The organism is Citrobacter sp. Marseille-Q6884, from assembly GCF_945906775.1.
Taxonomy (GTDB): Bacteria; Pseudomonadota; Gammaproteobacteria; order Enterobacterales; family Enterobacteriaceae; genus Citrobacter.
On sequence record NZ_CAMDRE010000001.1, the window covers coordinates 1 to 115343 of the forward strand.

Genomic DNA, 115343 nt, shown 5'->3' on the forward strand with positions numbered 1-115343 from the left:
GTACTAAGGGTCTTAATGAAATGAAGAATATATTATTTATATAGGCATTATCCTGAAGCAACTTCTCAGTAATGACGACACGTTGGAATTTTACTTTAACCTGTGTAATTTCTCCTTCAATAGATGATGATATAGTACGATACATAAGTTCTGGCACGGTCACATCAAACACAATGGTTATCGTTCCGCATCCCCCCTTATTATTCAATTTATTCTCAAGTCTTGATTGGGCCTCATATATTGGTGTTAATTCTTTATATAAGGAAACTGCATATTCTGTTGGGACTAATTCATTATATTTCCTAATGAATAAAGTTTCCCCTAATGCATTTTCAAGATCTGCCAATTTTTTACATAAGGGCGTTCTTGTTAAATACAGCTCATCTGCGGCCTTAGATATACACTTTTTTTCCATTGCAACCATAAAGTACTTCAGTTGTTTTGATATGAAAATAGACATCATAGACCTCCCTCACTCAAGAGCCTAAATACTAAACGAACAATGGAATTTTGGGGTATTCGAAACGATCATTATTTGTTCGGTTAAAAGCTAAAAAATAGGCATTCAATATGCAAACTTTTGATAATTTTTTGTGAGATAGGACAGAACAAAATTTGTAACTTTTTTAAAGTATCAGAATAACAATTACCCTCTAACTTTTTAAACAAAAAGGTAAAAAATGAAAGAAAACACATTTAGCAACAGGAGTATATTATTTTTAAATGATGTTCATCCTGACTTATCAAAGTTAGCTTATAAAGCTCTTGAACTGTCCGTTGTGGACTTTGGTATATCTGAAGGACTTCGGTCAATTGAGAGGCAAAAAAAATTATATGCAGAAGGGAAATCAAAAACACTTAATAGCAGACATTTATCTGGCCATGCCATTGATGTTATGGCTTACCCGACAACATCAGTCTCATGGGATTTTAAATATTACCAGGAAATTGCCGTTGCTTTTAAAAATGCCTCTTCAATATTAAAGATTCCTGTTGAATGGGGTGGGGACTGGAAACCATTCTGTGATGGTCCACATTTTCAATTACCCTGGCAGCAATACCCCTTAATTTAACGTTCAATCGCTTCATCAGATAACATCGGGTTCCGCCCTTCACGGGGCGGAAATGCATATCTATTAGCTACAGTACAAATATCACTTTATATTGTCGCTACCGTGAAATACCACGTCGCTACAGCTATCGGCATATTTCTTATTGTCAGCCCCCGTTCTTCGATATCTGGAGATAATTATCACCTTCAGCGTAAACTCTGTGTCCCCTTCAGCACATGCTCGACAAAGCGTGTCAGCTTCGGCAGCGGGCGTAAATCCTGACGCCACAGCAGGTGTATCGGGCGCGGCTGCGGCGTAAACCCCTCCAGCACCCTTACCAGTCGGCCGCTGGCGAGTTCTTCGGCCAGCAACACTTCGGGTTGCAACAGTAACCCCGCCCCCGCGACCGCCGCCATCCGCAGTCCGTGTCCATCGTTGCAACGCAGGATCGCATCGCGTTTCCATCTGACCTCGCCTTCCACACCGGGTAGCGTCCATTCGTTACGTGCTGTCCACACCGTATGGGATAAACACAAATGATCCACCAGATCTGCGGGCGTATGGGGGGTACCATGGCGGGAAAGGTAGTCCGGTGACGCACAGATCGTCATACGGTACGGGCACAAAAACTTAGCCACCACGTCAGTCTGGCGAATATCACCAATCCTTATCGCCAGATCGACCCCTTCGTCCACCAGATCCACCATCCGGTTCGTCAGATCCAGTTCAAGACGCACCTCCGGCCAGGTCTGTAAAAAGGTCGCGGCCAGGGGGGAAATGACGCACGCGCCGAACGATGTGGGCGCACTGATGCGCAACGTCCCCGCTGGCGCCAGCCGCAACCGCTCTACCGAGCTTTCGGCTATCGCGACCTGCTCTAGCACTCGACGGGCTTCTTCCACGTAGACACGCCCGGCGTCGGTCAGGCTCTGACGACGGGTGTTGCGCTCCAGCAAACGCGTGCCAAGCTGCGCTTCCAGCAGGGCAATATATTTCCCGACCATCACCGCCGACATCTCCAGCCGCGTGGCCGCAACGGTAAAACTGCCGCTTTCCACCACGGCGATAAACGTTTCCATGCCGCGCAACTTATCCATATTACAAACCTCTGGTTAGCAATCATCTAACTTTTAGCCAGTTTATCCGATTTCATTTTCATTAAAGAATAGCGGCTCACACTATTGTGGAGGTGGTTATGAAAATCGTCGTTATTGGTGCCAGTGGTACAGTAGGTCGCGCAGTGACAGAGGTGTTGAGCCGTACACATGATGTCATCCGTGTGGGTCGCACAAAGGGTGATTACCAGGTCGATATCACCTCGCAGGAGAGCGTGCAGGCGTTGTTTGAAAAAATCGGTCGGGTGGATGCGATCGTTTCTACCACCGGTAATCTGTTTTTTGGCCCGTTATCAACCATGACCGACAGCGAGTTTAATCAGGGTTTGCAGGACAAACTGTTAGGTCAGGTACGACTGGCGTTAACCGGGCAGCATTACCTGAATGATGGCGGTTCCATTACGCTGATTAGCGGCATTATCGCTCATGAGCCGATCGCGCAAGGGGCCAATGCGGCAACGATTAATGCCGGGCTCGAGGGCTTTGTACGCGCTGCTGCCTGTGAGTTAGGGCGCGGTATCCGTATCAACCTGATTAGCCCTACCGTGCTGAGCGAATCCGCAGAAGCCTACGAGAGTTTCTTCCCGGGGTTTGAAAGCGTACCCGGCGCAACGGTCGCGAATGCTTTTCGCCGCAGCGTCGAAGGGATACAAACCGGTCGCATTTATAAAGTCGGCTACTGATGGGGTTGCTGCCGCTGAATCCTCTTCAGCGGCAGTCCTGGTAACGCTCTGTTTTAACATTCATTTCCCTCTTTCTCCTTTTTTTCCCCGCTTCGCTTTTGCGTTTATCCACACCCTTTATAATGTTAAATAATTGTTGTTTTTGATCACATAAAATAAACAAAGTCAGTCATTCTGTGCGCGTTTTTCAAAAATGTAGATATTTTTAATTTATGGCTACGAAATAAGCATCGCCATGTCTCCCTGACAATCTACTGAGAGGATCGATTCTGATGAATGCACTGACTGCCGTTAAACCGAATGCTGAAGCTTCAGGCCAGCAATACAGCGGCTTCTCGCTGAAACCGTCAGCCCAGTCCCCGCGTCTGCTGGAACTGACTTTTTCCGCCCAGACCACTGAGCAATTTTTGCAAGCGGTGGCGCAGTGGCCGGTGCAGGCACTGGAATACAAATCCTTTTTACGCTTCAAAGTGGGCAAGATCCTCGACGATTTGTGCAGCAATGAGCTACAGCCGTTGTTGCTGAAAACGCTGTTGGATCGTGCCGAAGGTGCATTGTTGATCAATGCCGTTGGGGTTGATGACGTGGCGCAGGCAGAGGAGATGGTCAAGCTGGCGACGGCGGTAGCGCATCTTATCGGACGCTCTAACTTTGATGCGATGAGCGGTCAGTACTACGCACGCTTTGTCGTGAAAAACGTTGATAATTCAGACAGCTACTTGCGTCAGCCGCACCGTGTGATGGAGCTGCATAACGACGGTACCTACCTCGAAGAAATCACCGACTACGTGTTGATGATGAAGATCGATGAACAAAACATGACCGGCGGTAACTCGCTGCTGCTGCACCTCGACGACTGGGAACACCTGAATCACTACTTCACTCATCCGCTGGCACGCCGTGCGATGCGTTTTGCCGCGCCGCCGAGCAAAAACGTGAGCCAGGATGTGTTTCATCCGGTGTTTGACGTTGACCAGCAAGGTCGTCCGGTCATGCGCTACATCGACCAGTTCGTCCAGCCAAAAGATTATGAAGAAGGCGTCTGGCTGAGCGATCTCTCCGACGCGCTGGAAACCAGCAAAAACATTCTTTCCGTGCCGGTTTCAGTGGGCAAATTCCTGCTGATCAACAACCTGTTCTGGCTGCATGGACGCGATCGCTTCACTTCGCATCCTGACCTGCGTCGTGAGCTGATGCGCCAGCGTGGTTACTTCGCGTACGCCAAGAACCATTACCAGACCAATCAGTAAGCGCGAAGGAATTTAACGGATGTATGATTTTGTGATTATTGGCGGCGGCATTATCGGCATGTCGACCGCCATGCAGCTGATTGATGTCTATCCCGACGCCAGAATCGCGCTGCTGGAGAAAGAGTCCGGCCCGGCCTGTCATCAGACGGGCCATAACAGCGGCGTGATTCATGCCGGGGTTTATTACACCCCCGGCAGCCTCAAGGCGCAGTTTTGTCTGGCGGGAAATCGCGCCACTAAAGCCTTTTGCGACCAAAACGGCATCCGTTACGACGTCTGCGGAAAAATGCTGGTCGCCACTTCTGAACTGGAAATGGAGCGGATGCGTGCATTGTGGGATCGCACCGCCGCCAACGGTCTGGAACGCGAGTGGCTGAATGCGCAAGCGCTACGCGAGCGCGAACCTAATATTACCGGCCTCGGCGGCATTTTTGTGCCTTCCAGCGGAATTGTCAGCTATCGCGACGTCACCGCCGCGATGGCAAAAATATTTCAGGCCAAGGGTGGCGAGATTGTTTATAACGCCGAAGTCAGCGCCCTGAAAGAACATGCTACCGGCGTCGTGGTACACACCCGTCAGGGACAGGAGTATGAAGCCGCCACGTTGATCGGCTGCTCCGGGTTAATGGCTGACCGGCTGGTGAAAATGCTGGGCGTCGATCCCGGCTTTATTATTTGTCCGTTCCGCGGTGAATACTTCCGGCTGGCACCGGAACATAACCAGATAGTGAATCATCTGATCTATCCGATCCCCGATCCCGCCATGCCGTTTCTTGGCGTCCATCTCACCCGGATGATTGACGGCAGTGTCACGGTCGGTCCCAACGCCGTGCTGGCCTTTAAACGCGAAGGTTACCGTAAGCGCGATATCTCCCTGCGCGACACGCTGGAGATCTTAGGCTCTTCCGGCATCCGTCGCGTGCTGCAAAACAACCTGCGCTCAGGCCTGAGTGAGATGAAAAACTCGCTGTGCAAAAGCGGCTATCTGCGGTTGGTACAGAAGTACTGCCCGAGCCTGACGCAGAACGATCTGCAGCCGTGGCCTGCGGGTGTACGGGCGCAGGCGGTATCACCAGACGGGAAACTGATCGACGATTTTCTGTTTGTTACCACACCGCGTTCTATTCATACCTGTAACGCCCCTTCTCCGGCAGCGACGTCTGCTATTCCTATCGGTGCGCATATCGTTAGCAAAGTGCACGCATTGCTGGAGAACCAGAGTAATCCCGGACGCACGCTGCGTGCGGCACGTAGCGTGGAGACATTACACGCCGCATTTACCCGTTAAACATCTTATGACAGGAAGCAACCATGCAACTTAACGATCCTACCTTGTTTCGTCAGCAGGCGCTGATTGACGGTCAATGGCGTCACGCCAACAGCGGTGAAACGATCGCGGTGACCAATCCAGCCAACAATCAGCCGTTGGGCAGTGTGCCGAAAATGGGCGCCGATGAAACGCGCGAAGCCATTGAAGCCGCTAACCGCGCCCTGCCCGCCTGGCGTGCGCTGACCGCCAAAGAGCGAGCGAATATTCTGCGTCGCTGGTTCAACCTGATGATTGAGCATCAGGATGACCTCGCCCGCCTGATGACGCTCGAGCAAGGGAAGCCGCTGGCAGAAGCCAAAGGCGAAATCACTTATGCCGCTTCCTTTATTGAATGGTTTGCTGAAGAAGGTAAGCGCATCTATGGCGATACCATTCCAGGTCATCAGGCCGATAAGCGTCTTATCGTCATTAAGCAACCGATCGGCGTGACCGCGGCAATTACACCGTGGAATTTCCCTTCGGCGATGATCACCCGCAAAGCCGGTCCGGCACTGGCCGCTGGCTGCACCATGGTGCTCAAACCCGCCAGCCAGACACCGTTCTCCGCGCTGGCACTGGCAGAACTGGCGAACCGTGCCGGGATCCCGGCGGGTGTTTTCAGCGTCGTCACCGGTTCCGCAGGCGCGGTCGGCAACGAACTGACCAGCAACCCGCTGGTGCGCAAGCTGTCGTTTACCGGCTCGACGGAAATTGGTCGTCAGCTCATGGAACAGTGCGCGAAAGACATCAAGAAGGTGTCTCTGGAGCTGGGCGGCAATGCGCCGTTTATCGTGTTTGACGATGCCGATCTTGATAAAGCCGTAGAAGGCGCGCTGGCATCGAAGTTCCGTAACGCCGGGCAAACCTGCGTCTGCGCCAACCGTCTGTACGTTCAGGACGGCGTGTATGACCGCTTCGCCGAGAAACTTCAGCAGGCCGTGAGCAAGCTGCATCTTGGTGATGGTCTGCAACCTGATGTGACCACCGGTCCGCTGATCGATGAAAAAGCGGTTGCCAAAGTGCAGGAGCACATCGCCGACGCGCTGGAAAAAGGGGCTCGCATCATAACGGGGGGCAAAGCCCACGCGCTGGGCGGCAACTTCTTCCAGCCGACAATCCTGGTGGACGTTCCTGACAACGCGAAGGTCGCGAAAGAAGAGACGTTTGGTCCGCTGGCTCCCCTGTTCCGCTTTACCGATGAAGCCGACGTGATTCATCAGGCCAACGATACCGAGTTCGGCCTGGCCGCCTATTTCTACGCGCGTGATTTAAGCCGTGTCTTCCGCGTTGGCGAAGCGCTGGAGTACGGCATCGTCGGTATCAACACCGGCATTATCTCCAACGAAGTCGCGCCGTTCGGCGGGATTAAAGCCTCCGGTCTTGGTCGTGAAGGCTCTAAATACGGCATCGAAGATTACTTAGAAATCAAATATATGTGCATCGGCCTTTAATAAAACAATACTGGAGAACACCTGATGAGCACCAATAAAGAACTCATGCAACGTCGCAGCAACGCTGTCCCCCGCGGCGTAGGCCAGATCCACCCTATTTTTGCCGAGCGTGCAGAGAATTGCCGGGTCTGGGACGTTGAAGGCCGTGAATTCCTCGATTTTGCTGGCGGTATTGCAGTACTGAATACCGGCCACCTGCATCCGCAGATTGTCTCAGCCGTAGAAGCGCAGTTGAAAAAGCTGTCGCACACCTGCTTCCAGGTGCTGGCCTATGAACCCTATCTGGAACTGTGCGAAATCATGAACAAGAAAGTGCCGGGCGATTTCGACAAGAAAACGCTGCTGGTCACGACGGGCTCTGAAGCGGTGGAAAACGCCGTGAAAATCGCCCGTGCGGCAACCAAACGTACGGGCACCATCGCCTTTAGCGGCGCGTACCACGGTCGCACTCATTACACCCTGTCGCTGACCGGTAAAGTGAATCCGTACTCGGCGGGAATGGGACTGATGCCGGGCCACGTTTATCGTGCGATCTATCCTTGCGCACTGCACGGCGTCAGTGAAGACGAGGCTATCGCCAGCATTCATCGCATCTTCAAAAACGATGCCGCGCCAGAAGATATTGCCGCCATCGTGATTGAACCGGTCCAGGGCGAAGGCGGTTTCTATGCCGCCTCACCAGCCTTTATGCAGCGCCTGCGCGCCATCTGTGACGAGCATGGGATCATGCTGATTGCCGATGAAGTGCAGAGTGGCGCGGGACGTACCGGCACACTGTTCGCCATGGAGCAGATGGGCGTTGCGCCTGATATCACCACCTTCGCTAAATCCATTGCCGGTGGCTTCCCGCTGGCGGGCGTGACCGGACGTGCTGACGTGATGGACGCAATTCCGCCAGGCGGTCTGGGTGGAACGTATGCCGGTAACCCGATTTCCTGCGTCGCCGCGCTGGAAGTGCTGAAGATTTTTGAGCAAGAAAACCTGCTGCAAAAAGCCAACGATCTGGGCAAAAACCTGCGCAACGGTCTGCTGGCGATTGCCGAAACACATCGCGAGATCGGCGACGTTCGCGGCCTGGGCGCGATGATTGCCATCGAGTTGTTCGAAGACGGCGACCACAATAAGCCCGATGCCAAACTGACCGCCGAGATCGTTTCCCGCGCGCGTGATAAAGGCCTGATCCTGCTCTCCTGCGGACCGTACTACAACGTGCTGCGCATCCTGGTGCCGCTCACCATTGAAGAGGCGCAAATCCGTCAGGGGCTGGACATCATCGCCCAGTGTTTTGCCGAAGCGAAACAAGGGTAACGCTCCTCTCTCCGTGCCGGGTAACCACGCAAACGCGTCTTATCCGGCCGATGGAAATAAGCCTGTGTTGGCCGGGTAAGGCGGAGCCGCTCCCTGACAAAAAGAACCAATAACAATAATACGCGTGCCCCGACGCGGGAATGTCGGGGTGCTCTCCCAAGTGAAATACTTTCGAGAGGTTTAAAAATGGGGCAAGTGTCGCAATCACATGATTTAGGGGGCGGGCTGAAATCACGCCACGTCACCATGCTGTCTATTGCCGGGGTTATCGGCGCAAGTCTGTTTGTGGGTTCAAGCGTGGCGATTGCAGAAGCAGGACCCGCGGTGCTGCTGGCGTATCTGTTCGCCGGGTTACTGGTGGTGATGATTATGCGCATGCTGGCCGAAATGGCCGTTGCCACACCGGATACCGGTTCCTTTTCCACATACGCCGATAAGGCTATCGGCCCCTGGGCAGGTTATACCATCGGCTGGCTGTACTGGTGGTTCTGGGTGTTGGTTATCCCGCTGGAGGCCAATATTGCCGCCATCATTCTGCACTCCTGGGTTCCGGGCATTCCTATCTGGCTGTTTTCCCTGGTTATCACGCTGGCATTAACCGGCAGTAATTTACTGAGCGTCAAAAATTACGGTGAGTTTGAATTCTGGCTGGCGCTGTGCAAGGTGATTGCCATTCTGGCGTTTATTGCGCTGGGTGCTATCGCCATTAGCGGTTTCTATCCCTACGCAGAAGTCAGCGGCGTTTCACGGCTGTGGGATCAGGGCGGTTTTATGCCCAATGGTTTTGGTGCTGTGATCAGCGCAATGCTAATCACCATGTTCTCGTTTATGGGCGCAGAGATTGTGACCATCGCTGCCGCCGAGTCCGACACTCCGGATAAACACATCGTCCGCGCCACCAACTCGGTTATCTGGCGTATCTCCATTTTCTATCTGTGTTCCATTTTCGTGGTGGTTGCACTGATCCCGTGGAACATGCCGGGGCTTAAAGAGGTCGGTTCGTACCGTTCGGTACTGGAACTGCTGCATATCCCGTACGCCAAATTTATCATGGACTGCGTCATTCTGCTGTCGGTCACCAGTTGCCTGAACTCGGCGCTGTATACGTCCTCGCGTATGCTCTACTCCCTGAGCCGTCGTGGAGACGCCCCTGCGTTCATGGGCAAAACCAACCGCAGTAAAACCCCTTATGTCGCGGTGCTGCTTTCCACCGGCGCGGCGTTTCTGACCGTTGTCGTCAACTATTACGCGCCGGCAAAAGTATTTAAATTCCTCATCGACAGCTCCGGCGCCATTGCCCTGCTGGTCTATCTGGTGATTGCGATTTCCCAACTGCGGATGCGCAAAATCCTGCTGGCGCGAGGTGGCGAAATTAAGCTGAAAATGTGGCTCTATCCGTGGCTGACCTGGCTGGTTATCGCCTTTATTATCTTTGTGCTGGTGGTCATGCTGTTTCGCCCGGCACAACAGCTGGAAGTGATCTCTACCGGGTTGTTAGCCATAGGAATTATTTGCACCGTGCCGATTATGTCGCGCTGGAAAAAACTGCTATCGTGGCAAAAAGCACCGTTGCAAAATACGCATTAAACCTGTTCCCGGCGCAGGCCGGGATACCTTTCAGGAGTACGACCATGACCGCCATTTCCCAACCGACGGCCATTGATGGATACCGCTGGCTCAAGAACGACATCATTCGTGGTGTCTATCAACCTGACGAGAAATTGCGGATGAGCTTGCTAACCTCTCGCTATGAACTGGGCGTGGGGCCGTTACGCGAAGCGCTTTCACAGCTGGTGGCTGAACAGCTGGTCACGGTGGTTAATCAGAAAGGATACCGGGTGGCATCAATGTCTGAGCAGGAATTGCTCGATATTTTCGATGCCCGCGCCAACACGGAAGCCATGCTGGTGAGCCTCGCCATTGCGCGCGGCGACGACGCCTGGGAAGCGGAGATTCTGGCGCGCGCGCATATGCTCAGCAAGCTTGAAGCCGTTGACGCCAGCGAACAGATGTTGGATGAGTGGGACCAGCGTCATCAGGCGTTTCACACGGCGATAGTTGCCGGTTGTGGTTCCCAATATCTCCTGCAAATGCGTGAGCGGTTATTCGATCTGGCGGCACGTTATCGGTTTATCTGGCTGCGCAAAACGGTACTGTCGGTTGAAATGCTGGAAGATAAACACGATCAGCATCAGACGCTGACCGAGGCGATTATGGCGCGCGATGCTGCACGCGCCAGTGAATTAATGCGCCAGCATTTGCTGACGCCGATTCCGATTATTCAGCAGGCGATGGCAGGTAAGCTGCTGGCGGAAAAAAGTTAATCGCGCGTCTGCACCCAAAACGCATGAATCAGGCCGGGGATGTAACCCAACAGCGTCAGCACGATGTTAAGGATAAATGCCCAGCCGAATCCTTTCCCCAGCAGGACGCCAAGCGGGGGCAGAATAATCGTTAAAACAATTCTCCAGAAACCCATACACACTCCATACAAGCAAAATTAATTATTGTTTAAAAAAGAGATTTAATCTCAAAGCGTAGTCAGTGTATCCAACTCTGTCAGCCTACCCCTGCGGTTTTACCCTCCTTTACGCTCTTTACGCTGGCGTACGATGGCTCTTTATTTTAGAATATGCTTAATTTAGAAAAAACTAAAATACATATGACTGAACTTGAACAACTGCAGGCCAGCGCTGAAGACGCCGCCGCCCTGCTCAAAGCGATGAGTAACCCGAAGCGGTTGATGATTTTGTGCATGCTCTGCGGCTCGCCGGGCACCAGCGCAGGCGATCTGGCTCGCAATACGGGCCTGAGTCCTTCCGCAACTTCCCAGCACCTGGCGCGAATGCGCGAGGAAGGCCTGATCGACAGCCAGCGTGATGCGCAACGCGTCCTCTATTCCATTAAAAATGCGGCCGTCAATTCCCTGATTGCCACATTAAAAACACTGTATTGCCCATAAGGAGCCGTCATGACCATTGAGGTGATTTCCCCACGCGAAGCGCAGGCGCTGTTAGCCCAGGGGGCAACACTGATCGATATCCGTGATGCAGACGAATACCTGCACGAACACATCCCTGAAGCGCATCTGGCGCCATTGGCAGCGCTTGAGCAGGGATCACTGCCCGCGAATCTACGCGCCGAACGCGTGATCTTTCACTGCCAGTCTGGCAAGCGTACGCAAAACGCAGCGGCAAAACTTCATGCCATTGCCGCCCCGGCGCAAGTCTGGCTGCTGGAAGGTGGCATAGACGGCTGGAAAGCAGCGGGATTACCGGTTGCCAAAGATCAATCACAACCCTTGCCACTGATGCGCCAGGTGCAGATTGCCGCAGGCAGCCTCGCCTTACTCGGCGTGGTGCTGGGTTATGCTGTCAATAGCGCTTTCTTCCTGCTCAGCGGTTTTGTCGGCGCGGGACTGATATTAGCCGGAGTGACGGGGTTTTGTGGCATGGCGCGGATTCTGGACAAAATGCCCTGGAACCGTCGCTCGCATTAAGCAAGCAACTGACTTCATAAAACAGCGGGAAGAACGTGGGTTCGATATTGACCACGAGAGTCCAATATACGCTTTACCGGGCGAGAAAGAGGGGCTGAGCAACATTCGCCGCCCGGTAAAATAATGTCGTTATACGATCAGGAAATCATTCAGTGATTTACCTGCGGCCAGCGCCAGGGCAATGGGTTTTGGCGTCCGTCCTTGACCAGTCCATGTTTTTGTTTCACCGTTGATATCAGTAAAACGATATTTCGCCGGACGCGGTTGACGTTTTTTAGCCGTTGATTGTGTCGCAGATTCCCCGTTCAGCAGTTCTTCGGGACGAATCCCGTCAGATTCCAACAGCGCCAGCCAGGTGTTAATTTTTTCTTGTTGTTCTGCACGTTGGCGCTGTATCTGTTCTTCTTCATCGCGTCGTTCTTTCGTGACAACGCTGAATTTTTCAAGAATATCCTCAAGAACATCCATCGATAATTCGCGGGACAGTGAACGCAGTTTACGGATATTATTTAAGTTTTTTAACATTGAACTCATATTAATAAAACCTCTTTAACGCAGAAAACAAAAACAATGTTACCCGAGAAGTGTATTCGATTTATTATTCTTTTTCCAGCCCCCTCATTGGCAAGAAAATATAAAAGCAGCTCTCCTTTATTATTCGCTTAATCAGAAAAACAAACCCGTTTGCCAATATTTTATATTGCCCAAACAATAACCCTAAATATGCCAAACACGATTCCTCTACACAGAGAAAACCACGCATAACAGCCGCGTTGGCGAGCCTGTTTGGCATCCGTCAGCATTCAGAAAAGAATCGCAAAAAATCCAGAAAAACAAGTCCATTTAATGCACTGATTTTTAAGTGATTTCAATTTATATGACAACGAAAATGCCAAAACGAACAAAAAACAAACCAATGCAGAGCATTTTATCGACAAAAAGGCAATAAATAAAAATTTTAAGCTAGTTGATAGTTATTATATAGCCAGATATCCTATGAAAACGCGAAAGCGCCAAGATAAATCACTAACAAAAGGTATACAAATCCTTTTTCCCTTTTACAAGGAGCATTAACATGTTCTCTCCGCAGTCACGCTTGCGTCATGCTGTAGCAGACACGTTCGCGATGGTTGTTTATTGTTCTGTCGTGAACATGTTGATCGAAGTATTCCTCTCTGGAATGAGCTTTGAACAGTCACTTTATTCCAGACTGGTGGCTATCCCTGTCAACATACTGATCGCCTGGCCATACGGGATGTACCGCGATTTCTTTATGCGTATGGCGCGTAAAACCACGTCGGCGGGATGGGTAAAAAATCTGGCGGATGTGCTGGCATATGTCACATTTCAGTCGCCGGTGTATGTGATTATTCTGTTGACGGTTGGCGCTGACTGGCACCAGATTACCGCTGCGGTGAGTTCAAACATCGTTGTATCAATGCTGATGGGCGCGGTTTATGGCTACTTCCTCGATTATTGCCGCCGCCTGTTTAAGGTCAGCAGCTATCACCAGGCGAAAGCCTAAACGTCTCTTCGCGACTGGCCCTGCCAGTCGCGTCTTTAGTTTGAATTAACGTCGCCAAACAATCCATTCAGATAACGCTCAAGCGCAATACGCGAGCTAAAGCCGTGCGGAATTCCATAATGCTCATGGTTATCTCCGGCTAAATAAAGCGGGAATTGCTGATAGTGATCGCAGGTTTTAATATCCGTGGCAGGTTCTGCCAGCGAAGAGCTGCGCTCTTTTAGCGTGGGGTGAATCACTAACGCGGTACGTCCCATGCGTGCTTCACGGTTAACGTACACATAATTTTCGCCACGTCGATAACCGTACGTTTTCTGCGTGACAACATCAACGGTAAAGCCCACTTTCTCAAGTACGCGCGCCACCTCATCCGGTCGTAAATACATATTATTTTCCTCGTTATCTTTTACTGCGGGCTTACCTTACCTGATTCAGCATTAGCAACGCTTTCAGAAAAGTCCATAAACGAGTGAACAGGATGGGATGAGTATCTTAAGAATCAGTTATTGCCTGCCGAAGTTGCCGGGCGGCCTGTTGGGCCATTTCCGCAGAATGAATATTGGTAAATGACAGCAATATTCCCCCCTTTCCCGCCGACACCATTCTCCAGTGACTTAAAGCCTGAACCGCCAGTCCGGCCTGATTCGCTTTGCGCACTAATGCAACATCATCGCCTGCAATGGTCATCACCATCTGGATACCACCGTCCTGAGGTACCACAGTAAAGCCTTGATCTGCGAGTGCGTTTTCCATCCACTGGCGTCGTTGCGCATAGTGTTGACGCATTTTTTTTAAGTGCCGCCAGAAATGCCCCTCGCGGATAAAGTCCGCCAGCGTTTGCTGCCATAAAACGGGAACGCTACAGGCCGTGAGCGCCGCCTGCTGGCGAAACTGCGCGACCTGCGTGACAGGCACCACCAGCCAGGCGGTGCGCAATGCCGGAAAGAGCGATTTACTGAACGTGCCGGTATAAATAACCCGCTGCGGCGCATCCAGACTTTTCAGCGGTGGCAACGGTTTACCGTGGTAGCGAAACTCACTGTCATAGTCATCTTCAATAATCCATGCCTGCGCACGGGTAGCCCATTCCAGCAACCGATGGCGGCGCGCTAATGAAAGCGCCACACCCAGCGGACTCTGGTGAGCCGGGGTGAGAAGTGCAAAACGCGCCTGCGGGTAATCGCGGACCCCGACATCGACATCCAGGCCATCGTCATCAACCGGAACGGGCATCAATTCAACCCGTTCCTGCATCACCACTGGCCGAATAAGCGGAAACCCCGGATCTTCAACCCACATCCCCTCACCGGGCTTTGCCAGCGTGCGCAGGATTAGCGTTATGGACGCCGCATAGCCTGAGGTAATAAATACCTGCTCCGGCAGGCATTCAATGCTACGAGAAACGCGCAGATAATCGACAATCGCCTGACGCAACAGCAGTTCACCGCACACATCCCCCAACGCCAGGTCGAAACGCGTCTGGGTGCGTAAGCGCCGCCCCATCACCCGTGCCCAGATCTCGCGGGGGAAAAGATCGAGTGCGGGTAATCCCATCTGAAAAATCTGCGGCGTTGGATTTTCTCCGGCGAATACGGCAGGCGCTGCAGGCGTGGTATCCAGCCGCAGTTGCTTGCTCACAAACGTTCCGGCCTGACCGTGTCGCTCAAGCCAGCCCTGCGCGACCAGATCCGCGTAAGCATTTTCCACTGTCGAACGTGAAACCCCCAGTTCCTGTGACCAGGTCCGGCTGGAAGGTAATCGAGTGCCGGGCTTAAGCTCACCGTGCTCAATAGCGGTTTTTAACTGACGGGCGATTAACTGATAGCGTGGCATTTATGGTCTGCTTTTTTAGTCAAAATATGGCTCTCTATTGCAGACCATTATAGTGCTACATTGCAGGTCATCAACACGAGGAGAAACACAATGACTACGTTACGTCAGCCCTACTATGAACTCAGCCCTGAAGTCTACAGCGCCCTTGGGCAGGCTAAAAAAGCGCTGGAGAATGGCGCCCTGGATACCACGCTGATGGAACTGATTTATCTGCGTATCTCGCAAATTAACGGCTGTGCTTTTTGTCTGGAAATGCACAGTAAAGCCCTGCGTAAGTCTGGTGTAGAGCAAGCGAAGCTGGATGCCCTGGCCGGCTGGCGGGTCAGCCATCACTTTAGCGCCCAGGAACAGGTTGCGCTGGCGTGGGCAGAATCCGTCACTGATATCGCCAGAACACATGCTGAAGATGATGTTTACCAGCCGTTGCTCGACCATTTCAGCGCCCGTGAAATCAGCGATCTGACCTTTGCAATCGGTCTGATGAACTGCTTTAACCGCCTGGCGGTGGGAATGCGCATGTAGTGGAAAGACGCCTGATGACGCTTTCGCGTTTCAGGCCGACACCACAGTACAGCCCAGGCCGGATAAGGCGCTTGCGTCCCCATCCGGCAATTTCCCCCTGGTAACCGCTCTCCCCGCCGCGCTCATTACCCCGCGCATCATCAATCTAAAATTCCCATATCTTGTATGGTTGAATCTTTATTAATCTACATCTAGTATCTTCTCTATCAGGACACACACAACCCGACGCCTCATTTGCGTCACTCTTTTACTTTTAAATGGAAATACGAATCATGCGTATTATTATTTATACTCGTAATAACTGCGTTCAGTGCCACGCGACGAAACGGGCGATGGAAAGCCGTGGGTTTGACTTTGAGATGATCAATGTCGATCTGTCCCCCGAGATGGCTGAAACCCTGCGTGAGCAAGGTTTTCGCCAGTTACCGGTCGTGGTGGCGGGTGAAACCCGTTGGTCAGGATTTCGCCCGGACATGATCAACCGTCTGCGCCCGCAAGCCCATATGGCCAGCGCATGAGCAGCCTCGTCTACTTTTCCAGCAGCTCAGAAAATACGCATCGCTTTATGCTGCGTCTGGGACTGCCTGCCCTGCGCATTCCGCTGAATGAACGTGAGCGGCTCCAGGTAGACGAACCCTATATTTTGGTTGTGCCGTCTTATGGCGGTGGCGGCACGGCAGGTGCGGTCCCGAGACAGGTGATCCGCTTTTTAAACGATACGCACAACCGGGCGATGATCCGCGGCGTGATCGCCTCAGGCAATCGCAATTTCGGCGAAGCCTACGGTCGCGCCGGTGACGTCATTTCACAAAAATGTGGCGTGCCGTGGCTCTATCGCTTTGAGCTGATGGGGACGCAAAGCGATATCGACAATGTCCGAAAAGGAGTGAGCGAATTTTGGCAACGACAACCGCAGAACGTGTGAACCCGGCAACCCTGGATTTTCACGCCCTGAATGCCATGCTGAATCTGTACGATAATGCCGGCCGCATTCAGTTCGATAAAGACCATCAGGCAGTGGACGCGTTTTTTGCAAACCACGTCCGCCCCCGTTCCGTGCGCTTTGCCAGCCAGCAGGAGCGCCTGGAAACGTTGATACGTGACGGTTATTACGATGAAAGTGTGTTAACCCGCTACGATCGCGACTTTGTCGTGAAGCTCTTCGCCCACGCGCACGCCAGCGGATTCCGTTTCCAGACCTTCCTTGGCGCATGGAAGTTCTACACCAGCTATACATTGAAAACTTTTGACGGCAAACGCTACCTCGAAGACTTTGAGGATCGCGTGACGATGGTGGCGCTTACACTTGCACAAGGTGATGAAACGCTCGCCATGCAACTCGCCGATGAAATGCTCTCCGGGCGCTTTCAACCTGCCACGCCAACTTTTTTAAACTGCGGCAAGCAGCAGCGCGGGGAGCTGGTCTCGTGCTTCCTGTTGCGTATTGAAGACAATATGGAGTCCATTGGCCGGGCGGTAAACTCGGCGCTACAGCTTTCCAAACGCGGCGGCGGCGTGGCGTTTCTGCTTTCGAATCTGCGGGAAGCCGGTGCCCCCATCAAGCGTATTGAAAACCAGTCTTCCGGTGTCATCCCGGTAATGAAAATGCTGGAAGACGCCTTCTCTTATGCAAACCAGTTGGGCGCGCGTCAGGGCGCGGGGGCGGTGTATCTGCATGCACATCACCCGGATATTTTGCGTTTTCTTGATACCAAACGTGAAAATGCCGATGAAAAAATTCGCATCAAAACGCTCTCACTCGGCGTGGTGATCCCCGATGTGACCTTCCGTCTGGCAAAAGAGAATGCGCAAATGGCGCTGTTCTCACCTTATGACGTGGAGCGTATTTACGGCAAACCGTTTGGTGATATCGCCATCAGCGAGCAGTACGACGAACTGGTCGCCGATGCACGTGTGCGTAAAAAATACATCAACGCCCGCGATTTCTTCCAGCGGCTGGCGGAAATTCAGTTCGAATCCGGTTATCCCTACATCATGTTTGAAGACACGGTGAATCGCGCCAATCCGATTGCCGGTCGCATCAATATGAGCAACCTGTGCTCTGAAATTTTGCAGGTCAATAGCGCATCGACTTATGACGAGGCGCTGGGCTACACCCGGACCGGACACGACATCTCCTGCAACCTTGGCTCACTGAACATCGCGCACACCATGGATTCACCGGACTTTGGCCGCACGGTTGAAACCGCGGTTCGCGGCTTAACCGCCGTCTCGGACATGAGCCATATTCGCAGCGTGCCCTCGATTGAAGCCGGTAACAGCGCCTCCCACGCCATTGGCCTGGGACAGATGAATCTGCATGGCTATCTGGCGCGTGAAGGTATTGCCTACGGTTCGCCTGAGGGACTGGATTTCACTAATCTCTATTTCTACACCATCACCTGGCATGCACTGCATACATCGATGAAGCTTGCCCGTGAACGCGGTACAACCTTTGCCGGATTCAAACACTCTCGCTATGCCAGCGGCGAGTATTTTACGCAATACCTGCAGGATGACTGGCAGCCCAAAACGGAGAAAATCCGGGGGCTGTTTGCCCGCAGCGGTATTACGCTGCCGACCCGCGCGATGTGGCTACAGCTGAGCGACGATGTCATGCGCTACGGCATCTATAACCAGAATTTGCAGGCGGTTCCGCCAACCGGGTCGATTTCCTATATCAACCATGCCACCTCCTCTATTCACCCGATTGTGTCGAAAGTGGAGATTCGCAAAGAGGGCAAAACCGGACGCGTTTACTACCCGGCCCCATTTATGACCAATGAAAATCTGTCGCTGTATCAGGACGCTTATGAAATTGGCCCGGAAAAAATCATTGATACCTACGCCGAAGCGACCCGCCATGTCGATCAGGGGCTGTCGCTAACGCTCTTTTTCCCGGATACCGCCACCACCCGCGATATCAATAAAGCGCAGATCTACGCCTGGCGTAAGGGCATCAAAACCCTCTACTACATCCGCCTACGCCAACTGGCGCTGGAAGGCACTGAAATCGAAGGCTGCGTGTCATGCGCACTGTAAGGAGAACAGTATGAAATTATCCCGCGTGAGCGCCATCAACTGGAATAAGATCGAGGATGATAAAGATCTTGAGGTATGGAACCGCCTGACCAGCAATTTCTGGTTACCGGAAAAAGTGCCGCTTTCTAATGATATTCCTGCCTGGCAGACGCTAAACGCCGCCGAACAGCAACTCACCATCCGCGTTTTCACCGGACTGACGTTGCTCGACACGATCCAGAATATTGCCGGTGCGCCAGCGCTGATGAAGGATGCAATCACTCCGCATGAAGAGGCGGTGTTGTCGAATATCAGCTTTATGGAGGCCGTACACGCGCGTTCATACAGCTCTATTTTTTCCACCCTGTGCCAGACCAAAGATGTGGATGCGGCTTACGCCTGGAGTGAGGAGAACGTGCCGCTCCAGCATAAGGCAAACATCATTCTTAACCATTACGCCAGCGACGATCCGTTGAAGAAGAAAATTGCCAGCGTATTTCTGGAGTCTTTTCTGTTTTATTCCGGCTTCTGGCTGCCGATGTATTTCTCCAGCCGGGGTAAGTTGACCAATACCGCCGATTTAATTCGCCTGATTATCCGTGATGAAGCGGTGCACGGTTATTACATCGGTTATAAGTTTCAAAAAGGGCTGGAGTCTATTACGGAATCTGCACGTGAAGAACTCAAGAATTTTGCACTCGACCTGCTGATGGACCTGTATGACAACGAAGTCCTCTACACACAAGCGTTGTATGCGGAAACGGACTGGGTTGATGACGTCAACGCATTCCTTTGTTACAACGCCAATAAAGCGTTAATGAATCTGGGTTATGAGCCCTTATTTCCGGCCGAAATGGCAGAGGTCAATCCGGCGATCCTTGCGGCTCTCTCTCCTAATGCAGACGAAAATCACGATTTCTTTTCCGGCTCAGGTTCGTCATATGTCATGGGAAAAGCGGTCGAAACGGAGGACGACGACTGGAACTTTTAGCTCTCATTATTGTGGTAAATACGCTATGTTTTCCGCAATAATATTTTAAGGAGATCACATTTTTATCACACAAATATTATTGTGTGATCTACACTCAATATTAGCTGTCTTATTCGCCTGAATTTCAACAATTCAGGCGGCATTTTGCTGTCATTTACAAAAAATATCGACAAGGTCCTATCCACGCTCAGCCCTTATATCATGGGAAATCTCGCCATCTGGCCTCCAGCAATATTCATGCCACTAACAAATTCAGGGTTGTCTCAGATTCTCAGTATGTTAGGGTAGAAAAAGGTCACTATTTCCATCAGGTAATATATCGATATAAACAAATAACAGGAATCATTCTATTGCATGGCAATTAAATTAGAAGTTAAAAATCTCTATAAGATATTTGGCGAGCATCCACAGAGAGCGTTCAAATATATTGAAAAAGGACTTTCAAAAGAGCAGATTCTGGATAAAACAGGGCTATCGCTTGGCGTTAAAGACGCCAGTCTGGCCATTGAAGAAGGCGAGATATTTGTCATCATGGGATTATCCGGTTCGGGTAAATCCACAATGGTACGCCTTCTCAATCGCCTGATTGAACCCACCCGCGGACAGGTACTCATTGACGGCGTGGATATTGCAAAAATATCCGATGCCGAGCTTCGCGAGGTGCGCAGAAAAAAGATTGCGATGGTGTTCCAGTCCTTTGCGCTGATGCCGCATATGACGGTGCTCGATAATACGGCATTCGGTATGGAATTAGCCGGTACTGGCGCGGATGAGCGCCGTGAAAAAGCGCTGGATGCGCTACGCCAGGTCGGGCTTGAAAATTATGCCCATAGCTATCCCGATGAGCTTTCCGGTGGTATGCGCCAGCGTGTCGGTCTTGCCCGCGCATTAGCCATTAACCCTGATATCTTATTAATGGATGAGGCCTTCTCGGCGCTCGACCCATTAATTCGAACAGAGATGCAGGATGAACTGGTAAAACTGCAGGCGAAGCATCAACGTACCGTGGTCTTTATTTCTCACGATCTTGATGAAGCGATGCGTATTGGCGACAGAATTGCCATTATGCAAAATGGCGAAGTGGTGCAGGTGGGTACACCGGATGAGATCCTGAATAATCCGGCCAATGATTATGTGCGCACCTTCTTCCGCGGTGTTGATATTAGCCAGGTGTTCAGCGCTAAAGATATATCTCGCCGTAGTCCTGAAGGCTTAATTCGTAAAACGCCAGGCGTGGGTCCGCGCTCGGCGCTGCAATTATTGCAGGACAAAGATCGTGAATATGGCTACGTGATTGAACGTGGTAATAAATTCATCGGCGTGGTCTCCATCGACTCATTAAAAGCAGCCCTGAGCCAGGCACAAGGTATTGAGGCTGCGTTAATCGATGAACCCTTAGCCGTGGATGCACAAACGCCTCTGAGCGAGTTGCTTTCTCATGTTGGACAGGCGCCGTGCGCGGTACCGGTTGTCGATGAGGAACAGCAGTATGTGGGCATTATTTCAAAACGCATGCTGTTACAGGCTTTAGATCGTGAGGGGGCAAACAATGGCTGATCAAACAAACCCGTGGGATACCACACCTGCGGCCGATAGCGCCGCACAATCCGCAGATGCCTGGGGCACGTCATCCGCTGCGCCTGCCGACGGTGGTAGCGCAGACTGGCTGACCAGCGCACCGGCACCAGCACCTGAGCATTTCAACATTATGGATCCGTTCCATAAGACGCTGATCCCGCTGGACAGCTGGGTCACTGAAGGGATCGACTGGGTTGTGACCCATTTTCGTCCCGTCTTCCAGGGCATTCGTGTTCCGGTTGATTACATTCTGAATGGCTTCCAGCAGTTGCTGCTGGGCATGCCCGCGCCGGTGGCGATTGTCATTTTCGCGCTGATCGCCTGGCAGATTTCCGGCGTTGGAATGGGCATCGCCACGCTGATCTCTTTGATCGCTATCGGCGCAATTGGCGCCTGGTCGCAGGCCATGATAACTCTGGCGCTGGTGCTGACCGCGCTGTTGTTCTGCGTGGTGATCGGTCTGCCAATGGGGATATGGCTGGCGCGCAGCCCACGGGCAGCAAAGATTGTTCGCCCGCTACTCGATGCGATGCAGACCACGCCAGCGTTTGTCTACCTGGTGCCGATTGTCATGTTGTTCGGTATCGGTAACGTCCCGGGTGTAGTGGTGACGATTATCTTCGCCCTGCCCCCGATTGTGCGTCTGACCATTCTGGGGATTAACCAGGTTCCTGCGGATCTGATTGAAGCCTCACGCTCGTTTGGCGCCAGTCCACGTCAGATGTTGTTCAAAGTGCAGCTCCCTCTGGCGATGCCCACCATTATGGCGGGGGTTAACCAGACGCTGATGCTGGCCCTCTCCATGGTCGTCATCGCCTCAATGATCGCGGTTGGCGGTCTGGGTCAGATGGTGTTGCGCGGTATCGGTCGCCTGGATATGGGGCTGGCTACCGTCGGTGGTGTCGGGATTGTCATCCTCGCCATTATTCTGGATCGTCTGACGCAGGCCGTCGGCCGCGATTCGCGCAGCCGTGGTAACCGTCGCTGGTACACCACCGGACCTGTTGGGCTTATCACCCGCCCGTTCATTCAGTAATTCACCCATTGCCCGGTGGCGCATTGCTTACCGGGCCCACACGTCCCTCCAATAATTAAGGAACAACGATGCGACAGAAAGCTATTATTGCCACAGCGTTTGCCACCCTTGTCTCCACCAGCGCTTTCGCTGCCGATCTGCCGGGTAAAGGCATCACTGTACAACCTATCCAGAGCACCATCTCTGAAGAGTCCTTCCAGACGCTGCTGGTAGGCCGTGCGCTGGAAAAACTGGGGTACACCGTCAACAAAACAAGCGAAGTAGATTACAACGTAGGCTACACCTCCATTGCCTCTGGCGATGCGACTTTTACCGCCGTGAACTGGCAGCCGCTGCATGATGATATGTATGCTGCCGCAGGTGGAGATAAAAAGTTTTATCGCGAGGGGGTATTCGTCACGGGTGCCGCGCAGGGTTATCTGATCGACAAGAAAACGGCTGAGCAGTACAACATCACCAACATCGCCCAGTTAAAAGATCCGAAGATTGCCAAAATCTTTGACACCAACGGCGACGGTAAAGCCGACATGATGGGTTGCTCTCCGGGCTGGGGCTGTGAAGCGGTCATCAACCACCAGAACAAAGCGTTCGATCTGGAAAAAACGGTCGATGTCAGTCACGGCAACTACGCGGCGATGATGGCGGACACCATTACCCGTTTTAAAGAAGGCAAACCCGTCCTTTACTACACCTGGACGCCGTACTGGGTGAGCGACGTGATGAAGCCAGGCAAAGATGTGGTCTGGTTGCAGGTTCCGTTCTCTTCCCTGCCGGGCGAGCAGAAAGACATTGATACCAAACTGCCGAACGGTGCCAACTATGGCTTCCCGGTCAACACCATGCATATCGTGGCGAATAAGGCCTGGGCAGAGAAGAACCCGGCAGCGGCAAAACTGTTTGCGATCATGAAGCTGCCGCTGGCGGATATCAACGCGCAGAACGCGATGATGCACGATGGCAAATCTTCTGAAGCAGACGTACAGGGTCACGTTGATGGTTGGATCAAAGCCCACCAGCAGCAGTTCGACGGCTGGGTGAAAGAGGCGCTGGCCGCGCAGAAGTAACCTGACCTTTACGCCGGATGGCGGCGCGATGCGCCCTGTCCGGCCTCCTTCCACGCTCGCCAGCCGGGAAGCCCCTTCGCCTAAAGCGCACAATCCACCACGTAACAAACCAACAACATTCATCAACTTCCGCTATTATTCATTTCCCTGGCAATTATCATCTGACTTACGACTCACACTAATGACCAAACCCACTCATGGGCTTAGCCCGGCGCTGATCGTTCTCATGTCTGTGGCAACCGGCCTCGCCGTCGCCAGCAACTATTACGCGCAACCCCTACTCGACACCATCGCACGCAACTTCGCGTTGTCCGCCAGTACGGCCGGCTTTATCGTCACCGCCGCCCAACTGGGTTACGCTGCGGGTCTGCTGTTTCTGGTGCCGCTCGGCGATATGTTTGAACGCCGGACGCTTATTGTCTCCATGACGTTACTGGCGGCGGGCGGGATGTTAATTACCGCCAGTAGCCAGTCACTGGCTATGCTGATCCTCGGAACGGCGCTGACCGGCTTATTTTCGGTCGTGGCGCAAATTCTGGTTCCGCTGGCCGCCACGCTTGCTACGCCGGATAAGCGTGGCAAAGTCGTCGGCACGATTATGAGTGGCCTGCTGCTGGGCATTCTGTTGGCACGTACCGTCGCCGGGCTGCTGGCCAATCTCGGCGGCTGGCGTACCGTATTTTGGGTGGCATCGGGATTAATGGCGCTGATGGCGATTGCGCTGTGGCGCGGCCTGCCGAAGATGAAATCTGAAACTCATCTCAACTACCCTCAACTGTTAGGCTCCGTATTCAGCCTGTTTATTCACGATAAATTGCTGCGTACCCGCGCGATGCTGGGCTGCCTGACCTTTGCCAACTTCAGTATTCTCTGGACATCAATGGCGTTTTTGCTCGCGGCGCCGCCCTTTAACTATTCGGAGGGGATGATTGGTCTGTTTGGACTGGCAGGCGCTGCCGGTGCGTTAGGCGCGCGTCCGGCGGGGGGGGTTGCCGATAAAGGCAAATCCCATCTTACGACGACGGCAGGACTGCTGTTACTGCTGCTCTCCTGGCTGGCTATCTGGCTCGGCCATGTTTCAGTACCCATGCTGATTATCGGTATCCTGGTGCTGGATCTCACCGTCCAGGGCGTGCATATCACCAACCAGACGGTCATCTATCGCCTTTACCCTGATGCACGTAACCGGCTGACCGCCGGATACATGACCAGCTATTTTATTGGCGGTGCCGCAGGTTCACTGATTTCGGCCTCCGCCTGGCAGCATGCCGGTTGGGTGGGCGTTTGTCTGGCGGGTATGACCGTTGCCGTACTCAATCTGCTGGTCTGGTGGCGAGGATTTCACCGCCAGGAAGCCGTAAATTAAGCGTATCGCTCACGTTTACCTCTGTTTGGGCTCCTCAGGGTGTTAAGGAGCTCATCAGTCTGCTAAGGTTATAACTCATTGAGCCAGGTTATTTTAATTTCGGTAATGAAGCACACAATCTTATGGAAAGCCCTGTTCCCCAGTCTGAACCCAGCCCGGCAACGTTAACGGAAGGATTCAAAGACAGCCTGCCGATAGTGATCAGCTATATTCCGGTCGCTTTTGCATTTGGTCTCAATGCCACTCGCCTGGGCTTTACTCCGATTGAGAGTGTCTTCTTCTCCTGCATTATCTACGCGGGAGCCAGCCAGTTTGTTATCACCACCATGCTTGCCGCAGGCAGCTCACTGTGGGTCGCAGCACTCACCGTGATGGCGATGGATGTTCGCCATGTTTTGTATGGCCCTTCCCTACGAAGCCGTATCGCCAGGCGACTGAGCAAACCGAAAAGCGCACTCTGGGCCTTTGGTCTCACCGATGAAGTGTTCGCCGCCGCAACGGCAAAACTGGTGCGGGATAATCGGCGCTGGAGTGAAAACTGGATGATTGGCATTGCGCTATGCTCATGGATTTCCTGGGTATTTGGCACGGTCATTGGCGCATTTTCCGGCAGCGGCTTACTGAAAGATTTTCCCGCCGTTGAAGCGGCGCTGGGTTTTATGCTCCCGGCGCTGTTTATGAGTTTTCTGCTCGCCTCTTTCCAGCGTAAACAGGCGCTTTGCGTTAGCGCGGCATTAGCCGGAGCGCTGGCAGGTGTGATGTTGTTTTCGATCCCTGCCGCCATCCTCGCAGGCATCGTCTGCGGATGCCTGACGGCGCTCATACAGTCGTTCTGGCAGGGAGTGCCTGATGAGCTATGACGTATTGCTGCTCGGCCTGCTGGTCGGCTGCGTAAATTACTGTTTTCGTTATCTGCCGCTCCGCCTGGGCGTGGGCAATGTTCGCCCGACGAAACGCGGTGCGACAGGCATATTACTCGACACCATCGGTATTGCATCAATTTGCGCCCTGCTGGTGGTGTCTACCGCACCAGAAGTGATGCACGACATCCGTCGGTTCGTGCCTACGCTGGTGGGGTTTGTCGTACTGGGTGCAAGTTTCTATAAGACCCGCAGCATTATCATTCCGACATTACTGAGTGCTCTGGGCTATGGATTAGCCTGGAAAATGCTGGTCGTCATATAGATAAAAATAATCATTTTAAATAAATAATACATTTACTTTATTTGTCACCGTCGTTACTATATCGGCTGAAATTAATGAGGTTATACCCAAATGGATAGTTCGTTTACGCCCATTGAACAAATGCTAAAATTTCGCGCCAGCCGCTACGAAGAGTTCCCTTATCAGGAAGTTCTTCTGACTCGTCTTTGCATGCACATGCAAGGCAAGCTGCTGGAAAACCGCAATAAGATGCTGAAAGCTCAAGGGATTAACGAGACATTGTTTATGGCGTTGATTACGCTGGAGTCTCAGGAAAACCACAGTATTCAGCCTTCTGAACTCAGTTGTGCGCTTGGCTCGTCACGGACGAACGCCACTCGCATCGCGGATGAGTTAGAAAAGCGTGGCTGGATCGAACGTCGCGAGAGCGATAACGATCGCCGTTGTCTGCATCTGCAATTGACCGAGAAAGGCCATGCGTTTTTGCAAGAGGTATTACCGCCTCAGCATAACTGCCTGCATCAGCTCTGGTCATCTCTCAGTAACACCGAAAAAGATCAGCTTGAGCATATCACCCGTAAACTTCTGACTCGTCTTGACCAGATGGAGCAGGATGGCGCGGTACTCGAAGCGCTGCGCTAACGCGTCGACTCGCTCAGACATCCAGATTTATAAAAGAAAAACCGACAGGCCAGCACGTCATACTGCTGGCCTTTCTGATAAACAGGTCGGCTCAGCCGATGTGAAAAAAAATAAGATCGTGGAGAACAACATGAGCGCAAATGCGGAGACTCAAACCCCGCAGCAACCGGTCAATAAGAATGGCAAACGTAAAAGTGCGCTGCTCCTTTTGACCTTGCTCTTTATTATCATTGCCGTGGCATATGGGATTTATTGGTTTATGGTACTGCGTCATGTCGAAGAGACTGACGATGCGTACGTGGCAGGGAACCAGGTTCAAATCATGGCACAGGTATCAGGCAGCGTGACGAAAGTCTGGGCTGATAACACTGACTATGTCAAACAAGGCGATGTGCTGGTCACGCTGGACCAGACCGACGCTAAACAGGCGTTTGAAAAAGCGAAAACGGCATTGGCCTCCAGCGTGCGTCAGACGCACCAGCTGATGATCAACAGCAAACAGCTACAGGCCAGCATTGAAGTGCAGAAAACCGCACTGGCGCAGGCACAAAGCGACTTTAACCGTCGCGTTCCGCTGGGTAATGCCAACCTGATTGGCCGTGAAGAGCTGCAACATGCGCGTGATGCCGTTGCCAGCGCACAAGCTCAGCTTGATGTCGCCATTCAGCAATATAATGCCAACCAGGCCATGATCCTCGGCAGCCGCCTGGAAGAACAACCCGCCGTACAACAGGCAGCGACCGAAGTGCGCAATGCCTGGCTGGCGCTGGAACGTACTAAAATTGTCAGTCCAATGACCGGCTATGTTTCCCGCCGCGCCGTACAGCCTGGCGCGCAAATTAGCCCCACCACACCGCTGATGGCTGTTGTACCGGCCACGAATCTGTGGGTGGATGCAAACTTCAAAGAAACGCAGTTAGCGCACATGCGCATCGGCCAACCGGCGACAGTCATCAGTGATATTTACGGTGATGACGTGAAATACACCGGTAAAGTGGTGGGTCTGGATATGGGGACAGGTAGCGCCTTCTCCCTGCTGCCCGCACAAAACGCAACCGGTAACTGGATCAAAGTGGTACAGCGTCTGCCGGTTCGCATCGAGCTGGATGCGCAACAACTGGCACAGCATCCGCTGCGAATTGGTTTATCTACGCTGGTCACCGTCGATACGTCCAATCGTGACGGACAGATCCTGGCAAGCCAGGTCCGTACAACGCCGGTCGCTGAAAGTAATGCGCGAGAAATCAATCTTGATCCGGTCAATAAGATGATCGAAGAGATCGTGCGGGCCAACGCGGGCTAATTCAAAGGTGCGTGTGATGCAACAGCAAAAACCGCTGGAAGGCGCGCAGCTCGTCATCATGACGATCGCGCTGTCGATGGCGACATTCATGCAGGTGCTGGACTCCACCATTGCTAACGTGGCAATCCCCACTATTGCCGGGAACCTGGGCTCTTCTCTGAGCCAGGGGACCTGGGTGATCACTTCGTTCGGGGTGGCGAATGCCATCTCGATCCCGATCACCGGCTGGCTGGCAAAACGCGTTGGCGAAGTGAAACTGTTCATGTGGTCAACCATCGCCTTTGCCATTGCGTCGTGGGCGTGTGGTATGTCCAACAGCCTGAACATGCTAATTTTTTTCCGCGTGGTTCAGGGGATTGTCGCCGGTCCGTTAATTCCGCTCTCACAGAGCCTGTTACTGAATAACTATCCCCCTGCCAAACGATCCATCGCGCTGGCGCTATGGTCAATGACGGTGATTGTCGCCCCTATTTGTGGCCCTATCCTCGGGGGCTACATCAGCGACAACTATCACTGGGGCTGGATATTTTTCATCAACGTGCCTATCGGTATCGCGGTGGTCTTGATGACGTTGCAAACCCTGCGCGGTCGGGAAACCCGCACCGAGCAGCGACGTATTGACGCCATTGGTCTGGCTTTGCTGGTCATTGGTATCGGTAGTTTGCAGATTATGCTCGACCGCGGTAAAGAGCTGGACTGGTTCGCCTCGCAGGAAATTATCATCCTGACTGTGGTTGCCGTGGTGGCCATCAGCTTCCTGATAGTCTGGGAGCTTACCGACGATCACCCTATTGTCGATCTCTCGCTGTTTAAATCGCGGAACTTTACCATCGGCTGTTTGTGTATCAGTCTGGCCTATATGCTCTACTTTGGCGCAATCGTCCTGCTGCCGCAGTTGTTGCAGGAGGTCTACGGATACACTGCGACATGGGCGGGTCTGGCGTCAGCGCCGGTTGGGGTGATTCCGGTGATCCTGTCGCCGATTATTGGCCGCTTTGCACACAAACTGGATATGCGTCGGCTGGTGACGTTCAGCTTTATTATGTATGCCGTCTGTTTCTACTGGCGTGCATGGACGTTCGAACCGGGTATGGATTTTGGTGCATCGGCCTGGCCGCAGTTTATCCAGGGCTTCGCCGTGGCCTGCTTCTTTATGCCGCTGACCACAATCACGCTGTCGGGTTTACCACCTGAGCGTCTGGCGGCAGCATCGAGCTTGTCTAACTTTACACGTACGCTGGCGGGGTCAATTGGCACGTCGATTACCACCACCATGTGGACCAATCGCGAGTCACTCCACCACGCGCAGTTAACGGAGTCCGTCAATCCGTACAACCCTAATTCGCAGGCCATGTATGAGCAACTGCAGGGTTTAGGAATGACGAAAGAACAGGCATCCGGCTGGCTGGCTCAGCAAATCACCAACCAGGGGCTGATTATTTCCGCCAACGAGATCTTCTGGATGTCAGCAGGTATCTTCCTGCTACTTCTGGGTCTGGTCTGGTTCGCCAAACCGCCATTCGGCGCGGGTGGCGGCGGAGGCGGCGCGCACTAATAAAAAAGCCAGTTCATCTGAACTGGCTTTTTTTGTGCCGGAGGAAGACTAGATGTGCAGTTCCTGCAGCTTCTCTTTCGGCAGCGCCAGCTCTTCATTGCTGTTAACACGCACGTCGTGTTCCAGGATGTGGCGCGCAATATCCTGCGCTTCGCTCAGGGAGTGCATCTGATACGTTCCGCACTGGTAAACGTTCAGTTCCGGGATCTGATTCTGATCCTGCACTTTCAGCACGTCAGCCATCGCCGCTTTCCAGGCGTCAGCTACGCGCTGTTCATCTGGCGTGCCAATCAGGCTCATATAAAAACCGGTGCGGCAACCCATCGGCGAAATATCGATAATCTCGACGCCGTTACCGTTAAGGTGGTTACGCATAAAGCCCGCAAACAGGTGTTCCAGAGTATGGATGCCTTTCTCTGGCATCACTTCTTTGTTTGGAACGCAGAAACGCAGATCAAACACGGTGATTGCGTCGCCATGCGGGGTGTTCATCGTTTTTGCAACCCGGACCGCGGGCGCTTCCATCCGGGTGTGATCGACAGTAAAACTATCTAACAACGGCATTTAGCCACCTCCGATAAATTTTTTAAAAATAATCTGAACTCTTTGTTCCGGGGCGAGTCTGAGTATATGAAAGACGCGCATTTGTTATCATCATCCCTGTTTTCAGAGATGAAATTTTGGCCACTCCCGAGTGGCCTTTTTCTTTTGTATCAGGCGTGCTTGTCCAGCCACACGTCAAACGGCTCAGTATCAGCCGCTTCAATTTCCTGCTGACGACGCTTTGAAGCCTCGCGTTCAGCAATAAATGCATCTTCCTGCACGATTTCAAACGGTTCTTCACGCAGCAGATTACGGTAAGCCTCGCCCAGCGCTTTACCCGTGCCGCCGATACCCGTATCAATCATAGACCGCAGAATACGCGCTGAGAATGTCAGCTCAGGATTATCAAAGCAGGCGACCAGCTCGTCACATACTTTTTGATATTCCTCTCCTCCGTGGATGCTGTCCAGCGTTTGTGCCACGCGTTTCAGGTCACTGAACAGATCTTTCCCGACTTTTGTCAGCGGGAACTGCGCCGTTGCACAGCCAATACCTAACGTCAGGCCCGGTTTACGACCTTCCAGAATCACCCGATTCCAGTTGGTGCGCGTACAGAGCAGTTCATCGCTGCTCATTTCCGGCGCATCGGCCAGCGCACACCAGACCATAAACAGATCGAGGAAACGCACCTGCTGCTCATCCACACCAATCGGCGAGAAGGGGTTAATATCCAGCGAACGTACTTCAATGTACTCGATGCCGCCGCGCAGCAGCGCATCAGACGGCGACTCTCCGCTACGTGTGACGCGTTTCGGACGAATAGGCGCGTACAGCTCGTTTTCAATCTGCAGAACGTTGCTATTGATTTGCAGACGCTTACCGTCTTTCTCCAGGCCAATCGCCGCATATTCTTCAGAAGGCGTTTTAATCGCGCGCTTCAATCCTGCCACATACTCATGCAAATCGTTAAACGTAATTCCGAGATTGCTTTGCGACTTATTGGTATAACCCAAATCGCTCAGGCGCAACGACGTGGCATAAGGCAGGTAATACATACCACAATCGGTTTTTTCAAACGGCAGCGTTGTGGGTTTACCTTGCAGGAAGGAGGAACAAATGGCCGGAGATGCGCCAAACAGATACGGGATCACCCAACCAAAACGGTAATAGTTGCGGATCAGACGGAAGTAGCCTGCGGAGATTTTCTCTTTCGCGTCGATACCGTCCGTGACGCCGCATTTCGCTTCCCAGAAAGCCATCGGCAGAGAAAAATTGTAGTGCACGCCGGAGATGGTTTGCATCAACGCGCCGTAACGGTTTTTGAGACCTTCACGGTACAGTGTTTTCAGACGCCCAACGTTCGAGGTACCGTACTGAGCCAGCTCGATATCCTGACCTTCGGCAATATAACAAGGCATGCTCAACGGCCACATACGCTCATCACCCAGGTTTCTGGCGGTATAGCGATGCAGATCGCGCATGAACGTGAGCATTTTCTGAATATCATCGCCCGGAGGAGTAATAAACTCGAGCAGAGCTTCAGCAAAATCAGTGGTGATCCACTTATGCGTTAGCGCTGAGCCTAACACATCAGGATGCCCCGTCGTTGCTAATGAGCCATCCGCATTAACACGCAGCGTTTCGCGCTCCAGCCCACGTTGAATCCCCTTTAACGCCTGAGGATGTTTTTCCAGCCAGGCCAGTGCCTGTGATACGTCCGGGATCAAATTGACCTCCCGCCTGTCAAAATCGTTTTAATTAGCATAATGGTAATGGTTACCCTACAGGCTATCCCACAACACAATTAGTGCCACCACATAATGCCTTGCGTCGTAACCGCTGCGACCACAACATAGCGCAGCGCCTTGCCAAGACATAAAAAAAATATTACCGGGCCCCACGAGATGCGCATCCATCCAGCTAACAGGCACAGCAAATCACCCACAACCGGCATCCAGCTTAATAAGAGAGTGACAGCGCCATAGCGCTTTAGCCAGCCAGTGGCTTTCTCTTGCCAGCGCGATGTTTTACGCAAAGGAAAGAAACGCCCAAGGATAACGTTAGTTAACCCTCCAAGGCTATTACCCATTGTTGCTGTTAAGACTAAGACCCAGGGATGACTTACCCCAGAAACCAGCAAGGCAACTAAAACAACTTCAGAATTACCAGGCAATAGCGTGGCGCTGAGAAAACTACTGGCAAACAGTGACAGGAGTGACAGAGCATCACTCACAATAACCGAACATCCACGGCATCCATTCCTGCTGCACGCGCCGCCTGCAGCCCAAAATCAGCATCTTCAAACACGACACAGCGAGCCGGGGCTACACCCATACGCTCAGCACACAATAAGAAAGTATCAGGAGCAGGCTTGTGCCGTTGTACATGGTCAGCAGCGACCACGGCATCAAAATAGTGACGCAACCCAAGATGAGCGAGCAGCGCTTCCGCAATCGCACTTTCACTCCCGGTACCGACCGACATAGGGCGGCGACCATGCCAGGCTTTCACAACCTCGACCAACGGTAAAGGCTGGACATTGTCCAACAGCATGCTTTTAACCTTATCGGTTTTTTCACGAGCCAGTGCATGAGGGTCCAGATCGGCATGATTCAGTTCAATAACCGACTGGGCAATACGCCACGTTGGGGAGCCGTTGAGAGCGACCATAGCTTGTTCATCAAAACACAGGCCATAGTGTCCTAATACCTCGTGCCACGCTTTGCGGTGCGTGGGTTCAGTATCCAGGATGGTCCCATCCATATCAAAAATCAAACCCGCATAACGTTCGTACATCGTCTTCTCACAAGCCGAATGACCAGACGTTATTTTATCGTAATTGATTGATTTTGTCGCTGACAGCGAATTGAGGATTGTTCAGGGAGCAAAGAGATTATTCAGAAAGGGAGGAGATGGTGCATCCGGGAGGATTCGAACCTCCGACCGCTCGGTTCGTAGCCGAGTACTCTATCCAGCTGAGCTACGGATGCATCGGGAATTGCTGATTACTACTAATACTACGAAGAAGATGGTGCATCCGGGAGGATTACTCGGCTGCGCCTCGCCCTACGGGCCGTTGCTGAAGCAACGTTATCCTCCCTGGCACTCGCGATTATCTCGCAGACCATGAAACAACAGTTTGGCTGTTATCTCGGAGAAGATGGTGCATCCGGGAGGATTCGAACCTCCGACCGCTCGGTTCGTAGCCGAGTACTCTATCCAGCTGAGCTACGGATGCATCGGGAATTGCTGATTACTACTAATACTGCGAAGAATATGGTGCATCCGGGAGGATTCGAACCTCCGACCGCTCGGTTCGTAGCCGAGTACTCTATCCAGCTGAGCTACGGATGCATCAGGGAAACTACTTCACTGCAGATTTTTGATATCGCCGCTAAAGCCATATCAAGTAAGAGATGGTGCATCCGGGAGGATTCGAACCTCCGACCGCTCGGTTCGTAGCCGAGTACTCTATCCAGCTGAGCTACGGATGCATCAGGGAAACTACTTTACTGCAGATTTTTGATATCGCCGCTAAAGCCATATCAAGTAAGAGATGGTGCATCCGGGAGGATTCGAACCTCCGACCGCTCGGTTCGTAGCCGAGTACTCTATCCAGCTGAGCTACGGATGCAAATGGCGGTGAGGCGGGGATTCGAACCCCGGATGCAGCTTTTGACCGCATACTCCCTTAGCAGGGGAGCGCCTTCAGCCTCTCGGCCACCTCACCAACACGCCTCTTACGAGTGCTTCGAAGAACTTGTTTCTGCTCATCGTCGCTGCGTGGCGCACATATTACTTTCTGGGACTTATAAGTCAAACAATTTTTCCAGCGCTTTTATCGTTTGCACACTTCACGCGCAATTAGTCTGCAAAAACGGCAAAAAGAGTGTTTTATCAACAGATAAATTGGCATTTTCACGAGGCGATGAACAAACAGAAAAATCACAGAGAAAGACAATAAGGGAACTGGCGTAGAGGAATTGGGTAAGATGAAGAACAAAAGAGAGGAGAGAAGAGTAAAACACAATCAGGTTGCGCCTCACCAGAAAGGTGAGACGCGAAAACCTTAGTAACTGGACTGCTGGGATTTTTCAGCCTGGATACGCTGGTAGATCTCTTCACGATGGACAGAAACTTCTTTCGGGGCGTTGACGCCAATGCGCACCTGGTTGCCCTTCACCCCTAAAACTGTCACGGTGACCTCATCGCCAATCATGAGGGTCTCACCAACTCGACGAGTCAGAATCAGCATTCTTTGCTCCTTGAAAGATTAAAAGAGTCGGGTCTCTCTGTATCCCGGCATTATCCATCATATAACGCCAAAAAGTAAGCGATGACAAACACCTAAGTGTAAGCAGTCACGGCATCACATTCTGTTAAACCTAAGTTTAGCCGATATACACAACTTCAACCTGACTTTATCGTTGTCGATAGCATTGATTCGCATGCTGTAACCAAGGGCTACAGCATGCGCTAACGCTTATAGTTATTACAGTTTTGCGCTGACCCAGCCTTTCACACTGGCTAACGCTGCTGGCAGAGCCGCAGCATCCGTACCACCGGCTTGCGCCATGTCCGGACGACCACCACCCTTACCACCGACCTGCTGAGCGACCATTCCAATCAGTTCCCCTGCTTTCACGCGATCTGTCACATCCTTAGACACACCCGCAATCAGAGAAACCTTACCTTCGACTACCGTTGCCAGTACAACAACAGTGGACCCCAGTTGATTTTTCAGATCATCAACCATCGTACGTAGCATTTTAGGCTCAACGTCCGCCAGCTCGCTCACAAGCAGCTTCACGCCGTTGATATCAACCGCTTTGCTGGAAAGATTTGCGCTTTCCTGCGCTGCGGCCTGTTCCTTCAATTGCTGCAATTCTTTCTCGAGCTGACGAGTACGCTCCAGTACGGAACGCACTTTATCACCCAGATTCTGGCTATCGCCTTTCAGCAGCTGTGCAATATCGCTTAAGCGATCGCTCTCAGCATGCACGGTATGGATAGCGCCTTCGCCCGTTACGGCTTCGATACGGCGAACGCCTGCCGCAGTGCCGGATTCGGACACAATACGGAACAAGCCAATATCACCCGTACGGCTGGCGTGAGTCCCGCCGCACAGTTCGGTGGAGAAATCACCCATGCTCAGAACGCGCACATGGTCATCATATTTCTCACCAAACAGCGCCATCGCGCCTTTGGCTTTTGCAGCCTCGAGATCCATGACATTGGTTTCAATAGGCAGGTTGCGACGGATTTGCGCATTCACCAAATCTTCAACGGCACGAATTTCAGATGGCTTCATCGCTTCAGTATGAGAGAAATCGAAACGCAGCACTTTATCGTTGACCAGAGAGCCTTTCTGCGCCACATGCGTGCCCAGAATCTGGCGTAACGCCGCATGCATCAGGTGCGTTGCGGAGTGATTTAAACGAATACGCGCACGACGAGCTTCATCCACATCAGCCTGTACCGCATCGCCCACTTTCAGTGAACCTGCGGACAGCTTGCCAATGTGACCAATCGCCTGGCCATATTTTTGCGTGTCGCTGACAGCAAAAGCGAAACCAGCGCCTTTCAGTTCGCCTTTATCGCCAACCTGACCACCGGATTCAGCATAGAACGGCGTCTGATCCAGAACGACAACCGCGTCCTGACCGGCGTTAATTGTGTCTACGGCTTTACCATCGACAAACAGCGCGGTCACTTTGCCGTTCAGTTCCAGGCTCTCGTAGCCTTTAAATTCAGATGAACCATCAACGCGAATCATCGCATTGTAGTCAGCACCAAAACCGCTGGCTTCACGCGCACGGCGGCGCTGTTCTTCCATTGCGGCCTCAAAGCCCGCTTCATCCACCTTGATGTTGCGCTCGCGGCAAACGTCCGCAGTCAGGTCAACCGGGAAGCCATAGGTGTCATACAGACGGAATGCGGTTTCACCATCCAGCGTATCGCCGGACAGTTTTGCCAGTTCTTCATCCAGCAGTGCCAGACCACGTTCCAGCGTACGCGCAAACTGCTCTTCTTCGGTTTTCAGAACCTGCTCAACCATGGCCTGCTGACGCTTCAGTTCTTCACCAGCAGAGCCCATGACGTCTACCAGCGGCCCCACCAGCTTGTAGAAGAAGGTGTCTTTCGCGCCCAGCATGTTGCCATGACGCACAGCACGACGAATGATACGACGCAGCACATAGCCACGGTTTTCATTCGACGGCACCACACCATCGGCAATCAGGAATGCGCAAGAACGAATATGGTCAGCAATAACGCGCAGTGATTTGTTGCTCAGATCGGTCGCACCGGTCACTTTCGCCACGGATTCAATCAGCGAGCGGAACAGGTCAATCTCGTAGTTGGAGTTAACGTGTTGCAGCACAGCAGCAATACGCTCCAGACCCATACCGGTATCTACGGACGGTTTTGGCAGCGGTTCCATGGTGCCGTCAGCCTGACGGTTAAACTGCATGAAGACGATGTTCCAGATCTCAATGTAGCGATCGCCATCTTCTTCCGCGCTTCCCGGAGGGCCGCCCCAAATGTGGTCACCGTGATCGTAGAAAATTTCGGTGCACGGACCGCAAGGACCGGTGTCGCCCATCTGCCAGAAGTTGTCGGAAGCATATGCCGCACCTTTGTTATCACCAATACGGATGATACGTTCGCGCGGGATACCGACTTCTTTTTCCCAGATTTCATAGGCTTCATCGTCTGTTTCGTAGACGGTTACCCATAAACGCTCTTTCGGTAGGGCAAACCAGTTTTCACCCGTCAGCAGTTCCCATGCATATTGAATAGCGTCGTGTTTGAAGTAATCGCCGAAGCTGAAGTTACCCAGCATTTCGAAGAAGGTATGGTGACGTGCAGTGTAACCGACGTTTTCCAGATCGTTGTGTTTACCGCCCGCGCGTACGCAACGCTGCGAGGTGGTTGCGCGGGAATAATTACGCTTGTCGAGGCCAAGGAAAACATCCTTGAACTGGTTCATCCCGGCGTTGGTAAACAACAAAGTAGGGTCATTGTTTGGGACCAGGGAGCTGCTGGCAACTACCTGATGTCCTTTACTGTGGAAAAAATCGAGAAACGCCTGACGGATCTCAGCGGTGCTCTTGCTCATAATTATCCTGAAGAAATCAAGCTAACGAAATGTCATTACCAGCATCGGCACGCGATCTGCGCCTCTGGCAATCGAAAAGTGGGAATAAGATAAGTTTTCTTTACTGGGAAGTAAAATCCCGTATGCGCTCAATCGTCAAAATTTCGCCATATTGCCTGAATATCTTCCATCAGATAGCCGCGATAGAGCAAAAAACGCTGGACCTTTACCTTTTCTGAGAACGCCTCTGGCAAGGGTTCTCCGTATTTTCGGATTGCCTGTTCTCGCGCCAGCCGCGCCCAGTCAATTTCGCAATCACGCATCGCGCGCTCAATCCCCTCACGGGAGATCCCTTTCTGCCCCAATTCCTGGCGCACCCGCGCAGGTCCGTAGCCTTTGCGGCTCCGGCTGGCAATAAACTGCTGAACGAAACGCTCATCATCAAGGTAGCGGCTTTCAATACACCAGGCGATGACCTTGTCGTAATCCTCCGGTGTCGCGTCAATTTCTTCCGGTCCGTTTTTCCCCATCACCGGTGCGGCCAGTTTTCGTCGCAGTTCCTGTTCGCTGTGATCCCGCATGGCGAGAATGCGGACTGCACGGTCAAGCAGTCGGGAATAAGCGGATCGGCGGGGAGTTGCATCTGTCATAGTGAACCTTCGAAAATGGAAAAGGGCTGCATGATATGCAGCCCTTTTATATGCGATGGAATCAGATTATCAGAAATCTTCGTTCGTTTCTTTTACGTCTTCACCGCTGTCATCAATAGAGAAATCTGGCGTTGCGTCCTGATTATTGAGCAGTAATTCACGCACTTTTTTCTCAATTTCTTTCGCGGTAACCGGGTTTTCTTTCAGCCAGTTAGTCGCGTTCGCTTTACCCTGACCAATTTTCTCGCCGTTGTAGCTGTACCATGCACCGGCTTTTTCAATCAGCTTCTCTTTCACGCCCAGGTCAACCAGCTCGCCGTAGAAGTTGATGCCTTCGCCGTAAAGGATCTGGAATTCAGCCTGTTTAAACGGTGCAGCGATTTTGTTTTTCACGACCTTAACGCGCGTTTCGCTGCCAATCACGTTATCGCCCTCTTTCACCGCGCCAATACGACGGATGTCCAGACGAACGGAGGCATAGAATTTCAGTGCGTTACCACCGGTCGTGGTTTCAGGGTTACCGAACATAACGCCAATTTTCATACGGATCTGGTTGATGAAAATCAGCAGCGTGTTGGACTGCTTCAGGTTACCCGCCAGTTTACGCATCGCCTGGCTCATCATACGCGCCGCCAGGCCCATGTGAGAGTCGCCGATTTCGCCTTCGATTTCCGCTTTCGGCGTCAACGCCGCCACGGAGTCAACGACGATAACGTCAACAGCGCCGGAGCGTGCTAACGCGTCACAAATTTCCAGTGCCTGCTCACCGGTGTCCGGCTGGGAGCACAGGAGATTGTCAATATCGACGCCCAGTTTACGCGCATAGATAGGATCCAGCGCGTGCTCCGCATCGATAAACGCACAGGTTTTACCTTCACGCTGTGCGGCAGCAATGACCTGCAGCGTCAGGGTTGTTTTACCGGAGGACTCTGGCCCGTAGATTTCGACGATACGCCCCATTGGCAAACCGCCCGCGCCTAATGCGATATCCAGAGAAAGCGAACCGGTGGAGATGGTTTCCACATCCATGGAACGGTCTTCACCGAGGCGCATGATGGAGCCTTTACCGAATTGCTTTTCGATCTGGCCCAGCGCTGCCGCCAACGCTTTCTGTTTGTTTTCGTCGATAGCCATTAATTACTCCTGTCATGCCGCTTTCGGATTAAACCGCGAAACGTGAAAGATGATGTTCTGTTGACGCAATTATACTGTATGCTCATACAGTATCAAGTATTTTGTAGAAATTGTTGCCACAGGGTCTGCAACGCATAGGCGGTCGCCTGCCGACGCACCGCGTCGCGGTCACCGCTGAAGCATTCCCGACGCGTAATACCCTCACCGCTTGCGCTGGCAAAGGCAAACCATACCGTACCTACGGGCTTCTCTTCACTGCCACCCTCTGGCCCGGCAATACCGCTGATAGAAACCGCGAAATGCGCACGGGCGGCTTTTAGCGCGCCAATCGCCATTTCGACCACCACCGGCTCACTCACCGCGCCATGCTGTGCCAGCGTCTCTTCACGCACGCCGATCATCTGCGCTTTGGCTTCATTACTGTAGGTCACAAACCCGCGCTCAAACCAGGCGGAGCTTCCGGCGATATCAGTAATCACTTTCGCCACCCAGCCACCGGTACAGGATTCCGCGGTCGTCACCGTAGCGCCACGCGCTTTCAACGCCAGCCCAACCTGCTCACTTAACTGCATCAGTTCACTGTCGGTCATTTCAGCCTCTGTCAGTTAAAAAATATGCCGGACAAGATAGCACTTTCACAACCAAGATGGGGATGAAGAGAACAATTTACGAGGGGGATTCAGAAAATAGATTAGCGCGGTAAAAAGCACACCGGATAGTAACGTTATCCGGCCAACAAAGGCATTTCGCCTCGTTGACCGGATAAGAGCGAAACAAATTACTGTACGCGCGCCTGCGCGACAGTCTGCCCCAACTGCCAGACAGCCATGGCGTAATGCGTGCTGTGATTGTAGCGGGTTATCGTGTAGAAGTTCGGCAACCCGTACCAGTACTGATATCCGGTACCGATATCCAGACGCAGCAGGCTAGCCTGCTGATGATTCCCCAATGATTGCTGCGGCGTCAAACCGGCAGCGGCAAGCTGAGAAATGCTGTACTGGGTTTTAAAGCCATTCGCCAGACCAGGCGCCTGACCGTTTGCCGGCACCGCCACCACATCGCCTTTCACCCAACCGTGGCCTTTGAAGTAATTCGCCACGCTACCGATAGCATCTACTGGGTCCCACAGGTTGATATGCCCGTCACCATTGAAATCAACAGCATATTGTTTGTAGGAGGACGGCATAAACTGACCATAGCCCATCGCACCTGCGAAGGAACCTTTCAGATCCAGCGGGTCATCGCTTTCATCCCGTGCCATCAACAGGAAGGTTTCCAGTTCACTGGAGAAATATTCTGCCCGACGCGGATAGTTAAACGACAGTGTTGCCAGCGCATCCAAGATACGTGTTTTCCCCATCACACGACCCCAGCGGGTTTCGACCCCGATGATGCCGACAATGATTTCCGGCGGTACGCCGTAGACCTGCCACGCGCGATTCAGCGCATCTTCATATTGGTTCCAGAACGCGACGCCGTTTTGCACGTTATCCGGGGTAATAAACTGCTTGCGATAGCGGAGCCACGCGCCGTTAGGTCCGGCTGGCGGTTGAGTCGTCGGTGCCTGACGGTCCATCAGACGCAGAACGTAATCCAGACGCTTGGCCTGCGACAGGATCTCCTGCAACTGCTGACGGTCAAAACCGTGCTTGTTCACCATTTTCTCAATGAACTGCTGCGCATTCGGATTATTGGCGAAATCGCCGCCCGTTAGCATGACGTTGTGCTGTGGCTCAAGCAGGAAGCCGCCGGATGGCGTCCCCGTTGTCGTTTGAGTCTCTGAAGTTTTAGGTTTGCTGCTACAGGCAGCGAGCAATACACAAAGGGGGAGTAACGCTACATAACGACGCTTGAACATGAGACATCCATTAAACAAATTCAGCCTGGGAGAAGTATGGTAAAGCATCCTCCGCCCTACAAGGAAGCAGTAGTCGCTCTGTGTCACAGAATTTACGCCCCCCTTTCATCCTCTATCTGCATATTTGCGACCTTTTACGCAAAACTTTCACAATAAAATAATAATCTTTCATTTTGAGATCAAAACAACACTTTTAAATCTTTCATAACGATTAAAATGCGTTACCGTTTGGCAAGTTAATTAACCCCTACAGGAGAGAATAATGATCGACACCATCACACTGGGTGCTGAGTGGTTTATCGGGCTTTTCCAGAAAGGCGGCGAGGTGTTTACCGGCATGGTGACCGGTATTCTTCCTCTGCTGATTAGCCTGCTGGTCATCATGAATGCGCTGATTAACTTTATCGGCCAGCAACGTATTGAACGTTTTGCCCAGCGCTGCGCCGGAAATCCGCTGTCCCGCTATCTGCTGCTGCCGTGCATCGGCACATTTGTCTTTTGTAATCCGATGACACTGAGCCTGGGTCGCTTTATGCCCGAAAAGTACAAACCCAGCTACTACGCAGCCGCCTCTTACAGCTGCCATTCAATGAACGGCTTGTTCCCGCACATCAACCCCGGCGAACTCTTTGTTTATCTGGGGATCGCCAGTGGCCTGACCACACTAGGGCTTCCACTCGGCCCGCTGGCGGTGAGTTATTTGCTGGTCGGTCTGGTGACCAACTTCTTCCGCGGCTGGGTGACCGATTTCACCACGGCCATCTTTGAGAAAAAAATGGGCATTCAACTTGAGCAGAAGGTACATCTGGCGGGAGCAACATCATGACGCGAATTCGTATTGAAAAAGGGACCGGCGGCTGGGGCGGGCCGCTTGAGCTGGATGCAACCCCTGGTAAAAAAATTGTCTATATTACCGCCGGCACTCGTCCCGCAATTGTTGACAAGCTGGCAAATCTGACCGGTTGGCAGGCCGTTGATGGCTTCAAAGAAGGTGAGCCGCCGGAGAACGAAATTGGTGTGGCGATCATCGACTGCGGCGGCACACTGCGCTGTGGGATCTATCCAAAACGTCGTATACCGACGGTAAATATTCACGCCACGGGTAAATCAGGTCCGCTGGCCCAGTACATTATCGAAGATATCTATGTCTCTGGCGTGAAAGAAGAAAACATTACCGTTGTCGGTGAAGCATCTGTCGCGCCACAGCCAGCAAGCAGCGCCATAGGCCGCGAGTACGATACCAGCAAGAAAATTACCGAACAAAGCGACGGTTTGTTGGCAAAAGTCGGTATGGGAATGGGGTCAGCCGTTGCGGTTCTGTTCCAGGCCGGGCGCGACACTATCGATACCGTCCTGAAAACGATTCTGCCTTTTATGGCGTTCGTCTCGGCGCTGATCGGCATCATTATGGCTTCTGGTCTGGGGGACTGGATTGCCCATGGACTCGCACCGCTGGCCAGCCATCCACTGGGACTGGTCACTCTGGCACTGATCTGCTCTTTCCCGCTGCTGTCGCCTTTCCTCGGCCCGGGTGCGGTCATCGCCCAGGTTATCGGTGTCCTGATCGGCGTACAGATCGGTTTAGGGAACATTCCTCCGCATCTCGCGCTACCCGCCCTGTTCGCCATTAACGCCCAGGCTGCGTGCGACTTTATTCCTGTCGGATTGTCACTGGCCGAAGCGCGTCAGGACACGGTCCGCGTCGGTGTGCCATCCGTTCTGGTAAGTCGTTTTCTGACCGGCGCGCCTACCGTTCTCATCGCCTGGTTTGTTTCCGGCTTTATTTACCAATAAGAGACACTCAAAAATGACCGTGATTTATCAGACCACTATCACCCGTATCGGCCAAAGCGCTCCGGATGCACTCTGCGACAAGATGATGATTACCTTTCGTGAAGGCGCGCCTGCAGATATCGAAGAGTTTTGCTTCATACATTCCCACGGAGAACTGAACGGTTCTCTGCAAGCAGGAATTCAGTTTGAACTGGGCCAGCATAACTACCCGGTCACGGCCGTTGGCAGCGTTGCAGAACGCAACTTACGTGAACTGGGGCATATCACCCTGCGTTTTGACGGACTGAGTGAAGCGGAATTCCCCGGCACCGTACACGTTGCAGGCCCCGTACCAGACGGTATCGAGCCGGGCTGTATTTTGAAGTTTATTGTTTAAGATTGAAGGAGATAAAGATGAATCAGGTTGCCGTTGTCATTGGTGGAGGCCAGACCCTGGGGGCATTCCTTTGCCGTGGGCTTGCTACAGAAGGATACCGCGTCGCAGTGGTAGATATTCAAAGCGATAAAGCCGCCAACGTGGCGCAGGAAATTAATGCCGAGTTTGGCGAAGGTACCGCGTACGGTTTTGGCGCTGATGCCACCAGCGAACAAAGCGTGCTGGCGCTGTCGCGCGGAGTGGATGAAATATTCGGTCGTACTGACTTGCTGGTTTACAGCGCGGGTATCGCGAAGGCCGCGTTTATCAGCGATTTTCAGCTTGGGGATTTCGACCGCTCGCTGCAGGTGAATCTGGTTGGCTACTTCCTCTGCGCACGTGAATTCTCACGCCTGATGATCCGCGATGGCGTTCAGGGACGCATTATCCAGATCAACTCCAAATCAGGGAAAGTGGGCAGTAAACACAATTCAGGTTACAGCGCGGCAAAATTTGGCGGCGTGGGCTTAACCCAGTCACTGGCGCTGGATCTCGCTGAATATGGCATTACCGTCCATTCGCTGATGCTCGGCAACCTACTGAAATCACCGATGTTCCAGTCATTACTGCCGCAGTATGCCACCAAACTGGGCCTCAAGCCGGATCAAGTGGAGCAGTATTATATTGATAAGGTTCCCCTCAAGCGCGGTTGCGATTATCAGGATGTGCTGAACATGCTGCTTTTTTATGCCAGCCCGAAAGCCTCTTACTGCACCGGACAGTCCATCAACGTGACTGGCGGTCAGGTGATGTTCTAGCCTGGTGGCGCTGCGTTTACCGGGCCAACGTAGAATATGTAAGCCCGGTAAATGCAGTGCGACCCGGAATCTAAACCGATAAGGAGCACATTATGGTTTCCGCACTGATTACCGTCGCCGCGATCGCCTGGTGCCTGCAACTGGCGCTCGGTGGCTGGCAAATATCCCGCTTTAACCGGGCGTTTGATCAACTCTGTCAGCGAGGTCGGGTTGGCGTGGGTCGTTCCGGCGGACATTTTAAACCACGTGTGGTCGTCGCCATCGCACTGGATGAGCAGTTGCGGGTTACAGATACATTATTTATGAAAGGTCTTACTGTATTCGCCAGACCACGCAAAATTGCCACGATAATGGGCAAACATCTTGATGATTTACAGCCTGATGTGATCTTTCCCCATGATCCGTTATCACAGAATGCACTATCATTGGCGCTTAAACTGAAATATGGGTAATTTCGTTGTGAATGCTAATAGCTTGCGAAATTATCATTTTGCAACCTATCCCTAAATAATTCGAGTTGCAGGAAGGCGGCGACGCAGCGAATCCCCTGGAGCGTACATAAGTACGTGACTGGTGTGAGCGAGGAAAGCCAACGCACATGCAGCTTGAAGTATGACGGGTATATATAAGTCAGGGTAATCACGCCTATGAAACCTCGTCAGCGTCAGGCTGCCATACTGGAGCATCTACAAAAGCAGGGAAAATGCTCGGTTGAAGAACTGGCCCACTACTTTGATACCACCGGCACAACTATTCGCAAAGACCTGGTCATTCTGGAAAATGCCGGAACCGTCATTCGTACCTATGGTGGCGTGGTATTAAATAAGGACGAATCCGACCCGCCAATCGATCACAAGACGCTCATTAATACGCATAAAAAAGAGCAGATTGCCGAAGCCGCCGTCCGTTACATCCACGATGGAGACTCCATTATTCTGGATGCAGGCAGCACTGTATTGCAGATGGTGCCGATGCTCACCCGCTTTAGCAACATCACCGTCATGACCAACAGTCTGCACATTGTTAATGCCCTTTCTGAGCTGGACAACGAGCAAACCATCCTGATGCCCGGCGGAACCTTTCGCAAAAAATCTGCGTCATTTCATGGTCAACTGGCAGAAAACGCCTTTGAGCAGTTCAGCTTTGATAAACTCTTCATGGGCACCGACGGTATTGACCTCAATGCCGGCGTGACCACCTTTAATGAGGTGTTTAGCGTCAGTAAAGCGATGTGCAATGCCGCTCGCGAAGTGATTCTAATGGCTGACTCATCAAAATTCGGGCGCAAAAGCCCCAATGTTGTGTGCAGTCTGGAAAGCGTCGACAAACTGATTACCGACACGGGTATCGACCCCGCGTTTCGTCAGGCGCTGGAAGCAAAAGGGATTGAAGTGATCATAACCGGAGAAACTCATGAGTGATGCACTACTGAATGCGGGCCGTCAGACGTTAATGCTGGAGTTGCAGGAAGCCAGCCGATTGCCAGAACGCCTGGGCGATGATTTTGTCCGCGCCGCCAATACGATCATCCACTGCGAAGGCAAAGTGATTGTCTCGGGTATTGGCAAGTCAGGTCATATTGGCAAAAAAATCGCCGCGACGCTCGCCAGTACCGGCACCCCGGCTTTTTTTGTGCATCCCGCCGAAGCGCTGCATGGCGACTTGGGGATGATCGAAAGCCGCGATGTAATGCTGTTTATCTCTTACTCCGGGGGAGCAAAAGAGCTGGATCTCATCATTCCGCGTCTGGAAGACAAATCTGTCGCCCTGCTGGCGATGACCGGCAAGCCCACCTCACCATTAGGCCTGGCCGCCAAAGCCGTGCTGGACATTTCTGTGGAGCGCGAAGCCTGTCCGATGCGTCTGGCGCCAACCTCCAGCACCGTTAACACGCTGATGATGGGCGACGCGCTGGCCATCGCCGTAATGCAGGCGCGCGGCTTTAATGAAGAAGATTTTGCACGTTCTCATCCGGCCGGTGCGCTGGGCGCACGTCTGCTGAATAAGGTTCACCACCTGATGCGCCGTGACGATGCCGTACCGCAGGTGACACTCACCACCAGCGTCATGGACGCGATGCTGGAACTCAGCCGAACGGGACTTGGCCTGGTGGCGGTCTGCGACAACGAGTCACTGGTGAAAGGCGTCTTCACTGACGGCGACCTGCGTCGCTGGCTGGTTGGCGGCGGCGCGCTCACCACTCCGGTTAGCGATGCGATGACCCCTAATGGCGTCACGTTGCAGGCACAAAGCCGCGCGATTGACGCCAAAGAGATCCTGATGAAGCGCAAAATCACCGCGGCACCTGTCGTGGATGAAAACGGCAAACTCACCGGCGCTATCAACCTGCAGGATTTCTATCAGGCCGGCATTCTCTAATCCTTCAGCCCCAGACGTTTCGCCAGCCGGTGCAGGTTGGCGACGTCAGTTTCCAGCGCCCGCGCACTGGCTGCCCAGCTGTGATTGTGTTGTGCCAGCGCCCGGCGGATCATCTCCCGTTGGAAGGATTCCGTGGCCTCACGCAGGTTGTGATGTTGGGGGATATCCGCAATAACGTCCGTTTGCGGTAAATGCGCATCGTCCTGCAGGGCAAAATGCTGCGCCTCCAGCACCACTTCATCGCCTGCCCTGGTGGCTCTTGCCAGCACTACCGCGCGATGAATCGCATGCTCCAGTTCACGCACGTTTCCCGGCCAACCGTAGCTCAACAGATGACGACGTGCGCCAGGGCTTAGCACCACGCGGGAAAGCCCCAGTCTCAGTCGGCACTGTTCACAAAAATATCCGGCCAGCAAAACCACATCGTCACCACGCTCACGCAGCGGCGGCACAGAAAGCGGAAAAACGCTCAGACGATGGAACAAATCGGCACGGAAGTTCCCGGCCAGCACCTCTTCACGCAAATCGCGGTTGGTGGCCGCCAGCACACGGACGTCCACGCGCAGACTGCGATCGTCCCCGACACGTTGGATATCCCCATACTGCAACACGCGCAGCAGTTTAGCCTGCAACGCCAGTGAAAGCTCGCCAATCTCGTCCAGAAACAGGGTACCGTTGTCCGCCATTTCAAACTTGCCGCTACGATTGCTGATAGCCCCGGTAAATGCCCCTTTCACATGACCAAACAGTTCGCTTTCCGCCACGCTTTCCGGCAGCGCGGCGCAGTTCAGGTATACGAGGGGATTCACCGCTCGCGGCGAGCCTTCATGGATAGCTTTTGCCACCAGCTCTTTGCCGGTTCCCGTTTCGCCGCTAATCAGCACGTTGAGATCGGAGCCCGCCACAATCTCAATCTCTTTTTTCAGCTGCGTCATATTGGGCGACAAGCCAATCATCTGCGTTTCTGTTATCTGCTCAAAGGCGGTGGATGAACCAAGCAGCATATTCTGACTTTCCAGTTGTTCAATCAGGAGCGCATTACTCAGGGCGCCCGCCGCCAGCGCGGCAATCAGGCGGAGTTCTTCATCGCTGAACACATCGAACTGGTCAGGCTCCATACCATCCAGCGTTAGCGCCCCAATCAGGTTTTGCCCGGCAAACAGTGGCAACCCGATGCAGGCGTGCACCTTCAGGCTCTCCTGTCCCGGGATCAGCCCGTCATAAGGATCGGGTAAATCGCTGTCGGCAGGGAAACGCACCACATCCCCGGCACGGGCAATCGCTTCCAGACGCGGATGCCCCTCCAGCGTAAAGCGTCGTCCAAGAACGTCCTGTGCCAGCCCATCTATCGCCAGCGGAATAAATTGTCGGGACTCGTAGCGCAGCAGTGCTGAAGCGTCACACTCCAGCACCTGACGCAACGTGGTGATCAGGCGTTGAAAACGGTCCTGATGTCCAATACCGCTTTGTAATTCAATGGCGATTCCCGCCAGGACATCAACTGAAAAGCTCATCGCTACCTCATGGTCATTTTGACAATGCATATTGTCATATTGACTATAAACATCATAGTCATTTTGACTACCACTTAATGAGCAAATAAATTAAAAACCATATATATCAATTAGATAAAAGGTTGGCACACAACCTGCAATAAGCAAAATATCTTTTTGAGAAACGCTGAATTAATTATTGAGGTTGCTATGTCTATTCTGGTTAAAAATAACATTCATTGGGTTGGCCAACGTGACTGGGAAGTCCGTGATTTCCACGGAACCGAATACAAAACGCTGCGCGGCAGCAGCTATAACAGCTATCTTATCCGTGAAGAAAAGAATGTCCTGATCGACACAGTAGACCACAAGTTTAGTCGTGAATTCGTGCAGAATCTGCGCAGTGAAATTGACCTGGCGGATATTGACTACATCATCATTAACCATGCAGAAGAAGACCATGCTGGTGCGCTGACCGAGCTGATGTCCTGCATTCCCGATACCCCTATTTACTGCACCAATAACGCCATTGATTCCATTAACGGGCATCATCATCACCCGGAATGGAACTTCAACGTGGTGAAAACCGGCGACTCACTGGATATCGGTAACGGCAAGCAGCTGATCTTCGTGGAAACCCCGATGCTGCACTGGCCGGACAGCATGATGACCTACATGACCGGCGATGCGGTGCTGTTCAGTAACGACGCCTTCGGTCAGCACTACTGCGACGAACGCCTGTTCAATGACGAAGTTGACCAGACCGAACTGTTCGAACAGTGCCAGCGTTACTACGCCAACATCCTGACCCCGTTCAGCCGCCTGGTGACGCCGAAAATCACCGAAATTCTCGGCTTCAATTTGCCGGTCGATATGATTGCGACCTCACACGGTGTGGTATGGCGCGACAACCCGACGCAGATCGTTGAGATGTACCTGAAATGGGCGGCGGATTATCAGGAAGACCGCATCACAATTTTCTACGACACCATGTCCAATAACACCCGCATGATGGCCGATGCGATTGCTCAGGGTATCAACGAAGTTGACCCAAACGTGGCGGTGAAAATCTTTAACGTCGCCCGCAGCGATAAAAACGAGGTGCTGACAAACGTCTTCCGTTCTAAAGGGGTACTGGTCGGCACCTCCACGATGAATAACGTGATGATGCCGAAAATCGCGGGTCTGGTGGAAGAAATGACCGGTCTGCGTTTTCGTAACAAACGCGCCAGCGCATTTGGTTCACACGGCTGGAGCGGCGGTGCAGTAGATCGTCTGTCTACCCGTCTGCAGGACGCGGGCTTTGAGATGTCGCTGAGCCTGAAAGCGAAATGGCGCCCGGATCTGGACGCACTGGAATTGTGCCGCCAGCACGGCCGCGAAATCGCACGTCAGTGGGCGCTCGCTCCGCTGCCAGAAACCCACGTAAAGACCGCACCGCAGGAAGACGCGTGCGCCTGTGCCGCCGCGGCTGCCGCTGACCTCGGTCCTTGCATGCAGTGCAGCGTTTGCCAGTGGATCTACGATCCCGCTAAAGGCGAGCCGCTGCAGGATGTTGCACCGGGTACGCCATGGAGCGACGTGCCGGATAACTTCCTGTGCCCGGAATGTTCATTAGGTAAAGACGTCTTCGACGTACTGGCAACGGAGGCAAAATGAGCCGCGGAATTGTCATTATTGGTTCGGGCTTCGCCGCCCGACAGTTAGTTAAAAATATCCGCAAACAGGATGCAGCGGTTCCGCTGACCCTGATTGCCGCTGACAGCATGGATGAGTACAACAAGCCCGATCTCAGCCACGTTATCAGCCAGGCGCAGCGTGCCGACGACCTCACCCGCCAGTCGGCGGGGGAGTTTGCCGAACAGTTTAACTTACGCCTGTTCCCACACACCTGGGTGACCGATATCGATGCTGATATGCACGTCGTGAAAAGCCAGGACAAGCAGTGGCAGTACGACAAACTGGTTCTGGCTACGGGGGCTTCGGCCTTTGTGCCCCCAGTTGCCGGACGTGAGTTAATGCTTACTCTGAATAGTCAGCAGGAGTATCGCGCCTGTGAAACCCAGCTTCGTGACGCACAGCGCGTGCTGATCGTCGGCGGGGGACTGATTGGTAGTGAGCTGGCAATGGATTTTTGCCGCGCGGGCAAAGCGGTGACGCTTATTGATAACGCCGCCAGTATTCTGGCCTCGTTAATGCCGCCAGAAGTCAGCAGCCGCTTGCAGCATCGTTTGACCGATAGCGGTGTACATCTGTTGCTGAAGTCCCAGTTACAAGGGCTGGAGAAAACAGAATCCGGTATTCGCGCCACGCTTGATCGTCATCGCAGCGTCGAGGTGGATGCGGTGATCGCCGCAACCGGCCTGCGCCCGGAAACGGCTCTGGCGCGACGCGCTGGGGTGAACATCAATCGCGGCGTTTGCGTCAACAGCTATCTGCAAACCAGCCACCCGGATATCTACGCGCTCGGTGACTGTGCGGAAATCAATGGTCAGGTTTTGCCGTTCCTGCAGCCGATTCAGTTGAGTGCCATGTACCTGGCGAAAAATCTGCTCGGCGGCAACACCCCGCTGAAGCTGCCCGCCATGCTGGTAAAAGTCAAAACGCCTGAGCTGCCATTACATCTGGCCGGGGAAACCCAGCGCCGGGATCTGAACTGGCACATTGCGACCGAAGCTGAAGGGATGGTTGCCAGGGGCATGAACAACGAAGGCCAATTGTGTGCCTTCGTCGTCAGTGAAGATCGCATGAAAGAGGCCTTTGCGCTGCTGAAAACGCTGCCCGTCTAAGTTCGTGGTGCCGGATAAAACGCTTTGCGTCGCCCCCCGGCAATACGACGACTGATTTATTAACCTCACGCACACGGATGTGTGTTGCCACCTGTCGGTATGCCCCGACCTGTTTGACTTGCCCCGCCAGTCCCGGGGCTTTTTTTTATTTTTGCGTAAGCGCCCGCGCGGCAGCGATAACCCCCTGCCCCAACGATAATCCGCCATCTCCTGCCGGTAACCGCTGCGGGAACAGCAACGTAAAATCAGCCAGATAACAGGCCAGGCGCGACGACAGCAGACGGTTATGCATCACGCCGCCACTGAATGCCAGCGTCGTAATCCCCCGCGATACCGCCTGCTCACGCATCAGCGAGGCAAAGCCATGCGCCAGCGCATCATGGAAAGCCCATGCGCGTTCGGCAGGGGTCCCTTGCCAGTTCAGCCACTGCTGCCAGAAAACAGCCAAATCCAGCTGGTTGCGGGTCACCGGCAGCGTCACCGGATGCTCAACACCCGCGCATTGTGAAGCCAGCGCCTCCAGAGTACAGGCGGCCTCCCCTTCATAACTCAGCGACACCGGCGCGCAATCAAGCGCTGCAGCAACGGCATCAAACAACCGTCCGCACGAGGACGCCAGCGGTGCGTTGATCCCCCGTTCAATAGCCCGTGACAACACGCTCCAGTTTTGTTGTTGCAGCGCCGCCGTTTCCGGGTAACCCTGCCAGTCAGGAACAAAACGCAGACACTGTGCCAACAGATTACGCCACGGCTGTTTTGCCGCCAGATCACCGCCTACCAGCGCGACGGCCGGTAAGCCGCCAAGATGTTCGCATTCACAATAATTGACCCGCAAACACTCCCCACCCCACAACGCGCCGTTTTCACCCATGCCGATACCGTCCAGCGTCAACGCAATCACGTCTCCACCGTCGAGCGGCCAGCCGTGTTCAGCCAGACACGCGGCGGCGTGAGCATGATGATGCAGTACTGTTTCGATCGGTAAGTTCATCTCGCGGGCCCACTGGCTGGAAACGTAGCCAGGATGCGCATCGCAGACGATACGCTGCGGGGTGAAATCATAAATGTTCTGGATTAAACGCAGCGCATCACGCCACTGATGTTGAATACCATCGTCACTGAGATCGCCCAGATGCTGGCTGATAACGGCCTGCTCTCCCCGAATCAGGCAGAACGTGTTTTTCAGATCCGCCCCCAGGCACAGCATCGGCGGGACGTCGCGAAAACCGGGCGGCAGCGCCACCGCATCCGGCACATACCCCCTGGAGCGGCGCAGCATTTCCCCGCTTTCACGCACCACGGAATCATCCATACGCTGCACGATCTCGCGGTTATGCAGCAGAAAACCGTCGGCAATCTCGTGCAAATCGTCCAGCGCCTGCGCATTAGTCACCGCAGGCGGCCTGCCGCTGAGGTTGCCGGAAGTCATCACCAGCGGGCCCTTCATTGCCTGTAACAGCAGATGTTGCAATGGGTTGGCGGGCAACATCACGCCGACTTCCGTTAACCCCGGCGCAATCCCTTCGCTCAGCGCAACCACATGCTGTTTATTCACCAGCACAATCGGTGCTGCCGGCGTTGTCAGTAAACGACGCGCACATTCCGGCAGTCCGTCATCACCGGGCAGCATCACCGCCAACGGTTTAGCCGGACGACGTTTGCGCGAACGAAGCAACGCGACAGCTTTGTCGTTGCGCGCATCGCAAACCAGATGAAATCCGCCAATCCCTTTGACGGCCACAATGCCGCCCGCTTTCAGCAATGTCACCGCAGCCTGCAACGCCGTTTCTTTTTCCGCCCGCACGTCTGCGCTGACCCACTCAAGATGCGGGCCACATTCCGGGCAGGCAACCGGCTGCGCATGGAAGCGACGGTCGTACGGATCACGATACTCTTTATCGCATTGTGGGCAGAGCGGGAACGACGCCATCACGGTAAACGGACGGTCGTACGGCATGGCGCGAATAATCGTAAAGCGCGGGCCGCAGTGGGTGCAGTTGATAAAGGGATAACGATAGCGGCGTTCGCCAGGGGTGTTCATTTCAGCCAGACATTCGGGACAGGTAGCGGCATCGGGGACGATTTGTGTATTCATCGTGCCGCCCGCACTTTGGCGAATCGAGAAATCAGCAGGCTGCTGAGACCAGACAAACGGCTCGCTCTCGACGCTGTCAATTCGCGCTAACGGCGGGCAATGCTGATGCAGTTCGGTGATAAACACCGCCGGATCTTCCAGTAGACGAACAACCACGCCGTCACCGTCGTTACAGACGTCGCCATGCAGATGCAGTCGCTGCGCCAGTTGCCAGACAAAGGGACGAAATCCGACGCCCTGCACTTTACCGCGAATACGCAGTTCTACGCCGGAGTGGTGGTGTATTGTCATGATAAATTCCCGCGGTTATGTTTCCCTGAAGTGGCCGTTTGCCGGATAAGCGAAGCCGCTATCCGGCAAAATAACCCCACTATTTTACGCGGATTATAGGGGATCAGAACAGCAAAGACGCGGTGGAATCCAGCGCTGCACGACGGCGTTTTTCTGCGCTCAGTTGTTCAAGCTTATTACGATCGACATAAATCAGTGCGTGAGTCGGGCAAACTTCCATACAGGCAGGGCCGGCTTCGCGGTGGTGGCACAGGTCGCACTTGTTGGCTTCGGCTTTTTCAGCGCGCACGTTCAGACCCGCGCCGCTGTTACGCACGACAGGGCGAACAACCACTTCCATTGCGCCGTAAGGGCAAGCCACCACGCAGGTTTTACAACCAATGCAGCGCTCTTGCATGACGTGGACAAAACCTTTATCGCGGCTGATAGCGCCGTTCGGACAGACGTTCGCGCACGGCGCATCTTCACACTGGCGGCACAGCGTCGCGGTGGAGACATTAACGCCTTTGATCACGTGAATACGCGGTAAAAAGGTTTCAGGGGTCAGCGATGCGCAGTCCTGGTTATCCTGATGGGATACCACGCAGGCCACTTCACAGGTACGGCAACCAATGCATTTATTGGCGTCTGCAATGATGAAACGGTTCATCAATTTCTCCAGCAATGACAGATTATCTGCCGAAGCATTCACGAATCGTGCCAAATTTTAATACATTGTTATTAAAAGGGTTTTATTTTACCGGGCGAGACTAAAGCGTGTCATCGTCACTAGTGACGATGACAAATGACAGCCGTCAGCGTGAAACTGACGGCGCGATGGAGTCACGGACAATCAGCTCACCGGTAAAGGCTTTCGGCGGCGTAAATGCGCCACCGTCCAGCATAAAAATGAGGCGTCCAATCGTCTCCTGAATCATCTCCGTCACCGGGATTTTGACGCTGGACAGCGCCGGGATCGTATAAGGCGCAAGAGCAACATCATCGAAGCCAATCACCGATACCTGCGCGGGAACCGTGAAACCACGCTCATGCAGTTGCTTCATCGCCCCGATAGCCATGTCATCATTGCTGGCCACCAGCGCGGTGAAATTGACGTTGCGAGAAAGCAACGTATCGACGCCCGCAGCACCGCTGGATGGCGTCCATTTTCCTTTAACAATCAGATCATTATTCAAGGGAATATCATGATGCGCCAGCGCGTCTTTATAACCTGAAAGACGCTCCACCCCGGTCGGCGAATCCATTGAACCGCTAATAAACCCAATCTCTTTATGCCCAGCGGCAATCAACTGCGTCACGGCATTAAAGCTGGTTTGCTTTTGATCGCACCAGACGCAGTGACTGCTGTTTTTCCGCAACCGTCGATTAAGCACCATGATCGGTTGAGTGTGCGCATCGATGATGTCGTCTATTTCATCCACGCTGAGAAATCGCGGGTAAATCATGATCGCATCACAGCGCAGGTCGAGCAGGTACTGAATCGCCTGCCGCTCTTCTTCTGCACTGTGCTTACCGTCAGCAAGCAAAAGCTGGCGCCCCTTGTCCTCCGCCATGCGCGCGGTATGAAACAGCAGCTCACTAAAATAGACGCCATGATACAAGGTGTTGGTCACCACCAGCCCCAGCGTCTGGGTGGTCTTCGCCGCCAGGCTGCGCGCCAGTAAATTAGGGCGATAACCGCTCTCTTCAATGGCCTGGAATACGCGGTCTTTGGTCTCCTCGCTGACATAGCCGTTCCCGGAAAGCACCCGGGAAACCGTCGCTTTCGACACGCCAGCACGCTTCGCCACTTCCAGCATCGTGGTCATATTTCTTATCCCTTAACACTCAATGTGACGCAGTGTACTGCACCGTTTCACCGCTGTCCTTGCTGCTAAATTGCAGCATCCCGTATCTGGTGATCGTAGTCACATTTATAAAAAATGATCAAAATTAAATCTTGCTAGAATTAATAAAAATACAGATGATTTTGTGGAACCGGTTTCCTATCGATGTTTCATCAACACAGAAATGAGACCCACGTAAACGGTAAGACATAACGTACCCTACTGATAAAACAGGATTAAATCCGATGTCTAAGAATTATGCAGCGCTGGCGCGCTCGGTTGTAACGGCGCTTGGCGGCGTCGATAACATCACTGCAGTCACACACTGCATGACCCGTTTGCGTTTTGTTATCAAAGATGACTCGCAGGTAGACAGTGCCACCCTGAAGGCCATCAACGGCGTGCTCGGCGTGGTACGTAACGATAACCAGTGTCAGGTGATCATTGGTAATACCGTTTCGCAGGCATACCGCGACGTCGTCAGCCTGCTGCCGGGCGATCTGCAACCCGCCGAACCAGAAGCGAAACCGAAGCTGACACTGAAGCGCATTGGCGCGGGGATCCTCGACGCGCTGATCGGCACCATGTCTCCGTTGATCCCGGCGATTATCGGCGGATCGATGCTCAAACTGCTGGCGATGGTTCTCGAAATGACCGGCGTACTGGTGAAAGGCTCATCCACGCTCACCATCCTGACCGTTATCGGCGACGGCGCTTTCTTCTTCCTGCCGCTGATGGTCGCCGCTTCGGCCGCGATCAAATTCAAAACCAACATGTCGCTGGCTATCGCCATTGCGGGCGTGCTGGTGCACCCCAGTTTTATCGACCTGATGGCGAAGGCCGCGCAGGGTGAGCACGTTGAGTTTGCCCTGATCCCGGTTACGGCGGTGAAATACACCTACACGGTGATCCCGGCGTTGGTCATGACCTGGTGTCTGTCGTACATCGAACGTTGGGTGGATCGCATCACCCCGGCGGTAACCAAAAACTTCCTTAAACCCATGCTGATCGTCTTGATCGCCGCCCCGCTTGCCATCGTCTTAATTGGCCCCATCGGCATCTGGATCGGTAGCGCGATTTCCGCACTGGTTTACACCATTCACGGCTATCTGGGCTGGCTGTCCGTTGCCATCATGGGCGCACTGTGGCCGCTGCTGGTCATGACCGGTATGCACCGCGTCTTTACACCCACCATTATTCAAACCATCGCCGAAACCGGGAAAGAAGGCATGGTCATGCCCTCTGAAATCGGCGCCAACCTGTCGCTGGGCGGCTCGTCTTTAGCCGTGGCATGGAAAACGAAAAACCCGGAACTGCGCCAGACCGCGTTGGCGGCGGCGGCCTCTGCCATTATGGCGGGGATTTCGGAACCCGCGCTGTACGGTGTGGCGATCCGTCTGAAACGCCCGCTGATTGCGAGTCTTATCAGCGGCTTTATCTGCGGTGCCGTTGCCGGAATGGCCGGACTGGCGAGCCACTCAATGGCAGCACCGGGCCTGTTTACCAGCGTACAGTTCTTCGACCCCGCCAATCCAATGACCATCGTCTGGGTGTTTGGCGTAATGGCGCTGGCGGTGGTGCTGTCCTTTGTCTTAACGCTGCTTCTCGGCTTTGAGGATATTCCCGTCGAAGATGCGGCCGCACAGGCCAGAAAAAACCAGGGCGCGCAACCGGGCAATATCAATGGAGCCAGCATCTGACTGGTCATAACTGAGGTTTACTATGTCTGTTTTTCCGCAAGGATTTTTATGGGGCGGCGCACTGGCCGCCAACCAGTCTGAAGGCGCATATCGGGAGGGTGGCAAGGGGCTGACCACCGTAGATATGATCCCGCACGGTGCACACCGGATGCCCGTCAAACTGGGGCAGGAAAAGCGCTTTCAGCTGCGGGATGATGAGTTTTATCCCAGCCATGACGCGATCGATTTTTATCATCGCTATAAAGATGATATCGCGCTGATGGCCGAAATGGGATTTACGGTTTTTCGTACCTCAATTGCATGGAGCCGTCTTTACCCAAACGGGGATGAGCTCACCCCTAATGAAGAAGGTATCGCGTTTTACCGTGCGGTGTTTGAAGAGTGCAAAAAATACGGCATTGAGCCGCTGGTCACCCTGTGCCACTTTGATGTCCCTATGCATCTGGTGACCGAGTACGGTTCCTGGCGTAACCGCAAAATGGTGGAGTTTTTTACCCGTTACGCCCGAACCTGCTTCAAAGCCTTTGACGGTCTGGTGAAGTACTGGCTGACGTTTAATGAAATCAACATCATGCTGCACAGCCCTTTTTCAGGCGCCGGACTGGTGTTTGAAGAAGGTGAAAACCAGGATCAGGTGAAATATCAGTCCGCGCATCACGAGCTGATCGCCAGCGCGCTGGCGACCAAAATCGCCCATGAAATCAACCCACACAACCAGGTCGGTTGTATGCTGGCGGGGGGAAATTTCTATCCTTACTCATGCAAACCTGAGGATGTGTGGACAGCGCTGGAAAAAGACCGCGAAAACCTGTTCTTTATTGATGTACAGGCGCGCGGAGCTTATCCCGCTTACTCTGCCCGCGTGTTTCGCGATAAAGGCGTCGTGATTGAAAAAGCCCCGGAAGATGATGAAATCCTGAAAAATACCGTCGATTTTGTCTCCTTCAGTTATTACGCCTCTCGCTGTGCCTCAGCTGAGATGAACACCGGCAATACCCGTGCCGCCAACGTGGTGAAATCGCTGCGCAATCCGTACATCGAAGCCAGTGAATGGGGCTGGGGCATAGACCCGCTGGGTCTGCGCATCACCATGAACATGATGTATGACCGTTATCAGAAACCGCTATTTTTGGTGGAAAACGGGCTGGGAGCAAAAGATGAGCAGGATGCCAACGGCGAAATCCATGACGACTATCGCATCCGTTATTTACGTGAACACATTCGCGCCATGGCAGATGCGATCGAAGACGGCGTACCGTTGATGGGTTACACCACCTGGGGTTGTATCGATCTGGTCTCGGCCTCAACCGGCGAAATGAGCAAACGTTACGGCTTTGTCTATGTAGATCGGGACGACGCAGGGAATGGAACCCTGGCGCGTACCCGCAAGAAGTCATTCTGGTGGTACAAAAAAGTCATTGCCAGCAACGGCGCCGACCTGACGTAATCCACCTGCCGGAGGGCGCGACTGCCCTCCGGCATGACATCCCGTGTTCGTTTCATTTATTGCATTCCCAATATGGAATCGCCCTTCCCGTTTCAGGTTTGCCCCCGCGCTTTTTTACTGGCATTTTATTCAGTAGTTTTTACTTTTCATCGTTCGTCACTTCGCAACAAGGAAGCGTTCATGGCTACTGATCATTCTCAACCCGCAGCGATTATTTCCAAACCTATGCGGCGTTTAACCGTGGGTTATGTCAGAAAACGGTACGAAGATCGTCAAACCGGATACACACTACGTATCAGTCGGCATGCGTCGCTTACGCTGAACGGCGACTGGCTGGAACAGGCTGGATTCCCGACAGGCACTGCGGTGAATGTTTCGGTGATGCAGGGGAAATTAATTATTGAGCAGGCAGCGGAATAGCTGTTGTCGTGAGGGAAAACAGGCCGGATGTCGCTGATGGGGGCATCCGGCACTGACAGGGGTTATTCTTCTTCCGGTGCTTCTAACTCGGCAAATCCGCCGTGGCCTTCCCACCCGGCTAATCGCTGATACACAGTCTCAACCGCTTCTTTGATTGGCTGTGTCATCGGATAGTAAAAGCCGACAATATCCGGCTGAATGCCGAGGAAAATAACCTCGCCAACATCGTCTTTCAGCTGATCGACCAGGTAGTTCAGCGGCATATTGTGCGTCGTCATCATGAACATCTCGGCGATGTCATCAGGATCGATAATACGGATCTCACCGGGGTTAAGGCCCATATCGGTTGCATCCACAATCAGCAGACGTTCCGGGCGCAGTTCGCGAATGGCCACAATATCATTCTCAGGCGCGCTGCCACCGTCGATGACCACCCAGTTGCCTTTAGGCTCTGCCGCGCACATCTCCGCCAGCAGCGGACCCGCGCCGTCATCGCCCATCATGCTGTTGCCAACACACAATAAAACGTCAGTCACGGTGTCTCCTCACCATCAGATAGATGGCGCTTTCCTGATGAATATCATGGAGCATGCTGAGCATCAGTTTGCTCCATTCCTGCTGCTGCGGCGTCTGCACGGCGAGCGCGTCATCAAACGCACGCGCCAGCATCTGCACATGGTTAAAATCGATGACGATCTCACCGTATTTCGGCACGCCTTCCATTTTACGGCGGGCTTCGCTTCCTTGTGCAAGTGTCGCAATCCACGCCAGATACGCATCCCATGGACAGGTTAACGCCGCCTCCAGGCAATCGATAACCCCCAGGTGGTGACCAATCGCCAGGCTGTAATAGACAACCTGCTGCGCCTCGGCGGGCGTCGCATCGTTCTCATCAATAAACTTACGGCTCAGTTGACTGAACACCACCGTTTCACTCATCGGATACGCGCCTCTTCAACGACCTGGTTAAGATGGGTGACGATCTCGGTCAGACGCGGATCGTTTTCCGCCTCCAGCCAACGCGCCACCTGATGTTCGCCCAGACCTAACTGCGTCATGTAGTCATCCGCGATCTGGCGGCCATAGCGATAACCCGCCAGACGGCGCGCTTCACGATCGACCTTCACACGTAACGGTTGAACCATATCCGGGTGCAGAATTTCTGCAGGCTGTTCGTCCAGTTCGCCAGGCGCGCGCGCGTGAATTTTTTGCTCCAGCAGACCCAGCGCCATGGCAAAACCGTACAGCGTTGCCGCAGGCGTCGGCGGGCATCCCGGAATATAGACATCCACCGGAACGATTTTATCCGTACCGCCCCAGACACAGTATAAGTCGTGGAAGATCCCGCCACTGTTACCGCAGGCCCCGTAAGAGATACAAATTTTCGGGTCCGGCGCAGACTGCCAGGCACGCAGCGCCGGGGAGCGCATCGCGCGGGTGACCGCACCGGTAAACAGCAGAATATCCGCATGACGTGGTGATGGCACCACTTTGATCCCAAAACGTTCTGCGTCAAACAGCGGGGATAACGTAGCAAAAATTTCGATTTCGCAGCCGTTACAGCCGCCGCAGTCTACACGGTAGACGTAAGCCGAACGCTTGATGCTTTTCAGCAGCGATGCTTTCATGCTGGCAATGGATTCATCCACCGTCATCGGTACCGGAATACCGTTGGCGTCACGTGGGCCTAATAAATTGCTCATCAGCTGGCCTCTTTCATATGGCGAGTCAGTTCAATACGGTCAGACGGCACCAGGCATTTCTGGCGCTTACAGTCCGGGCAGGTCTCAAAGCTTTCACGGTGATTTTCCGCACGGCTATCACCGTTGTGCTTCAGCAGCGCAATGGCGTAATCAATCTCTTTTTGTACCGCAAACGGACGGTTACAGACGCGGCAATTGCACAGCGCGAAACGAGACTGCTGCAGGAAATCCTCTTTCTTCCACACTGCCAGTTCATATTCCTGAGACAGTGTGATCGCCGCCGTTGGGCAGACTTCTTCACAGCGGGCGCAGAAGATGCAGCGGCCGAGGTTAAACTGCCACGCCAGCTCGTTCGTGACCAGGTCTGTTTCGACCGTCAGCGCGTTTGACGGACACGCATTCACACACGCTGCGCAACCAATGCACTGCTGCGGATTGTGTTCCGGTTTACCACGGAAGTTTTTATCAACCGCGATCGGCTCCAGCGGATACGACGACGTCTGCGTCCCGGTTTTGATGACTTTTTTGATAAAAGTAAACATGGCGATTCCTTATTTCAGCGGCGAGTTTTTACGCTCGATGCTGTAGCGCTCAAGTTCTTTGTACGGCACGACTTTGCTTTTCTTCTTACGCACATCGACCACGGTCATGCGGTCAGTACAGGAGTAGCAAGGATCGAGGCTACCGATAATCAGCGGGGCATCAGAAACGGTGTTACCACGCAGCATGTAACGCAGTGTCGGCCAGTTCGCGTAGGTGGCCGCACGGCAGCGCCAGCGATACAGTTTCTGGTTGTCGCCAGTCATGCTCCAGTGGATGTCATCCCCGCGCGGCGCTTCGGCAAAGCCCAGCGCGAAACGGTGTGGAATATAGGTGAAACCTTCCACCATCAGCGGACCGCCTGGCAGGTTATCCAGACCAAAGTCGATCATGTTGAGCGCCGTGTAGACTTCGTTGATACGCACTTTTAAACGAGAAATAACGTCGCAGCCCTGCTCGCTGTGAACTTCCATCGGCAGCAGACCGTAACCCACAAACGGGTGGTCAGCACGGGTGTCACGCGCGTGGCCGCTAGCGCGAACCATCGGACCGACGTTACTGAAATCACGGGCGATTTCCGGGTCCAGGCGACCAATACCGACGGTACGCTGTTCCATGTTCGGCGTGCTGAGCAGCATATCGACCAGTTCCTGCACGTCACGACGCATCTGCTGCGCCAGCTGACGAGTCTGGATCATGTCTTCTTTCAGCAGATCGCGACGGATACCGCCGATCAAGTTCAGACCGTAAGTTTTACGCGCGCCGGTCAGGATCTCTGCCATCTTCATGGACGTTTCACGTACGCGGAAGAACTGCATAAAACCAGAGTCGAAGCCGGTGAAGTGACACGCCAGGCCAAGGTTCAGCAGGTGCGAGTGCAGACGTTCAACTTCCAGCAGAATGGCGCGGATCATCTGTGCGCGTTCCGGCACCACAATCCCCATCGCATTTTCGACGGAGGTGGTGTACGCGGTGCTGTGGGCAAAACCACAAATACCGCACACGCGATCCGACAGGAACGTCACTTCGTTGTAGCCCATACGCGTTTCCGCCAGTTTTTCCATGCCACGGTGGACATAGAACAGACGGTAGTCAGCGTCGATGATGTTCTCGCCATCAACGAACAAACGGAAGTGACCCGGTTCATCGGAAGTCACGTGCAGCGGGCCAATCGGCACCACGTTGTTTTTCTTGTCACCCAGTTCGTTAATGAACTCGTAGGTTTCGGCATCGGTCGTCGGCGCCGGGCGCTGACGGTAATCCATGCTGTCTTTACGCAGCGGATAGAGTTCATCCGGCCAGTCATCCGGCAGCACCAGACGACGTTCATCCGGTAATCCTACCGGGATCAAACCGTACATATCGCGCACTTCACGCTCGCCCCAGACGGCGGCCGGTACGCGCGGCGTGACGGACGGGAATTCCAGTGTATTGGCATCGACTTCAACGCGAACGGTGATCCAGCACTTGGTGCCCTGCTCCATCGACATCACGTAATACACAGCATAGCGACCGCACAGCTGGCGTTCGTCATTACCAAACAGCACGGACAACCATCCGCCCTGTTTGTAGTAAAGGAACTCAACCACTTCTGGCAGATAGTTCACCTTCACGGTGATGGTCAGCTGATCTTTGGTCTGCCAGGCTTCGTCCAGTACGACGCCAGGAAATGCCTGGTGCAGTGCCGCAAGGTATTGTTGACCTAATTTTTCTTCAGACATGCTCAAACTCTCTTAAATCACGCCACCAGCAAGGAGACGAATGCTAAAAACGCAAACCCAAAACCGGCCCAGGTCACGCGTGAAGTGGCGCAAAAACGCAGACGCGCCATGCTGTTTTCGAACAGGGCAATCACCAGTACGCCGACGACCAGCTTGACGATGGCGATCACCAACGCCAGCAGCAGCCCACCCGCCGTAAAGGTTTCCATCTGTCCCCACGGCAGGAACACGCCGACAAACATTTGCAGAACGACCAGTTGCTTGAGGCTAATACCCCATTTCAGCACTGCAAAACCGCTGCCGCTGTATTCGGTCAACGGACCTTCCTGCAGCTCTTGCTCCGCTTCCGCGAGATCGAACGGCAGTTTGCCCATTTCGATAAAGGTGGCGAAAGCGCAGGCGCACAGCGCCAGAATCAGCGGGATGCTGCGCGCAGCAGGCCAGTGATAAACGGTATCGGCAATGTTGCTGATATGGGTTGAACCCGCGACCTGCGCCGCGACCCACAACCCCAGCAGCAGAATGGGCTCTACCAACACACCGAGCATCGCTTCACGGCTGGCACCAATGGCGGTGAACGGGCTACCGGTATCCAGACCCGCGATAGAGAAGAAGAAGCGGGCAATGGCGAACAGGTAAATTAAGGTGATCAAGTCGCCCAGTTGCGGCAGCGGTGAGCCAACGGTCACGACCGGCAACGCGGTGGCGATAGTCAGCATGACACCCACCATCACGAACGGCGTCAGACGGAATACCCAGCTGGAATCCGCAGGCGCAATGCTCTGACGACCCAGCAGTTTGATAATGTCGCGGTATTCCTGTAACACGCCCGGACCGCGGCGATTGTGCAAACGCGCACGCGCCACACGGGTGATACCGGACAGCAGCGGCGCTACGGCAAACAACACCAGCGCCTGAATTAACGGATATAAAACACTCATTCTCAGGCTCCTCGTGAAACCACAATCACCACCAGCACCGCCAGCTCAATCAGCGCCAGGCGACGGAACAGCACCGGTGCAGCCGCATTCTGCCAGCCCGGAACCAGTGACACCGGATTCAGCCATTTACGCAATTTGAGTACCGGAGCAAAGGCTTCTTTCACCGGCATAGCAAAACCGTGCGCGGTGATAACCATCGACTGCTCGTGATCGTAACCACACACCCACGCCGCACCGCGTGAACGCGACGGCAGACGGTTGCCTTTGAAAATAGCCATGATGATGAACGGCAGCAGAGGACAAGCAATCAGCAGCAGCGTAATCATAGGTTGAGAAACGGTGGTGTTCGCCGTTTCCAGCGGCAGCGGTACAGCCGAAGAGATCAGCGGCAGCAGCCACGGTGCAGCAACACCGCCAAGCACGCAGCAGATAGCCAGTGCAACCACGCTCACGCCCATCAGGATGGGTGCGCAGCAGGCGTTTTCAGCTTCCTTCGTGCGCGGTGCGCCCAGGAACGTGACGCCATAGACTTTCGCCATACACATCACGGCCAGCGCGCCGGTAATCGCCAGCCCTACCGCCAGCAACGGTCCTAACAGACGACCGATAAACGCTCCGCTGTTGCCCAGTTTGAAGAAGGATTGATAGATAACCCATTCACCGGCAAAGCCGTTCAGTGGTGGCAGCGCAGCCATCGCCATCAGACCGACCAGCATAGCCAGAGAAATCACCGGCATGCGTTTACCAATACCACCCAGTTTTTCGATATCACGATGACCGGTACGGAACCAGATGCTGCCTGCGCCCAGGAACAGAACGCTTTTAAACAGACTATGGTTAACCAGATGGTACAAACCGCCGGTCAGACCCAGCGCAATCAGCGCGGGTTGATTGAGGGCAATCCCGGTCACACCGGCACCCAGACCCAGCAGAATAATGCCGATATTTTCCAGCGTGTGATAAGCCAGCAGACGCTGGATGTTGTGCTCCATCAGCGCATACAGACCGCCGACAAACGCGGTGATCATACCCAGTACCAACAGCGCAATGCCCCACCACAACGGCGCATTACCGCCCAGCAGAGACAAGGTCAAAATCCCCAGCAGACCCACCTTCATGACCACGGTAGAGAACAGCGCCGCAGCCGGTGCGCTGGCGTTAGCGTGCGCCTGTGGTACCCAACCGTGCAGCGGGATAATCCCGGCCAGCAAACCAAAACCGGCAACGCCCAGTACCCAGATGTCAGAGCCGAGCGGCAATTCCTGCGTACGCAGGTCGAGCAGACGCAGTTCCAGCGTGCCGTAGCGCTGCCACACCAGGTAGCAGGCAACCGCCAGCAACAGGGTGCCCAGACGACCCAGAGCAAACCACAATTTGCCTTCTTTGCTGCAACCTGTCAGGAACACCGCGCACAGCGCCATGATTTCCGCCATCACCACCAGCGTACCGAGGTTGCTGGCCACCACCGCACACACCGCAGCAGCCATCAGCAGGTTAACCAGCAGACCGTTGGCCTTTACCTGCGGATGACGATGCCAGTCAATGTTGTACAGGCTGACAAACAGACCGCACAGACCCAGCGTGATAAGCCAAATCGCATTCAGCGGGGTCACTTGCAGACCGTGACCGATAAACGGCATCACGCCGCTGACCGCGAGTGCGTTCGTCAGCACGGTAAAACCCGCCGCCGCCGTACACAGGCTGCCGACTGCGCCGCCCACGCCCGCAATCCAACCGCTCAGCGGTTTATGAAACGAAAACAGAAATGCCAGAACCGCCGCAGCCGTAAACCAGGCCACGCCGCTGTTAATCAGTGAAATTACGCTCATTTTGCATCCCCACTCTGAGCCTGCTGAAACAAGGTGAGATCGCCGAAATCGGTATTGAAGGTCAGCTCACGCTTACGTTTGCTGGCGCGGGCGATATCCGTATTGCTCACCAGATGCAGGGCTTTGGTCGGACACATGCGTACGCAGGCCGGACCTTGCTCATCAAAACTGCACAGATCGCATTTCACCGCGATGGCGCGTACGCCCGGAACCCAGTCCAGCAGCGTGCTGACACGCGCGGGTGCAGGCGGAGCCGGAGGCGCTTTTGGCGTATTGGCGTTCGCCGGGATGTGCAGCGGACGGCTGCCGGAAAATTCAATCGCCCCGAACGGGCAAGCAATCCCGCACAGTTTGCAGCTCACGCACAGGCTTTCATTCAGCTGTACGGCGCCATCGACACGGTTAATGGCATTAACCGGGCAAACGGTGGCACAAGGCGCATCTTCACACTGGTGGCAAAGCTGCGGCGCAGATTCTTTTTCATTTAACATCACTTTAAGGCGCGGCATTGACTGCAGGCCATGCTGGCGATGTGTCTCTGAGCAGGCGGCTTCACAGGTGTGGCAGCCAATACAAAGAGTGGAGTCAGCAATTACAAAACGATTCACCAGGCATTCCTCAGGTGATAGTCATTTTTGACGAAACATGTCTATCGAATGTCATTTTCGACACTTTTCGACATGCCCATTCCCTAAACTGTCGTGATGCAGCGGAAAACCACACCATGACGCAAGTGGGCAACACCCGAGGCTTATGCCGGGTTATGTCCTTCTACCAGTTGGCTTAAATTCACCGGCATATTGTTTTCAACCGCGGTATACAGGCTGTCGTAGACGCTGGCGATTTTCTCGAGATAGTGCTCCAGCACCTGCTCGCGATCGCGGTTGCTAATTCGGTCATCGACTGTGCCATCGATGGTCAGCTGTGCCTGCGCAATCAGCTGTTTATCGTCACCGTCTTTCGTTTCGACGTAGTACTCGATGGTATGGCTGTTAAAGCCATCCGCCAGCGTGACGTAAATAGTGAAATGTTCAAAAAGGACAAAGCAGAGATCCTTGTCCGGCGCGCAGCTCATCGCATGATGCAAACGCGCTTTCGACAGGGTGATCCCCTGAACCAGCGAGTTGCAGTAAATACGCCACTGGTCCTGTAGGCGACGGTGCCGTTCAGCGATGTAATCGGCTTTTTCGCTTATTTCCCAAATAGTCATGTCAGGTTACCCGTTTAGCAGAGATAGACAGCCTTAAGCACATTTCATGCCAACATTAAAATCGTTAATTTTCATATGGATATAAAAATTAGCAGGCGTGACGACATGTCATTTCGTCATCGTCGACATTGTCACGCGTGGAAAAATTCAACCTGGCATGTTTATTGCTTTTACAGGGCAACGACTATGGGAGGCGATATGCACGAAATAACCCTCTGCCAACGGGCACTGGAATTGATTGAACAACAGGCCAAACAACACGGCGCTCATCGGGTGACTGGGGTCTGGCTCAAAATTGGCGCATTTTCTTGCGTAGAAACCAGTGCTCTCGCCTTTTGTTTTGATCTGGTATGCCGCGGGACACTTGCAGAAGGTTGTAAACTGCACCTCGAAGAACAAGAAGCCGAGTGTTGGTGCGAATCTTGTCAGCAATATGTCACGTTACTGACGCAACGCGTGCGCCGCTGTCCACAATGCAACAGCGACACGCTGAGAATTGTGGCTGATGACGGCTTACAGATTCGACGAATAGAAATAGGCGACGCTGAAGATTAATTACTGCCGGTGATGCCCCCCAGGCCGGATAAGGCGCTAGCGTCGCCATCTGGCAAAAAGCACGTAATAAGCAATGAATCAGGAGTGAGCGATGTGTACGACATGCGGTTGCGCGGAAGGCAACCTTTATATAGAGGGTGATGAACATAACCCTCATTCGGCGTTTCGTAGCGCGCCATTTGCCCCGGCAGCACGTCCGGCGCTGAATATCACCGGTGTGAAGACATCCAATTTCACGCCGAGCCAGACCGCAGAAGGCGATTTACATTACGGTCATGGTGAAGCAGGCACCCACGCGCCAGGCATGAGCCAACGCCGCATGCTGGAAGTGGAAATTGACGTGCTGGACAAAAACAACCGTCTGGCCGAGCGTAACCGCGCCCGCTTCGCTGCCCGCCAACATCTGGTACTTAACCTCGTATCAAGCCCGGGTTCCGGTAAAACGACGCTGCTGACTGAAACGCTGATGAAACTGAAGGACCGCGTGCCGTGCGCGGTCATTGAAGGCGATCAGCAGACGGTCAACGATGCTGCCCGCATTCGCGCAACCGGTACGCCAGCCATTCAGGTGAACACCGGTAAAGGCTGCCACCTTGACGCACAAATGATTGCCGATGCCGCCCCGCGTCTGCCTTTGGATGACAACGGTATTTTATTTATCGAAAACGTCGGCAACCTGGTTTGCCCGGCCAGCTTCGACCTCGGCGAGCGCCATAAAGTCGCGGTACTTTCCGTCACCGAAGGGGAAGATAAGCCGCTGAAATATCCGCATATGTTTGCTGCCGCCTCGCTGATGCTGCTCAATAAAGTGGATCTGCTGCCGTACCTCAACTTTGATGTTGAAAAATGTATCGCCAGCGCCCGTGAAGTGAACCCGGAAATTGAGATCATCCTGATTTCTGCCACCAGCGGCGAAGGGATGGATCAATGGCTTGCCTGGCTGGAGACGCAGCGATGTGCATAGGTGTTCCGGGTCAAATCCGCACCATTGAAGGTAACCAGGCCAAGGTGGATGTTTGCGGCATTCAGCGCGACGTTGACCTGACGCTGGTCGGTAGCTGCGATGAAAATGGTCAGCCGCGTCTGGGCCAGTGGGTACTGGTTCACGTCGGCTTTGCCATGAGCATCATTAATGAAGCCGAAGCGCGCGACACGCTCGATGCGCTGCAAAACATGTTTGACGTTGAGCCGGATGTCGGCGCGTTGCTGTATGGCGAGGAAAAATAAATGCGTTTTGTTGACGAATATCGCGCACCAGAACAGGTGATGCAGTTAATTGAGCACCTGTGTGAACGTGCCGCTCACCTCCCCTATACGGCTGAACGTCCGCTGCGCATTATGGAAGTGTGCGGTGGTCATACTCACGCTATCTTCAAATTTGGTCTCGACCAACTACTGCCTGAAAACGTAGAGTTTATTCACGGCCCGGGCTGTCCGGTTTGCGTTCTGCCGATGGGCAGAATCGACAGCTGCGTAGAAATCGCCAGCCATCCAGACGTGATTTTCTGTACCTTTGGCGACGCGATGCGCGTACCGGGTAAACAAGGTTCACTGCTGCAGGCCAAAGCGCGTGGTGCGGATATCCGCATCGTCTACTCTCCGATGGATGCCCTGAAGCTGGCGCAAGAGAACCCGACACGCAAAGTCGTGTTCTTTGGTCTGGGTTTTGAAACCACCATGCCGACGACCGCGATCACCCTTCAGCAGGCAAAACAGCGCGACGTGCAGAACTTTTACTTTTTCTGCCAGCACATCACGCTTATTCCTACGCTGCGTAGCCTGCTGGAGCAGCCGGACAACGGTATCGACGCCTTCTTAGCCCCCGGTCACGTGAGTATGGTGATCGGTACCGATGCCTATAATTTCATCGCCTCAGATTTTCATCGCCCGTTAGTGGTCGCGGGTTTTGAACCGCTTGATCTGCTGCAAGGCGTCGTGATGCTGATTGAGCAGAAAATAGCGGCCCAAAGCCAGGTTGAGAACCAGTATCGCCGCGTCGTACCGGATGCCGGTAACGCCCTGGCGCAACAGGCCATCGCTGAAGTATTTTGCGTCAATGGCAACAGCGAATGGCGCGGTTTGGGTGTCATCGAATCCTCGGGGGTTCACCTGACGCCTGATTATCAGCGTTTTGATGCCGAAGCGCATTTCCAGCCTGCGCCGCAGCAGGTCTATGACGATCCTCGCGCCCGTTGCGGGGAAGTACTGACCGGCAGATGTAAGCCGCATCAGTGTCCATTATTTGGCAAAACCTGTAATCCAGAGACCGCGTTTGGCGCATTAATGGTCTCATCCGAAGGCGCATGTGCCGCCTGGTATCAGTATCGTCAGCAGGAGTGTGAAGCATGAACAGCGTACAACTCGCCCACGGTAGCGGCGGTCAGGCTATGCAGCAGTTGATCAACAGTCTGTTTATGGAAGCATTTGCGAATCCGTGGCTGGCGGAACAGGAAGATCAGGCACGTCTGGATCTGGCGCAACTGGTTGCTGAAGGCGACCGTCTGGCATTTTCAACTGACAGCTATGTCATCGACCCGCTGTTCTTCCCTGGCGGTAATATCGGTAAGCTGGCAATCTGCGGCACAGCCAACGATGTCGCGGTAAGCGGCGCGATTCCTCGCTACCTCTCCTGCGGATTTATCCTCGAAGAAGGCCTGTCGATGGATACGCTGAAAACCGTCGTCAACAGCATGGCGGCTACCGCGCGCGAAGCGGGCATTGCTATCGTGACCGGCGACACCAAGGTTGTGCAGCGCGGCGCAGCAGACAAGCTCTTCATTAACACCGCAGGTATGGGCGCGATTCCGGCCGATATTCACTGGGGCGCACAGACTCTGAGCGTCGGCGATGTGCTGCTGGTCAGCGGCACCCTTGGCGATCACGGCGCGACCATCCTGAACCTGCGCGAGCAGTTGGGACTGGATGGCGAACTGGTGAGCGATTGTGCGGTATTAACCCCACTGATTCAGACACTGCGAGATATTCCTGGCGTGAAAGCGCTGCGTGATGCTACACGTGGCGGCGTCAACGCGGTCACACATGAGTTCGCAGCAGCATGCGGCTATGGGATTGAGCTGTCAGAAGCGGCCCTGCCGGTGAAACCTGCAGTCCGCGGCGTCTGCGAACTGCTCGGTCTGGATGCGCTCAACTTCGCCAACGAAGGTAAACTGGTGATCGCGGTTGAACGTCAGGCAGCAGAAGCGGTACTTGCCGCACTGCGCGCGCACCCGTTAGGCCAGGATGCCGCCCTGATCGGCGAAGTTGTCGAACGCAAAGGCGTCCGACTTGCCGGGCTCTACGGCGTAAAACGCACCCTCGATTTACCACACGCCGAACCATTACCGCGTATATGCTGATATATTGCCCGGTGGCGCTACACTTATCCGGTCTGCAGGCAAGACATTGCCCGTAGGCCGGGTAGGGTGAACCCGCCATCCGGCAATAAGTTACGACTGATACCTATAATTCATTTACCGTTTTCGCACCGTTCTGTGGTGCTTCCTGGAAAAGCAATATGTCGTATACACCGATGAGTGACCTCGGACAGCAAGGCTTGTTCGATATTACTCGTACATTATTACAGCAGCCCGATCTTCAGTCTCTCAGTGAGGCGCTTTCGCAACTGGTCAAGCGTTCGGCGCTGGCCGATTGCGCGGCTATTGTGTTATGGCAGGCGCAGACGCAGCGTGCGCATTATTTCGCGACGCGTGAAAATGGTAAGCCCATCGATTATGAAGACGAAACCGTACTGGCGCACGGACCGGTGCGCCGCATTTTGTCTCGTCCCGATACGCTACATTGCAACTACCATGAGTTCACCGAAACCTGGCCGCAGCTGGCGTCCGGCGGCTTGTACGCTGAATTTGGACACTACTGCCTGCTACCGCTGGCGGCCGATGGACGGATCTTTGGCGGCTGTGAATTCATCCGCAATGAAGACCGCCCGTGGACGGAAAAAGAGTACAACCGGCTGCAGACTTTTACGCAGATCGTCGGTGTCGTTGCGGAGCAAATTCAGAGCCGGGTAACGAACAACGTCGATTACGAACTGTTATGCCGCGAGCGCGACAACTTTCGCATCCTGGTCGCCATCACCAACGCCGTGCTCTCCCGCCTGGACGTTGATGAGCTGGTCAGCGAAGTCGCCAAAGAGATCCACCACTACTTCAATATTGATGACATCAGCATCGTGCTGCGCAGCGATCGCAAAAATAAGCTGAGCATTTACTCCACCCACTATCTGGATGAGCATCATCCGGCACATGAACAAAGTGAAGTGGACGAAGCCGGCACGCTCTCTGAACGGGTATTCAAAAGCAAAGAGATGCTGCTGATTAACCTGAACGAACGCGATGCGCTTGCGCCTTACGAACGTATGCTGTTCGAAACCTGGGGCAACCAGATACAAACGCTGTGCCTGCTGCCGCTGATGTCCGGCAATACGATGCTTGGCGTCCTCAAGCTGGCGCAGTGTGAAGAGAAAGTCTTCACCACCGCCAACCTCAAATTGTTGCGCCAGATTGCCGAACGCGTGGCGATTGCCGTCGATAACGCCCTCGCCTATCAGGAGATCCACCGCCTGAAAGAGCGGCTGGTCGATGAAAACCTGGCGCTGACCGAACAACTCAACAACGTAGACAGTGAGTTTGGCGAGATCATTGGTCGCAGCGAAGCGATGTACAGCGTCCTCAAACAGGTCGAGATGGTGGCGCAAAGCGACAGCACTGTCCTGATTCTGGGTGAGACCGGAACAGGTAAAGAACTGATAGCCCGGGCCATTCACAATCTGAGCGGACGTAATGCCCGCCGGATGGTGAAGATGAACTGCGCAGCCATGCCTGCCGGATTACTGGAAAGCGATCTGTTTGGCCATGAACGCGGTGCGTTTACCGGCGCCAGCGCTCAGCGAATTGGTCGTTTCGAGCTGGCGGATAAAAGCTCGCTGTTCCTCGACGAAGTGGGCGATATGCCGCTGGAATTGCAGCCAAAACTGCTGCGCGTTCTCCAGGAACAGGAATTTGAACGGCTGGGCAGTAACAAGCTGATCCAGACGGATGTCCGCCTGATCGCCGCCACCAACCGGGATCTGAAAAAAATGGTGGCAGATCGCGAGTTCCGTAACGATCTGTACTATCGTCTGAACGTCTTCCCGATCCATTTGCCGCCGCTGCGTGAGCGCCCGGAAGATATTCCCCTGCTGGTGAAAGCCTTCACCTTTAAAATCGCCCGCCGGATGGGACGTAACATCGACAGTATTCCTGCGGAAGCGCTGCGAACGCTGAGCAGTATGGAATGGCCGGGGAACGTGCGCGAACTGGAAAACGTCGTGGAGCGTGCGGTTCTGCTGACGCGAGGCAACGTGCTGCAACTCTCGCTGCCTGATGTCGCCAACCTGACTCCTTCCGATCCCCCGGTGGCAACAGAAGTCGCACAAGAGGGTGAGGACGAATACCAGCTCATTATGCGCGTACTGAAAGAGACTAACGGCGTTGTCGCCGGTCCCAAAGGCGCGGCGCAGCGCCTGGGTCTGAAGCGCACCACCCTGCTTTCACGTATGAAGCGACTGGGTATTGATAAAGATGCGCTGGTTTAACAACTGTGGCTATACTGGGGGATATCTCAACGAAAGGAGGCAGTATGGCGGTATCAGCACGTAATCAACTCACCGGTACGGTAAGTGCGGTTGCCACTGGCGCAGTGAATGATGAAGTTGAACTGACGCTGGCAGGCGGTGCAAAACTGGTCGCGATTGTTACCCATAGCAGCCAACAGGCGCTGGGTCTGGCAAACGGAAAAGAAGCGATTGCCCTGATCAAAGCACCGTGGGTCACGCTGGCAACGGAAGACTGTGGGCTGAACTTCTCAGCCCGTAACCAGTTTGCTGGCAGCGTTTCTCAGGTTACTGAAGGTGCAGTCAACGCGACGGTACACATCAAGACAGATGCCGGTTTTGACATCGTTGCCGTGATCACTAACGAGAGTCAGCAAGAAATGAAACTGAGCCAGGGCAGCCGCGTCATTGCGCTGATCAAGGCCTCAGCGATTCTGATTGCCACCAAAGCATAATCCCCGACAATGCCCTCGTGCCGAGGGCATTATTTTTTGCGCTGATACTTCTCGGGCAATTCCGGGACCGGGCGTTTGTCATCAATCAAATGACGCACAGTCAAAATCGGATGGCGCCAGAGCATTCTCGGCCCCGCCCAGCGCATAATCTGCTTCATCTCTTCACGCTTCGCCGGTTGATAACAGTGTACCGGGCACTGTTTGCACGCGGGTTTTTCTTCGCCAAACACACACTTATCCAGGCGTTTTTGCGCATAACTAAATAACGCGTCGTAATGCCCAGGCTCCTTCGAAGCCTGCGGACACTGGTTTTCGTATAGCGAGATCATTTTCTGGATCGTCATTTTTTCACGTGCAATACGTTTGCCAGACATGATGCCTCCATATTTAAGTTGCATAAATAATACACCTTAGTCATCCACGCGACTATCACCTGAAGGTGATACATCCTTAGCACCCTACGCAAATAAGAATTATTTTCATTTGTTTATGCCATGTGCTATATAACATAGCAAAGGCTATATTCGATGATAAATTAACCACTTTGCTGTGAGGGATACTATGCCGCACCTGACCCGTCTGAAGTCATTTCTTCTTGCCAGCGTACTGACGGCACTCACGCTGTCGCCTGCCTTTGCGAAAGAAAAGTTTAAGGTGATTACCACCTTTACGGTGATTGCCGATATGGCGAGCAACGTGGCGGGTGACGCGGCCGAGGTCAGTTCAATCACGAAACCCGGTGCGGAAATTCACGAATATCAACCCACGCCGGGGGATATTAAACGGGCGCAGGGCGCACAGCTTATTCTCTCCAACGGCCTTAACCTGGAGTTGTGGTTTGCCCGTTTCTATCAGCATTTATCCGGCGTACCGGAAGTGATGGTTTCGGATGGGGTAAAACCGATGGGCATCAGCGAAGGCCCTTACAACGGAAAACCCAACCCACATGCCTGGATGTCGGCAGAAAATGCCCTGATCTACGTCGATAACATTCGCAACGCGTTGATGAAGTACGACCCGGACAACGCCGCCACCTACCAGAAAAATGCAGAGAACTATAAAGCGAAGATTCGTCAGACGCTCGATCCCCTGCACGCCGCGCTGGCGAAAATCCCGGCGGATAAACGCTGGCTGGTCACCAGCGAAGGCGCATTCTCCTATCTGGCGCGCGATAACGATCTGAAAGAGCTGTATCTGTGGCCGATCAATGCCGATCAGCAAGGCACACCGAAACAGGTACGCAAAGTGATCGATGCGATCAGAGCGCATCAGATCCCAACGGTATTTAGCGAAAGCACGGTTTCCGATAAGCCGGCGCGTCAGGTAGCCCGGGAGTCCGGCGCACATTATGGCGGCGTATTGTACGTCGATTCCCTGAGCGCGGCCGATGGCCCGGTACCGACCTATCTGGATTTACTGCGCGTCACGACGGAAACCATCGTCAGCGGCATTAACGACGGCCTGAGGAGTCAAAAATGAGTCAATCTGCGATTACCGTGAACCAGGTTACGGTGACGTATCGCAACGGTCACACCGCTCTGCGGGATGCCACTTTTCAGGTTCCAGGCGGCACGATTGCCGCGCTGGTTGGCGTCAACGGCTCCGGGAAATCAACCCTTTTCAAAGCGTTGATGGGGTTTGTCCGGCTGGCGCAAGGGGAGATTTCCATCCTGCAACAACCGGTCAATCAGGCGCTGAAGCAGAATCTGATTTCGTATGTCCCACAGTCGGAAGAGGTGGACTGGTCGTTTCCGGTGCTGGTGGAAGATGTCGTGATGATGGGGCGCTATGGCCATATGGGCTGGCTACGTCGCCCGAAGGCGCGCGATCACGAATGCGTGGAGGCGGCGCTGGCGCGGGTTGATATGCTGGAGTATCGCCATCGTCAGATAGGCGAACTTTCCGGTGGGCAGAAAAAGCGCGTCTTTCTGGCGCGGGCTATCGCTCAGGACGGGCAGGTGATTTTACTGGACGAACCGTTCACTGGCGTGGACGTAAAAACCGAGGCCCGCATCATCGATCTGCTGCGCGAACTGCGCGATGAGGGCCGGACCATGCTGGTCTCTACCCATAATCTGGGTTCGGTCACCGAGTTTTGTGACTACACGGTGATGATTAAAGGTACGGTGCTGGCAAGCGGTCCGACGGAAACCACCTTTACCACTGAGAATCTGGAACTGGCCTTCAGCGGCGTCCTGCGCCACGTGGCGCTGAACGGGGGTGAGCAGCATGTGATTACGGATGATGAGCGTCCGTATATTTCCCGACGCACCGCAAGCGAGGGGGAGTCATCATGAACTGGCTGACAGAGCCGTTTGGCTATCAGTATATGCTGAATGCCATGTGGGTCTCCGCGATGGTCGGCGGCCTGTGCGCGTTCCTCTCCTGCTACCTGATGCTCAAAGGCTGGTCGCTGATTGGCGATGCGCTGTCGCACTCCATCGTCCCGGGGGTTGCCGGGGCTTATATGTTAGGCCTTCCCTTCGCGCTCGGCGCCTTTCTTTCCGGGGGACTGGCGGCAGGCAGCATGCTGTTTCTCAATCAGCGTTCGCGTCTGAAGGAAGATGCGATTATCGGGCTGATCTTTTCCTCCTTCTTCGGCATCGGGTTGTTTATGGTGTCGCTCAATCCGATGTCGGTGAACATACAGACCATTATTCTCGGCAACATACTGGCGATTGCCCCGGAAGACATTGTGCAACTGGCGATCATCGGCGTTGTCTCGCTGACCATTTTGTTATTGAAGTGGAAAGACCTGATGGTGGTCTTTTTCGATGAGAACCATGCGCGGTCTATCGGTCTGAATCCGGGTCGGTTGAAGCTGTTATTTTTTACGCTACTTTCCGTTTCCACCGTTGCGGCACTGCAAACCGTCGGGGCATTTTTGGTGATTTGTCTGGTGGTGACCCCCGGCGCTACCGCCTGGCTGTTGACCGACCGCTTTCCCCGCCTGCTCGTCATCGCTGTCGCCATCGGTAGCCTGACCAGCTTTTTCGGCGCCTGGCTGAGCTACTGGCTGGACGGCGCAACCGGCGGAATCATTGTCGTTCTGCAAACGCTGCTGTTTCTGCTGGCGTTTGTCTTTGCCCCCAAACATGGCCTGCTGGCAAATCGCCGCCGCGCCCGCCAGGTGAATAAGGAGTCCTCATGCTCTTAAACACGCTGCTGGAACCCTTTCAGTTCAACTTTATGGTCAACGCGCTGGCCATCTCCACCCTCGTCGCCATACCCTGCGCGTTGTTGTCGGTCTTTTTGGTGCTTAAAGGCTGGGCGCTGATGGGCGATGCCATGAGTCACGCCGTTTTTCCGGGGATCGTTCTGGCTTACATCGCCGGTATTCCGCTGGCAATTGGCGCGTTTATCGCCGGGCTTTTCTGTGCGGTTGCAACGGGCTATCTCGATGATAATAGCCGAATCAAGCGAGACACCCTGATGGGGATCGTCTTCTCCGGGATGTTTGGCGCAGGGCTGGTGCTGTATGTCTCTATCCAGTCTGAAGTCCATCTGGATCATATTTTGTTTGGCGATATGCTGGGCGTTTCGCTGAGCGACATCGCCCAGACAGCGGTTATCGCCCTCGGGATCGCGCTGATTATCGGGCTAAAGTGGAAAGATCTGCTGCTGCACGCGTTCGATCCGCATCAGGCAAAAGCCAGCGGACTTAACACCCCCCTGCTGCATTACGGGCTGCTGTGCATGATCGCCCTGACCATCGTCGCGACGCTAAAATCAGTGGGGATCATTTTGTCGATCTCACTGTTAATTGCGCCAGGTGCCATTGCGATTTTATTGACGCGAACCTTTTCCCGCGCGTTATTATTGGCGGTAGCGATCTCGGTGGTAACCTCATTTCTGGGTGTATATCTCTCCTTTTTTATCGACAGCGCACCGGCCCCGACCATCGTCGTATTATTTTCTCTGCTGTTTGTCTTTGCCTTTATTTATTCCACCCTGCGCGATCGCCGCTTAGAAAACCAACTTCAGCCGCATGATATATAAATAGCACTTAACAATATGTCCGCTAATGTTTTTGCTGTTGATAAATAACAATGATATTAATATAGCCTCCCGCAGGAGGCTATATTTCCTGCACATTACAGCATCGTGATAATCCGTTTTAATAAACGGATGCGCGGCGCAATTGAGGCGATATCCAGCCATTCATCTGCGCTGTGGAAACCCGCGCCAATCGGGCCCAGTCCGTCCAGCGTCGGAATACCTAACGCCGCCGTCAGATTAGCATCGCTCCCGCCGCCCACGGCCTGCCATGTCACAGTGATGCCTTCTTCCAGACCCGCGCGTTCTACCAGCGCCATCAACTGTTGAGTCTCTTCACTCGCCGCCATCGCAGACTTGTGGCTTACGCGGGTGAGCGTGGTGGTCACGCCATCCAGGAAACCGTGCTGGCAGAGTGACTGCAGTGCCTGATGCACGCGGTCATACTCCTCGTTCTCCCAGAATCGCACATCCAGTTCCGCATGCAGTTTCGCCGCCACCACATTCGCCGCGCTGCCACCCTGCACAACGCCCACGTTAAGCGTGGTTCCGCGCGCTATGTCGCTCAACGCGTTAATCGCCAGCACGCTATTGGCAAACGCGGTGATCGCAGAACGCCCTTTTTCCGGCTCGTTACCGGCATGCGCCGCAACGCCGTCAAACGTCAGTTGATAGCCGCCAACCCCTTTACGCGCTTTCACCAGAGAGCCGTCAGCCCGAGCGGCTTCACACACCAGCACGCAGCGCGCGCGCTTCGCCAGTTCGCCAATCCACTGGCTGGAGTGAACGCTGCCGGTCTCTTCATCCGGGTTCATTGCCACAGCGATAGACAGCCGCGCCAGGTCCTCAGCCGGTAACGTGCGCATCGCCCAGACCATATTCAGCAGGCCGCTTTTCATGTCGGAAACGCCGGGTCCGTAAAGACGGGTGTCATCGCGGCTCATTGGGCGTTCCGCCACGGTTCCCACCGGGAAAACGGTATCAAGATGGCCGACCAACAGCACATCATACTGTGTCGCATCAGGCTTATTGGTCGCCAGCAGCGCCGGACCGACCGCACGGCCTAAATCCACCTGCTCTGTATGCCAGCCTTCCTGCTGCCAAAGTTCGCGCATCACTGCGGCCACGCGGGCAACGCCGTCTACTGTTTGCGTACCGCAGTCTACGTTGACCAGCGTTTGCAGTTCATCAATGTACTTTTCCAAATCCATGGTAAATCCTTATCAGAGAATAATGCGCATCAGCAGCATCGCTAAAAAAGCGTTCAAAACGGAGATGACAATCATCAGAGGAATACGTTTAGCGCTGGTGCCAATCACCCCGAGAATACGACCGAGGTACTGCACCTGAGAGCCCATCAGGTAAATTGCCGGGGCGAGAATCGCCAGGTGTTCACCGGTCAGGATGCCTTTGTCAAACAGGCCAATCGCGACGCCGATCCCCCCGCCCATCGACATCCAGCCACCAATTAACACAGCAGCGGCTTCACCGGGCAGACCAAACAGCCCCATTAACGGCGCGAATACCATGCCCAGCCCTTTCAATGCGCCGGTAATCTCCAGCGCTTTAATGATGATAAAAGCCATCACCACGTTCGGCAGCGTACTGGTTGTCGCGATGTTCCAGCCTTTACGGGCACCTTCGACAAAGACATCGGTAATAACAGGATTAGAGGTTGGTGCACTCATGATGCTTCTCCCGGTACGGTGGATTCGACTTTTTTATTGGTGAAGGCCAGAAACAGGCGCATGACGTTGGCGCCGACAATTTTCATAATGAACATCACCGCGACACAGGCGCCAATCGACGCAGGTACCGCTGGCGTGCCATCCACGGCCATCAGCGTGAACAGGATTGCACCCGACGAGAAGAAGTTGGTGATCATTGCCCCCGCAGAAAACTGGAACATGGCAAAGATATCTTTTTCGTTTTCCGTGATTTCGCCTTCATCGGCCAGATTACGCGTCAGCGATGCGCCAACATCAGTACTCTGCAGGCTGCCAATCAGCGCAAGACCGGTATTTCCCGGAATTCCCATCAGCGGGCGCAGTAATGGCGTTAACAGACGACGGGCTGCGCGCAGAGCGCCGTAATGTTCCAGCACATTAATCATGCCCAACGCAAACATCACCGCAGGAATTAAGCCTAACGCAAAGAGGAAACCGTCCATTGCGCCATGACCGCCGCTGCCACGAAACGCGCTGGTCGCCGTCGTCAGCGTATCGCCTTCAAGGCTGGCTTTACTGACGACTTTGCCAAAAGCGCCATTTAACGTTGTGAAATCAAATACACCGTACCATTCTTTTCCGCCGAGTAATCCAGAGAAAAATACAGCGGCGAATGCCAAAGCGAAATAAGCGCCCGGCCCTACCTTATTATCCTGGGAGGGTAAACTCATATCCATTTCCTTGTTAACGTGGAGAATCACGCAGTCCATTTTGAATAAATAAAGAATAAATAAAGTGATTTAAATCATTTTGGCAGCACAGGTTGCAAAGAAATATTTAAAAATGTGACGCACCATAGTTTGACGCTAATTAATGTCAGCAAGCTGACATTTAAATTAATCATTATTTATGTAATGAAGCGTAAATATGGCACCCGGAAAGTGAGCGACGCTAAAAATAACAAATAAAGTGATTTACAGATAAAATATATCGTGCCGATGAAAATATGTTGATCACGATAAATTTACCTTAACGCCAGCTTAGTAATGGGCTAAACGCCTCGGTCCCCACCAATGCCCGAAGCGCTGGCAGGCGGCAACCGTGAGCCAAAAGTGGCGGAACGGCAAAAATTGTATCGCTGGATAACAGGACGTTTTCCAGTTGCCCCCACAAATACCATCCGCACTCAACGCCGCTGTCCGGGACAAACAGATGCAGATGCCTTCCCGTTTGCGGTTCATCGGCAATACCCAGCCACTGGCTAAAACGCGGGATCTCCGGCAAAACTTGCGTGACCAGCGCACAGCGCTTTACCTGGTTCGCCGGAATATAAAAGTCCTGTTCCCCCAGGGTAATACGCACCGCGGCCAGATTAATGAGAGGCGTCATAGCCGCTGGTCTCCTGGTAGCGGTCAAAGACCAGATTCAGATCGAGCAACGTGAACCAGGTCTCCGCCACATTGACGATCCCTACCGCAATGGTTTGTAGCGCCGGAGGGAGCGAGTCGCCTGGCAAATGAATCTGACTTTCAACAACCTCAAGGACATCAATCAGTTTGTCGATGAGTATCCCGCTTTGCATTTTCTCTGAGCATCCAATCAGGATGGTGCGTTTTCCCGCCGGGTTAGCCACCGGTTTGTCGATCAGGCTATCCAGTCTCATCACCGATTCCACTCGCCCGCGATAGTTGATCACTCCTTCGAGCATCGGCGCGCAGCACGGAACCCAGGAGATTGGGCGCTCTGCGAGGATCTCTTTGATCTGAGCGCCGTAGAAGGCAAAATTTTTATCTGCCAGCTGGAATAACACCAGCGTTCGCCTCGGTTCATCCACGTTTTCGCACTCAGGCTTATCGCCATGATTCAACGCGAGAATGTGATCCAATTCTGCATTCATGCCCTCTCCTTTTCCTCTGCGATACAGAAGGTATTGCGGCCGTTTTGTTTCGCGGCATACAGCGCCTGATCGGCGCGTTCGCGAAGCGTTTCAACGCGATCGCCAAACTGCCACTGTGCGATACCTGCGCTGAAGGTGCTGTGGAACGTGGTGTCATTGACGGAAAACGCCACCTGCTCGTAATCCTTACGCAACCGCTCAACCACCCGCGCTGCCTTCTCGCTGTCGGTGTTGGGCATAATGATGGCAAACTCTTCCCCGCCGTAGCGCCCCACAACGTCGGTACTGCGTAAGCGATGAGAAAAAAGCTGCGAGATGCCCACAATGACCTGGTCGCCTGCTGCATGACCGTAGGTATCGTTAATGTTTTTAAAGCGATCCAGATCCACCATCACCAGACAGAACTGATTGCCGCTATAGTTCGATTCGGTGATCGCGCTTTTCAGGAAGTGCGTGGTCGTCGAGTGGTTGTATAACCCGCTCAGGCTGTCCTGTGACATACGGGCGCGCAAGGTACGCATTCTTTCTGCGCGGATCGATACCGCCCGAATAAGCTCCTGCGGGTCGGCCTGTTTGAGAATAAAGTCCTCCGCGCCGATGCTCATCGCGCCAAACTGCGCCGTCTTGTTGGTCTCACTGGAAAGATAGGCAATCGGCAAGCCAATATGCTGCGGTATTTGGCGGATCAGCTTGGTCAGCTCTTCACCGCTGTATTCCGGCATGTGGTAGTCCATCAGGACGAGGTCGATAGGGTGAACGTTCAGCACGTGCAGCAAATGCTGGGGTTTTTCCAGCACATGCACTTCCATTCCCGCCATACGCAGCATTTCTGCATTGTATTCCGCAACCGAGCGCTCATCGTCGATCAGCAATACCTGATAGGGCTTTTTCAGCGACGGCTGAGTTAAACGATGGAGTTCCTGCACCAAATCGGTGATGGAGGCGGGTTTCACGTAATAACCGTCACAACCTGATTTAATGGCATTTATCCTGGCGTTAAAGTCGCTGTGGCACGAGAGAAACAGAACCGGGAAGGCCGTTCCGACTTTCTGCCTCAGATCCGACATCGTCAACGGGCCGCCATACGCATTATCCGGGAAGCTGACGTCCATAATCACCACCGAAGGCGGTTGCGAAAGGACGGCCTGAGTAAAGTCATCCGTGTTCGCAAAAACATGACAGGTAAAACCAAAGCAGCGTAGTTGGGTGGCAAGCAACTCCACCTGATCGATATCATCATCGCACAGATAAATCGGCTGGCTGGCGCGACGGATAAACCCCTCTTCTGCGCGCTGCGCGGCGACCGGTAATTTGAAGTCGGTGTCGCTGATGCGATGTTCAAGATTAAGTTGTTCTTGCGTCAGGGTGTACAGCCAGCGGATGATCCGGCGCAGCTCATCGTAATGTAATGTGCTTTGATCCAGTTCCGAATCCGTGAGTAAACGCTCCCCTTCTGCGGCAGCATTCGCCAACGCAAGAAAGCCAAACGATCCCGCCGATCCATGAATGCTGTGTAGCAAAATGTGCAGCTGTTTACGACAGGGTTCCGTGGGCTCCGCGACCAATTGAACGAGCAACCTTTCCGCTTGTGACAGCATGTCGGGAATGCGTCGTAAAAAACCCTGCCGCAAACGCGCTATCTTTTCATGCGCCGCCGCCATGGCGATGTGCTTATTTTCTGGTTTCATCGGACGTTTGGCTTATTCAGTAACAGCGGCAGGCTGCAGTAGCGCATTGACGGCTATCCCCAGGTTTTCGGCCAGGTTTTCATCTTTTTTCACCCAGCGGTCGTACGGCACATCGCTTGTCATCACTTCATTAGCACTCAGCAAAATGAAAGGCTTAGACCAACCCTGCGCACGTAACAGCGCCAATAGATCCAGACCGCTAATCTCAGGCATGTGCAGATCGCTGATAACCAGATCGATATTCTGTTCCGAATCCAGACTGGCCAGGGCGGAAATAGCACTTTCCACAATCACGACATCGTAACCGTCCATTTGCAAAAAAACAGACGCCAGTTCCGCCGCAAAAAGATCATCATCTACTAATAAAATTCGCATCTTCTCTCTCGATTTTGCGCCATCAGCACAAAAGCATTTTTAATGTTTTGATCAAACTGTCCTGCTCGAAATCGCCCTTGGCGATGTAGGCGTCCGCGCCCACCTGAATGCCCCGTCGTCGGTCCTCTTCCTTCGCGCGTGACGTCACGATAATGATCGGCGTGTGCTGGTAGTTTTTCTCTCCACGCAACGATTTGGTGAAGGTAAAACCATCCATAAACGGCATTTCAACGTCCGTCAGTACGGCATCAAACTGGGTCAATCTGGCTTTTTGTAATCCTGACAATCCATCTTCTGCCAGCGTCACCTGGTAACCGTGCGCTTCCAGCACGTTTTTCTCGATTTCGCGGGTGTTCAGAGAGTCATCGACCACCAGCACGTGCCAGGCATCTTGCGCTACGCTTGCCGGTTGGACAGGCGCGCTGGTTTGGCGCGATTGTTGCGCCATCGCCATCAGCGCCGGAACTTGCAGGATACTGACCAGTTGATTATCCGGCGTCTGTACCATTCCCGAGACCAGTGACTGCTGCTGCATATGCTTCGGTAACGGCTTAATCATCATCTTGCGTTCATCGAGCAGCTTATCCACCCGCAGCGCCATTTTGCTGTATTGATTCTGAACGACGATTAATCGCTGCCCCGGCGCTGACAGGCAGACCTGGCGGTCATGAATGCCAAGCAGAGCGCCGGCACACACCACCGGAATAAACTCGTTATGCAAAATAATGGCGGGGCGTCCGGCAATGTCGTTAATCCCCTCAGGGGTACACTCCACCACCTCAACCACATACTGTGCGGCAAGCCCGAACAGGTGTCCCTGCTCTTCAAATTGCAGAATACGCATCATCGTCAGCGAAACCGGCAAACGCAGCGTAAAGCTCGTACCTATTCCCTGACGGCTATAGACCTGCAGATCCCCTTGCAGATCGGTGACGACGGTTTTACGCACGACATCCAGGCCAACGCCGCGACCGGAAAGTTCGGACACGATTTTACTGGTCGAAAAACCCGGATGAAAAATCAGCTCATTACATTCCTGCTCGGAGAGTTGTCCCGCCATCGACGCAGGCACCAACCCTTTACTGATCGCTTTCGCGCTGATTGCCGCGTAATCCAGGCCACGCCCGTCATCCTCTACGCGCAGCAATATTCCGCTACCATCCTGCTGCGTGGTAATGGTAATCGTGCCGCGCGTCGATTTTCCGAGCGCCAGACGTTCATCGATCTCGCCGATGCCATGATCAACCGCGTTTCGCAGTAAATGGGTCAGCGACTCCGATAATCGGTCGATTAACTGGCGGTCGATTTCCACCTCGCCCCCGACAAAGCGGCAAACCACCTGTTTGTTCAGCGTGGAGGCCAGTTCACTGACCTGTAGCGAAATCGGCTCAAATAAAGTTGAAAGCGGGAGCATGCGGATCCTCGCCGCAACGTCATACAATTCGAACATCTGCAAATGCTGAACCTGCACGCTCTCTTTCAACTGGACGCTGAAATCACGGATCTGCTGGCGAAGCTGTTCTGCGCTCAGCCCTAACAGTCGCGGGACAAGCTGACTCAAGTTTTGTATCTGCTGCTCCAGGCGATCATGACCCGCGAGCACTTCGCCGAGAATGTCGATCAGACTGTCCAGTTTGTTCAGCTTCACGCGAACAAAATCGGCCTGTTTAATGCCCGAATCGACGGTAATTGTCGCGGCCGACACCACAGGCTTGTCCGGTTGCACAGCGGCCTCCACAACCTGCGAGGGCGCCTCCCCCCGGCTCGCGCAGGCAAGCCGTTCGCACAGCCCCGCATCCGCAGGCGGCAGTTGGTTATCCCCTTCGCTGACAAAAAGCTGGGTCAACTGGTTTGAGAGGTATTCCACCGACTCATGTATCAGGTTGCCAAGCGACCTGTCCGGCGTCAGTTTCTTGTCCCGTAACTCGCTCAGGACATCCTCAAGATGATGTGTGACATCTGCGATACTTTGCAGTTTCAACATTCGGGCGCCCCCTTTCAGGGTGTGCGCCGCCCGAAACATCTCGCCGATCCAGGCATCGGTATGCTCATCAGCAGAGAGCAGGAATGCCCCCTCGCTGATCGTCTGCAAATGACCTCTTCCTTCATCAATAAAGCGCAGCACGAATTTTTTCAGATCGATAGCCATAATCGTTCTTCTTACCCGCTTTGATGGGCGAATTGCGCCAGTTGATGTTCACAAAGAAAGCGAAACGTATTGCCGGGAAACACCATGGGCAAACGCAGACGACAAACCGTAGACGGGTTGTTCATTTCGTCGTTCAGTAATTGCATGACCACGCGGTAAGTGCGCTGCGCTGGCTGGCGTAGTTCGCTTTGTCGGTACATTTCGGCCAGATAATAGTGTGCAGGCCAGTACCCCGGTTCCTGATAGACAACCTGTTTGAACCAGGCGATGGCCTGCTGGGTCTGGTGCTGCCACATCATCGCCAGGCCGAGCAGCATTTTGGCTTCCGCCGACCACTCATCCTGCGCGAGGATCTTTTGCGCATTGCCGGCAGTCTGCGAAAACTCACACTGTTCAAGGGCTATCACCCCCTGAATAAGCAGCGCTTCCTGATTGCGGGGATCGTTACGCAAGACGCTGGCAATACACGCCTCGGCTTCAGAAAAACATTTTTCATCCAGGCAGGCTCGCGCTTTTTTCAGCCAGTCCTCAGAATGACGTTCCGTTGGCGCAGGACGCGCGGCAGGCACGACAACAGCAGGTGCGGCGGCAAGCGGCGCACGTACCGACACTCTCGGTGCAGGGGCAACCCGCGGCGCTTCGCTATGGTGGCAAAAATAGAAAATACCGTCTTCTTGCTCCAGCTTCAGAATGTCGAAATTGTTGGCCAGCGTTTCCGCATTACCGAAGAATAAAGCGCCCTGCGGATGCAGCATCTTCAGCAAGTTGCCGTGCAGTTCGCGACGCGTTGGCGTATCGAAATAGATAGACACGTTGCGCAGCAAAATAATGTCCACTTCTGGCAGCAGTTGCTCTTTGATTATGTTGGTGCGGTGGAACGAGACTTTCTCGCGGATCTCATCGTGCAGGCGGTACAGGTTTCCCTGACGGGTAAAATAGCGCTGTTGAATCTGCGGATCGACGCCGCGAAACGAGTAGCTTGAATAACTGGCGTTTCGCGCTTTGGCCAGGATCGCCGGGTCAATATCACAGCCGTAGATTTCAATTCGCCCCGCCATGCCATCCTGGTACTTTTCATGCAACTTCATCGCCAGCGAATAGGCTTCTTCACCGGATGAACATCCGGCGCTCAGAATGCGCAACGGCGTGTTGCGTTGTCGCAGAAGGCGAGGCACCCATTTATCGCAGATTAAATCCAGCGTATCGCTTTCACGAAAAAAGTAGGTTTCGTTAATCGTAATCAGCGTAATGAAGTTATCGAACTCGTCCTGCGAGATACGCAGTTGTTCAAAGTATTCGTAGTAGTTACTGATATTCCGTTCGGCCATCCGTCGGCTCAGCGCGGATTTCAGCAACGCTTCCATCGCATTATCGAAGTGCAAACCCACCCGGTCTTTAATCAACCGGGCGTAATCAGGGAGATTGGGTATCATGGCAATGTACTCTCAAAATGCCCGTGAAAAGCCATCGAAAGCAGCACTTTCGCGAGGTCATCCAGCGGGATCGTGCGATGTATCAGCTGTTTGTCGATAGCGTTCTTATTCATTCCAAAGACAACAGAACTTTCCTCATCCTGCGCCAGCGTCCTGCCACCCCGCTGAAAAATGAGTTCAATACCACGACAACCATCGCTGCCCATCCCTGTCATGATTAAGCCGACGGCCTTTTCACGAAAGACCTCAGCGACCGACTCCAGCAACAGGTTGCAGCTGGGATGATAAACGTCACTCTCCTGCCGTGGGATCGCGGCCAGACGTTGATCGTTTTTAACGATCAGATGCTGTTCAGGCGGCAATATATACACATACCCCGCTTCCACACGATCGCCCACCTGCGCCAGTCGCACCTTCAGGTCGGTTACGCTGTCCAGCCAGTGCACCATGTTCTTGGCGAAGCCATCGGCAATGTGTTGGGCGATCAGTACCGGACACGGAAACGTACCCGGTAATGCCTGCAAGAGCTTACTCAGCGCCTGCGGTCCGCCCGTTGAGCAGGCGATCGCCAACACAAAAGGCCAGTCCTCTTGCGCCCTGACGACACGCGTGTCCGGGCGGTCAACCGGCATTTTCAGCTCTGTCGGGTAACGTAATCCCTTGATATGGCGAATGACTTTTACGCCAACCAGCAATTCAACTTTGCGGTGCAGCGCGTCGTTCGATAAAGGGGGATCGCTGCTCTGGTACAACACAGCCAGCGCGCCGCGAGAAATGTAATCATCATCCCATTGATTTTCTGGAAAAAAGCGCATGACCAATATCGGAATTGCGCTGGTTGCCATAATGGTTTCAACAATCTCAACGTTATCGGCAGTCGAGGTGTCCAGCGTCAGGATCAGCAGGTCAGGCATCAACTGTTGTAACAGTCGAATCGCCTGCCTGCGGTGGGCAGCCTGACCCACCACTTTAATCTGCGGGTGCTCCTCAAGCTGCCTGACCAGCTCATTGCGCGACACGCTGCCCAGATCCAGGATCAGCACCCGAATGTTACCGCTATTCATGCATCCGGGTCCGTCAAGGTAAAGGATGACGAGGCCTCTTTCAGCGCCTGCGACAGTTGTGTCATATCCTGACTGACCACCAGAATGTCTTTGATGGACTGCGACGTGTAGTTACTGGCGACAACAATCTCGCGCAGTGCCATCACCACCTGATTACTGGCCGTTTTCTGCTGTTGCGTGGAGAGTGATATTTGCAGCGCTGCCGTAGAGGTTTGCTCGGCGGTCACCACGATATCGTTCAGGTGTTCCGCGCTCACTTTACAGGCTCTGGCGCCCGCTTTAATGCTCTCGCCACCTTTTTCCGCGTTCAGCACCAGGCGATTAATCGCATTCTGGATCTCACTGATTTTATTCTCGATTTCAACCGTCGATTCCGTAACGGAATCCGCCAGACGACGAATTTCAGCAGCCACCACGGAGAAGCGTTTTCCGGCTTCACCTGCGCTGGCCGCTTCCAGCGCGGCGTTAAAGGCGATTAATTTCGTTTGATCGGCGACGCTATTAATGATCACCATGACGCGGCTGATTTCCGTCGATTTGTTACCGAGCATCATGATTTCACGCATGTTTTGCTGATTGTCGGTATCAATATCCGTCATGCGCATCAGCAATTGCGACATCGACTCTGAGCCTTTATTGCAATCTTCCAGCGTCTGGTTCGCAATATCGACGACCGCGCGCGAATGCTCGGCGATCTGGGTCGAAGAGGCGGACAACTCTTCCATCGTGGAGGTAATTTCTGCCACCGACGATGAGGTTTCCACACTGGTAGATGCCTGACCGTCTACCGCTTCAGTAATATGCAGCGAAGCCTGATGTACCGAATTGGCGTGAGAGACCATGCCGCCCACCAGCGAGTGCAGACGCTGACGCATCATCTCTACCGCGCCAAGCAGTTCGCCAATTTCGTCATGATGGTCAACCTGCACATCAACGGTTAAATCACCGTCCGCGATGGTCTGCGCAATGCCCAACACGCGGTTTAAACGCCGTGAAATCAGGAAACGGCTGGCGACAGCAATCAGCAGCAAAATGATAGGCAACAACAGCGCGGTGAACAGCAACAGGCCATTGCGTACCAAATTACTGCTTCTGGCGACATCATCCACATAGCTGGTCGTCGCAATCACCCAATCGATGCCATCCACATACTCATAAACGGCGACTTTCTTTTGCGGCGCCATGCCATAGCCACTCACCCAGTTGTAATAGGTGATGCCATTTTTATGCTCAAGAATATCGGCAAAAAGCTTATAGCCGTTGGCGTCAGTGATATTGATCGCCTGCTGATTACTCAGCGAAGGATGCACCAGCATCCGACCCGGCTCGAACCCGGCATCCAGTACGTAGGCGTAACCGTTTTTGCCAATGCGAACATCCAGCAATTGCCTGATTATCGGTTGCAGGGTCTGTTTAACATCAAAGCCGACCGCAACGGCTCCCACGACCTGCCCATATTTATCGGCAATCGGCTCATAGTGACTAATAAACTGCTTGCCAAATAGCGTCACCACGCCTGAAAACGGTTTGTTTTTCAGCAACAGCGGCAAGGCCGGATTATCACGTCCCAGTGCCGTCGCCGTCGCCGTGTTACCCGAACTGGCTAAAAGCGTACTGCTGACGCGAACAAACTGCTCACCCTGCAACACAAAAGTACTGGCAAATACGCTGGTGAGTTCGGTGAAATGCGCGTTCGTGTTGGGATTACTGAGCACCGCTTTTAATTCAGTGGCGTCCATATAACGCAGCGGTTTACCCGCAACGTTTTGGTAATTGTTGATGTAGACATTACTGTAATGTTCCGCGTCTTTCGTGACCCGCTGAAACTCATTCGAAATACTGTTGTGAAAAATACGCGTATTGGTCTTAATCATTTCCAGCGCATTGACCTGCAACTCTCTGGAGAGATAAGACGACAAAATAAAAGAGGCGCTAATCAGCAGCGTGGCAATACAGACAACCAGAATAAAACCGAGCTTCATCGCCACGCCCGGATGGATGTTGTTCAACCAGGATAATACTCGCGCCCCAGGCCCGCCCGAAGACGCGGCAGCCGAACGATCTTTCACTTTAATAATGTCACTCATGATTTTTGTTCTCTACCTGAGAAGAAACTGCTCTTGTTTGAGTCAGAATTGAGTTGGCACTACGCTATTTCAGCGTGAGCAACGGCGTCGGCTTGCCAATGTGATATCCCTGTAACCACCCCACATTCATTTGCTCCAGGCATGCCTGAATATTGGCGTTTTCAACAAACTCAGCGACTACCTGCATGTTCTTCATTTCTGCAACGCGGCAGAATGATTCGACGATGTAGTAGCTGATTTCACTTTCTGTGATCCGCCGAATAAATGAGCCATCTATTTTCAAAATATCCGCTTCGATATTCATCAAACGCGCATAGCTGGCGAATCCGGTCCCGAAATCATCAATGGCGACCCGACACCCCAGTTCACGTATTAAATGCAGCGTTTCGACGGTTTGATCTTTATCTGACAGGGAGTCGGCTTCCGTTATCTCAAAAATGACCCGTTGTGGATCGACAGCGTAATCCTGCAATAGCTGGGTAATCTTCGAGACTATATTGGAGCGACATACCGTCACGGGCGTCAGGTTGATGGAAAAACAGCGACCGGGTTGCTGAGACATCGCTTTAAAGGTGTTCTCGATGACCCATAAATCAATTTCCGGGGCTAATCCTGCATCATGGGCAACCGGCAGAAAATGATTGGGTGGGATAAAGTCCCCTTTATCATTCAGCATGCGGATCAATATTTCATAATACGGCTCTTCGCCTTTGGTACTGACAATCGGCTGCGCCATCAGCACAAACGCATTGTTATCCAACGCGTTTTGCAGCGCGGTGCGAATATCCGTTTTATCAACGATGTGATTGCCGAGAACCCGACTATGCTGCGCTTCAAGGTTTTCAGGCCGACCATTGATCAGCGACAACCCGGCGACCATGCCCAGTTTGCCGACCAACTGATAAATGTCATCGCTGATATCGTTAATCAGGCAATAGCCCATACCGCTGCGAAAGCCCAGTCGCTGGCCGTTATAAAAAAGACGAAAGCCGTTGGCGGCCTGGTATAAATCACATAACCGCTCATAGGAGCCATGCTCAAGCCTGATGAGCAGATCGTAGCCTGCGTGGTAATAGACCTTCTCGCTTTCAACCAAATGTCGCTGGAGATGTTCTGCCAGAATCTTCTGGTAGCGGGCGCGAAAATGAAAACCGTAGCGGCGGGAAAAAAGCTCCAGCTCAGGGAGCTGAATCAGACACACTGTCGCGTGGGCTGTCGTAAACAGCTCGGTTTTCAGCGCACGTAAGTTCGCCATTCCGGTCATCGGATCCGTCAGCCCTAACAGCAGCGCCTGGTTAAACCGTTGCCGGGTGAATTTTGCCAGTACCCCCATGATCACAATGGTGAGGGAAAAAACAAAGATAAGCGTTGAAACCAGCGCCTGATGTAGCATGAAGTTCGCATCGCTGGCGATATAGCTATCGTTATGATGACCTAAAATGATCAGCACAATGGTCCAGACGGGCATGGTAAACATGTGCCCAATCTTTATCGTCCCCCATAACATCAGTGGAAACAGCAGGATCAGACTATAGAATGAGAAAAAAATATTCGGGCTATCGGGGGAGGTTAAGCAGATCATTAAACAAGTCAGCAGCGTGAACCACGCAATCACTCCATAAGTACTGACATTGCTTTTGCACTGATCGACAATCGACTTCACAAAGGTCGCCAGATAAGACGGCCGACGCAGGATACGATAAATTTTGTAGAAAAAGGGAATGCCTGTCAGGCAGCCGTTAATAATCCCCTGAACACGCACCAGCATCTCCAGGCTCATCATCGGAATATTGGCCACATCCGGGCGTTGGCTGTAGGTCACAAACAGAGCCATTATTTTGCCAAAGACCAGGTACAGCAAAATGTTGTATCCGCACAGCCAGACAATGCGATTCAGACTCGTTTTGATGCGGCCAAAGCTGGCGCAACTGCGTCTGCCCGTAATTTTATGGTAGATGACATAGCTTAAGGTCGCGGCCGCCGTCAGGCACAGTGCATCCATCCGCTCACTTTGTGGACCGACCAAAAACATCACGGCCAGAAACAGAATAAATCCCGGCAGAACCCGAAAACCAAACAGCACCAGTGCGGCGGAAAATACCGCTAATTTGAGATCATAAACTGTTAATATAGTATTACTGATAATACAGTATCCGTTAAGGTACTGTGACAACGGATAAAATAAGGTGGGTAAAATAAGTGGCAGGCACCATTCTCGAATGCTTCTGGCACTGTCTGTATTAATTATTGCGTCCAAGTCAATTTATCCGCTATACACTATACCAATAGGACTTTAATCCAGACTCTAATGTCACAAACAAATCCTTTTGTGTCAGCCCATTAACGATGGCAAAATTGTTAACATTGACCGCGCACTGAGAAAATAAAGTAAGGTTCGATATTGAAGGGATAATGTTATTCATATCAAATCAGGAAATAAACAACCAGTTATAGATAAAAATGGACATCTTCTGGTTATAAAGCCATTCTTACAATTCATAAAAAAACATCTAATCCATTGATGTCGCGTAAGAAAACTCGCAAACAATGAAATCCTCCCTGAACATCCAACAGGCACGAACAAAAAACATTCTGCGATGGTATTAATGTTAACTTTAATATTCTTCGCGGAGGGTGATTGAAAATGTATTTTTGTAGACACTTTTATCTGTTGACGAAAAGAACAGCATTATTTATATTCGCCCACCGTTATTTTTGTCATTACTCATCCTGTTTCAATGTTGGTTATTTGTTACGTCGTAGCATTTGACATCTTTCATCTACTTATTTGCAACAATAACATCTCATTAAGTAATAACAGAAATCCAACTCGACATTGCATTACATTTTCAGGAATTAACAAAATCCGTGGCACAGTCTCTGTTTTCCCTTAAAGCAATAAAAGGGTGGCAACATTCTATCACTGGCAAAATCACGCAGTTTTTGCTGGCGGGGATCGTTATTGCTTTTGGCGCTGGCGCCTTTACCAGCTGGAGCCTGATAGACAACTTCTCCTGGCAGCAGTGGGTTCAACGGGCCGAATCAAACGCACAGATTATGACCTATATCATCCGTAGCGTGTATACCACCGTGTCGGTTGAAACCAGCGATGCAGGTCAAATATCCCGGATCGTATCGGATAAACAGATTGGCGATACCGACTCTATTCTGCAAACCGGCTATAACCCGGTAGATGTTCTGGCGCTGGCATCGGTACAGACGCATAACCCCACCTGGCTGTTCCTCTATACGCCAGAGAAAGGCTTTGTGGGCATCAACAATAAATCAGAAGAAGGTGAAGGCGTTATCACCTTCGCAGGGCAACGCCCGCGTGATGTGCTGGACAATTACTATGTCGGCTTTGCGCGGATCAACGGCGAAGAGTGCTTTATCAGCGCCGTCCCTATCCTGACGCCGTCAGGCGAGATCCTCGGTAGCCTGATCAGCAGCATCGGCAAGAAAAGCGAACTTTACGCGACCTACGATGCGATGCTGAAAAAGAGCTGCATCATTTTTGTCCTTATTTTGCTGGTGACGCTGGCACTGGTCACGGTATTCATGCGCCGTTTATTCCGCCCGGTTCCGATGCTGATTAACTCCATCACCCGCATTGCCCATGAAGAAACGGACTGTGTCACCCCTTACCTCGATCAGGATGATGAAATTGGTCACCTGGCAGGCGCAATCGAAAAATTGCGTGTCGCCATGAAAGAGCGCGGCTACCTGCAGCGCATGCATGAAATGTCGCAAAAAATGGAGCATATGGCGCATCACGATTCGCTGACGGGGTTGCCAAACCGCGTATCGTTTAGCCTTGCGCTGGATAAACGGGTAAGCGAAATCCATCAGGACGAGAAACAGTTCAACCTGCTGTTGATTGACCTCGACAATTTCAAACCGGTGAACGATACCTTCGGCCATAAGGCGGGGGATGAACTGTTAATCAGCGTTGCACAGCGGCTGCAATTACTGCTGGGACCAAACGATATGGCGGCGCGTCTGGGCGGTGATGAGTTTGCTATCCTGCAACATGTCAGCGACGACGCTATCAAAGAAGCGCATCGTCTGTCGAAACGTATTATCCGCGCGCTGAGTACACCGTTTACCTGGAGCTCCCATACCTTTTCTATCAGCTGCAGCATCGGGATTACCACGGCGCCTTATCAGGGCAATAACTCCTCAACCTTAATGATCAACGCCGACCTGGCCATGTATGCCTCCAAGCATCACGGGCGGGGTTGTTTCCATTTCTTCGAAGACGGCATGGTCATGACCCAGACCCACAGTCTGTTTATTAACCAGGAAATCATTGATGGCATCGATAATAAGGAGTTCGAACTTCACTTCCAGCCCATCATGAATCTGGAAGATAACAGTATTTACGGTTATGAATCGCTGATTCGCTGGAACCACCCCACTAAGGGTCTGATTTATCCCGACTATTTTATCAGTATTGCCGAAAGCTCCGGTCTTATCGTGCGTTTGGGTGAGTGGATTATTCGTCAGTCATGTGAAGCAGCCGCCAGGTGGCCGGAGCGCATCCGGGTTGCCGTCAACATCTCGGCCTACCAGTTGCACAATCCGGGTCTGGTTGACGCCATCAAAGACGCTTTACGCATCAGTCAGTTGTCGGCTGAACGCCTTGAAATCGAGATCACCGAATCCGAGAAGCTGGATAAATCGATTGCCTTACCCGTTCTGAAAGAGATCCGTTCGCTGGGTATCGACATCGCCATGGACGATTTGGGAACAGGGTATGCGGCGCTGGATTATTTGCTGATCTACCCGTTCACGCGCATCAAGATCGCACGCACGCTGATCAATAAACTCGAGCAGGATAATGCCAGTCAGTATCTCATCGTGATGCTGATCCAGTTCGCGCATAAATACAATATGTCAGTGACGGCCGAAGGCGTCGAGACATCGCAACAGTGCGACATTCTGCGCGATATAGAGTGCCAAAATGTTCAGGGCTATTTCTTTAGCTACCCGCTACGTGAACACGAAGTGTTGTCCGCATTTGCCGATGAAATCATTGAAGAAGGGATCTGCGATGTCTGACATCTTCCGCACGGCAAAGTGCATGTTGATGGTACTTTCTTTGCTGATAACACTGTGTGCCAACTGCGCGGCTCGCGCTCCGCAGGCTTATAATACGCTGGAGAAGATTGCCAGTCAGAAAACCATCACGCTTGGATATCAGGAAGATGCATTTCCCTTTTCATGGCAGGACGGAAATACCCCTGCGGGCTACTCCATCGATATTTGCAAAAATATTGTCAATGCGCTCAAAACCAAACTGCATCTCAACGATCTGAAAACCGAGTGGGTGAAAACGAATTCGGCTTCACAATTTGTTCTGATCAGAAATCACGTGGCAGATATCATGTGTATCCCTGCCTTTTATTCGAAAAGACGACATACGATTAGTGAGTTCTCACTGCCGTTTTACTTTTCCAGCACCCGCTACGTCAAGCGCAAAGACGACGGTAATAGCAATCTGCAAGCGCTTTCCGGGCATAGCGTTCTGGTAAAAAGCGGCACGATTTACGTTGAACAATTACAAAAAATCAATGCAGCGAATGCCCTCGACATTAACATCCAACTGGATACCAACAATATTAACGCATTCAATGCACTGCAAAATGGTGAATATTCTGCGCTGATTTCCAGCACAGTATTACTCAAAGGTATGATTGCGCAAACGCCAAACCCTGAGAACTATGAGTTATCCAGTATTGCGCTAAGCGCTTCTCTTCCGGCAGGGCTGTTACTTCCTTTAGATGACAAAGCGTTCAAAGCCTTTGTTGATGGCGCGTTATCCTCGCTGATGACCAGCAACGAATTTACTGCGCTGTACAAGAAATGGTTTCTGTCCCCAATACCGCCAAAAGCCATCAATTTAAATATTCCCATGTCAGATAAACTGAAAGCGTTAACCGCGGCAAAAAAGAAGATCAACTTTGATTATGATAAATATAATTAATAATGAGATGGCAAGGGTGAAACGTGTGACGCGCGGGCTTATTTTGCTGTTTAGCATTATTGCGTCCCCCGCCCTGATGGCACAGCAGAACGCGGCAACGCTGGATCACATCCAGAGCAGCAGTGTTCTGAACGTCGGTTATCGTCAAATACCGCCCTTCTCCTTTACCGACCACAACGGCAAAGTCACGGGATATACCATTGCGGTATGCAACATCATTGCAGATAAGCTGCGTCTTTATCTCAAACTGAATACGTTGACTGTTCATTATATTCCGGTGAATTTTTCGGAGCGTTTCTCTGCGTTAAACAACCGAAAAATAGATATGGACTGCAGCGTCAATACCAACGCGCCCGAGCGGGTCTCCAGCGTTTCCTTTTCTGTTGATTATTACATCGCGAAAATGCGAATTATCTCTTTACGGAGCAACAATATCCATTCGCTTAATGATTTGAAAGGGCGGACGGTAAGCCTGCCGGGCAGTTCAAAAGATTTGCTGGAATTCAACAAAACGAACAGAGAAAAACACCTGAATATTTCGACGATCACGACGACGACGGTAAACGGTGCATTTAACAAGATGGCGCAAAATGAATCTGCGGCCTTGTTTATTGATGACATTCTGGCCTACCCGCTCATTCAACATAGTGACCAACCGGATAGCTTCAGCGTATCGTCTGAAACCATCGGTGATGATATGCACTATGCCATTATGATGAGGAAAAACGATCCGCAGTTTGTGGGGTTTGTTGATAATACGCTGAAAAATCTCTTTGCCTCGCCAATGAACGAGCAACTGCGTAATAAATGGTTGGTGCCCTGGTCCTGTAAAAATATAAACCATCAGTCCGCCATGAGTTGTCAGCATCACAATTGAACATCCTCCGCGCCTGTTCACTCAACCGTTTCCTTCGCCTCTGGAAGATCCCAGGGGCGCTCTTGCTGCTTTTAACGGTCAACTCGCTGCGTGCCGCGTGGGACTTCGCCAGCATCCAGTTAAAATCCGATGCGCTTTATGGTCCCGCCAGCGCAGCGGCACAACAGCGAATCAATGCCTGGTAGCAGCTTTTGATCCAATTGCGGCATGCTGACGAGCAAACACAATTACGCACCGTAAACCAGTTTTTTAATACTCAGCTTCACTATGCCGAGGATAGCGACATCTGGAACAGCGCGGACTACTGGGCGACACCTGTGGAATCTCTGCGCAAAGGTGAAGCGGATTGTGAAGACTACGCAATCGCCAAATATTTTACGCTTCGCCAGCTGGGTGTCTCCGAAGAGAAGCTGCGCATCACCTACGTTAAAGCCCTGCGTTATAACCGGGCGCACATGGTATTAACCTGGTATGCCAGCCCTGAAGCCATTCCTCTGGTGCTCGATAGCCTGACGAGCACCATTTCACCTGCAACGCAGCGTATGGATTTATTACCTGTTTACTCCTTTAACGATAGTGGCCTTTGGCTGCCAGGCAATCAGAACAATAAACGCGTTGGGGACAGCAAGAGACTTTCTCGCTGGCAGCAAGTTTTCACAAAAATGCGGGAAGAAGGCTTCCCGATGGATAAATAGGAATCACCTGTGTCTCTTTTCAAACAGTTACTCCTGGGCATCTCTCTCTTTATGATGTTCGTATTCAGCGGCAACTTTATTGTGACGCTGGAAAGTTCGCGCAATCAATCTAACAACCAACTCCTTTCCCATGCCCAGGATGCGGCAACGGCGCTGGGTGTTTCGCTGACGCCTAATGTCAACGATCCGGCGATGATTGAGCTAATGGTAAGTTCTATTTTCGATAGCGGTTATTACCAAAAGATTCGCATCGTTAATCTGGAAAACGGAAAAGTCATTCTTGAGCGCAGCGCGGCAGAATCGATCCCCAATGTGCCTGGCTGGTTTGTCGATCTGGTCGATGTGACGGCGCAAACGGGGGAAGCGACGATCATGCGTGGCTGGCAACAGGCCGCCCGCGTGGAAGTCACCAGCGACCCTATCTTTGCGGTTCAACGCCTGTGGGACAATACGCTCGGTAATCTGGTCTGGATGCTCTCCTGTAGCCTTGCCAGTCTGTTAGCGGGCGTCCTGCTGCTGCGTAAGCTACTGCGCCCGCTCAACTATCTGGCGAAACAGTCGGAAGCCATTACCCGCCGCGAATTTTTAACGCTGCAGGAACTGCCAAAAACCCCGGAACTGCGCCGCGTCGTCGGGGCAATGAATTTAATGGCCACCAAACTCAAGTCATTATTTGAGGAACAGGCCATCTACAGCGAGCGTTTGCACAACGAAGCCTATCTCGACAGCCAGACCTGTATCGCCAACCGCCGTGCGTTCGATATGCAGTTTCAGGCGCGCCTGAGCGATGCCGATACGGCGCCAGGCTATTTGCTGCTCCTCCGTGTCCAGGATTTAGGTGGACTGAACCAGCGCTTTGGTGGGCCGCATACCGACAAGTTGCTGCTCAACATCGCTAACCTCCTGAATTCGCATAAAGCAAAATATGCGTCTCTTGATAGCACCGTCGCCCGTATTCGGGGGAGCGAGTTCGCCCTGCTCTGCCCTGGCGTCACGCAAAGTGAAATGGTCAACCTGCGCAATTCGCTCACCCAAAAACTGACGGCATTTTATGCCACCGGCATGTCGGATCAGCAGCCGGTCGCTTACTCCAGCATGGTGCCATTTAGCGCGGGTGATAACCCTCAAGCGTTGTTGATTCAGGCCGATCGCCTGCTGGTCGAAGCGGAAACGCATACCGACCATCAGGTGGTGCCGACCACGGAGATAGCAACAGCCAGTGAAGACCAGCATTTGTGGTTTGTCCGTCTGGAGCAGGCACTTGAAAATCAGCAGTTCCAGTTGGTGTATCAACCGGTTGTGGATTGTCATCAACCGGATAACGTCCTGCATTACAAAGTGTTATCACGCATTGTTGATGAACAGGGCAACACCATAAACGCCGGGCGATTCCTGCCGTGGATCCACCGCTTTGGCTGGAGTCACCGCCTGGACAAAGTGATGCTGAAACTGACGTTAAACCAACTCAAAGCCGCGCCCGGAAAATTAGCGCTCAGTATTTCAGGCAGTTCCCTCACCAACGAGGCCACGATTTCAGACCTGTTAAGTCCACTGAAATACGCCCCAAGGTTAGCCAGCCAGCTTATTCTGGAACTGGATGAGAATCAGCTACCGGGAGCAAATCAAATGGCGATGTTCGTGAAAGCCGTGAACCAGCATCACTGTTCACTGGGTCTGCAACACTTCGGTAGCCGCTTCGACATGATAGGCCATCTGTCACAGTGGGGGCTCGCCTGGTTGAAAATCGACAGTAGCTACATCCGCAATATCGATCAGGAAAAAGACAAACGCTTGTTTATTGAAGTGTTATGTAACGCGGCGCGCAGTATCGATTTACCGCTGATCGCAGAGCGCGTTGAAACAGAAGGTGAGCTTCACGTGCTGCAGGAATTGGGTATTGATGGCGCGATGGGTCAGCTTTTGGGCGAACCTGCACCACGGTGATAAAACCAGGCAGTCTGCACGTCAGGCTGCCTGTTACGATTAAAAAATGCGGTCGTCATTTCCAAGCAGTTGCTCTAACCCTCCCAGTTCCTGACGCGCGTTCGCACGATTCATTAATTTAACCTGTGCCATCGGCGGGAGATCGGTGATGGCAATAACGCCTTTACGGATCAGCAGATAAATCAGATCGTCCAGTACGCGCACCATTTCCAGGTCGCTCTTTTGCAACATGGCAAGAAACTGCTGATTATCCATTTCAGTGTGTTTGGTCTCGCCTTCTTTCCCGGACTGCATGTTTGCATCAGGTGGAACAGAATTCATGTTATCGCCTTCTATGTGCCGTGATGCTACTGGCCTGTTCACTCTGGTCAGTAAGCATATGTTAGTAAGAGTGTTTTATTTGGGTTTGCTGTCCGATGAACCAGCACCGTATCAATAGCCCCGCAGCGTTACCTGTAACTGTGTTTTTTTGGCTATCGATGAAAGCAAGCGTGACACAATTTTGGTGACAAACGATTCGCGGCTCAGACAACCCAGTCCGTACCTGTCAACACCCATGACAGGCGCAATACACCGCTTCCCGCTTAATTCGCCAGCAACGTGTAATATATTCACCACAGCGCCACTTAAATAACACCATTCTTTTTATAAATCTGTTAATAAATTAACGCACAAATATCACATTCATCTAATGTCAGCATTAATATTAAATGTAGAAAAATGCACATTTAATAATTCGCACTGACGTGAGACTTGACTGGAAAATAAATATAATAAAAAATAACCAAAAATAAAACACGATGTGACAAAACATGTCCCTGAATAGTTGATCAAAAGACTCAGCTAAGATAATTCATGCTTGTTAATTAATGTTGTGTAATTGTAAAAATAGATGATGGTGACGGCATATGAATGTCATAACCGTGAGATACAGGACATTCATGTCATGAAGAAGCTTTTCGTTTTTCTGCTTTCATGGTTTTCAATCAGTGCCGTTTACGCAGAAGATTTGCACAATACCGTACAAGATGCGTTAGCCAATCATCCAGAAGTCAATGCGGCGATAAATAGCCGTTACTCTTCGGAAAAAGATCTTCGTGCCGCACAAGGTGGGTACTTACCATCACTCAATTTAAATGCCGAAGCCGGACGCAAAAATATTGATGACGCCACAACCCGCGCTTCAGGCAGCACCAATGGCATGACGCAATCGCCCAATGAAGCGACGCTCAGTCTGGAGCAAAACGTGTTTAATGGTTTTGCGACCCGTAGCGAAGTCGCCCGGCAAAAAGCAACCGTTGATTCACGCGCTTACAGCGTGATGAACACCAGCGACAACATCGCTTTCACGGTTATTCAAGCCTATTTTGATGTGCTGCAACGCGAAGAGTATGTCCGTCTTGCCCAGGACGACCTTGCCAACCATGAACGTATTTACGATCAGATAAAACTGCGTACCGATCAGGGTGTTGGCCGCTCCGGCGATTTCATGCAGGCTGAAGCGCGCCTGGCGCAGGCCCGCAATAATTTGCTGACCGAGCAAACCAACCTCGAAGATGCCAAAACGAACTTTGTCAGCGTCACAGGCAGAGACCCGGAAGGATTAAGCCTGCCGGAAAGCATCGATACGCAACTGCCAACCTCGCTGGAAGATGCCAAAAAACGGATGGAGCAAAACAGCCCGTTGCTGAAGTCTGCCAACGCGGATATTGAAGCCGCTCACCAACAATACGAGGCGGCAAAATCGACCTTCTATCCGCGCGTAGACGTTGAACTGTCACGCGGGATCAGTAACAACACGGATACCACCAGCGCCCACGCAGAACAGTGGGAAGCGATGGTCAAACTGCATTACAACCTGTACCAGGGTGGCAGCGACAAAGCGAATCTGGATTCTCGCGCCTACCTGCATAAACAGGCTCAGGACGTGCGTAATAACGCGTTACGACAGATGAACCAGGAACTGCGCCTGGCCTGGACTGCGCTGCAGAACGCACGCGCCCAGCTCCCGGCGGCGGAAGAATATGCCGACCGTAGCGTAAAAGTGCGTACCGCTTATCAGGATCAATTCAGCCTTGGCGAACGTACGCTGCTGGATTTGCTCGACAGTGAAAACGAGGTTTTCTCCTCTAAACGTCGGCTTGTTGAATTACGTTACCTGGCGATTACCAGCGGTTATCGAATTAGCGAGCGTACCGGTGAATTAATGAATACTCTAAAAATCACCCCGCCGCCTTCAGGACAGCCGGTCGATTCCGCACAAGAAAATAACTTACCTGAACTCCATTAATAATTACTAATCAAAATAAATTGCTGATCTGCACACATATTAACGCTGGTATGTGTGCGGTCAGAAATGGTCGCCAAAATGAGTGCACAAGCCGAATTATTAAATGAAGTACCTGAGAATGCACAGAACAGCAATTCTCAACATCACGATCCCCGTAGCCATAATGACGACCCGTTATTAGATAGCTTACTTATTCTCTGCTCTCTGCATGGCAAACCCGCCAGTCGAACAACATTAAGCAGCGGCCTGCCTTTAGAAAACGATCAGCTCACGCTGAATATTTTTCCGCGCGCGGCGGCAAGAGCGGGGTTAAAAGCGCGAGTCGTGACCCGTGCGCTTGATAAAATTCCGGCAATGTCGCTGCCGGCCATCCTGCTGCTGCGTTCTGGCGGAACGGGCGTGTTGCTGGCATGGAACGAGGATGGCAGCGCCCGCTTTATGCCCTGCGAAAGCGAAGGCGGGGAGATTTGCGTTGATAAAGCGACGCTTGAAGAGAACTATGCCGGAAAGGTTATTTTTGCCCATCCGCGTCACGCGTTCGATCTGCAGGCGGAAGCCTTTCTGCCTCGTACCAAATCCTGGTTTAAAGATACCCTGCGCCTGTCACGTTTTCTGTATATGGATGCCGTACTGGCCAGCCTGCTGATTAACCTGATCGCGCTCGGTACGCCGCTTTTTACTATGAACGTCTATGACCGCGTAGTACCGAATCAGGCGACGGTCACGTTGTGGGTGCTGGCTCTGGGTATCTGCCTGGCCTTTATCTTTGATCTGATTTTGAAAATGTTGCGCGGTATCTGCCTGGATATGGCAGGTAAAAAAAGCGATCTAATCATCTCCTCTACCCTGTTCGAACGCATTATTGGTATGGAGATGAAAGAGCGTCCAACCCGTGTGGGGAGCTTCGCGCAAAACATCCACGAGTTTCAGTCTCTGCGTGATTTTCTCTCATCACTCACATTGACGACGATTATCGACCTGCCCTTTACGCTGCTGTTGCTGATTGTTATCGGCATTATCGGTGGCTCACTGGCCTGGATCCCCGTACTCACGCTGCCGATAGCCCTGCTGTGCAGTTGGGCGCTGCAAAAACCCGTCAACGATGCGGTGGCGAAAACCATGAGTCTGGCCAGTGAACGTCAGGCGCTGCTGATCGAGACCCTCAGCAGTCTGGATGCCATCAAAGTGAATAATGCCCAGAGCGAGCGTCAGTTCCAGTGGGAACATACGCTGGGTAGCCTGAGTCGTCTGGAACTGCGGGTGAAAACCTTATCCAGCCTGGCGAGCAGCCTCACCGGCTGGTTCCAGCAAATTTCGGGCGTCGTGATGATCATCGTCGGCGTGTACATGATTATCGGCGGCAAACTGAGTATGGGTGGCCTGATCGCCTGCTACATGCTCAACGGTCGCGCACTCATGCCGATGGGCCAGCTTACCGGCCTCATCGCCCGCTATCAGCAGGCGAAGCTGACCATTAAAAGCACCGACAAAATGATGTCTCTGGCGCAAGAACGCCGTGCGGATGAAAACCCGCTCAAACGTGAACAATTGCAGGGCAGCATTGAGTTTCGCGATGTCGATTTCAGCTACCCGGAACAAAAAAATCTGTCGCTGCACAAAATCAATCTGACCATACAGCCTGGCGAGCGTATCGGCATTATCGGACGGAGCGGTTCGGGGAAAAGCTCTCTCAGCAAACTGATCGTCAACCTGTATCAGCCCAGCGCCGGTAACATTCTGATCGACGGTGTCGATGCCCGCCAGTTAGACGTTAACGATTTGCGCCACAGCATCGGCTACGTCCCGCAGGATATTCAGTTATTCAACGGTACGCTGCGCGATAACCTGCTGTGCGGAGCGCGCTATGTTGATGATGAGACCATGCTGCGCGCAGCGGAGCTGGCCGGGGTCAACGACTTCGCACGTGTGCACCCCGACGGTTATAACCTGCAGGTCGGCGAACGCGGCTCCCAGCTTTCCGGTGGGCAGCGACAGGCGGTCGCCCTCGCACGTGCGCTGTTGCTTAATCCGCCCATCCTGTTGCTTGATGAGCCGACCAGCTCAATGGACAACACCAGCGAAGAGAAGATCAAGCTCGAGCTGGAGCCTCACATCAAAGGTAAAACATTATTACTGGTCACCCACCGCGCCTCCATGCTGTCGCTGGTTGATCGCCTGATTATTGTTGATAAAGGACGCATCATCGCAGATGGCCCGAAAGCGGTGGTGATGGATGCGTTAAAGAAGGGGCAGATTAATGCATCTCGCTGATACCCTGGCGCGCGCTCGCCGCTATATGCAGCGCTATTTTCAAGGTCGTGATGAAAACCAAACCGACAGCATCAATGAAGTCAGCCAGGCCATTCTTGATGACTCACCGCGGGTGATTCGGCTCACGCTATGGGTGATCCTTGCGCTGGTTGTTCTGTCCTTTGTCTGGGCGGGTTTTGCGAAAATTGATGAAGTGACGCGCGGCGAAGGCAAAGCGATCCCGTCTTCGAAACTGCAAAAAATACAGAACCTGGAAGGCGGGATCGTCACCGAGCTGTATGTTCATGAAGGGCAGATCGTCGATGCCGGAACGCCGTTGCTGCACCTCGACGACACGCGCTTTGCCTCAAATGTGGGTGAAACGGAGGCCGATAAACTTGGCCTGCGGGCAAAAGTGGAACGCCTGACCGCAGAAGTGGAAAACCGCGACTTAACCATCTCGCCAGAGATTGTCGCCAAAGCGCCGGATGTCGCCAGGGGAGAAACCGAGCTGTTCAACAGCCGCCGGACCCAGTTCAACAATGAAATATCCGGTCTTCAGGAACAACTGGTTCAGAAGAAGCAGGAGCTGCGCGACGTTGAATCGAAGAAAGATCAATTTGCCAACAGCCTGGCGTTAATACGTCAGGAAATCAAAATGTCCGAGCCGTTGCTCGCGTCCGGGGCGATTTCTAAAGTAGAACTTCTGCGTCTGCGTCGTACTGAAGTGGAAACCGCCGGCCAGTTGAATTCGACCAGCTTAACAATCCCTAAAGCCTCGTCCGAGATTAAAGAGATTGAGAATAAAATCGGTGAAAGCCGCGGCCGTTTCCAGAGTGACGCGCTTGCTCAGTTAAACGAAGCCCGCACGAACCTGAGCAAGGCCCAGGCCAGCGTGAAAGCGCTGGAAGACAGAGTTAACCGTACCATGGTGACCTCACCGGTTCGCGGTATTGTTCAGCAGGTGATGGTGAATACCATCGGGGGTGTTATTCAGCCGGGCAGCGATCTGGTTGAAATCGTCCCATTGGATGACAAGCTCTTAATTGAAGCCAAAATTCAGCCGCGCGATATCGCCTTCCTCCATCCAGGTCAGCAGGCAATGGTGAAATTCACCGCCTACGATTACACCATCTATGGCGGGCTGAAAGGTGAAGTGGTGCAGATAAGCCCTGACACCATTACCGATAAACAAGGTCATAGCTTCTATATTGTCCACCTACAAACGGACAAAAACTATCTGGGGACGAAAGAACACCCGATGCTGATCATTCCAGGCATGGTCGCCAGCGTCGATATTCTCACGGGTAAGAAAACGATTCTTAGCTATCTGCTCAAACCGATTATTCGTGCACGTGCGGAGGCGCTCAGAGAACGCTAATGACAGATGCGCCCCCTGCGGAACAAACGGGGGCGCAGATATTCATTCCGGGATATAAGAAGACAGTTTTCCCCGATTAAGAATAATTTTTCCGTCACACACCAGCTCCTGTAAAACCTTATGTATCGCGCTGCGAGAGATATGGTTGCGTGCCAGAATAAAGGTATATACAGATGTTTTCTCGCGCACGTCCGGTGCCATCGCCCAAATATACTTCACGTGTTCAATAATCAACTCACGGATAGTCCGGTGCGACTGCAGCGTTTCGCGCTGAAAATAACGCTGTAGATGATGCGTTAAGATATCAAATGCCGCTTTCCACAAATTTTTAGCCGTGAACAGGTGATCGGCATTCTGTACGCTCATGGCCCACATTTCGCAATCCGTATCACAACGTAAATAGTGGCTGGAAACCTCAGTACGCATTTGTGGCAATCCGAGAATCGCAGGTGCAGAGATACTTACTGTCACCAAATCATTTTCTATACGATAAACAGAGACTGTCCCTTTCTCCAGAAAAAAGATATTTCCATCGACTTTCAGATCAATGCGCTGACGCTTTTTGCGCAAGGACAGCCATGCATTATCTGATTTCTTGATTTCGTCACCAATAAGTACTACTGACTTTTCTATTTCGCTCTGGAACATAAGGCTCTCTAACGCAAATTATTGCTTCGCAAAAACAATTTAATAACCTACGGATCAAAAATAAATGTCAGCATTTAAACATGCTGACATTTATTTTCATTTACATTATTCATGTTTATCCGTCTACACCGCATTACGGGTACGACAAGCAACTTCACCATAATGATTGGCCACCAGCATTCCCTGGTGCTTTGACGCGGTTACAACGTGAGTGATGTTCTCGCGTGGTGGCGAAGAGCAGTATATTGCGCTGTCCATAGAGAATTAATGCTTATCGCCTTTGCAGGCATTATTTCTTCTTTCTTCTCTTTACGCAATAGCCAAAAAGACACAATTCATTGATTTTAAGGTGTTTTATTTTCATTAAAAAATCATTATCATTGTTATATTATGATACTAATTTGAAACACTTCGCGCTTCTTGCCCCAGAAACTGGCAGGCGTTGTAGGCTTTTGAGCCCTGAGTGCTTTTCGTCCTGACCCACTTTTGAATGAATCATCAAGAGCAGAGACATCATGTCTGAGACTGGTAACGTCAGTTATCTGATTGAAAGAAAAATAATCTTTACTCCAGCCACCCAATGTCTGGTGAGAGTGGATCAACCTGAGCTACAGATAAAACTCAAGCATACGGCATCACTATGTCTTTTATTACTTATTCAAAATCATGGGAAAATTGTCTCGCAGAACGAATTGCTGGAATTTGGCTGGGGTGAAAATCATCGTCAGGCGAGCTTTAACGCCTTCTACCAGAGCATTCTCTCGCTGCGTAAAAGCTTTCTGCAGTTAGAACTGGAACCCACCTTTATTACCACGATACCGCGTAAGGGATTGATTATTCATGAAGAGTTTACAATTGAAGAGATAGAGACTCCGGAGAGCCATCCCGCTGCGACCGAAGTCACATACGCGCCAAACACCGACATTGCTGAATTTTCAGAGGCAACGCCCCGTAAGCCTCTGATAACCAAAATAGAATGGATACTCGTGGCTCTCACGCTTATTGTCTGTGGGTATATACTGTACCCGCGGGCAGCCATTGATGATTATTTTTCAGACTATGTTGCTGCAAACAATACCCCTACTAATTGTCAGTATTACTTTAATAGTGACGCCAGCAATTTTACCCGGCACACCAGTTTTATCGACAAGAACCCCGGATTGTGTCAAAGCAATCAGTATATTTATATAACAACCTATCCTGAATCCAAAAAATTGTCAGTGATCCTTTGTCGTTCTCCAATGAAGGGAAAGCAACAAAATGCCTGTCAGTCCATTTATTACCCTCGGTACGATAGTTAATGAATATCAATCTTCGCGCCCCCCATTTCCGCCTACAAACGGGTATTATTCTGCTACTTTGTCTTGTGGCTATTATTGCTGCTACTTTCTTTCAGCATGGTAAAAACCATAGCCATCTGCATAATCTGGCCTGTCGTGCAACGATTGAAATAGTGCGCGACACAACCACATTTCATGGAATAATGGATATCAAAACCGGAGACAGTAAAGGTATTGTCAATGTCGATGGCATTGTTAAAGATGCCGCGAAAAATGAGCAAACCGTACAACGAATGGTGTTATTTACCCACTCCAGTTATGGTTCAAGTCCGGTATGGGTTTCACAGGAAATCCATATTTCAAATCGTGAAACGGCGCCTGCCAGTATCATTCGGCAGCTTCTGCCTGATTTGTTCCTGACGAATACCAGCGTGTCCAATGTCGATCTCTTCGCACTCAATAACAGAACTTATCTGATTACCAAAGAAGGGATACCTTATTTGTACTGTCAGAATTATGCCTTGCCAAAAAATGAATAATGACGAAAATATGAAAGAGTCACTTGATACGGACTTCACTAATCCCCCTCCGATGATGCTTTGGGGTGTTGATGCTGATTATTAACGATTATTTCCCATCCTTATAATTACACAAGGCATCTCCATGAGCCGATACCATGTATCCAGTAGCGAAGGTCAGTATGAGAAAGACTCTGGTGAGCAGATTTTGGCTAATAAGCTGGGGATCGCGACTTCTGATGAGATGGATGAAGCGGAACTTGTCCTGTTAGAACAACTCTACCAGTCTGTTTTTGAAGAACAGTTCCCGGAAGGACAGCTCAGCGTAGCCATGCTAAAAAGCTGGCATCGCCGCTGGTTAGGTAACATCTACGCGTGGGCTGGACAAGAAAGAGCGGTCAATATCAGCAAGGGCGGCTTTATGTTTGCCCCTTCAGCACAATTGCCAAAACTGCTGAACGAATTCGACAACAAGTATCTGGCTCAATACACGCCGTGTAGCGGCATGGACGAAGAACAACTCATCACCGCTATCGCCATCACCCATGTCGAACTGATACTTATCCATCCATTCAGAGAGGGAAACGGGCGCCTGTCTCGACTATTAGCCGACGTGATGGCCGTTCAGGGAGGATACAAACCGCTGGATTATCAAAGCTGGGAGCAAAACAAAACCCAGTATATCTCGGCTATCCATTCGGGCGTATCATTGGACTACGAGCCGATGAGGCACTGGGTCAGAGAAGCATTAAGAAGAGGCTAAACCGCAAGACGTAAATGAGCGAACTTTTTGCGCGTCGCTTCAAGGGAAGCTTCGATCTTCGCGGAGGACTGCCCTGTTTCAACAGCCGTAGATGTCACTACTGAGCGAACGATGTCAGCTCGAGACGGCTGAGAGTAGCTTGCCTGAGTTTTTTTACTTTTATTCATCGTCACTCCTGAAAAGCAGAATCCGGGCTGAAAGACATCGTTCAAACAGTATACCAAAACTTATACGCAAATTCACATCACGCCCCGTCAAAGACTCACTCATCGGCCAAGCCCTTTAAGTAATACATCAAACGGGCAACATCCTTACATCAGCCTTATCCTGGTTGCCAGGCTTCGTCATTTCTATCGCTTTAAACGAAAGTGGCTTTCCCTTTTGTTTTCCTGCCACAAAGACTCCGTTATCATGCATCTTATGCCGTCATGAACATCAATGTAGGTTGCGCTATATATGCCCATATTTTACCGAGCTAAAGTCGGGCAAATTACATTTCAACCAACACTTAAATGTAGGATTTCATGATATTCGATGAGACAACGTGAAACATAATGATAACCAAAAAAGACTCACTAACTCATTAAAAATTAAGAAAATGGACATCACAAACCGATGAGTACAATAGAAAATTTAGATTCTCATACCCCGATGATGCAGCAGTATCTCAAGCTGAAGGCTCAGCATCCGGAGATCCTGCTGTTTTACCGCATGGGCGATTTTTATGAGCTGTTTTATGACGATGCCAAACGTGCGTCGCAACTGCTTGATATCTCGCTGACCAAACGTGGCGCATCGGCGGGTGAGCCTATCCCGATGGCGGGTATTCCTCACCACGCGGTAGAAAACTACCTTGCCAAGCTGGTCAATCAGGGCGAGTCCGTTGCCATTTGTGAACAAATTGGCGATCCGGCCACCAGCAAAGGACCGGTGGAACGCAAAGTGGTACGTATCGTCACGCCGGGTACCATCAGCGATGAGGCGCTGTTACAGGAGCGTCAGGACAATCTGCTGGCCGCCGTGTGGCAAGACAGCAAAGGTTACGGCTACGCCACGCTGGACATCAGCTCGGGACGTTTTCGCGTCAGTGAACCTGCCGACCGTGAAACCATGGCCGCAGAGCTGCAGCGAACCAACCCAGCGGAACTGCTGTATGCAGAAGATTTTGCAGAAACATCGCTGATTGAAGGACGTCGCGGTCTACGCCGCCGCCCGTTGTGGGAGTTTGAGATAGATACCGCCCGCCAACAGCTTAATTTACAGTTCGGTACGCGCGATCTGATCGGTTTTGGCGTCGAGAACGCCCCACGTGGGTTATGTGCCGCAGGTTGCCTGCTGCAGTATGTGAAAGATACCCAGCGCACCTCCCTGCCGCATATTCGCTCCATCACCATGGAGCGCCAGCAGGACAGCATCATTATGGATGCCGCGACGCGCCGCAATCTGGAAATTACTCAGAATCTGGCCGGTGGCGTAGAAAACACGCTGGCCTCGGTGCTCGATTGTACCGTCACGCCCATGGGCAGCCGTATGCTGAAACGCTGGCTGCATATGCCGGTCCGTGACACGAAAATCCTGACTGAGCGCCAGCAGACTATCGGCGCGCTTCAGGATGCCACCAGCGAGCTGCAACCGGTATTGCGCCAGGTGGGCGATCTCGAGCGTATTCTGGCCCGTCTGGCGCTGCGTACCGCACGTCCACGCGATCTCGCCCGGATGCGTCACGCGTTCCAGCAGTTACCGGAACTGCGTGCGCAACTCGAAGCCGTAAACAGCGCGCCCGTTCAAATGCTGCGCGAGAAGATGGGCGAGTTCACTGAGCTGCGCGAGCTGCTGGAGCGCGCCGTTGTTGAGGCGCCACCGGTGCTGGTCCGCGACGGCGGCGTTATCGCCCCGGGTTATAATGAAGAGCTTGACGAGTGGCGCGCGCTGGCTGATGGCGCGACGGATTATCTGGACAGACTTGAGATCCGTGAACGTGAACGCACAGGTCTGGATACGCTGAAAGTCGGATTTAACGCCGTACACGGTTATTACATTCAGATCAGTCGTGGACAAAGCCATCTGGCCCCCATTAATTACGTGCGCCGCCAGACGCTAAAAAACGCCGAGCGTTACATTATTCCTGAACTGAAAGAGTACGAAGACAAAGTACTGACCTCAAAAGGCAAAGCGCTGGCGTTGGAAAAACAGCTGTACGACGAACTGTTTGACATGCTGTTGCCACATCTGGCTGATTTACAGCAGAGTGCCAGTGCGCTGGCAGAACTGGATGTGCTGGTCAATCTGGCCGAACGTGCTTATACGCTAAACTACACCTGCCCGACTTTCATGGATAAACCCGGTATTCGGATTACAGAAGGTCGCCATCCGGTTGTGGAGCAGGTACTGACAGAACCGTTTATCGCCAACCCGCTAAACCTTTCCCCGCAGCGGCGGATGCTCATCATCACCGGTCCGAACATGGGGGGTAAAAGTACCTATATGCGCCAGACCGCGCTGATTGCGCTACTGGCTTATATCGGTAGCTATGTTCCGGCGCAAAAGGTGGAGATGGGTCCGATCGATCGTATTTTTACCCGCGTAGGCGCGGCGGACGATCTGGCTTCCGGTCGTTCCACCTTTATGGTCGAGATGACCGAAACCGCCAATATTCTGCATAACGCCACCGAAAACAGCCTGGTGTTGATGGATGAGATTGGACGCGGTACCTCGACCTATGACGGCCTGTCGCTGGCATGGGCTTGCGCAGAAAACCTGGCGAATAAAATCAAAGCATTGACGTTATTCGCCACCCACTACTTCGAGCTCACGCAGTTGCCGGAGAAGATGGAAGGTGTTGCCAATGTGCATCTCGATGCGTTAGAGCATGGTGATACCATCGCCTTTATGCACAGCGTGCAGGATGGCGCGGCCAGCAAGAGCTATGGTCTGGCGGTTGCGGCGCTTGCAGGCGTTCCTAAAGAGGTCATCAAACGGGCGCGCCAGAAACTGCGCGAGCTGGAAAGCATCACGCCGAATGTTGCCGCGACTCAGGTCGATGGCACGCAGATGTCATTACTTTCCGCACCTGAAGAAACGTCCCCGGCTGTTGAAGCCCTGGAAAATCTCGACCCGGATTCGCTGACGCCACGTCAGGCGCTGGAGTGGATCTACCGGCTGAAGAGTCTGGTTTAAGTTTTATCACGCCAATTGACCACGCAAAGAAAAAGGCCAGTCTCAATGAGACTGGCCTTTCGTGATAGAAACGTGATTACTCGCGGAACAGCGCTTCGATATTCAGCCCCTGAGTCTGCAGGATTTCACGCAGACGACGCAGGCCTTCAACCTGAATCTGGCGAACACGTTCACGGGTGAGGCCAATTTCACGGCCCACATCTTCCAGTGTCGCAGCTTCGTATCCCAGCAGACCGAAACGACGTGCCAGCACTTCACGCTGTTTGGCGTTCAGTTCGAACAGCCATTTGACGATGCTCTGTTTCATATCATCGTCTTGCGTGGTGTCTTCCGGGCCGTTTTCTTTTTCATCGGCCAGAATATCCAGCAACGCTTTTTCGGAATCGCCACCCAGCGGGGTGTCTACCGAGGTAATGCGCTCGTTGAGTCGGAGCATGCGGCTGACGTCATCAACCGGTTTATCCAGTTGTTCAGCGATCTCTTCTGCGCTCGGTTCGTGGTCCAGTTTATGCGACAACTCACGCGCGGTACGCAGATAGACGTTCAGCTCTTTAACAATGTGAATGGGCAGTCGGATCGTACGGGTTTGGTTCATAATCGCCCGTTCGATCGTCTGGCGGATCCACCATGTTGCGTATGTTGAGAAGCGGAACCCGCGTTCCGGGTCAAACTTCTCGACGGCACGGATAAGCCCCAGATTGCCCTCTTCAATCAGATCCAGCAACGCCAGACCACGATTGCCATAACGGCGGGCAATTTTCACCACCAGACGCAGGTTACTTTCAATCATGCGACGGCGAGAGGCAACATCTCCACGCAGTGCGCGACGCGCAAAATACACTTCTTCTTCGGCTGTTAACAGTGGTGAATAACCAATCTCACCAAGGTAAAGCTGAGTCGCGTCCAACACACGCTGTGTGGCCCCCTGCGATAACAGCTCCTCTTCAGCCAGGTCGTTATCACTGGGTTCCTCTTCACTCAAGGCTTTCTCATCAAAAGCCTCTACTCCGTTCTCATCAAATTCCGCGTCTTCATTTAAATCATGAACTTTCAGCGTATTCTGACTCATAAGGTGGCTCCTACCCGTGATCCCTAAACGGAACTAGCAAGTGAAAGCCTGGTTCCGCCGAATTATCGCTGCGGTAAATAGCGCAGCGGGTTTACGGATTTCCCCTTGTAACGAATTTCAAAATGCAAGCGTGTTGAACTGGTTCCGGTGCTACCCATGGTAGCTATTTTCTGCCCCGCCTTAATTTCTTGTTGTTCCCGGACCAGCATCGTATCGTTATGGGCGTAGGCACTCAGGTAATCATCGTTGTGTTTGATGATAATAAGATTACCGTAACCACGCAGTGCGTTACCGGCATACACGACGCGTCCATCTGCGGTCGCGACAATAGCCTGTCCCTTACTGCCTGCAATGTCGATCCCTTTATTGCCACCTTCGGTAGCCGCGAAGTTTTCGATCACTTTGCCGTCAGTCGGCCAGCGCCAGGTTGAGATTGGCGAGCTGGTAGATGTTGAGCTTGCAGTCGATTCGGTTGTGCTAACTGCTGGAGCCGTTACTGGCGCTGTGACAACTGTCCCAGCAGGCTTGTTGTTCGGCAACATTTTGTTAGCACTTTGTTCACCTGAATCCTCAGAATACGTAATTGTTGGTTTCGAAGCAACAGCAACGGTGGAATTTTGTGCAGGGTTGGTCACAACTCCTTGCTGTGCTGCATCCGCCTGGGTGATTGCGTTACCGCCGGTAATCGGCGCACCTGAGGCGTTGCCCACTTGCAGAGTTTGTCCCACGTTCAGGCCATACGGGGCCGGAACGTTATTTCGTTGTGCGAGGTCACGGAAATCGTTCCCGGTAATCCAGGCGATATAGAAAAGCGTGTCGCCTTTCTTAACCGTATAGGTACTGCCACCAGTATAGCTGCCTTTCGGAATGTTCCCATACTTACGGTTGTACACGATGCGGCCGTTTTCCATCTGCACGGGCTGTTCAGCAACGGGTTGGATCTGTGTTGGTTGAGTGACCGGACGCTGTACCGGTTGGATCTGTGGCTGTGCTGTCGCCGACGTTCCCATTTTTGGCGGAGGCGTAATTAGCATGCCGGAATTGGTGTTCGTTGGAGCGCCACCGTCAACAGAGTTGACCGGTGCGGGTGGATTCGAGGTATTAGAACACCCTGCCAACCATAATGAAACCAGTGACAATGCCGCAATACGGCGAACGGTAAATTTGTGGCTTCCCGCGCTCATTTATCCCCCAGGAAAATTTGGTTAAAACCCGTGACGTAATCACCGTGCAAGGCATCGGCCTGGCCACAGAAAAACGTGACCACGATACGCTTACTAATTCCAGAATATCCAGGAAAACTCCAGGTATTCAGAAGCCGTATCTACGCTAATTCCCCCTTCACTAAAGGAACAAAACGTACGGCCTCCACGGTGTCGATAATAAATTCGCCTCCCCGACGACGCACCCGCTTCAAAAACTGGTGCTCATCGCCCACGGGTAAGACGAGAATGCCGCCTTCATCCAACTGCATCATCAGTGCCGTTGGGATCTCAGGCGGCGCTGCCGTCACAATAATGGCATCAAACGGGGCTCGCGCCTGCCAGCCTTGCCATCCATCACCATGACGGGTCGAAACATTATGTAAATCAAGCTGCTTCAGGCGGCGACGCGCCTGCCATTGCAGACCTTTGATGCGCTCAACGGAACACACATGCTGTACCAGGTGCGCCAGAATTGCGGTCTGATAACCGGAACCGGTACCGATTTCCAGCACGCGCGACTGCGGCGTTAACTCCAGCAGTTCGGTCATCCGGGCGACCATATAAGGCTGTGAAATCGTCTGTCCCTGGCCAATCGGCAGGGCGATGTTTTCCCAGGCCTTGTGTTCAAACGCCTCATCAATGAATTTTTCACGCGGCACGGCGGCGAGCGCGTCAAGGACCAGCTCATCTCTGATGCCCTGCGCACGTAATTGTTCAAGAAGAGTGTGTACGCGTCTGCTTACCATTGCGTGCCGACTCCCACGCTGTCTAACCAGTCTGCAACCACTTCATGCGCGCCGTACGCGGTTAAATCGACATGCAGCGGCGTGACCGAAACATAGCCTTCGTCGACGGCAGCAAAATCCGTGTCCGGCCCGGCATCGCATTTTTCGCCCGGCGGTCCAATCCAGTACAAGGTGTTACCACGTGGGTCCTGCTGCGGGATCACCTGATCTGCCGGATGACGGCTGCCGCAACGGGTGACGCGAATGCCTTTAATCTGATCCAGAGGCAAATCCGGGACATTAATATTCAGAATGCGCCCGGTTCGCAGCGGCTCACGGCAAAGCGCGCGCAAAATACGACAGGTTATCGCCGCAGCGGTATCGTAGTGTTTATGACCATCAAGGGAGACGGCCAGCGCCGGGAATCCCAAGTGTCGCCCTTCCATCGCCGCAGCCACGGTTCCGGAATAGATGACATCATCGCCCAGATTAGGACCGGCGTTAATTCCAGAAACCACAATGTCCGGGCGCGGACGCATTAATGCGTTTACGCCCAGATAGACGCAATCAGTAGGCGTGCCCATTTGCACGGCGATATCGCCGTTTTCAAAGGTAAAGGTACGAAGCGAGGATTCCAGCGTCAGTGAGTTAGACGCGCCACTGCGGTTACGATCCGGGGCAACCACCTGTACGTCAGCAAACTCACGCAGCGCTTTCGCCAGCGTTTGTATACCGGGTGCGTGGACCCCATCATCGTTACTCAGCAATATACGCATAATCACCCATTGTGTTAATAAGTTCCCTTACAACACTGGTGGCGAAGCTACCTGCCGGTAGCCAGAAGCGTAACTCAACGGTTACGTCATCCCACCAGTTCCAGCTTAATTGTTGTGGATACAACAGCATAGCACGACGCAATGCGTCTACTTTTTCACGCAATAACAAGGACTGCAGTGTCGTTTCATCCGCAATAGCGGCCTGTTCAAACGCCAGCGCATCGCGCTGAGTTCCCCACTCACCGCTGCCAGGTAACGCCGCTGTAATCATCAATTCTTTTTCATCGACACGACGCTGTAAATCAGCCTGTTCTTCCTGCGTGGCGACAAACCAACTTCCGCGTCCCGACAATTGTAGCGCATCGCCGTCAACAACTTGATTAAAGTCTGTTTTTTTCAATCGCTCGTTGACTATCTGATTAAACAACGCGCTACGGGCCGCCGACAACCAAAAACTACGTTTATTGCGATCGCGCACCGGCGCATCGCTTTGCGCCCAGCGCAGTGCGCCTTGCAGGTTGCTGCCGCCAATGCCAAAACGCTGCGCGCCAAAATAGTTCGGTACGCCGCGCTCGCTAATAGCCTGCAAGCGTGCTTCAACGTCATCACGCGCGCTGACTTCGCGCAGCACCAGCGTAAAGGCGTTACCTTTCAGGGCGCCTAAACGCAGCTTACGCTTGTGACGCGCGTACTCCAGCACTTTGCAGCCTTCAAGCTCAAATTTGCTTAAATCCGGCATCGCATTGCCCGGTACGCGCGCGCACAGCCACTGTTCCGTGACCGCATGCTTATCTTTCTGTCCCGCAAAACTGACTTCACGGGCATGAATTTTCAGAAATTTAGCCAGCGCATCGGCGACAAAACGGGTATTGCAGCCGTT

109 protein-coding genes, 6 tRNA genes and 1 pseudogene (1 of these 116 running past the window's edge) are annotated in these 115343 nt (G+C 52.8%); 60 read left to right on the plus strand and 56 right to left on the minus strand.

The annotated features are described in order from the left end of the window. On the minus strand, positions 1-463 hold a 463-nt coding region (locus N7268_RS00005), incomplete at its 3' end, for a LysR family transcriptional regulator (RefSeq protein ID WP_260861345.1). Positions 464-680: 217 nt separating this feature from the next. Between N7268_RS00005 and N7268_RS00010 the strand changes: the two genes are divergently transcribed. Further along, complete coding sequence (locus N7268_RS00010) at positions 681-1073, plus strand: M15 family metallopeptidase (protein WP_260861346.1); 393 nt, start codon at positions 681-683, stop codon at positions 1071-1073. Between the two features lie 185 nt (positions 1074-1258). Here N7268_RS00010 and N7268_RS00015 read toward each other — a convergent pair whose 3' ends face one another. Next, positions 1259-2149: a LysR family transcriptional regulator gene (locus N7268_RS00015; protein ID WP_260861347.1), complete on the minus strand. Its 891-nt coding sequence runs from the start codon at positions 2147-2149 to the stop codon at positions 1259-1261. Between the two features lie 98 nt (positions 2150-2247). On the opposite strand from N7268_RS00015, the gene N7268_RS00020 reads away from it, so the two are divergent. From N7268_RS00020 to csiR, 7 genes are all read left to right on the plus strand, one after another. Beyond that, positions 2248-2850 (plus strand): short chain dehydrogenase, encoded by a 603-nt coding sequence (locus N7268_RS00020; RefSeq protein WP_260861348.1) that lies wholly within the window; start codon positions 2248-2250, stop codon positions 2848-2850. Positions 2851-3122: 272 nt separating this feature from the next. After that, entirely contained in the window at positions 3123-4100 is a 978-nt protein-coding gene (glaH, locus tag N7268_RS00025; RefSeq protein ID WP_260861349.1) for a glutarate dioxygenase GlaH, read from the plus strand. Between the two features lie 19 nt (positions 4101-4119). Next, positions 4120-5388, plus strand: a complete 1269-nt coding sequence (gene lhgO / locus N7268_RS00030) for an L-2-hydroxyglutarate oxidase (protein ID WP_260861350.1) — start codon at positions 4120-4122, stop codon at positions 5386-5388. Positions 5389-5411: 23 nt separating this feature from the next. After that, the gene (gabD, locus tag N7268_RS00035; protein ID WP_260861351.1) at positions 5412-6860 is read left to right on the plus strand and encodes an NADP-dependent succinate-semialdehyde dehydrogenase; all 1449 of its coding nucleotides are present in this window, start codon (positions 5412-5414) and stop codon (positions 6858-6860) included. A 24-nt stretch (positions 6861-6884) separates the two neighbouring features. Continuing rightward, complete coding sequence (gene gabT, locus N7268_RS00040) at positions 6885-8168, plus strand: 4-aminobutyrate--2-oxoglutarate transaminase (RefSeq protein WP_260861352.1); 1284 nt, start codon at positions 6885-6887, stop codon at positions 8166-8168. 186 nt (positions 8169-8354) lie between these two features. Continuing rightward, positions 8355-9755 (plus strand): GABA permease, encoded by a 1401-nt coding sequence (gabP, locus tag N7268_RS00045; RefSeq protein WP_260861353.1) that lies wholly within the window; start codon positions 8355-8357, stop codon positions 9753-9755. 44 nt (positions 9756-9799) lie between these two features. Beyond that, positions 9800-10492 (plus strand): DNA-binding transcriptional regulator CsiR, encoded by a 693-nt coding sequence (gene csiR, locus N7268_RS00050; protein WP_198906206.1) that lies wholly within the window; start codon positions 9800-9802, stop codon positions 10490-10492. On the opposite strand, the gene N7268_RS00055 is transcribed toward csiR, so the two are convergent. Then, positions 10489-10647 carry a YqaE/Pmp3 family membrane protein gene (locus tag N7268_RS00055; protein ID WP_015585265.1) on the minus strand — a complete coding sequence of 53 codons (159 nt, stop codon included), beginning with the start codon at positions 10645-10647 and terminating at the stop codon, positions 10489-10491. The genes csiR and N7268_RS00055 overlap by 4 nt on opposite strands. A 183-nt stretch (positions 10648-10830) precedes the next feature. Between N7268_RS00055 and N7268_RS00060 the strand changes: the two genes are divergently transcribed. Further along, the gene (locus N7268_RS00060) at positions 10831-11130 is read left to right on the plus strand and encodes an ArsR/SmtB family transcription factor (RefSeq protein WP_198906205.1); all 300 of its coding nucleotides are present in this window, start codon (positions 10831-10833) and stop codon (positions 11128-11130) included. A gap of 9 nt (positions 11131-11139) precedes the next feature. Next, positions 11140-11667, plus strand: a complete 528-nt coding sequence (locus N7268_RS00065; RefSeq protein WP_260861354.1) for a rhodanese family protein — start codon at positions 11140-11142, stop codon at positions 11665-11667. A gap of 129 nt (positions 11668-11796) precedes the next feature. Here N7268_RS00065 and stpA read toward each other — a convergent pair whose 3' ends face one another. Beyond that, positions 11797-12201: a DNA-binding protein StpA gene (gene stpA / locus N7268_RS00070; RefSeq protein ID WP_260861355.1), complete on the minus strand. Its 405-nt coding sequence runs from the start codon at positions 12199-12201 to the stop codon at positions 11797-11799. 541 nt (positions 12202-12742) lie between these two features. Between stpA and alaE the strand changes: the two genes are divergently transcribed. Continuing rightward, positions 12743-13192, plus strand: a complete 450-nt coding sequence (gene alaE / locus N7268_RS00075) for an L-alanine exporter AlaE (RefSeq protein WP_260861356.1) — start codon at positions 12743-12745, stop codon at positions 13190-13192. Positions 13193-13227: 35 nt separating this feature from the next. On the opposite strand, the gene N7268_RS00080 is transcribed toward alaE, so the two are convergent. Beyond that, positions 13228-13578: a DUF2002 family protein gene (locus N7268_RS00080; protein ID WP_198906200.1), complete on the minus strand. Its 351-nt coding sequence runs from the start codon at positions 13576-13578 to the stop codon at positions 13228-13230. A gap of 106 nt (positions 13579-13684) precedes the next feature. Beyond that, complete coding sequence (locus tag N7268_RS00085) at positions 13685-15025, minus strand: PLP-dependent aminotransferase family protein (RefSeq protein ID WP_260861357.1); 1341 nt, start codon at positions 15023-15025, stop codon at positions 13685-13687. A 90-nt stretch (positions 15026-15115) separates the two neighbouring features. On the opposite strand from N7268_RS00085, the gene N7268_RS00090 reads away from it, so the two are divergent. The 14 genes from N7268_RS00090 to emrB all read left to right on the plus strand — a co-directional run bounded on the left by N7268_RS00090 (position 15116) and on the right by emrB (position 29267). Beyond that, the gene (locus tag N7268_RS00090; protein WP_260861358.1) at positions 15116-15547 is read left to right on the plus strand and encodes a carboxymuconolactone decarboxylase family protein; all 432 of its coding nucleotides are present in this window, start codon (positions 15116-15118) and stop codon (positions 15545-15547) included. Between the two features lie 272 nt (positions 15548-15819). Continuing rightward, entirely contained in the window at positions 15820-16065 is a 246-nt protein-coding gene (gene nrdH / locus N7268_RS00095; protein ID WP_198906195.1) for a glutaredoxin-like protein NrdH, read from the plus strand. Then, positions 16062-16472 carry a class Ib ribonucleoside-diphosphate reductase assembly flavoprotein NrdI gene (nrdI, locus tag N7268_RS00100; protein ID WP_260861359.1) on the plus strand — a complete coding sequence of 137 codons (411 nt, stop codon included), beginning with the start codon at positions 16062-16064 and terminating at the stop codon, positions 16470-16472. Before nrdH ends, nrdI begins: the two co-directional genes overlap by 4 nt. Beyond that, positions 16445-18589, plus strand: a complete 2145-nt coding sequence (nrdE, locus tag N7268_RS00105) for a class 1b ribonucleoside-diphosphate reductase subunit alpha (RefSeq protein WP_260861360.1) — start codon at positions 16445-16447, stop codon at positions 18587-18589. Before nrdI ends, nrdE begins: the two co-directional genes overlap by 28 nt. A 10-nt stretch (positions 18590-18599) precedes the next feature. Then, a complete protein-coding gene (gene nrdF / locus N7268_RS00110; RefSeq protein ID WP_260861361.1) occupies positions 18600-19559 on the plus strand; it encodes a class 1b ribonucleoside-diphosphate reductase subunit beta in 960 nt (319 codons plus the stop codon). A 354-nt stretch (positions 19560-19913) separates the two neighbouring features. After that, the gene (proV, locus tag N7268_RS00115; protein WP_260861362.1) at positions 19914-21116 is read left to right on the plus strand and encodes a glycine betaine/L-proline ABC transporter ATP-binding protein ProV; all 1203 of its coding nucleotides are present in this window, start codon (positions 19914-19916) and stop codon (positions 21114-21116) included. Further along, complete coding sequence (proW, locus tag N7268_RS00120; RefSeq protein WP_260861363.1) at positions 21109-22173, plus strand: glycine betaine/L-proline ABC transporter permease ProW; 1065 nt, start codon at positions 21109-21111, stop codon at positions 22171-22173. Before proV ends, proW begins: the two co-directional genes overlap by 8 nt. Before the next feature lie 68 nt (positions 22174-22241). Then, a complete protein-coding gene (proX, locus tag N7268_RS00125; protein ID WP_260861364.1) occupies positions 22242-23237 on the plus strand; it encodes a glycine betaine/L-proline ABC transporter substrate-binding protein ProX in 996 nt (331 codons plus the stop codon). Between the two features lie 181 nt (positions 23238-23418). Continuing rightward, positions 23419-24603 (plus strand): MFS transporter, encoded by a 1185-nt coding sequence (locus N7268_RS00130; RefSeq protein WP_260861365.1) that lies wholly within the window; start codon positions 23419-23421, stop codon positions 24601-24603. Positions 24604-24725: 122 nt separating this feature from the next. After that, positions 24726-25463, plus strand: coding sequence for an AzlC family ABC transporter permease (locus N7268_RS00135; RefSeq protein WP_260861366.1), 738 nt, complete (start codon positions 24726-24728; stop codon positions 25461-25463). Then, the gene (ygaH, locus tag N7268_RS00140; RefSeq protein ID WP_260861367.1) at positions 25453-25788 is read left to right on the plus strand and encodes an L-valine transporter subunit YgaH; all 336 of its coding nucleotides are present in this window, start codon (positions 25453-25455) and stop codon (positions 25786-25788) included. Before N7268_RS00135 ends, ygaH begins: the two co-directional genes overlap by 11 nt. A gap of 90 nt (positions 25789-25878) precedes the next feature. Further along, positions 25879-26409 carry a transcriptional repressor MprA gene (gene mprA / locus N7268_RS00145; protein WP_198906181.1) on the plus strand — a complete coding sequence of 177 codons (531 nt, stop codon included), beginning with the start codon at positions 25879-25881 and terminating at the stop codon, positions 26407-26409. 130 nt (positions 26410-26539) lie between these two features. Continuing rightward, positions 26540-27712, plus strand: coding sequence for a multidrug efflux MFS transporter periplasmic adaptor subunit EmrA (gene emrA, locus N7268_RS00150; RefSeq protein WP_260861368.1), 1173 nt, complete (start codon positions 26540-26542; stop codon positions 27710-27712). 16 nt (positions 27713-27728) lie between these two features. After that, entirely contained in the window at positions 27729-29267 is a 1539-nt protein-coding gene (gene emrB, locus N7268_RS00155) for a multidrug efflux MFS transporter permease subunit EmrB (protein WP_260861369.1), read from the plus strand. Between the two features lie 48 nt (positions 29268-29315). Here the strand turns inward: emrB and luxS are convergent, their stop codons facing one another. From luxS to mltB, 16 genes are all read right to left on the minus strand, one after another. After that, positions 29316-29831 carry an S-ribosylhomocysteine lyase gene (luxS, locus tag N7268_RS00160; protein WP_260861370.1) on the minus strand — a complete coding sequence of 172 codons (516 nt, stop codon included), beginning with the start codon at positions 29829-29831 and terminating at the stop codon, positions 29316-29318. A 149-nt stretch (positions 29832-29980) separates the two neighbouring features. Next, positions 29981-31537 carry a glutamate--cysteine ligase gene (gshA, locus tag N7268_RS00165; protein WP_260861371.1) on the minus strand — a complete coding sequence of 519 codons (1557 nt, stop codon included), beginning with the start codon at positions 31535-31537 and terminating at the stop codon, positions 29981-29983. A 77-nt stretch (positions 31538-31614) separates the two neighbouring features. Continuing rightward, positions 31615-32043: a YqaA family protein gene (locus tag N7268_RS00170; RefSeq protein ID WP_198906171.1), complete on the minus strand. Its 429-nt coding sequence runs from the start codon at positions 32041-32043 to the stop codon at positions 31615-31617. Further along, positions 32040-32606 carry a fructose-1-phosphate/6-phosphogluconate phosphatase gene (yqaB, locus tag N7268_RS00175; protein ID WP_260861372.1) on the minus strand — a complete coding sequence of 189 codons (567 nt, stop codon included), beginning with the start codon at positions 32604-32606 and terminating at the stop codon, positions 32040-32042. The genes N7268_RS00170 and yqaB overlap by 4 nt, the downstream gene beginning before the upstream one ends. Before the next feature lie 117 nt (positions 32607-32723). Then, positions 32724-32800 (minus strand) — tRNA-Arg (locus N7268_RS00180). Positions 32801-32971: 171 nt separating this feature from the next. Beyond that, a tRNA-Arg gene (locus N7268_RS00185) sits at positions 32972-33048 on the minus strand. 39 nt (positions 33049-33087) lie between these two features. After that, positions 33088-33164 (minus strand) — tRNA-Arg (locus N7268_RS00190). Between the two features lie 63 nt (positions 33165-33227). Then, positions 33228-33304, minus strand: a tRNA-Arg gene (locus tag N7268_RS00195). A 63-nt stretch (positions 33305-33367) separates the two neighbouring features. Next, positions 33368-33444 (minus strand) — tRNA-Arg (locus N7268_RS00200). Between the two features lie 3 nt (positions 33445-33447). Then, positions 33448-33540 (minus strand) — tRNA-Ser (locus tag N7268_RS00205). Positions 33541-33879: 339 nt separating this feature from the next. Continuing rightward, positions 33880-34065, minus strand: a complete 186-nt coding sequence (csrA, locus tag N7268_RS00210) for a carbon storage regulator CsrA (protein WP_000906486.1) — start codon at positions 34063-34065, stop codon at positions 33880-33882. A 237-nt stretch (positions 34066-34302) separates the two neighbouring features. Further along, positions 34303-36930, minus strand: coding sequence for an alanine--tRNA ligase (gene alaS, locus N7268_RS00215; protein ID WP_260861373.1), 2628 nt, complete (start codon positions 36928-36930; stop codon positions 34303-34305). A 128-nt stretch (positions 36931-37058) separates the two neighbouring features. Continuing rightward, positions 37059-37559 carry a recombination regulator RecX gene (gene recX, locus N7268_RS00220; protein WP_260861374.1) on the minus strand — a complete coding sequence of 167 codons (501 nt, stop codon included), beginning with the start codon at positions 37557-37559 and terminating at the stop codon, positions 37059-37061. A gap of 69 nt (positions 37560-37628) precedes the next feature. Continuing rightward, on the minus strand, positions 37629-38693 hold the full coding sequence (gene recA / locus N7268_RS00225) for a recombinase RecA (protein WP_198906166.1): 1065 nt from the start codon (positions 38691-38693) through the stop codon (positions 37629-37631). A 92-nt stretch (positions 38694-38785) separates the two neighbouring features. Continuing rightward, positions 38786-39283, minus strand: coding sequence for a nicotinamide-nucleotide amidase (pncC, locus tag N7268_RS00230; protein WP_198906165.1), 498 nt, complete (start codon positions 39281-39283; stop codon positions 38786-38788). A 188-nt stretch (positions 39284-39471) separates the two neighbouring features. After that, entirely contained in the window at positions 39472-40551 is a 1080-nt protein-coding gene (gene mltB / locus N7268_RS00235) for a lytic murein transglycosylase B (protein WP_260861375.1), read from the minus strand. Between the two features lie 262 nt (positions 40552-40813). On the opposite strand from mltB, the gene srlA reads away from it, so the two are divergent. From srlA to gutQ, 7 genes are all read left to right on the plus strand, one after another. Further along, positions 40814-41377: a PTS glucitol/sorbitol transporter subunit IIC gene (gene srlA, locus N7268_RS00240; RefSeq protein ID WP_003825953.1), complete on the plus strand. Its 564-nt coding sequence runs from the start codon at positions 40814-40816 to the stop codon at positions 41375-41377. Next, entirely contained in the window at positions 41374-42345 is a 972-nt protein-coding gene (locus N7268_RS00245) for a PTS glucitol/sorbitol transporter subunit IIB (RefSeq protein ID WP_260861376.1), read from the plus strand. The genes srlA and N7268_RS00245 overlap by 4 nt, the downstream gene beginning before the upstream one ends. Before the next feature lie 13 nt (positions 42346-42358). Continuing rightward, positions 42359-42721 (plus strand): PTS glucitol/sorbitol transporter subunit IIA, encoded by a 363-nt coding sequence (gene srlB, locus N7268_RS00250; RefSeq protein ID WP_260861377.1) that lies wholly within the window; start codon positions 42359-42361, stop codon positions 42719-42721. 17 nt (positions 42722-42738) lie between these two features. Then, positions 42739-43518 (plus strand): sorbitol-6-phosphate dehydrogenase, encoded by a 780-nt coding sequence (srlD, locus tag N7268_RS00255; protein WP_260861378.1) that lies wholly within the window; start codon positions 42739-42741, stop codon positions 43516-43518. A gap of 92 nt (positions 43519-43610) precedes the next feature. Further along, the gene (gutM, locus tag N7268_RS00260) at positions 43611-43970 is read left to right on the plus strand and encodes a transcriptional regulator GutM (protein ID WP_260861379.1); all 360 of its coding nucleotides are present in this window, start codon (positions 43611-43613) and stop codon (positions 43968-43970) included. Between the two features lie 195 nt (positions 43971-44165). Then, entirely contained in the window at positions 44166-44939 is a 774-nt protein-coding gene (locus tag N7268_RS00265) for a DNA-binding transcriptional repressor (RefSeq protein ID WP_198906159.1), read from the plus strand. Then, on the plus strand, positions 44932-45897 hold the full coding sequence (gutQ, locus tag N7268_RS00270) for an arabinose-5-phosphate isomerase GutQ (RefSeq protein WP_198906158.1): 966 nt from the start codon (positions 44932-44934) through the stop codon (positions 45895-45897). Before N7268_RS00265 ends, gutQ begins: the two co-directional genes overlap by 8 nt. Here the strand turns inward: gutQ and norR are convergent. Then, positions 45894-47411 carry a nitric oxide reductase transcriptional regulator NorR gene (gene norR, locus N7268_RS00275; RefSeq protein WP_260861380.1) on the minus strand — a complete coding sequence of 506 codons (1518 nt, stop codon included), beginning with the start codon at positions 47409-47411 and terminating at the stop codon, positions 45894-45896. The two genes, gutQ and norR, sit on opposite strands and share 4 nt — an antisense overlap. Before the next feature lie 189 nt (positions 47412-47600). Between norR and norV the strand changes: the two genes are divergently transcribed. Together norV and norW are read left to right on the plus strand one after the other, a co-directional pair. Then, complete coding sequence (norV, locus tag N7268_RS00280) at positions 47601-49049, plus strand: anaerobic nitric oxide reductase flavorubredoxin (RefSeq protein WP_260861381.1); 1449 nt, start codon at positions 47601-47603, stop codon at positions 49047-49049. Continuing rightward, positions 49046-50179, plus strand: a complete 1134-nt coding sequence (gene norW, locus N7268_RS00285) for an NADH:flavorubredoxin reductase NorW (protein WP_260861382.1) — start codon at positions 49046-49048, stop codon at positions 50177-50179. Before norV ends, norW begins: the two co-directional genes overlap by 4 nt. Before the next feature lie 145 nt (positions 50180-50324). On the opposite strand, the gene hypF is transcribed toward norW, so the two are convergent. From hypF to N7268_RS00300, 3 genes are all read right to left on the minus strand, one after another. After that, positions 50325-52565: a carbamoyltransferase HypF gene (gene hypF, locus N7268_RS00290; RefSeq protein ID WP_260861383.1), complete on the minus strand. Its 2241-nt coding sequence runs from the start codon at positions 52563-52565 to the stop codon at positions 50325-50327. Positions 52566-52668: 103 nt separating this feature from the next. Next, entirely contained in the window at positions 52669-53214 is a 546-nt protein-coding gene (hydN, locus tag N7268_RS00295) for an electron transport protein HydN (RefSeq protein ID WP_003037366.1), read from the minus strand. A gap of 145 nt (positions 53215-53359) precedes the next feature. Then, positions 53360-54373 carry a LacI family DNA-binding transcriptional regulator gene (locus N7268_RS00300; protein WP_260861384.1) on the minus strand — a complete coding sequence of 338 codons (1014 nt, stop codon included), beginning with the start codon at positions 54371-54373 and terminating at the stop codon, positions 53360-53362. A 263-nt stretch (positions 54374-54636) separates the two neighbouring features. Here N7268_RS00300 and ascF point away from each other — a divergent pair, with 263 nt between their 5' ends. From ascF to N7268_RS00315, 3 genes are all read left to right on the plus strand, one after another. Then, positions 54637-56091: a PTS cellobiose/arbutin/salicin transporter subunit IIBC gene (ascF, locus tag N7268_RS00305; protein ID WP_260861385.1), complete on the plus strand. Its 1455-nt coding sequence runs from the start codon at positions 54637-54639 to the stop codon at positions 56089-56091. Positions 56092-56113: 22 nt separating this feature from the next. Then, entirely contained in the window at positions 56114-57538 is a 1425-nt protein-coding gene (locus N7268_RS00310; RefSeq protein WP_260861386.1) for a 6-phospho-beta-glucosidase, read from the plus strand. Between the two features lie 180 nt (positions 57539-57718). Beyond that, positions 57719-57958 carry a SymE family type I addiction module toxin gene (locus N7268_RS00315; protein WP_198906148.1) on the plus strand — a complete coding sequence of 80 codons (240 nt, stop codon included), beginning with the start codon at positions 57719-57721 and terminating at the stop codon, positions 57956-57958. A gap of 62 nt (positions 57959-58020) precedes the next feature. On the opposite strand, the gene hycI is transcribed toward N7268_RS00315, so the two are convergent. From hycI to hycA, 9 genes are all read right to left on the minus strand, one after another. Further along, entirely contained in the window at positions 58021-58494 is a 474-nt protein-coding gene (gene hycI / locus N7268_RS00320) for a hydrogenase maturation peptidase HycI (RefSeq protein WP_260861387.1), read from the minus strand. Then, positions 58487-58897, minus strand: coding sequence for a formate hydrogenlyase maturation HycH family protein (locus N7268_RS00325; RefSeq protein ID WP_198906146.1), 411 nt, complete (start codon positions 58895-58897; stop codon positions 58487-58489). The genes hycI and N7268_RS00325 overlap by 8 nt, the downstream gene beginning before the upstream one ends. After that, the gene (gene hycG / locus N7268_RS00330) at positions 58894-59661 is read right to left on the minus strand and encodes a formate hydrogenlyase subunit HycG (RefSeq protein ID WP_260861388.1); all 768 of its coding nucleotides are present in this window, start codon (positions 59659-59661) and stop codon (positions 58894-58896) included. Before hycG ends, N7268_RS00325 begins: the two co-directional genes overlap by 4 nt. Next, entirely contained in the window at positions 59661-60203 is a 543-nt protein-coding gene (gene hycF, locus N7268_RS00335) for a formate hydrogenlyase subunit HycF (RefSeq protein ID WP_260861389.1), read from the minus strand. Before hycF ends, hycG begins: the two co-directional genes overlap by 1 nt. A gap of 9 nt (positions 60204-60212) precedes the next feature. After that, positions 60213-61922, minus strand: a complete 1710-nt coding sequence (gene hycE / locus N7268_RS00340) for an NADH-quinone oxidoreductase subunit C (protein WP_198906141.1) — start codon at positions 61920-61922, stop codon at positions 60213-60215. Between the two features lie 17 nt (positions 61923-61939). Further along, complete coding sequence (locus N7268_RS00345; RefSeq protein WP_260861390.1) at positions 61940-62863, minus strand: respiratory chain complex I subunit 1 family protein; 924 nt, start codon at positions 62861-62863, stop codon at positions 61940-61942. A gap of 2 nt (positions 62864-62865) precedes the next feature. Further along, positions 62866-64692, minus strand: coding sequence for a formate hydrogenlyase subunit 3 (gene hycC / locus N7268_RS00350; protein WP_260861391.1), 1827 nt, complete (start codon positions 64690-64692; stop codon positions 62866-62868). Beyond that, positions 64689-65300, minus strand: a complete 612-nt coding sequence (hycB, locus tag N7268_RS00355) for a formate hydrogenlyase subunit HycB (RefSeq protein ID WP_260861392.1) — start codon at positions 65298-65300, stop codon at positions 64689-64691. Before hycB ends, hycC begins: the two co-directional genes overlap by 4 nt. Before the next feature lie 143 nt (positions 65301-65443). After that, positions 65444-65902 (minus strand): formate hydrogenlyase regulator HycA, encoded by a 459-nt coding sequence (gene hycA, locus N7268_RS00360; RefSeq protein WP_260861393.1) that lies wholly within the window; start codon positions 65900-65902, stop codon positions 65444-65446. 198 nt (positions 65903-66100) lie between these two features. On the opposite strand from hycA, the gene hypA reads away from it, so the two are divergent. The 7 genes from hypA (at position 66101) to N7268_RS00395 (ending at position 72523) form a co-directional block, all read left to right on the plus strand. Then, positions 66101-66457, plus strand: a complete 357-nt coding sequence (gene hypA, locus N7268_RS00365; RefSeq protein WP_198906132.1) for a hydrogenase maturation nickel metallochaperone HypA — start codon at positions 66101-66103, stop codon at positions 66455-66457. 91 nt (positions 66458-66548) lie between these two features. Then, on the plus strand, positions 66549-67421 hold the full coding sequence (gene hypB, locus N7268_RS00370) for a hydrogenase nickel incorporation protein HypB (protein ID WP_198906130.1): 873 nt from the start codon (positions 66549-66551) through the stop codon (positions 67419-67421). After that, positions 67412-67684, plus strand: coding sequence for a hydrogenase 3 maturation protein HypC (hypC, locus tag N7268_RS00375; protein ID WP_260861394.1), 273 nt, complete (start codon positions 67412-67414; stop codon positions 67682-67684). The genes hypB and hypC overlap by 10 nt, the downstream gene beginning before the upstream one ends. After that, entirely contained in the window at positions 67685-68806 is a 1122-nt protein-coding gene (hypD, locus tag N7268_RS00380) for a hydrogenase formation protein HypD (protein WP_260861395.1), read from the plus strand. Further along, the gene (hypE, locus tag N7268_RS00385) at positions 68803-69813 is read left to right on the plus strand and encodes a hydrogenase maturation carbamoyl dehydratase HypE (RefSeq protein ID WP_260861396.1); all 1011 of its coding nucleotides are present in this window, start codon (positions 68803-68805) and stop codon (positions 69811-69813) included. Before hypD ends, hypE begins: the two co-directional genes overlap by 4 nt. 158 nt (positions 69814-69971) lie before the next feature. Further along, the gene (gene flhA, locus N7268_RS00390) at positions 69972-72050 is read left to right on the plus strand and encodes a formate hydrogenlyase transcriptional activator FlhA (protein WP_260861397.1); all 2079 of its coding nucleotides are present in this window, start codon (positions 69972-69974) and stop codon (positions 72048-72050) included. Positions 72051-72094: 44 nt separating this feature from the next. Continuing rightward, positions 72095-72523: a molybdopterin-binding protein gene (locus N7268_RS00395; protein WP_260861398.1), complete on the plus strand. Its 429-nt coding sequence runs from the start codon at positions 72095-72097 to the stop codon at positions 72521-72523. A gap of 29 nt (positions 72524-72552) precedes the next feature. Here the strand turns inward: N7268_RS00395 and N7268_RS00400 are convergent, their stop codons facing one another. Further along, on the minus strand, positions 72553-72897 hold the full coding sequence (locus tag N7268_RS00400; protein ID WP_198906125.1) for a nitrous oxide-stimulated promoter family protein: 345 nt from the start codon (positions 72895-72897) through the stop codon (positions 72553-72555). Positions 72898-73084: 187 nt separating this feature from the next. Between N7268_RS00400 and sitA the strand changes: the two genes are divergently transcribed. The 4 genes from sitA to sitD are packed head-to-tail and all read left to right on the plus strand — an operon-like array spanning position 73085 to position 76522. Beyond that, positions 73085-74002 (plus strand): iron/manganese ABC transporter substrate-binding protein SitA, encoded by a 918-nt coding sequence (gene sitA, locus N7268_RS00405; protein WP_260861399.1) that lies wholly within the window; start codon positions 73085-73087, stop codon positions 74000-74002. Beyond that, positions 73999-74820, plus strand: a complete 822-nt coding sequence (sitB, locus tag N7268_RS00410; protein ID WP_260861400.1) for an iron/manganese ABC transporter ATP-binding protein SitB — start codon at positions 73999-74001, stop codon at positions 74818-74820. Before sitA ends, sitB begins: the two co-directional genes overlap by 4 nt. Continuing rightward, positions 74817-75680 (plus strand): iron/manganese ABC transporter permease subunit SitC, encoded by an 864-nt coding sequence (gene sitC, locus N7268_RS00415; RefSeq protein WP_260861401.1) that lies wholly within the window; start codon positions 74817-74819, stop codon positions 75678-75680. Before sitB ends, sitC begins: the two co-directional genes overlap by 4 nt. Next, positions 75671-76522: an iron/manganese ABC transporter permease subunit SitD gene (sitD, locus tag N7268_RS00420; RefSeq protein ID WP_260861402.1), complete on the plus strand. Its 852-nt coding sequence runs from the start codon at positions 75671-75673 to the stop codon at positions 76520-76522. The genes sitC and sitD overlap by 10 nt, the downstream gene beginning before the upstream one ends. 95 nt (positions 76523-76617) lie before the next feature. Here the strand turns inward: sitD and N7268_RS00425 are convergent, their stop codons facing one another. The 12 genes from N7268_RS00425 to N7268_RS00480 form a co-directional block, all read right to left on the minus strand. Then, a complete protein-coding gene (locus N7268_RS00425; RefSeq protein WP_260861403.1) occupies positions 76618-77730 on the minus strand; it encodes a M20 family metallopeptidase in 1113 nt (370 codons plus the stop codon). A 12-nt stretch (positions 77731-77742) separates the two neighbouring features. Then, positions 77743-78207 (minus strand): YjiG family protein, encoded by a 465-nt coding sequence (locus tag N7268_RS00430; RefSeq protein WP_135324532.1) that lies wholly within the window; start codon positions 78205-78207, stop codon positions 77743-77745. Next, positions 78204-78923, minus strand: coding sequence for a nucleoside recognition domain-containing protein (locus N7268_RS00435; RefSeq protein WP_260861404.1), 720 nt, complete (start codon positions 78921-78923; stop codon positions 78204-78206). The genes N7268_RS00430 and N7268_RS00435 overlap by 4 nt, the downstream gene beginning before the upstream one ends. Positions 78924-79215: 292 nt before the next feature. Continuing rightward, the gene (locus tag N7268_RS00440; protein ID WP_260861405.1) at positions 79216-79575 is read right to left on the minus strand and encodes a hypothetical protein; all 360 of its coding nucleotides are present in this window, start codon (positions 79573-79575) and stop codon (positions 79216-79218) included. Next, entirely contained in the window at positions 79559-80083 is a 525-nt protein-coding gene (locus N7268_RS00445; RefSeq protein WP_260861406.1) for a chemotaxis protein CheW, read from the minus strand. Before N7268_RS00445 ends, N7268_RS00440 begins: the two co-directional genes overlap by 17 nt. Beyond that, complete coding sequence (locus N7268_RS00450; RefSeq protein ID WP_260861407.1) at positions 80080-81771, minus strand: diguanylate cyclase; 1692 nt, start codon at positions 81769-81771, stop codon at positions 80080-80082. Before N7268_RS00450 ends, N7268_RS00445 begins: the two co-directional genes overlap by 4 nt. A 12-nt stretch (positions 81772-81783) precedes the next feature. Next, positions 81784-82146, minus strand: coding sequence for a response regulator (locus N7268_RS00455; RefSeq protein WP_260861408.1), 363 nt, complete (start codon positions 82144-82146; stop codon positions 81784-81786). A gap of 22 nt (positions 82147-82168) precedes the next feature. Next, complete coding sequence (locus N7268_RS00460; RefSeq protein ID WP_260861409.1) at positions 82169-84295, minus strand: response regulator; 2127 nt, start codon at positions 84293-84295, stop codon at positions 82169-82171. Positions 84296-84306: 11 nt separating this feature from the next. Further along, positions 84307-85728 carry a CheR family methyltransferase gene (locus tag N7268_RS00465; protein ID WP_260861410.1) on the minus strand — a complete coding sequence of 474 codons (1422 nt, stop codon included), beginning with the start codon at positions 85726-85728 and terminating at the stop codon, positions 84307-84309. Further along, the gene (locus N7268_RS00470) at positions 85725-86792 is read right to left on the minus strand and encodes a chemotaxis protein CheB (RefSeq protein ID WP_260861411.1); all 1068 of its coding nucleotides are present in this window, start codon (positions 86790-86792) and stop codon (positions 85725-85727) included. The genes N7268_RS00465 and N7268_RS00470 overlap by 4 nt, the downstream gene beginning before the upstream one ends. Next, positions 86789-88879, minus strand: a complete 2091-nt coding sequence (locus N7268_RS00475) for a Cache 3/Cache 2 fusion domain-containing protein (protein ID WP_260861412.1) — start codon at positions 88877-88879, stop codon at positions 86789-86791. The genes N7268_RS00470 and N7268_RS00475 overlap by 4 nt, the downstream gene beginning before the upstream one ends. Positions 88880-88943: 64 nt before the next feature. Further along, positions 88944-91136, minus strand: a complete 2193-nt coding sequence (locus N7268_RS00480) for an EAL domain-containing protein (protein WP_260861413.1) — start codon at positions 91134-91136, stop codon at positions 88944-88946. Between the two features lie 611 nt (positions 91137-91747). On the opposite strand from N7268_RS00480, the gene N7268_RS00485 reads away from it, so the two are divergent. The 5 genes and pseudogenes from N7268_RS00485 (at position 91748) to N7268_RS00510 (ending at position 98381) form a co-directional block, all read left to right on the plus strand. Next, positions 91748-93940, plus strand: coding sequence for a putative bifunctional diguanylate cyclase/phosphodiesterase (locus N7268_RS00485; protein WP_260861414.1), 2193 nt, complete (start codon positions 91748-91750; stop codon positions 93938-93940). Further along, entirely contained in the window at positions 93933-94865 is a 933-nt protein-coding gene (locus N7268_RS00490; protein WP_260861415.1) for an amino acid ABC transporter substrate-binding protein, read from the plus strand. Before N7268_RS00485 ends, N7268_RS00490 begins: the two co-directional genes overlap by 8 nt. A 7-nt stretch (positions 94866-94872) precedes the next feature. Beyond that, entirely contained in the window at positions 94873-95742 is an 870-nt protein-coding gene (locus N7268_RS00495; protein WP_260863513.1) for an amino acid ABC transporter substrate-binding protein, read from the plus strand. A 2-nt stretch (positions 95743-95744) separates the two neighbouring features. Next, positions 95745-96437 (plus strand): annotated as a pseudogene (lapG, locus tag N7268_RS00505) (cysteine protease LapG). Between the two features lie 9 nt (positions 96438-96446). Beyond that, the gene (locus N7268_RS00510; protein WP_260861418.1) at positions 96447-98381 is read left to right on the plus strand and encodes an EAL domain-containing protein; all 1935 of its coding nucleotides are present in this window, start codon (positions 96447-96449) and stop codon (positions 98379-98381) included. Between the two features lie 39 nt (positions 98382-98420). On the opposite strand, the gene N7268_RS00515 is transcribed toward N7268_RS00510, so the two are convergent. Continuing rightward, positions 98421-98675, minus strand: coding sequence for a hypothetical protein (locus tag N7268_RS00515; protein ID WP_409929192.1), 255 nt, complete (start codon positions 98673-98675; stop codon positions 98421-98423). Between the two features lie 652 nt (positions 98676-99327). On the opposite strand from N7268_RS00515, the gene N7268_RS00520 reads away from it, so the two are divergent. The 3 genes from N7268_RS00520 (at position 99328) to N7268_RS00530 (ending at position 104302) form a co-directional block, all read left to right on the plus strand. After that, positions 99328-100671 carry a TolC family outer membrane protein gene (locus tag N7268_RS00520; RefSeq protein WP_260861420.1) on the plus strand — a complete coding sequence of 448 codons (1344 nt, stop codon included), beginning with the start codon at positions 99328-99330 and terminating at the stop codon, positions 100669-100671. A gap of 78 nt (positions 100672-100749) precedes the next feature. Continuing rightward, on the plus strand, positions 100750-102942 hold the full coding sequence (locus tag N7268_RS00525) for a type I secretion system permease/ATPase (RefSeq protein ID WP_260861421.1): 2193 nt from the start codon (positions 100750-100752) through the stop codon (positions 102940-102942). Beyond that, the gene (locus tag N7268_RS00530; RefSeq protein WP_260861422.1) at positions 102929-104302 is read left to right on the plus strand and encodes an HlyD family type I secretion periplasmic adaptor subunit; all 1374 of its coding nucleotides are present in this window, start codon (positions 102929-102931) and stop codon (positions 104300-104302) included. The genes N7268_RS00525 and N7268_RS00530 overlap by 14 nt, the downstream gene beginning before the upstream one ends. Positions 104303-104344: 42 nt before the next feature. On the opposite strand, the gene N7268_RS00535 is transcribed toward N7268_RS00530, so the two are convergent. Beyond that, positions 104345-104950: a helix-turn-helix domain-containing protein gene (locus N7268_RS00535; protein ID WP_260861423.1), complete on the minus strand. Its 606-nt coding sequence runs from the start codon at positions 104948-104950 to the stop codon at positions 104345-104347. Positions 104951-105465: 515 nt separating this feature from the next. Here N7268_RS00535 and N7268_RS00540 point away from each other — a divergent pair. The 3 genes from N7268_RS00540 to N7268_RS00550 all read left to right on the plus strand — a co-directional run bounded on the left by N7268_RS00540 (position 105466) and on the right by N7268_RS00550 (position 107511). Then, the gene (locus tag N7268_RS00540; protein ID WP_260861424.1) at positions 105466-106251 is read left to right on the plus strand and encodes a transcriptional regulator; all 786 of its coding nucleotides are present in this window, start codon (positions 105466-105468) and stop codon (positions 106249-106251) included. Then, the gene (locus tag N7268_RS00545; protein ID WP_260861425.1) at positions 106251-106769 is read left to right on the plus strand and encodes a hypothetical protein; all 519 of its coding nucleotides are present in this window, start codon (positions 106251-106253) and stop codon (positions 106767-106769) included. The genes N7268_RS00540 and N7268_RS00545 overlap by 1 nt, the downstream gene beginning before the upstream one ends. Positions 106770-106893: 124 nt before the next feature. Beyond that, positions 106894-107511 carry a Fic/DOC family protein gene (locus N7268_RS00550; protein ID WP_260861426.1) on the plus strand — a complete coding sequence of 206 codons (618 nt, stop codon included), beginning with the start codon at positions 106894-106896 and terminating at the stop codon, positions 107509-107511. Here the strand turns inward: N7268_RS00550 and N7268_RS00555 are convergent. Beyond that, positions 107508-107678 carry a hypothetical protein gene (locus tag N7268_RS00555; RefSeq protein WP_260861427.1) on the minus strand — a complete coding sequence of 57 codons (171 nt, stop codon included), beginning with the start codon at positions 107676-107678 and terminating at the stop codon, positions 107508-107510. The two genes, N7268_RS00550 and N7268_RS00555, sit on opposite strands and share 4 nt — an antisense overlap. Positions 107679-108126: 448 nt before the next feature. On the opposite strand from N7268_RS00555, the gene mutS reads away from it, so the two are divergent. Further along, entirely contained in the window at positions 108127-110688 is a 2562-nt protein-coding gene (gene mutS / locus N7268_RS00560) for a DNA mismatch repair protein MutS (RefSeq protein ID WP_260861428.1), read from the plus strand. A 76-nt stretch (positions 110689-110764) separates the two neighbouring features. Here mutS and rpoS read toward each other — a convergent pair whose 3' ends face one another. The 5 genes from rpoS to truD all read right to left on the minus strand — a co-directional run. Then, positions 110765-111757 (minus strand): RNA polymerase sigma factor RpoS, encoded by a 993-nt coding sequence (gene rpoS / locus N7268_RS00565; RefSeq protein WP_000081498.1) that lies wholly within the window; start codon positions 111755-111757, stop codon positions 110765-110767. Between the two features lie 62 nt (positions 111758-111819). Further along, positions 111820-112896, minus strand: coding sequence for a murein hydrolase activator NlpD (nlpD, locus tag N7268_RS00570; protein ID WP_260861429.1), 1077 nt, complete (start codon positions 112894-112896; stop codon positions 111820-111822). 185 nt (positions 112897-113081) lie between these two features. After that, positions 113082-113708: a protein-L-isoaspartate O-methyltransferase gene (gene pcm / locus N7268_RS00575; protein ID WP_198906090.1), complete on the minus strand. Its 627-nt coding sequence runs from the start codon at positions 113706-113708 to the stop codon at positions 113082-113084. Beyond that, entirely contained in the window at positions 113702-114463 is a 762-nt protein-coding gene (gene surE / locus N7268_RS00580; RefSeq protein WP_260861430.1) for a 5'/3'-nucleotidase SurE, read from the minus strand. Before surE ends, pcm begins: the two co-directional genes overlap by 7 nt. Then, positions 114444-115343, minus strand: the 3' portion of a protein-coding gene (gene truD / locus N7268_RS00585) for a tRNA pseudouridine(13) synthase TruD (RefSeq protein ID WP_260861431.1). Its footprint extends 150 nt past the window's final position; 900 of the gene's 1050 nt are visible here — the last part of the coding sequence; its start codon lies off the right edge, out of view; the stop codon is at positions 114444-114446. Before truD ends, surE begins: the two co-directional genes overlap by 20 nt.

What these genes read in the sequence shown, in the direction of transcription:
- N7268_RS00425 (WP_260861403.1), bottom strand. Translation starts at nt 77,730, where the DNA reads ATGGATTTGGAAAAGTACATTGATGAACTGCAAACGCTGGTCAACGTA.
- N7268_RS00400 (WP_198906125.1), bottom strand. Translation starts at nt 72,897, where the DNA reads ATGTCTGGCAAACGTATTGCACGTGAAAAAATGACGATCCAGAAAATG.
- N7268_RS00080 (WP_198906200.1), bottom strand. Translation starts at nt 13,578, where the DNA reads ATGTATTTACGACCGGATGAGGTGGCGCGCGTACTTGAGAAAGTGGGC.
- N7268_RS00315 (WP_198906148.1), top strand. Translation starts at nt 57,719, where the DNA reads ATGGCTACTGATCATTCTCAACCCGCAGCGATTATTTCCAAACCTATG.
- N7268_RS00245 (WP_260861376.1), top strand. Translation starts at nt 41,374, where the DNA reads ATGACGCGAATTCGTATTGAAAAAGGGACCGGCGGCTGGGGCGGGCCG.
- emrA (WP_260861368.1), top strand. Translation starts at nt 26,540, where the DNA reads ATGAGCGCAAATGCGGAGACTCAAACCCCGCAGCAACCGGTCAATAAG.
- recA (WP_198906166.1), bottom strand. Translation starts at nt 38,693, where the DNA reads ATGGCTATCGACGAAAACAAACAGAAAGCGTTGGCGGCAGCGCTGGGC.
- hypA (WP_198906132.1), top strand. Translation starts at nt 66,101, where the DNA reads ATGCACGAAATAACCCTCTGCCAACGGGCACTGGAATTGATTGAACAA.
- luxS (WP_260861370.1), bottom strand. Translation starts at nt 29,831, where the DNA reads ATGCCGTTGTTAGATAGTTTTACTGTCGATCACACCCGGATGGAAGCG.
- N7268_RS00525 (WP_260861421.1), top strand. Translation starts at nt 100,750, where the DNA reads ATGAGTGCACAAGCCGAATTATTAAATGAAGTACCTGAGAATGCACAG.
- N7268_RS00465 (WP_260861410.1), bottom strand. Translation starts at nt 85,728, where the DNA reads ATGATACCCAATCTCCCTGATTACGCCCGGTTGATTAAAGACCGGGTG.
- srlB (WP_260861377.1), top strand. Translation starts at nt 42,359, where the DNA reads ATGACCGTGATTTATCAGACCACTATCACCCGTATCGGCCAAAGCGCT.
- N7268_RS00460 (WP_260861409.1), bottom strand. Translation starts at nt 84,295, where the DNA reads ATGGCTATCGATCTGAAAAAATTCGTGCTGCGCTTTATTGATGAAGGA.
- gabT (WP_260861352.1), top strand. Translation starts at nt 6,885, where the DNA reads ATGAGCACCAATAAAGAACTCATGCAACGTCGCAGCAACGCTGTCCCC.
- N7268_RS00135 (WP_260861366.1), top strand. Translation starts at nt 24,726, where the DNA reads ATGGAAAGCCCTGTTCCCCAGTCTGAACCCAGCCCGGCAACGTTAACG.
- hycC (WP_260861391.1), bottom strand. Translation starts at nt 64,692, where the DNA reads ATGAGCGTAATTTCACTGATTAACAGCGGCGTGGCCTGGTTTACGGCT.
- N7268_RS00490 (WP_260861415.1), top strand. Translation starts at nt 93,933, where the DNA reads ATGTCTGACATCTTCCGCACGGCAAAGTGCATGTTGATGGTACTTTCT.
- recX (WP_260861374.1), bottom strand. Translation starts at nt 37,559, where the DNA reads ATGACAGATGCAACTCCCCGCCGATCCGCTTATTCCCGACTGCTTGAC.
- N7268_RS00345 (WP_260861390.1), bottom strand. Translation starts at nt 62,863, where the DNA reads ATGAGTGTTTTATATCCGTTAATTCAGGCGCTGGTGTTGTTTGCCGTA.
- surE (WP_260861430.1), bottom strand. Translation starts at nt 114,463, where the DNA reads ATGCGTATATTGCTGAGTAACGATGATGGGGTCCACGCACCCGGTATA.
- N7268_RS00555 (WP_260861427.1), bottom strand. Translation starts at nt 107,678, where the DNA reads ATGAATAAAAGTAAAAAAACTCAGGCAAGCTACTCTCAGCCGTCTCGA.
- N7268_RS00435 (WP_260861404.1), bottom strand. Translation starts at nt 78,923, where the DNA reads ATGGATATGAGTTTACCCTCCCAGGATAATAAGGTAGGGCCGGGCGCT.
- N7268_RS00550 (WP_260861426.1), top strand. Translation starts at nt 106,894, where the DNA reads ATGAGCCGATACCATGTATCCAGTAGCGAAGGTCAGTATGAGAAAGAC.
- glaH (WP_260861349.1), top strand. Translation starts at nt 3,123, where the DNA reads ATGAATGCACTGACTGCCGTTAAACCGAATGCTGAAGCTTCAGGCCAG.
- csiR (WP_198906206.1), top strand. Translation starts at nt 9,800, where the DNA reads ATGACCGCCATTTCCCAACCGACGGCCATTGATGGATACCGCTGGCTC.
- N7268_RS00455 (WP_260861408.1), bottom strand. Translation starts at nt 82,146, where the DNA reads ATGCGAATTTTATTAGTAGATGATGATCTTTTTGCGGCGGAACTGGCG.
- mutS (WP_260861428.1), top strand. Translation starts at nt 108,127, where the DNA reads ATGAGTACAATAGAAAATTTAGATTCTCATACCCCGATGATGCAGCAG.
- N7268_RS00325 (WP_198906146.1), bottom strand. Translation starts at nt 58,897, where the DNA reads ATGAGTGAAACGGTGGTGTTCAGTCAACTGAGCCGTAAGTTTATTGAT.
- N7268_RS00010 (WP_260861346.1), top strand. Translation starts at nt 681, where the DNA reads ATGAAAGAAAACACATTTAGCAACAGGAGTATATTATTTTTAAATGAT.
- sitC (WP_260861401.1), top strand. Translation starts at nt 74,817, where the DNA reads ATGAACTGGCTGACAGAGCCGTTTGGCTATCAGTATATGCTGAATGCC.
- ygaH (WP_260861367.1), top strand. Translation starts at nt 25,453, where the DNA reads ATGAGCTATGACGTATTGCTGCTCGGCCTGCTGGTCGGCTGCGTAAAT.
- N7268_RS00535 (WP_260861423.1), bottom strand. Translation starts at nt 104,950, where the DNA reads ATGTTCCAGAGCGAAATAGAAAAGTCAGTAGTACTTATTGGTGACGAA.
- rpoS (WP_000081498.1), bottom strand. Translation starts at nt 111,757, where the DNA reads ATGAGTCAGAATACGCTGAAAGTTCATGATTTAAATGAAGACGCGGAA.
- nrdI (WP_260861359.1), top strand. Translation starts at nt 16,062, where the DNA reads ATGAGCAGCCTCGTCTACTTTTCCAGCAGCTCAGAAAATACGCATCGC.
- N7268_RS00015 (WP_260861347.1), bottom strand. Translation starts at nt 2,149, where the DNA reads ATGGATAAGTTGCGCGGCATGGAAACGTTTATCGCCGTGGTGGAAAGC.
- N7268_RS00540 (WP_260861424.1), top strand. Translation starts at nt 105,466, where the DNA reads ATGTCTGAGACTGGTAACGTCAGTTATCTGATTGAAAGAAAAATAATC.
- hycF (WP_260861389.1), bottom strand. Translation starts at nt 60,203, where the DNA reads ATGTTTACTTTTATCAAAAAAGTCATCAAAACCGGGACGCAGACGTCG.
- N7268_RS00085 (WP_260861357.1), bottom strand. Translation starts at nt 15,025, where the DNA reads ATGCCACGCTATCAGTTAATCGCCCGTCAGTTAAAAACCGCTATTGAG.
- pcm (WP_198906090.1), bottom strand. Translation starts at nt 113,708, where the DNA reads ATGGTAAGCAGACGCGTACACACTCTTCTTGAACAATTACGTGCGCAG.
- emrB (WP_260861369.1), top strand. Translation starts at nt 27,729, where the DNA reads ATGCAACAGCAAAAACCGCTGGAAGGCGCGCAGCTCGTCATCATGACG.
- nrdH (WP_198906195.1), top strand. Translation starts at nt 15,820, where the DNA reads ATGCGTATTATTATTTATACTCGTAATAACTGCGTTCAGTGCCACGCG.
- N7268_RS00445 (WP_260861406.1), bottom strand. Translation starts at nt 80,083, where the DNA reads ATGAATGCAGAATTGGATCACATTCTCGCGTTGAATCATGGCGATAAG.
- N7268_RS00130 (WP_260861365.1), top strand. Translation starts at nt 23,419, where the DNA reads ATGACCAAACCCACTCATGGGCTTAGCCCGGCGCTGATCGTTCTCATG.
- norV (WP_260861381.1), top strand. Translation starts at nt 47,601, where the DNA reads ATGTCTATTCTGGTTAAAAATAACATTCATTGGGTTGGCCAACGTGAC.
- hypE (WP_260861396.1), top strand. Translation starts at nt 68,803, where the DNA reads ATGAACAGCGTACAACTCGCCCACGGTAGCGGCGGTCAGGCTATGCAG.
- N7268_RS00515 (WP_409929192.1), bottom strand. Translation starts at nt 98,675, where the DNA reads ATGCAGTCCGGGAAAGAAGGCGAGACCAAACACACTGAAATGGATAAT.
- ascF (WP_260861385.1), top strand. Translation starts at nt 54,637, where the DNA reads ATGTCTAAGAATTATGCAGCGCTGGCGCGCTCGGTTGTAACGGCGCTT.
- N7268_RS00395 (WP_260861398.1), top strand. Translation starts at nt 72,095, where the DNA reads ATGGCGGTATCAGCACGTAATCAACTCACCGGTACGGTAAGTGCGGTT.
- gabD (WP_260861351.1), top strand. Translation starts at nt 5,412, where the DNA reads ATGCAACTTAACGATCCTACCTTGTTTCGTCAGCAGGCGCTGATTGAC.
- nrdF (WP_260861361.1), top strand. Translation starts at nt 18,600, where the DNA reads ATGAAATTATCCCGCGTGAGCGCCATCAACTGGAATAAGATCGAGGAT.
- mltB (WP_260861375.1), bottom strand. Translation starts at nt 40,551, where the DNA reads ATGTTCAAGCGTCGTTATGTAGCGTTACTCCCCCTTTGTGTATTGCTC.
- srlA (WP_003825953.1), top strand. Translation starts at nt 40,814, where the DNA reads ATGATCGACACCATCACACTGGGTGCTGAGTGGTTTATCGGGCTTTTC.
- lhgO (WP_260861350.1), top strand. Translation starts at nt 4,120, where the DNA reads ATGTATGATTTTGTGATTATTGGCGGCGGCATTATCGGCATGTCGACC.
- N7268_RS00300 (WP_260861384.1), bottom strand. Translation starts at nt 54,373, where the DNA reads ATGACCACGATGCTGGAAGTGGCGAAGCGTGCTGGCGTGTCGAAAGCG.
- gabP (WP_260861353.1), top strand. Translation starts at nt 8,355, where the DNA reads ATGGGGCAAGTGTCGCAATCACATGATTTAGGGGGCGGGCTGAAATCA.
- N7268_RS00440 (WP_260861405.1), bottom strand. Translation starts at nt 79,575, where the DNA reads ATGACGCCTCTCATTAATCTGGCCGCGGTGCGTATTACCCTGGGGGAA.
- alaE (WP_260861356.1), top strand. Translation starts at nt 12,743, where the DNA reads ATGTTCTCTCCGCAGTCACGCTTGCGTCATGCTGTAGCAGACACGTTC.
- norR (WP_260861380.1), bottom strand. Translation starts at nt 47,411, where the DNA reads ATGAGCTTTTCAGTTGATGTCCTGGCGGGAATCGCCATTGAATTACAA.
- N7268_RS00055 (WP_015585265.1), bottom strand. Translation starts at nt 10,647, where the DNA reads ATGGGTTTCTGGAGAATTGTTTTAACGATTATTCTGCCCCCGCTTGGC.
- N7268_RS00520 (WP_260861420.1), top strand. Translation starts at nt 99,328, where the DNA reads ATGAAGAAGCTTTTCGTTTTTCTGCTTTCATGGTTTTCAATCAGTGCC.
- proW (WP_260861363.1), top strand. Translation starts at nt 21,109, where the DNA reads ATGGCTGATCAAACAAACCCGTGGGATACCACACCTGCGGCCGATAGC.
- hydN (WP_003037366.1), bottom strand. Translation starts at nt 53,214, where the DNA reads ATGAACCGTTTCATCATTGCAGACGCCAATAAATGCATTGGTTGCCGT.
- hycA (WP_260861393.1), bottom strand. Translation starts at nt 65,902, where the DNA reads ATGACTATTTGGGAAATAAGCGAAAAAGCCGATTACATCGCTGAACGG.
- N7268_RS00065 (WP_260861354.1), top strand. Translation starts at nt 11,140, where the DNA reads ATGACCATTGAGGTGATTTCCCCACGCGAAGCGCAGGCGCTGTTAGCC.
- N7268_RS00530 (WP_260861422.1), top strand. Translation starts at nt 102,929, where the DNA reads ATGCATCTCGCTGATACCCTGGCGCGCGCTCGCCGCTATATGCAGCGC.
- sitD (WP_260861402.1), top strand. Translation starts at nt 75,671, where the DNA reads ATGCTCTTAAACACGCTGCTGGAACCCTTTCAGTTCAACTTTATGGTC.
- mprA (WP_198906181.1), top strand. Translation starts at nt 25,879, where the DNA reads ATGGATAGTTCGTTTACGCCCATTGAACAAATGCTAAAATTTCGCGCC.
- N7268_RS00090 (WP_260861358.1), top strand. Translation starts at nt 15,116, where the DNA reads ATGACTACGTTACGTCAGCCCTACTATGAACTCAGCCCTGAAGTCTAC.
- N7268_RS00020 (WP_260861348.1), top strand. Translation starts at nt 2,248, where the DNA reads ATGAAAATCGTCGTTATTGGTGCCAGTGGTACAGTAGGTCGCGCAGTG.
- proX (WP_260861364.1), top strand. Translation starts at nt 22,242, where the DNA reads ATGCGACAGAAAGCTATTATTGCCACAGCGTTTGCCACCCTTGTCTCC.
- N7268_RS00450 (WP_260861407.1), bottom strand. Translation starts at nt 81,771, where the DNA reads ATGAAACCAGAAAATAAGCACATCGCCATGGCGGCGGCGCATGAAAAG.
- stpA (WP_260861355.1), bottom strand. Translation starts at nt 12,201, where the DNA reads ATGAGTTCAATGTTAAAAAACTTAAATAATATCCGTAAACTGCGTTCA.
- srlD (WP_260861378.1), top strand. Translation starts at nt 42,739, where the DNA reads ATGAATCAGGTTGCCGTTGTCATTGGTGGAGGCCAGACCCTGGGGGCA.
- hycG (WP_260861388.1), bottom strand. Translation starts at nt 59,661, where the DNA reads ATGAGCAATTTATTAGGCCCACGTGACGCCAACGGTATTCCGGTACCG.
- norW (WP_260861382.1), top strand. Translation starts at nt 49,046, where the DNA reads ATGAGCCGCGGAATTGTCATTATTGGTTCGGGCTTCGCCGCCCGACAG.
- N7268_RS00475 (WP_260861412.1), bottom strand. Translation starts at nt 88,879, where the DNA reads ATGAGTGACATTATTAAAGTGAAAGATCGTTCGGCTGCCGCGTCTTCG.
- N7268_RS00495 (WP_260863513.1), top strand. Translation starts at nt 94,873, where the DNA reads ATGGCAAGGGTGAAACGTGTGACGCGCGGGCTTATTTTGCTGTTTAGC.
- csrA (WP_000906486.1), bottom strand. Translation starts at nt 34,065, where the DNA reads ATGCTGATTCTGACTCGTCGAGTTGGTGAGACCCTCATGATTGGCGAT.
- proV (WP_260861362.1), top strand. Translation starts at nt 19,914, where the DNA reads ATGGCAATTAAATTAGAAGTTAAAAATCTCTATAAGATATTTGGCGAG.
- N7268_RS00545 (WP_260861425.1), top strand. Translation starts at nt 106,251, where the DNA reads ATGAATATCAATCTTCGCGCCCCCCATTTCCGCCTACAAACGGGTATT.
- sitA (WP_260861399.1), top strand. Translation starts at nt 73,085, where the DNA reads ATGCCGCACCTGACCCGTCTGAAGTCATTTCTTCTTGCCAGCGTACTG.
- hypD (WP_260861395.1), top strand. Translation starts at nt 67,685, where the DNA reads ATGCGTTTTGTTGACGAATATCGCGCACCAGAACAGGTGATGCAGTTA.
- gutQ (WP_198906158.1), top strand. Translation starts at nt 44,932, where the DNA reads ATGAGTGATGCACTACTGAATGCGGGCCGTCAGACGTTAATGCTGGAG.
- gutM (WP_260861379.1), top strand. Translation starts at nt 43,611, where the DNA reads ATGGTTTCCGCACTGATTACCGTCGCCGCGATCGCCTGGTGCCTGCAA.
- hypC (WP_260861394.1), top strand. Translation starts at nt 67,412, where the DNA reads ATGTGCATAGGTGTTCCGGGTCAAATCCGCACCATTGAAGGTAACCAG.
- N7268_RS00430 (WP_135324532.1), bottom strand. Translation starts at nt 78,207, where the DNA reads ATGAGTGCACCAACCTCTAATCCTGTTATTACCGATGTCTTTGTCGAA.
- yqaB (WP_260861372.1), bottom strand. Translation starts at nt 32,606, where the DNA reads ATGTACGAACGTTATGCGGGTTTGATTTTTGATATGGATGGGACCATC.
- N7268_RS00310 (WP_260861386.1), top strand. Translation starts at nt 56,114, where the DNA reads ATGTCTGTTTTTCCGCAAGGATTTTTATGGGGCGGCGCACTGGCCGCC.
- flhA (WP_260861397.1), top strand. Translation starts at nt 69,972, where the DNA reads ATGTCGTATACACCGATGAGTGACCTCGGACAGCAAGGCTTGTTCGAT.
- hypF (WP_260861383.1), bottom strand. Translation starts at nt 52,565, where the DNA reads ATGACAATACACCACCACTCCGGCGTAGAACTGCGTATTCGCGGTAAA.
- hycE (WP_198906141.1), bottom strand. Translation starts at nt 61,922, where the DNA reads ATGTCTGAAGAAAAATTAGGTCAACAATACCTTGCGGCACTGCACCAG.
- N7268_RS00265 (WP_198906159.1), top strand. Translation starts at nt 44,166, where the DNA reads ATGAAACCTCGTCAGCGTCAGGCTGCCATACTGGAGCATCTACAAAAG.
- pncC (WP_198906165.1), bottom strand. Translation starts at nt 39,283, where the DNA reads ATGACCGACAGTGAACTGATGCAGTTAAGTGAGCAGGTTGGGCTGGCG.
- hypB (WP_198906130.1), top strand. Translation starts at nt 66,549, where the DNA reads ATGTGTACGACATGCGGTTGCGCGGAAGGCAACCTTTATATAGAGGGT.
- N7268_RS00060 (WP_198906205.1), top strand. Translation starts at nt 10,831, where the DNA reads ATGACTGAACTTGAACAACTGCAGGCCAGCGCTGAAGACGCCGCCGCC.
- alaS (WP_260861373.1), bottom strand. Translation starts at nt 36,930, where the DNA reads ATGAGCAAGAGCACCGCTGAGATCCGTCAGGCGTTTCTCGATTTTTTC.
- N7268_RS00470 (WP_260861411.1), bottom strand. Translation starts at nt 86,792, where the DNA reads ATGAATAGCGGTAACATTCGGGTGCTGATCCTGGATCTGGGCAGCGTG.
- sitB (WP_260861400.1), top strand. Translation starts at nt 73,999, where the DNA reads ATGAGTCAATCTGCGATTACCGTGAACCAGGTTACGGTGACGTATCGC.